At 68.8% G+C, this 115,343-nt stretch carries 92 protein-coding genes, 2 tRNA genes and 2 pseudogenes (2 of these 96 cut by a window edge); 64 read left to right on the top strand and 32 right to left on the bottom strand.

The window, feature by feature from the left end:
* A protein-coding gene (locus O1G22_RS21270) for a serine hydrolase domain-containing protein (protein ID WP_270082789.1) crosses the window boundary here: on the bottom strand, positions 1-1,372 show its 5' portion. Its footprint begins 14 nt before the window's first position; 1,372 of the gene's 1,386 nt are visible here — the first part of the coding sequence; the start codon lies at positions 1,370-1,372; its stop codon lies beyond the left edge, outside the window.
* A 178-nt stretch (positions 1,373-1,550) separates the two neighbouring features.
* Here O1G22_RS21270 and O1G22_RS21265 point away from each other — a divergent pair.
* Positions 1,551-2,016 (top strand): annotated as a pseudogene (locus O1G22_RS21265) (dienelactone hydrolase family protein); the annotation flags it as partial.
* 84 nt (positions 2,017-2,100) lie between these two features.
* Here the strand turns inward: O1G22_RS21265 and dnaB are convergent.
* Positions 2,101-3,579 carry a replicative DNA helicase gene (gene dnaB, locus O1G22_RS21260; RefSeq protein WP_225099958.1) on the bottom strand — a complete coding sequence of 493 codons (1,479 nt, stop codon included), beginning with the start codon at positions 3,577-3,579 and terminating at the stop codon, positions 2,101-2,103.
* A gap of 481 nt (positions 3,580-4,060) precedes the next feature.
* Between dnaB and O1G22_RS21255 the strand changes: the two genes are divergently transcribed.
* On the top strand, positions 4,061-5,398 hold the full coding sequence (locus O1G22_RS21255; protein ID WP_270082788.1) for an MATE family efflux transporter: 1,338 nt from the start codon (positions 4,061-4,063) through the stop codon (positions 5,396-5,398).
* Between the two features lie 139 nt (positions 5,399-5,537).
* Here the strand turns inward: O1G22_RS21255 and rplI are convergent, their stop codons facing one another.
* From rplI to rpsF, 4 genes are all read right to left on the bottom strand, one after another.
* Positions 5,538-5,984, bottom strand: coding sequence for a 50S ribosomal protein L9 (gene rplI, locus O1G22_RS21250; protein ID WP_093722657.1), 447 nt, complete (start codon positions 5,982-5,984; stop codon positions 5,538-5,540).
* A gap of 18 nt (positions 5,985-6,002) precedes the next feature.
* Positions 6,003-6,239 (bottom strand): 30S ribosomal protein S18, encoded by a 237-nt coding sequence (gene rpsR, locus O1G22_RS21245; protein WP_003949403.1) that lies wholly within the window; start codon positions 6,237-6,239, stop codon positions 6,003-6,005.
* 41 nt (positions 6,240-6,280) lie between these two features.
* Positions 6,281-6,862 (bottom strand): single-stranded DNA-binding protein, encoded by a 582-nt coding sequence (locus tag O1G22_RS21240; RefSeq protein WP_225099960.1) that lies wholly within the window; start codon positions 6,860-6,862, stop codon positions 6,281-6,283.
* Between the two features lie 78 nt (positions 6,863-6,940).
* A complete protein-coding gene (gene rpsF, locus O1G22_RS21235; RefSeq protein ID WP_005482942.1) occupies positions 6,941-7,231 on the bottom strand; it encodes a 30S ribosomal protein S6 in 291 nt (96 codons plus the stop codon).
* Positions 7,232-7,503: 272 nt separating this feature from the next.
* Here rpsF and O1G22_RS21230 point away from each other — a divergent pair, with 272 nt between their 5' ends.
* The 3 genes from O1G22_RS21230 to O1G22_RS21220 all read left to right on the top strand — a co-directional run bounded on the left by O1G22_RS21230 (position 7,504) and on the right by O1G22_RS21220 (position 10,236).
* Positions 7,504-7,821, top strand: a complete 318-nt coding sequence (locus O1G22_RS21230) for a hypothetical protein (RefSeq protein ID WP_225099961.1) — start codon at positions 7,504-7,506, stop codon at positions 7,819-7,821.
* 178 nt (positions 7,822-7,999) lie between these two features.
* Entirely contained in the window at positions 8,000-9,121 is a 1,122-nt protein-coding gene (femX, locus tag O1G22_RS21225; RefSeq protein ID WP_225099962.1) for a peptidoglycan bridge formation glycyltransferase FemX, read from the top strand.
* An 83-nt stretch (positions 9,122-9,204) separates the two neighbouring features.
* On the top strand, positions 9,205-10,236 hold the full coding sequence (locus O1G22_RS21220) for an alanine racemase (RefSeq protein ID WP_270082787.1): 1,032 nt from the start codon (positions 9,205-9,207) through the stop codon (positions 10,234-10,236).
* A gap of 113 nt (positions 10,237-10,349) precedes the next feature.
* Here O1G22_RS21220 and O1G22_RS21215 read toward each other — a convergent pair whose 3' ends face one another.
* Together O1G22_RS21215 and O1G22_RS21210 are read right to left on the bottom strand one after the other, a co-directional pair.
* The gene (locus O1G22_RS21215; protein WP_270082786.1) at positions 10,350-11,894 is read right to left on the bottom strand and encodes a glycosyltransferase family 87 protein; all 1,545 of its coding nucleotides are present in this window, start codon (positions 11,892-11,894) and stop codon (positions 10,350-10,352) included.
* Positions 11,895-12,024: 130 nt separating this feature from the next.
* Entirely contained in the window at positions 12,025-14,304 is a 2,280-nt protein-coding gene (locus O1G22_RS21210; protein WP_270086483.1) for a transglycosylase domain-containing protein, read from the bottom strand.
* 785 nt (positions 14,305-15,089) lie between these two features.
* Here O1G22_RS21210 and O1G22_RS21205 point away from each other — a divergent pair.
* The 3 genes from O1G22_RS21205 (at position 15,090) to O1G22_RS21195 (ending at position 18,261) form a co-directional block, all read left to right on the top strand.
* Positions 15,090-15,773, top strand: a complete 684-nt coding sequence (locus O1G22_RS21205; RefSeq protein WP_270082785.1) for a PadR family transcriptional regulator — start codon at positions 15,090-15,092, stop codon at positions 15,771-15,773.
* 43 nt (positions 15,774-15,816) lie between these two features.
* Positions 15,817-16,899, top strand: a complete 1,083-nt coding sequence (locus O1G22_RS21200) for an inositol-3-phosphate synthase (RefSeq protein WP_225100383.1) — start codon at positions 15,817-15,819, stop codon at positions 16,897-16,899.
* Between the two features lie 102 nt (positions 16,900-17,001).
* A complete protein-coding gene (locus O1G22_RS21195) occupies positions 17,002-18,261 on the top strand; it encodes an MFS transporter (RefSeq protein WP_270082784.1) in 1,260 nt (419 codons plus the stop codon).
* A 74-nt stretch (positions 18,262-18,335) separates the two neighbouring features.
* Here O1G22_RS21195 and O1G22_RS21190 read toward each other — a convergent pair whose 3' ends face one another.
* On the bottom strand, positions 18,336-19,778 hold the full coding sequence (locus O1G22_RS21190) for a CCA tRNA nucleotidyltransferase (protein ID WP_270082783.1): 1,443 nt from the start codon (positions 19,776-19,778) through the stop codon (positions 18,336-18,338).
* Between the two features lie 298 nt (positions 19,779-20,076).
* Here O1G22_RS21190 and O1G22_RS21185 point away from each other — a divergent pair, with 298 nt between their 5' ends.
* From O1G22_RS21185 to trxA, 7 genes are all read left to right on the top strand, one after another.
* Positions 20,077-22,458 (top strand): DUF6049 family protein, encoded by a 2,382-nt coding sequence (locus O1G22_RS21185; RefSeq protein ID WP_270082782.1) that lies wholly within the window; start codon positions 20,077-20,079, stop codon positions 22,456-22,458.
* Positions 22,459-22,503: 45 nt separating this feature from the next.
* Positions 22,504-24,906: a murein biosynthesis integral membrane protein MurJ gene (gene murJ / locus O1G22_RS21180; protein ID WP_270082781.1), complete on the top strand. Its 2,403-nt coding sequence runs from the start codon at positions 22,504-22,506 to the stop codon at positions 24,904-24,906.
* 118 nt (positions 24,907-25,024) lie between these two features.
* Entirely contained in the window at positions 25,025-26,746 is a 1,722-nt protein-coding gene (locus O1G22_RS21175; RefSeq protein ID WP_270082780.1) for a protein kinase family protein, read from the top strand.
* Positions 26,747-26,770: 24 nt separating this feature from the next.
* On the top strand, positions 26,771-27,508 hold the full coding sequence (sigM, locus tag O1G22_RS21170) for an RNA polymerase sigma factor SigM (RefSeq protein ID WP_270082779.1): 738 nt from the start codon (positions 26,771-26,773) through the stop codon (positions 27,506-27,508).
* Positions 27,505-28,383 carry an anti-sigma factor family protein gene (locus O1G22_RS21165; RefSeq protein WP_270082778.1) on the top strand — a complete coding sequence of 293 codons (879 nt, stop codon included), beginning with the start codon at positions 27,505-27,507 and terminating at the stop codon, positions 28,381-28,383. Before sigM ends, O1G22_RS21165 begins: the two co-directional genes overlap by 4 nt.
* A gap of 156 nt (positions 28,384-28,539) precedes the next feature.
* Positions 28,540-29,511, top strand: a complete 972-nt coding sequence (gene trxB, locus O1G22_RS21160; RefSeq protein ID WP_270082777.1) for a thioredoxin-disulfide reductase — start codon at positions 28,540-28,542, stop codon at positions 29,509-29,511.
* A gap of 46 nt (positions 29,512-29,557) precedes the next feature.
* Positions 29,558-29,884: a thioredoxin gene (gene trxA, locus O1G22_RS21155; protein ID WP_225100372.1), complete on the top strand. Its 327-nt coding sequence runs from the start codon at positions 29,558-29,560 to the stop codon at positions 29,882-29,884.
* 71 nt (positions 29,885-29,955) lie between these two features.
* Here trxA and O1G22_RS21150 read toward each other — a convergent pair whose 3' ends face one another.
* The 9 genes from O1G22_RS21150 to rpmH all read right to left on the bottom strand — a co-directional run bounded on the left by O1G22_RS21150 (position 29,956) and on the right by rpmH (position 36,913).
* Positions 29,956-30,573: a GNAT family N-acetyltransferase gene (locus O1G22_RS21150; protein ID WP_270082776.1), complete on the bottom strand. Its 618-nt coding sequence runs from the start codon at positions 30,571-30,573 to the stop codon at positions 29,956-29,958.
* 321 nt (positions 30,574-30,894) lie between these two features.
* A complete protein-coding gene (locus tag O1G22_RS21145; protein WP_270082775.1) occupies positions 30,895-31,998 on the bottom strand; it encodes a ParB/RepB/Spo0J family partition protein in 1,104 nt (367 codons plus the stop codon).
* On the bottom strand, positions 31,995-33,068 hold the full coding sequence (locus O1G22_RS21140) for a ParA family protein (RefSeq protein ID WP_270086482.1): 1,074 nt from the start codon (positions 33,066-33,068) through the stop codon (positions 31,995-31,997). Before O1G22_RS21140 ends, O1G22_RS21145 begins: the two co-directional genes overlap by 4 nt.
* A 301-nt stretch (positions 33,069-33,369) precedes the next feature.
* Positions 33,370-34,086 (bottom strand): 16S rRNA (guanine(527)-N(7))-methyltransferase RsmG, encoded by a 717-nt coding sequence (rsmG, locus tag O1G22_RS21135; protein WP_270082774.1) that lies wholly within the window; start codon positions 34,084-34,086, stop codon positions 33,370-33,372.
* Positions 34,087-34,202: 116 nt separating this feature from the next.
* Entirely contained in the window at positions 34,203-34,715 is a 513-nt protein-coding gene (locus tag O1G22_RS21130; protein ID WP_270082773.1) for a Jag family protein, read from the bottom strand.
* A gap of 15 nt (positions 34,716-34,730) precedes the next feature.
* Positions 34,731-36,008 carry a membrane protein insertase YidC gene (gene yidC, locus O1G22_RS21125; protein WP_270082772.1) on the bottom strand — a complete coding sequence of 426 codons (1,278 nt, stop codon included), beginning with the start codon at positions 36,006-36,008 and terminating at the stop codon, positions 34,731-34,733.
* 3 nt (positions 36,009-36,011) lie between these two features.
* Entirely contained in the window at positions 36,012-36,386 is a 375-nt protein-coding gene (yidD, locus tag O1G22_RS21120; protein ID WP_225100364.1) for a membrane protein insertion efficiency factor YidD, read from the bottom strand.
* A complete protein-coding gene (rnpA, locus tag O1G22_RS21115; RefSeq protein ID WP_225100362.1) occupies positions 36,383-36,754 on the bottom strand; it encodes a ribonuclease P protein component in 372 nt (123 codons plus the stop codon). The genes yidD and rnpA overlap by 4 nt, the downstream gene beginning before the upstream one ends.
* A 21-nt stretch (positions 36,755-36,775) precedes the next feature.
* Positions 36,776-36,913 carry a 50S ribosomal protein L34 gene (rpmH, locus tag O1G22_RS21110; RefSeq protein WP_003956500.1) on the bottom strand — a complete coding sequence of 46 codons (138 nt, stop codon included), beginning with the start codon at positions 36,911-36,913 and terminating at the stop codon, positions 36,776-36,778.
* Positions 36,914-37,276: 363 nt separating this feature from the next.
* Here rpmH and dnaA point away from each other — a divergent pair, with 363 nt between their 5' ends.
* The 9 genes from dnaA (at position 37,277) to O1G22_RS21065 (ending at position 50,116) form a co-directional block, all read left to right on the top strand.
* Positions 37,277-39,241: a chromosomal replication initiator protein DnaA gene (gene dnaA / locus O1G22_RS21105; protein ID WP_270082771.1), complete on the top strand. Its 1,965-nt coding sequence runs from the start codon at positions 37,277-37,279 to the stop codon at positions 39,239-39,241.
* Between the two features lie 946 nt (positions 39,242-40,187).
* Positions 40,188-41,318, top strand: a complete 1,131-nt coding sequence (gene dnaN / locus O1G22_RS21100; RefSeq protein WP_225100360.1) for a DNA polymerase III subunit beta — start codon at positions 40,188-40,190, stop codon at positions 41,316-41,318.
* Between the two features lie 195 nt (positions 41,319-41,513).
* Positions 41,514-42,389, top strand: coding sequence for a phosphogluconate dehydrogenase (NAD(+)-dependent, decarboxylating) (gnd, locus tag O1G22_RS21095; protein ID WP_225100358.1), 876 nt, complete (start codon positions 41,514-41,516; stop codon positions 42,387-42,389).
* A gap of 44 nt (positions 42,390-42,433) precedes the next feature.
* A complete protein-coding gene (gene recF / locus O1G22_RS21090) occupies positions 42,434-43,555 on the top strand; it encodes a DNA replication/repair protein RecF (RefSeq protein WP_270082770.1) in 1,122 nt (373 codons plus the stop codon).
* Positions 43,552-44,100 (top strand): DciA family protein, encoded by a 549-nt coding sequence (locus O1G22_RS21085; protein WP_270082769.1) that lies wholly within the window; start codon positions 43,552-43,554, stop codon positions 44,098-44,100. The genes recF and O1G22_RS21085 overlap by 4 nt, the downstream gene beginning before the upstream one ends.
* Positions 44,101-44,490: 390 nt before the next feature.
* Positions 44,491-46,560 carry a DNA topoisomerase (ATP-hydrolyzing) subunit B gene (gene gyrB / locus O1G22_RS21080; protein ID WP_270082768.1) on the top strand — a complete coding sequence of 690 codons (2,070 nt, stop codon included), beginning with the start codon at positions 44,491-44,493 and terminating at the stop codon, positions 46,558-46,560.
* Positions 46,561-46,602: 42 nt separating this feature from the next.
* Positions 46,603-49,197 (top strand): DNA gyrase subunit A, encoded by a 2,595-nt coding sequence (gyrA, locus tag O1G22_RS21075; RefSeq protein ID WP_270082767.1) that lies wholly within the window; start codon positions 46,603-46,605, stop codon positions 49,195-49,197.
* Between the two features lie 18 nt (positions 49,198-49,215).
* On the top strand, positions 49,216-49,950 hold the full coding sequence (locus O1G22_RS21070; protein ID WP_225100353.1) for a DUF3566 domain-containing protein: 735 nt from the start codon (positions 49,216-49,218) through the stop codon (positions 49,948-49,950).
* A gap of 89 nt (positions 49,951-50,039) precedes the next feature.
* Positions 50,040-50,116, top strand: a tRNA-Ile gene (locus tag O1G22_RS21065).
* A gap of 68 nt (positions 50,117-50,184) precedes the next feature.
* On the opposite strand, the pseudogene O1G22_RS21060 reads toward O1G22_RS21065, so the two are convergent.
* A pseudogene (locus O1G22_RS21060) lies at positions 50,185-50,592 on the bottom strand (tyrosine-type recombinase/integrase); the annotation flags it as partial.
* A gap of 669 nt (positions 50,593-51,261) precedes the next feature.
* Here O1G22_RS21060 and O1G22_RS21055 point away from each other — a divergent pair.
* Positions 51,262-52,059: a maleylpyruvate isomerase family mycothiol-dependent enzyme gene (locus O1G22_RS21055; RefSeq protein WP_270082765.1), complete on the top strand. Its 798-nt coding sequence runs from the start codon at positions 51,262-51,264 to the stop codon at positions 52,057-52,059.
* A gap of 80 nt (positions 52,060-52,139) precedes the next feature.
* Positions 52,140-52,493, top strand: coding sequence for a VOC family protein (locus O1G22_RS21050; protein WP_270082764.1), 354 nt, complete (start codon positions 52,140-52,142; stop codon positions 52,491-52,493).
* Between the two features lie 158 nt (positions 52,494-52,651).
* Here the strand turns inward: O1G22_RS21050 and O1G22_RS21045 are convergent, their stop codons facing one another.
* Positions 52,652-56,935, bottom strand: coding sequence for an NACHT and WD repeat domain-containing protein (locus O1G22_RS21045; RefSeq protein WP_270082763.1), 4,284 nt, complete (start codon positions 56,933-56,935; stop codon positions 52,652-52,654).
* Positions 56,936-57,608: 673 nt separating this feature from the next.
* Here O1G22_RS21045 and O1G22_RS21040 point away from each other — a divergent pair.
* Positions 57,609-58,079: a hypothetical protein gene (locus tag O1G22_RS21040; protein WP_270082762.1), complete on the top strand. Its 471-nt coding sequence runs from the start codon at positions 57,609-57,611 to the stop codon at positions 58,077-58,079.
* A gap of 92 nt (positions 58,080-58,171) precedes the next feature.
* The gene (locus O1G22_RS21035) at positions 58,172-58,369 is read left to right on the top strand and encodes a ferredoxin (protein ID WP_270082761.1); all 198 of its coding nucleotides are present in this window, start codon (positions 58,172-58,174) and stop codon (positions 58,367-58,369) included.
* A gap of 35 nt (positions 58,370-58,404) precedes the next feature.
* On the opposite strand, the gene O1G22_RS21030 is transcribed toward O1G22_RS21035, so the two are convergent.
* Together O1G22_RS21030 and O1G22_RS21025 are read right to left on the bottom strand one after the other, a co-directional pair.
* The gene (locus tag O1G22_RS21030) at positions 58,405-59,181 is read right to left on the bottom strand and encodes a glycosyltransferase family 2 protein (protein WP_270082760.1); all 777 of its coding nucleotides are present in this window, start codon (positions 59,179-59,181) and stop codon (positions 58,405-58,407) included.
* 209 nt (positions 59,182-59,390) lie between these two features.
* A complete protein-coding gene (locus O1G22_RS21025) occupies positions 59,391-59,738 on the bottom strand; it encodes a DUF6344 domain-containing protein (protein ID WP_270082759.1) in 348 nt (115 codons plus the stop codon).
* Positions 59,739-60,097: 359 nt separating this feature from the next.
* Here O1G22_RS21025 and O1G22_RS21020 point away from each other — a divergent pair, with 359 nt between their 5' ends.
* Both O1G22_RS21020 and O1G22_RS21015 read left to right on the top strand, forming a co-directional pair.
* Positions 60,098-60,226 carry a DLW-39 family protein gene (locus O1G22_RS21020; RefSeq protein WP_003999697.1) on the top strand — a complete coding sequence of 43 codons (129 nt, stop codon included), beginning with the start codon at positions 60,098-60,100 and terminating at the stop codon, positions 60,224-60,226.
* 323 nt (positions 60,227-60,549) lie between these two features.
* The gene (locus O1G22_RS21015; protein ID WP_270082758.1) at positions 60,550-61,854 is read left to right on the top strand and encodes a hypothetical protein; all 1,305 of its coding nucleotides are present in this window, start codon (positions 60,550-60,552) and stop codon (positions 61,852-61,854) included.
* Here O1G22_RS21015 and O1G22_RS21010 read toward each other — a convergent pair.
* Together O1G22_RS21010 and O1G22_RS21005 are read right to left on the bottom strand one after the other, a co-directional pair.
* Entirely contained in the window at positions 61,818-63,296 is a 1,479-nt protein-coding gene (locus O1G22_RS21010) for a serine/threonine-protein kinase (RefSeq protein WP_270082757.1), read from the bottom strand. The two genes, O1G22_RS21015 and O1G22_RS21010, sit on opposite strands and share 37 nt — an antisense overlap.
* Positions 63,297-63,450: 154 nt before the next feature.
* Entirely contained in the window at positions 63,451-63,999 is a 549-nt protein-coding gene (locus O1G22_RS21005; RefSeq protein WP_225100345.1) for a helix-turn-helix domain-containing protein, read from the bottom strand.
* A gap of 182 nt (positions 64,000-64,181) precedes the next feature.
* On the opposite strand from O1G22_RS21005, the gene O1G22_RS21000 reads away from it, so the two are divergent.
* From O1G22_RS21000 to O1G22_RS20920, 17 genes are all read left to right on the top strand, one after another.
* Positions 64,182-64,254: transfer RNA gene (locus O1G22_RS21000), tRNA-Ala, on the top strand.
* 507 nt (positions 64,255-64,761) lie between these two features.
* Positions 64,762-65,859 carry a SagB/ThcOx family dehydrogenase gene (locus O1G22_RS20995; protein WP_270082756.1) on the top strand — a complete coding sequence of 366 codons (1,098 nt, stop codon included), beginning with the start codon at positions 64,762-64,764 and terminating at the stop codon, positions 65,857-65,859.
* A 26-nt stretch (positions 65,860-65,885) separates the two neighbouring features.
* Positions 65,886-66,887: an alanine racemase gene (locus O1G22_RS20990; RefSeq protein ID WP_270082755.1), complete on the top strand. Its 1,002-nt coding sequence runs from the start codon at positions 65,886-65,888 to the stop codon at positions 66,885-66,887.
* A gap of 8 nt (positions 66,888-66,895) precedes the next feature.
* The gene (locus O1G22_RS20985) at positions 66,896-68,158 is read left to right on the top strand and encodes an MFS transporter (RefSeq protein WP_270082754.1); all 1,263 of its coding nucleotides are present in this window, start codon (positions 66,896-66,898) and stop codon (positions 68,156-68,158) included.
* Positions 68,155-69,438, top strand: a complete 1,284-nt coding sequence (locus O1G22_RS20980; protein ID WP_270082753.1) for a trans-sulfuration enzyme family protein — start codon at positions 68,155-68,157, stop codon at positions 69,436-69,438. The genes O1G22_RS20985 and O1G22_RS20980 overlap by 4 nt, the downstream gene beginning before the upstream one ends.
* Positions 69,439-69,522: 84 nt before the next feature.
* Positions 69,523-70,560: an OsmC family protein gene (locus O1G22_RS20975; RefSeq protein ID WP_270082752.1), complete on the top strand. Its 1,038-nt coding sequence runs from the start codon at positions 69,523-69,525 to the stop codon at positions 70,558-70,560.
* A gap of 361 nt (positions 70,561-70,921) precedes the next feature.
* A complete protein-coding gene (locus O1G22_RS20970) occupies positions 70,922-71,836 on the top strand; it encodes a helix-turn-helix domain-containing protein (RefSeq protein ID WP_270082751.1) in 915 nt (304 codons plus the stop codon).
* Positions 71,837-72,317: 481 nt separating this feature from the next.
* Positions 72,318-72,506, top strand: coding sequence for a hypothetical protein (locus O1G22_RS20965; protein ID WP_270082750.1), 189 nt, complete (start codon positions 72,318-72,320; stop codon positions 72,504-72,506).
* A gap of 68 nt (positions 72,507-72,574) precedes the next feature.
* A complete protein-coding gene (locus tag O1G22_RS20960) occupies positions 72,575-73,240 on the top strand; it encodes a hypothetical protein (RefSeq protein WP_270082749.1) in 666 nt (221 codons plus the stop codon).
* Complete coding sequence (locus O1G22_RS20955; protein WP_270082748.1) at positions 73,237-74,172, top strand: Gfo/Idh/MocA family protein; 936 nt, start codon at positions 73,237-73,239, stop codon at positions 74,170-74,172. The genes O1G22_RS20960 and O1G22_RS20955 overlap by 4 nt, the downstream gene beginning before the upstream one ends.
* A gap of 31 nt (positions 74,173-74,203) precedes the next feature.
* On the top strand, positions 74,204-75,289 hold the full coding sequence (locus O1G22_RS20950) for a helix-turn-helix domain-containing protein (RefSeq protein WP_270082747.1): 1,086 nt from the start codon (positions 74,204-74,206) through the stop codon (positions 75,287-75,289).
* 29 nt (positions 75,290-75,318) lie between these two features.
* A complete protein-coding gene (locus tag O1G22_RS20945; protein WP_270082746.1) occupies positions 75,319-76,545 on the top strand; it encodes an MFS transporter in 1,227 nt (408 codons plus the stop codon).
* Positions 76,546-76,786: 241 nt separating this feature from the next.
* Positions 76,787-77,044: an acyl carrier protein gene (locus O1G22_RS20940; protein ID WP_270082745.1), complete on the top strand. Its 258-nt coding sequence runs from the start codon at positions 76,787-76,789 to the stop codon at positions 77,042-77,044.
* A 52-nt stretch (positions 77,045-77,096) separates the two neighbouring features.
* Entirely contained in the window at positions 77,097-78,467 is a 1,371-nt protein-coding gene (locus O1G22_RS20935; protein ID WP_270082744.1) for a TrpB-like pyridoxal phosphate-dependent enzyme, read from the top strand.
* The gene (locus tag O1G22_RS20930; protein ID WP_270082743.1) at positions 78,457-79,581 is read left to right on the top strand and encodes an acyl-CoA dehydrogenase family protein; all 1,125 of its coding nucleotides are present in this window, start codon (positions 78,457-78,459) and stop codon (positions 79,579-79,581) included. The genes O1G22_RS20935 and O1G22_RS20930 overlap by 11 nt, the downstream gene beginning before the upstream one ends.
* Positions 79,578-81,248, top strand: a complete 1,671-nt coding sequence (locus O1G22_RS20925; protein ID WP_270082742.1) for an amino acid adenylation domain-containing protein — start codon at positions 79,578-79,580, stop codon at positions 81,246-81,248. Before O1G22_RS20930 ends, O1G22_RS20925 begins: the two co-directional genes overlap by 4 nt.
* 4 nt (positions 81,249-81,252) lie before the next feature.
* The gene (locus O1G22_RS20920) at positions 81,253-82,095 is read left to right on the top strand and encodes an alpha/beta hydrolase (RefSeq protein ID WP_270082741.1); all 843 of its coding nucleotides are present in this window, start codon (positions 81,253-81,255) and stop codon (positions 82,093-82,095) included.
* 39 nt (positions 82,096-82,134) lie between these two features.
* Here O1G22_RS20920 and O1G22_RS20915 read toward each other — a convergent pair whose 3' ends face one another.
* Entirely contained in the window at positions 82,135-83,643 is a 1,509-nt protein-coding gene (locus O1G22_RS20915; RefSeq protein ID WP_270082740.1) for an amino acid adenylation domain-containing protein, read from the bottom strand.
* A 331-nt stretch (positions 83,644-83,974) separates the two neighbouring features.
* On the opposite strand from O1G22_RS20915, the gene O1G22_RS20910 reads away from it, so the two are divergent.
* The 9 genes from O1G22_RS20910 (at position 83,975) to argB (ending at position 100,905) form a co-directional block, all read left to right on the top strand.
* A complete protein-coding gene (locus O1G22_RS20910) occupies positions 83,975-87,394 on the top strand; it encodes an amino acid adenylation domain-containing protein (protein WP_270082739.1) in 3,420 nt (1,139 codons plus the stop codon).
* On the top strand, positions 87,384-87,584 hold the full coding sequence (locus O1G22_RS20905) for an MbtH family NRPS accessory protein (RefSeq protein WP_270082738.1): 201 nt from the start codon (positions 87,384-87,386) through the stop codon (positions 87,582-87,584). The genes O1G22_RS20910 and O1G22_RS20905 overlap by 11 nt, the downstream gene beginning before the upstream one ends.
* A gap of 42 nt (positions 87,585-87,626) precedes the next feature.
* Positions 87,627-95,120 carry a non-ribosomal peptide synthetase gene (locus O1G22_RS20900; protein ID WP_270082737.1) on the top strand — a complete coding sequence of 2,498 codons (7,494 nt, stop codon included), beginning with the start codon at positions 87,627-87,629 and terminating at the stop codon, positions 95,118-95,120.
* Positions 95,117-95,842, top strand: a complete 726-nt coding sequence (locus O1G22_RS20895; RefSeq protein ID WP_270082736.1) for a thioesterase II family protein — start codon at positions 95,117-95,119, stop codon at positions 95,840-95,842. The genes O1G22_RS20900 and O1G22_RS20895 overlap by 4 nt, the downstream gene beginning before the upstream one ends.
* Positions 95,843-95,947: 105 nt before the next feature.
* Positions 95,948-96,814 carry a class I SAM-dependent methyltransferase gene (locus O1G22_RS20890; RefSeq protein WP_270082735.1) on the top strand — a complete coding sequence of 289 codons (867 nt, stop codon included), beginning with the start codon at positions 95,948-95,950 and terminating at the stop codon, positions 96,812-96,814.
* A gap of 24 nt (positions 96,815-96,838) precedes the next feature.
* A complete protein-coding gene (locus O1G22_RS20885; protein ID WP_270082734.1) occupies positions 96,839-97,702 on the top strand; it encodes an SDR family NAD(P)-dependent oxidoreductase in 864 nt (287 codons plus the stop codon).
* Positions 97,699-98,199, top strand: coding sequence for a GNAT family N-acetyltransferase (locus O1G22_RS20880; protein WP_270082733.1), 501 nt, complete (start codon positions 97,699-97,701; stop codon positions 98,197-98,199). The genes O1G22_RS20885 and O1G22_RS20880 overlap by 4 nt, the downstream gene beginning before the upstream one ends.
* 28 nt (positions 98,200-98,227) lie before the next feature.
* On the top strand, positions 98,228-99,973 hold the full coding sequence (locus tag O1G22_RS20875) for a carbamoyltransferase N-terminal domain-containing protein (protein WP_270082732.1): 1,746 nt from the start codon (positions 98,228-98,230) through the stop codon (positions 99,971-99,973).
* Positions 99,973-100,905, top strand: a complete 933-nt coding sequence (gene argB, locus O1G22_RS20870; RefSeq protein ID WP_270082731.1) for an acetylglutamate kinase — start codon at positions 99,973-99,975, stop codon at positions 100,903-100,905. Before O1G22_RS20875 ends, argB begins: the two co-directional genes overlap by 1 nt.
* Positions 100,906-100,949: 44 nt before the next feature.
* Here argB and O1G22_RS20865 read toward each other — a convergent pair whose 3' ends face one another.
* Together O1G22_RS20865 and O1G22_RS20860 are read right to left on the bottom strand one after the other, a co-directional pair.
* Positions 100,950-102,101, bottom strand: coding sequence for a hypothetical protein (locus tag O1G22_RS20865; RefSeq protein WP_270082730.1), 1,152 nt, complete (start codon positions 102,099-102,101; stop codon positions 100,950-100,952).
* A gap of 722 nt (positions 102,102-102,823) precedes the next feature.
* On the bottom strand, positions 102,824-103,498 hold the full coding sequence (locus tag O1G22_RS20860; RefSeq protein ID WP_270082729.1) for a DUF5324 family protein: 675 nt from the start codon (positions 103,496-103,498) through the stop codon (positions 102,824-102,826).
* Positions 103,499-103,780: 282 nt separating this feature from the next.
* Between O1G22_RS20860 and O1G22_RS20855 the strand changes: the two genes are divergently transcribed.
* Complete coding sequence (locus O1G22_RS20855) at positions 103,781-104,311, top strand: peptidylprolyl isomerase (RefSeq protein WP_225100343.1); 531 nt, start codon at positions 103,781-103,783, stop codon at positions 104,309-104,311.
* A gap of 108 nt (positions 104,312-104,419) precedes the next feature.
* Complete coding sequence (locus tag O1G22_RS20850; protein WP_270082728.1) at positions 104,420-105,310, top strand: rhomboid family intramembrane serine protease; 891 nt, start codon at positions 104,420-104,422, stop codon at positions 105,308-105,310.
* A gap of 257 nt (positions 105,311-105,567) precedes the next feature.
* Here O1G22_RS20850 and crgA read toward each other — a convergent pair whose 3' ends face one another.
* Complete coding sequence (gene crgA / locus O1G22_RS20845; RefSeq protein ID WP_270082727.1) at positions 105,568-105,822, bottom strand: cell division protein CrgA; 255 nt, start codon at positions 105,820-105,822, stop codon at positions 105,568-105,570.
* 102 nt (positions 105,823-105,924) lie between these two features.
* Between crgA and O1G22_RS20840 the strand changes: the two genes are divergently transcribed.
* The 6 genes from O1G22_RS20840 to O1G22_RS20815 all read left to right on the top strand — a co-directional run bounded on the left by O1G22_RS20840 (position 105,925) and on the right by O1G22_RS20815 (position 110,192).
* Complete coding sequence (locus tag O1G22_RS20840; RefSeq protein ID WP_270082726.1) at positions 105,925-106,713, top strand: DUF881 domain-containing protein; 789 nt, start codon at positions 105,925-105,927, stop codon at positions 106,711-106,713.
* Positions 106,714-106,746: 33 nt separating this feature from the next.
* Positions 106,747-107,445, top strand: a complete 699-nt coding sequence (locus O1G22_RS20835) for a class E sortase (RefSeq protein ID WP_270082725.1) — start codon at positions 106,747-106,749, stop codon at positions 107,443-107,445.
* A gap of 62 nt (positions 107,446-107,507) precedes the next feature.
* Complete coding sequence (locus O1G22_RS20830) at positions 107,508-107,669, top strand: hypothetical protein (protein ID WP_225100338.1); 162 nt, start codon at positions 107,508-107,510, stop codon at positions 107,667-107,669.
* Positions 107,666-108,304, top strand: coding sequence for an aminodeoxychorismate/anthranilate synthase component II (locus O1G22_RS20825; protein ID WP_270082724.1), 639 nt, complete (start codon positions 107,666-107,668; stop codon positions 108,302-108,304). The genes O1G22_RS20830 and O1G22_RS20825 overlap by 4 nt, the downstream gene beginning before the upstream one ends.
* Positions 108,301-109,410 (top strand): class E sortase, encoded by a 1,110-nt coding sequence (locus O1G22_RS20820; RefSeq protein ID WP_270082723.1) that lies wholly within the window; start codon positions 108,301-108,303, stop codon positions 109,408-109,410. The genes O1G22_RS20825 and O1G22_RS20820 overlap by 4 nt, the downstream gene beginning before the upstream one ends.
* Positions 109,411-109,439: 29 nt before the next feature.
* Positions 109,440-110,192, top strand: coding sequence for a class E sortase (locus O1G22_RS20815; protein WP_270082722.1), 753 nt, complete (start codon positions 109,440-109,442; stop codon positions 110,190-110,192).
* Between the two features lie 89 nt (positions 110,193-110,281).
* Here the strand turns inward: O1G22_RS20815 and O1G22_RS20810 are convergent, their stop codons facing one another.
* From O1G22_RS20810 to O1G22_RS20795, 4 genes are all read right to left on the bottom strand, one after another.
* Entirely contained in the window at positions 110,282-110,578 is a 297-nt protein-coding gene (locus tag O1G22_RS20810) for a restriction endonuclease (protein ID WP_270082721.1), read from the bottom strand.
* 412 nt (positions 110,579-110,990) lie between these two features.
* Positions 110,991-112,997, bottom strand: a complete 2,007-nt coding sequence (gene pknB / locus O1G22_RS20805) for a Stk1 family PASTA domain-containing Ser/Thr kinase (protein ID WP_270082720.1) — start codon at positions 112,995-112,997, stop codon at positions 110,991-110,993.
* Positions 112,998-113,191: 194 nt separating this feature from the next.
* Entirely contained in the window at positions 113,192-114,670 is a 1,479-nt protein-coding gene (locus O1G22_RS20800; RefSeq protein WP_270082719.1) for a peptidoglycan D,D-transpeptidase FtsI family protein, read from the bottom strand.
* Positions 114,667-115,343, bottom strand: the 3' end of a protein-coding gene (locus O1G22_RS20795; RefSeq protein ID WP_270082718.1) for an FtsW/RodA/SpoVE family cell cycle protein. 772 nt of this gene lie beyond the right edge of the window; 677 of the gene's 1,449 nt are visible here — the last part of the coding sequence; its start codon lies off the right edge, out of view — the gene reads right to left on this strand; the stop codon is at positions 114,667-114,669. The genes O1G22_RS20800 and O1G22_RS20795 overlap by 4 nt, the downstream gene beginning before the upstream one ends.

The following is a 115,343-nucleotide window of genomic DNA, read 5'->3' as shown; positions in this document are numbered from 1 at the left end:
GCCACCCGTCGGGGTCCACTCCGCCGGGTACCGGCGCCTCCGTGTCGTAGGGCTGCCGCGTGAACACGAACGACCCGAGGTCGAGGTGGCTCACGGTCCCGTCCGGGCGCTGTACGGGCCGCAGCAGTTCGCCGGCGTAGTAACCCTCCAGGCCCGTCCAGGTGCCGTCACCGTTCGAACGGAAGCGGGCTCGCCGGCCGTTGCCGGTCAGCGGGCCCAGGGCGAGCAGGCCGTCGGCAGTCACCCGCAGGCCGTAGGCATGGGTCCCCCAGTACCACTGCCCCGCAAGCTCCAGAACCGCCGGGGCAACCTCGCGCAGCGGCCGCCAGGGCTCGGGGATCCGCGGTTCCGCCTCGGCCACGATACGGACAAGGTCGGCGCCCACCACTCCCACCAGCGGCCCGCTCGTACAGTTCGCGAGCACCACCGCGGCCACGTCGTCCTCCACGCTGATGACAAGGTTCGCAAGGAAGCCCGGGAGTGAGCCGGAGTGGCCGACGAGGAGCCGGCCGTCGCGGCGCTGGAGCTGCATGCCGAGGCCGTACGAGACCCCGTCCAGCACGTCCGCCGCCTCGGCGGGCGCCACCGGGGTCCGCATCTCGCGAACCGACTCCGCGCTCAGGACACGGTCGTCCCCCGCTGCCAGAAACGCGGCGAACCGCGCGAGGTCCCCTGTGGTCGACCACAGCTGCCCGGCGGGCGCCATCAGGCCCAGGTCCTCCAGCGGCTCGGGCAGCAGCGCGTCCGCCCAGGGGTGCACGGCCCAGCCGCCCGCATGCGGGGACTGCGGCTGTGCGCTCGTACGGTGCAGCGCGAGCGGTCCGAGGATCTCGCTGCGCAGCACCTCCTCCCAGGGGGCGCCGCGCAGCTTCTCCACCAGTGCGCCCAGCACGGTGTAACCGGGGTTGGAGTAGTGGTGCCGGCGGCCGACAGGATGCAGCAGGGGGCGCTCGCCGAGCACATCGTTCAGCTCGGGGCGCAGGGAGCCGGGGGTCCTCTCCCACCAGGGTGCGGGCGACTCGGCGGCCAACCCGGCCGTGTGCGCAAGCAGTTCGGCGATCGTCGCCTCGCCGGCCCCGGTGTCCGGCAGATGCTTCTCCAGCGGATCGCCCAGATCGAGCAGGCCCTCGTCCCGCAGCCGCATCACCAACACGGCGGTGAACGTCTTGGTGATGGACCCGATCCGGTACTGCACAGTCTCGTCCGGACCATGCCCGTCCACCGACGTCCGCGCCCCGTGCCACACCGCTCGTCCGCCCCGTACAACGGCCGCGACCAGCGACGGCGCTCTCCCCTCGGTCTGCGCGACAGCGATGCGGTGCAGCAGAGCACGTCGGGTGGCAGGGAGCAGGTCTTCCTGAGATGTCGTCATGGGCCCAGTCCATCCGGTCGGACCTGCGGGCGTCGAATCCATTACCCGTCTTCCCTCTCCCCGACCACCGCATCCGGCCCACGAACACGCCCTCCAATACGAGGCCGTACCGCACGCTGCTCTGCCGACGGTGAAGACCGGCCCCGCCCGGGCTCGCCCATCACGACGGTCCAGTCTCATGGCGACGGTCACCACGCGTACGGTCGAATACCCGGCCGACGGCCTGACGATGATCTGGCACCTCACGCTCCCCGCCGGTGCCGACCGCCGGCCCGCAGTCCTGGTCGGGCCCGAGGGGCTGGGGCTCAGCGCCATCGAGCGCCGCCAAGCCGATGCCCTGGCCGAACGGGGATACGTGGCGCCGGGCTTCGACTCCACGGCGGGCGCTACTGGGGCGACCCTGAGCAGATGCCGGCCCGTTGCAGCGGCGCGGGCCCGCAGCGCCTGAGCCCCGGTGGTGGGTGCAGGAGCGGCGGGCCGACCGGGCGAGGCGGCGCGCATCCCTCGCCCCGTGTGGGCCGGGGTCGGTTCCGAGGACTCGATCATGCCCGCTGCGCCCCGGCGTCGGCTATCACCCGCAGCACGCGCAGCGAGCCTGGCGCGACATCGTCGACCTGCTCGTCGAGTGCGTGCCCGTGACGGATGTGAGCAGAGCATCAGGACTGCCATCGGCATGCCACGACAGCGGAGAAGATGACACGGAGCCTGAGCACCTACGTGCCCCAGGATCAGGTCTGGGCCATGTCCACGAAGCGGGAGTAGTGGCCCTGGAAGGCGACCGTGATCGTGGCCGTCGGGCCGTTTCGGTGCTTGGCCACGATCAGGTCGGCCTCGCCCGCGCGCGGGGACTCCTTCTCGTAGGCGTCCTCGCGGTGCAGCAGGATGACCATGTCGGCGTCCTGCTCGATGGAGCCGGACTCACGCAGGTCGGAGACCATCGGCTTCTTGTCGGTGCGCTGCTCCGGACCACGGTTCAGCTGGGACAGCGCGATGACCGGGATCTCCAGCTCCTTGGCGAGCAACTTGAGGTTACGGGACATGTCCGAGACCTCCTGCTGACGGCTCTCGGCGCGCTTGGAACCGCCGGACTGCATCAGCTGGAGGTAGTCGATGACGACCAGCTTCAGGTCGTTGCGCTGCTTCAGGCGCCGGCACTTGGCGCGGATCTCCATCATCGACAGGTTCGGGGAGTCGTCGATGTAGAGGGGTGCCGCCGAGACGTCCGGCATGCGCCGGGCCAGGCGCGTCCAGTCCTCGTCGGTCATCGTGCCGGACCGCATGTGGTGCAGCGCGACGCGGGCCTCGGCGGACAGCAGACGCATCGCGATCTCGTTGCGGCCCATTTCGAGCGAAAAGATGACGCTGGGCAGGTTGTGCTTGATCGAGGCGGCCCGCGCGAAGTCCAGCGCGAGCGTCGACTTACCCATGGCGGGACGGGCCGCGATGACGATCATCTGGCCCGGATGCAGGCCGTTCGTCAGCGAGTCGAAGTCAGTGAACCCGGTCGGCACACCGGTCATCTCGCCGCTCCGCGAGCCGATCGCCTCGATCTCGTCGAGAGCGCCCTCCATGATGTCGCCGAGCGGCAGATAGTCCTCGCTGGTGCGCTGCTCGGTGACGGCATAGATCTCGGCCTGGGCGCGGTTGACGATCTCATCGACGTCGTCGTCGGCCGCGTATCCCATCTGCGTGATACGAGTGCCGGCCTCGACCAGGCGGCGCAGGACGGCACGCTCGTGAACGATCTCCGCGTAGTACTCGGCGTTCGCCGCCGTCGGCACCGTCTGGACCAGGGTGTGCAGGTACGACGCGCCGCCGACCTTGTTGATCTCGCCACGCTTGGTGAGTTCGGCAGCGATGGTGATCGGGTCGGCCGGCTCACCCTTGGCGTAGACGTCCAGGATCGCCTGGTAGATCGTCTCGTGCGCGGGCTTGTAGAAGTCGTGGCCCTTGAGGATCTCAACGACGTCGGCGATGGCGTCCTTGGACAGCAGCATGCCGCCCAGCACCGACTGCTCGGCGTCCAGGTCCTGCGGCGGCACCCGCTCGAAGGAGGATCCGCCGCCGTCCCAGTCGCCGTTCTCCCGGCCCCGGTCGTGCTGTTCGCCACGACCCCGGCCGCCGTCGCCGCGCCGACGGGAGGCGGGCAGACGATCACTGGGTCCGCTGTCGGCCCACGGATCGTCCAAGGGCTCGGAAATGCTCACCGAGCCACCTCCTCCCGTCCGCACGGCGGACCTCGCCGTGCCCTCTGTTGTACGGCACGACACTGACAAATGAGAGGCCCACCTCCGGTTCGGACGCGTCGGATTTATGACGCTTCCAAGGCCGCGGAAAGGACACTCCCCGGGCCGAGGAAAGGAGCGGGCGCCGGTCCACGGTAGGCCCGTCGGCACCGTCAGCCAATCTGGTTATCCACAGGCCATGTGGACGACGGCCCCGATGCTGTGGAGAACTCACCGAAACCTGTGCACGACCCGGTGGACAGCCTTGTGAACAAGCCCTCCATCCCACCCGGCAGGCGACTCTGACCTGCACATTTACCGTCCACCGGCTGTGCAGAAGAAAAACTTCCCCGGTCGGACCAAGATCGCTTCGAACGCCACACGAAGGGACACGCTCCGCGAGGGCAAGTAAGGGACAGTCGCCATTTGCAGCACTTACCTGTGGACGATTAGATTAGTGCTCATGACACAGGCTCCCGCGATACCCAGGGCCACCCGCCGGCGGCACGACCGAGAGATCGTCGCGCTGGCCGTCCCGGCCTTCGGCGCACTCGTCGCCGAGCCTCTCTTCGTCATGGCCGACAGTGCGATCGTCGGCCATCTCGGTACCGCTCAGCTCGCCGGTCTCGCCGTCGCCTCCGCCCTCCTCACCACCGCTGTGAGCGTCTTCGTCTTCCTCGCCTACGCGACCACGGCCGCCGTGGCCCGGCGGGTCGGCGCGGGAGATCTACGGGCGGCCATCCGCCAAGGCATGGACGGCATCTGGCTGGCGCTCCTGCTCGGCACCGGCGTCATTGCGGTGGTCCTTCCCCTGGCCCCCGGCATCGTGGACCTTCTCGGCGCCTCCACGACTGCGGCTCCGTACGCCACGACGTATCTGCGCATCTCCTCGCTGGGCATCCCGGCCATGCTCATCGTCCTTGCCGCCACGGGAGTGCTCCGCGGACTGCAGGACACCAGGACCCCGCTGTACGTCGCCATCGCGGGCTTCGTCGCCAACGGGGCCCTGAACGCGGGGCTCGTCTACGGCGCCGGCCTCGGCATCGCCGGTTCGGCCTGGGGAACCGTCATCGCCCAGCTCGGCATGGCGGTCGTCTATCTGACCGTCGTCGTCCGCGGGGCTCGCCGGCACGGCACCTCCCTGCGCCCGGACTCCGCCGGGATCCGGGCCTCGGCCCAGGCAGGCGTTCCCCTCCTGGTCCGCACCCTGTCCCTCCGGGCGATCCTCATGATCGCCACGGCGGTCGCGGCACATCTGGGTGACGCCGAGATCGCCGCGCATCAGATCGTCCTGTCCCTGTGGAGTCTGCTGGCCTTCGCCCTCGACGCGATAGCGATCGCTGGGCAGGCGATCATCGGCCGCTATCTCGGCGCGGACGACCCCCAGGGTGCACGTGAGGCGTGCCGCCGCATGGTGCAGTGGGGCATCGCCACCGGTGTCGTACTGGGTCTGCTCGTGGTGTCCGCCCGCCCGCTCTTCCTTCCGCTGTTCACCAGCGACTCCGTGGTCAAGGACACGGCGCTGCCTGCACTGCTGATGGTGGCGCTGTCGCAGCCCGTCTGCGGGATCGTCTTCGTCCTGGACGGGGTCCTGATGGGTGCGGGCGACGGGCCGTATCTGGCCGGAGCCATGGTCGTCACCCTGGCCGTGTTCGCCCCGGTGGCCCTGCTGGTGCCTACGCTCGGTGGCGGACTCACGGCGCTGTGGGCGGCGATGACGCTCATGATGACGATCCGCATGCTGACCCTGTGGCTGCGGGCCCGCTCGGGCCGCTGGATCGTCACAGGCGCGACCCGCTGAACAGAACAGCGGGGCCACATCACTGCGGTTTCACGTGAAACATCCCGCATCTGCGCGCCGTAATTCCGACACCGCATGCGAAGAGGGGCCGCCCCACAAAGGGCGGCCCCTCTCTCAGCTGTTCAAGCCGAGCGCAGCGTTACGCCGCGACGACCTCGATGTTGACCTTGGCGGCAACCTCGGGGTGCAGACGCACGGACGTCTCGTGGGCGCCCAGGGTCTTGATCGGAGCGGTCAGCTCGATGCGGCGCTTGTCGACCTCGGGGCCACCGGAAGCCTTGATCGCGGACGCGATGTCGGCCGGGGTGACGGAACCGAAGAGACGGCCGGAGTCGCCGGAGCGGACGGCCAGGCGGACCTTGACGCCCTCAAGCTGGGCCTTGACCTGGTTGGCCTGCTCGATCGTCTGGATCTCGTGGATCTTGCGGGCGCGGCGGATCTGCTCGACGTCCTTCTCGCCACCCTTGGTCCAACGGATCGCGAAGTTCCGCGGGATCAGGTAGTTGCGAGCGTAACCGTCCTTGACGTCGACGACGTCGCCCGCGGCACCGAGGCCGGAGACCTCGTGGGTGAGGATGATCTTCATGAGTCGGTCACCCTTCCCTTAGCGCGCGGTGGACGTGTAGGGCAGCAGCGCCATCTCACGGCTGTTCTTCACGGCCGTGGCGACGTCACGCTGGTGCTGCGTGCAGTTGCCGGTCACGCGGCGGGCACGGATCTTGCCGCGGTCGGAAATGAACTTCCGCAGCATGTTCGTGTCCTTGTAGTCCACGTACGTGACCTTGTCCTTGCAGAAAGCGCAGACCTTCTTCTTCGGCTTGCGCACAGGCGGCTTCGCCATGATGTTTCTCCTGTGTGATCAAGAAGTGTGGATGCGAGCCCTTAGAAGGGGGGCTCGTCCGAGTAGCCGCCACCGCCGCCGGAGCCGCCGCCCCAGCCGCCGCCACCCTGGTTGCCACCGGCGGGAGCGCCGGTCGCCCACGGGTCGTCGGCCGGAGCGCCGCCGCCCTGCTGGCCGCCACCGGGGCCACCGCCCCAGCCGCCGCCACCCTGGCCGCCACCGCCGCCGTAACCGCCCTGGCCGCCGCGACCGCCACCGGCGGCGGTCTTGGTGACCTTGGCCGTGGCGTTGCGCAGGCTGGGGCCGACTTCCTCGACGTCCAGCTCGTAGACCGTGCGCTTGACGCCGTCACGGTCCTCGTAGGACCGCTGCTTCAGCCGGCCCTGCACGATCACGCGCATGCCTCGCTGGAGCGACTCGGCGACGTTCTCCGCCGCCTGCCGCCAGACCGAGCAGGTCAGGAAGAGGCTCTCGCCGTCCTTCCACTCGTTCGTCTGGCGGTCGAAGGTGCGGGGAGTGGACGCGACGCGGAACTTCGCGACCGCCGCACCGGACGGGGTGAAGCGCAGCTCGGGGTCGTCGACAAGATTGCCGATGACCGTGATGACGGTCTCGCCTGCCATGGGGGAACCTCTCGGCGGGTTTGCTGCTCTGGCTGCTTGCTTGCTACTCGAATCCCGAGATCAGCTGAGCGGAAGGGCTCAGTGGGTCTCGGGGCGGAGGACCTTGGTCCGGAGGACCGACTCGTTCAGGTTCATCTGGCGGTCGAGCTCCTTGACGACCGCAGGCTCGGCCTGCAGGTCGATGACCGAGTAGATGCCCTCGGGCTTCTTCTTGATCTCGTACGAGAGACGACGACGGCCCCAGGTGTCGACCTTCTCCACCTTGCCGTTGCCCTCACGGACGACGGAGAGGAAGTTCTCGATCAGGGGGGCGACAGCGCGCTCCTCCAGATCGGGGTCGAGGATGACCATCACCTCGTAGTGACGCATGTGGAACCCACCTCCTTTGGACTCAGCGGCCACGGTCGTTCCGTGGCAGGAGGGTTGTGATGCGTACGCAACGGTATCGGCCACCACCGACAATCGGGGGCCGTCGCGGGCTCCCGCAGGGTGACCTGGGCAGGGGTGAGCAGACACCGGTGCAGACGGTACAGACTACCCGCACACCCGCTTCCGGTTGAAATCCGGCGGGGAAGGCCGTCACTCTGTACACGTCGGGTGTGTACGGCGCTACTATGCGCCGCCTTCCGCAGGAGGTGCCCATGGCACAGGCAATGCATCCCACCGTCGCCGGTTCCCTCTTCGCCACGGACGGCAAGACCCGTCCGCTGCAGGACGCGCTGATGGCGATCACGCTCGTCCTCGGCCTGCTGTCCTTCATCACGTCCTTCTTCCACGGTCTCCACCTGCTGACCTCGTGGACGGGCCTGGTGGGACTGGGCGTCGGCATCTACGGACAGTGGATCTCGGTGACGACACGCGAGCGCTTCGGTCTGATCCTGGGGCTCGGCGCCGCGGGGGTCGGTTTCCTGATCGGCATGGCACACGGCGGACTTTTCGGCGGACTCATCGGCAGCTGAGCGACGAACGGCGCCCGTCGGACGCCGTTTCGAACCCCCCGGACCGTCCCGGTCGCCCATCCGGCCGGGATTAAGGCCCGTATGCCCAGTCGGGGCGCGCGCACGGCGCAGTAGGCTTCGGCGCGAGAGCCGGAGCCCCTGTACCCATGGGGACACACCAGCCCGAGGAGCGCCCCGAATGAGCCTGACCCTGAGGACCATCAGCCGCGAGCAGCATCTGGCCTACATCCAGAGCCTGCCGGCGGCGAGCCACATGCAGGTCCCGGCCTGGGCCGACGTCAAGGCGGAGTGGCGCTCGGAGAACCTCGGCTGGTTCGACGAGCGCACCGGCGAAATGGTCGGCGCGGGCCTGGTCCTCTACCGCCAGCTGCCCAAGATCAAGCGCTACCTCGCCTACCTCCCCGAGGGTCCGGTCATCAACTGGTTCGCGCCAAATCTGGACGACTGGATCCAGCCGATGCTGGCGCACCTGAAGCAGCAGGGCGCGTTCTCGGTGAAGATGGGCCCGCCGGTGATCATCCGCCGCTGGAGCGCGGAGACCATCAAGAAGGGCATCCAGGACCAGGACGTCAAGCGGCTGCGTGACATGGAGGCCGACTTCATCGAGCCGCGCGCCTTCGAGGTGGCCGACAAGCTGCGCCGTATGGGCTGGCAGCAGGGCGAGGACGGCGGCGCCGGCTTCGGCGACGTGCAGCCTCGCTATGTCTTCCAGGTGCCGCTGGCGAACCGCTCCCTGGAAGAGGTCCACAAGAACTTCAACCAGCTGTGGCGCCGCAACATCAAGAAGGCCGAGAAGGCCGGTGTCGAGGTCGTCCAGGGCGGCTACCAGGACCTGGCCGAGTGGCAGCGGCTGTACGAGATCACGGCTGTGCGTGACCACTTCCGACCGCGCCCGTTGTCGTACTTCCAGCGCATGTGGACGGCCCTCAACACCGAGGACCCCAACCGGATGCGGCTGTACTTCGCCCGGCACAACGGCGTGAACCTGTCCGCCGCGACGATGCTGATCGTCGGCGGGCACGTCTGGTACTCCTACGGCGCCTCGGACAACATCGGCCGTGAGGTCCGGCCCTCCAACGCGATGCAGTGGACGATGCTGCGCGACGCCTACGCGCTCGGTGCCACCGTCTACGACCTGCGTGGCATCTCCGACTCGCTGGACGAGACGGACCACCTGTTCGGCCTGATCCAGTTCAAGGTCGGCACGGGCGGCCAGGCCGCCGAGTACCTCGGCGAGTGGGACTTCCCGCTGAACAAGCTGCTCCACAAGGCGCTCGACATCTACATGTCGCGCCGTTGAGCCGTGGGCGTTTGATTCCATAGCCTTCACAGCTCTGACACCCCCGCTGCACCGCAGTCACGAGAAAGGTCCCGGGTCCGGCCATGGCGCTCACGCTCTACGTCGACACCGCGCGCTGGCGTGCGCACCACAAGCACGTGCAGGAGCAGTTCCCGGGACTCGTCCCGGTCTGCAAGGGCAACGGCTACGGCTTCGGGCACGAGCGCCTGTCGGAGGAGGCCACGCGGCTGGGCGCGGACCTGCTCGCTGTCGGCACGACCTACGAGGCCGCGCGCATCAAGGACTTCTTCAGCGGTGACCTGCTGGTGCTGACGCCGTACCGGCGCGGTGAGGAGCCCGTACCGCTGCCCGACCGGGTGGTGCGCTCGGTGTCGTCGGTGGACGGCGTGTACGGCCTCGTCGGCGCCCGTGTCGTCATCGAGGTGATGTCCTCGATGAAGCGGCACGGCATCAGCGAGCAGGACCTGCCCCAGCTGCACCAGGCCATAGAGAACGTCCGGCTGGAAGGATTCGCCATCCATCTGCCGCTGGACCGCACCGACGGCTCGGACGCCGTCGAGGAGGTCATCGGCTGGATGGACCGGCTGCGCGCGGCCCGGCTGCCGCTGCACACGATGTTCGTCAGCCATCTCAAGGCGGACGATCTCATCCGGCTCCAGCAGCAGTTCCCGCAGACCCGGTTCCGCGCCCGCATCGGCACGCGGCTGTGGCTGGGGGACCACGAGGCCACCGAGTACCGCGGTGCCGTCCTGGACGTCACGCGCGTGGCGAAGGGCGACCGGTTCGGCTACCGGCAGCAGAAGGCGGCCTCGGACGGCTACCTGGTGGTCGTGGCGGGCGGAACGTCGCACGGGGTGGGCCTGGAGGCCCCGAAGGCCCTGCACGGCGTCATGCCGCGTGCCAAGGGCGTCGCACGGGCCGGCCTCGCCACGGTCAACCGGAACCTTTCTCCGTTCGTCTGGGGCGGCAAGCAGCGCTGGTTCGCCGAGCCGCCGCACATGCAGGTGTCGATCCTCTTCGTGCCCTCGGACGCCCCGGAGCCGAAGGTCGGCGACGAGCTGGTGGCCCATCTGCGGCACACCACGACCCAGTTCGACCGCATCGTGGACCGCTGAGCCCGGTCCAGGACGCCCACGCCCCTTTCAGAGGGAGCGTCAAGACAGCGAGAAGGCCGTACCCGGATGCTCCGGGTACGGCCTTCTTCATGGGCTCCTGAAAGGCCGTTCGCTCAGAGCGAACGGTCCTCGGGAGAGGGCGGCAGCGGCCTGCCCCAGTCCACCTGTGGCCCCTCGAAGTGGGCGGCGTGGCGCGGCTGGTAGGCCGCCGCACCGAGCACGAAGACGTCCTCCGCTCCGTCGAGCACCCCGCCCGAGGGGTCGTCGTCGCCGGAGCGGCGCACCACGTCCCGCTCCGGCATGAGGATGTCGCGTACGACGACGGCGCACAGGTACAGCGTGCCCGCCAGGTGCAGCACAATCGCCCAGTGGTAGCCCTGCGTCGGCAGCCCCTTGTGGGCGTCCCCGCTGGTCGTGTACGCGAGGTACATCCAGATACCCAGGAAGTACGCCACCTCGCACGCCTGCCAGATCAGGAAGTCGCGCCACTTGGGCCGGGCGAGGACCGCGAGCGGCACCAGCCACAGGACGTACTGCGGGGAGTAGACCTTGTTGGTGACGATGAAGGCCGCCACCACCAGGAAGGCCAGCTGTGCGAAGCGCGGCCGGCGCGGGGCGGTGAACGTCAGCGCGGCGATGCCGAGGCAGCACAGCAGGACCAGCACTGTGGCGGCGGTGTTCACGAAGCCGGTGGAGGGCGGGTTGGTGGTGTTCTGCGCCCAGATCAGCCAGAAGGAGCCGAAGTCGACGCCCCGTTCCTGGCTGAACGTGTAGAACTTCGCCCAGCCGTGGAAGGCGAACAGCATCACCGGCAGGTTCACCACGACCCAGGCGATCACTGTGCTGAGCGTGGCCTGGACGAACTCCCGCCACTTGCCGGCCCGCCAGCACAGCACGAACAGGGGGCCGAGCAGGAAGACGGGGTAGAGCTTGGCGGCCGTGGCCAGGCCCAGGAGGACACCGAAGGCCACGGGGCGGCACCGGGACCACATCAGCATGGCGGCGGCCGTGAGCGCCACCGCCAGCAGGTCCCAGTTGACGGTCGCGGTCAGCAGCAAAGCCGGCGACAGGGCGACGAGGAGGCCGTCCCAGGGACGCCGGCGCTGGGTGCGGGCCACGCAGACGGCGATGACGACCGCGCACACCAGCAGCATTCCGGCGTTGACGAACCAGTACCACTGCTCCTGGTGCTGGATGGTGCCGCTGTGCGGGGTCAGCCAGGAGGCCACCTCCATGAACACACCGGTCAGTACCGGGTATTCGAGGTACCCCATGCCACCGGACATGTCGTCCGGAAGCCTGTCGAAGTACGGCACGAGGTGATCGGCGAACCCACGCCCCTGGTAAAGGTGCGGGATGTCCGAATAGCAGGCCTTCGTGTACTGGGAGCTCGCGCCGAAGAACCAGGCGCTGTTGTAGCAGGGCGCCTTCTGGACCATGCCGAGGGCGAACATGCCGATCGCCACGAGCACGACGACCCGTACGGGTGTCCACCAGGACATACCGAGCAGGGCACGCCGTCCGATGGGGCCGCCGATCAGCTCACTGCCGGCCGCGGCGATCTTGTCCTCCCTGGTCGGCTGCACCGGTTCTGCCGCGGCGGGCCGCACGGGCTCGGGCTCGTGCACGCTCGCGGGCGTCATCTCTGCACTGGGCATGGGGCACATCCTGCCGTACGTGCCTAAGAAAATGCCGAGGGCCGCCACACCCCGTGGGGTGCGGCGGCCCTTGTTTCACGTGAAACACCCGCAGTGGGCTAAAGGGACGCCAACCGGGCGGGCTCAGCTGCTAACCGCCGGTCTGGCCCGCGAAGATACCTCCGTTGCCGTTGCCTCGGGTGCCGCCGCTGCCGGTCGTGTCCGTCGCAGTGGGCGTCGGAGAGGTTCCTCCGGTGGTGCCACCCGTATTCGTGCCACCGTTGGTGTTGCCGCCGTTGCCGTTGCAGGGGTTGCCCCAGTTCCACTGGCAGGTGTCACTCGCCGACGGTGAGGGGGACGGGGACGCCGCACTGGGCGACGGGCTCGGCGACGCGCTCTGCGTCGGGCTCTGGGTGATGCTCGGGGTCGGGGTCGGGGTCGGAGCGCCCGCCTCGTCCTGGACCTTGCCGATGTCCGTGGCCTGCGGGAAGCCCTGGTCGTTGGCGTTCTTCAGCGCGGCCTTCATGTACTCGGTCCACACCGACGTCGGGATGTCACCACCGTGGATCGACGCCACGCCGGCCGTGCCGTTCATGGACAGCAGCTCATGGTCCTTCGGGTTCTCACGGAACATCGCCACCGAGGTGGACAGCTGCTGGGTGTAGCCGACGAACCAGGCCGACTTGTTGCTGTCGGTGGTACCGGTCTTGCCCGCCGCCGTACGGCCCAGGGCCTTGGCGTTCTCACCCGTACCGTTCTGGATCACGTTCTGCAGGACGTCCGTGACGTTGTTCGCCACGTTCTCGTCCATCGCCGGGGTGACCTTCGGCTTGGTGAAGCCCTGCACTTCCTGACCGTCCTTCTTCACGGAGGTCACCGAATACGGGTCCGCGTGCTGGCCGGAGGCGGCGAACGTCGCGTACGCGTCGGCCATACGGATCGCGCTCGGGGTCGAGGTGCCGATGGCGAAGGACGGGTTGAGCGTCGAGAAGCTGTCACCGAGGATTCCGGACGCCTTGGCGACGTCCCGGACCTTCGTCAGTCCCACATCCACACCGAGCTGCACGAACGGCGTGTTGATGGACTGCTCCATCGCCTTGCGGAGGGTGATGTACCCCCACTTGTATTTGCTCTCGTTGTTCTGATAGAAGGGCGAATTGTCCTTATTGAGGTAGTACGATCCATCGGGCTTGAACACCTTGAGGTGGTCGTCGCCGTTGTACTTGCTCAGCGGGGAAAGGCCCTCCGGCTCTGTCTTGTAGGTCCCGTACTGCATGGCCGCAGCGAGGACGAACGGCTTCCACGTCGAACCGACCGGGACACCGGCGGTGTCGGCGTTGTTCGTGAAGTGGCCGTTCTCGTAGCCGTCACCGCCGTAGAGAGCGACGATCGCGCCGTCCTTGGGAACCACCGACGCCGCGCCGAACTGGACGTACTTGTCCAGGTCACGGTGTTTCGGGTCGAGGCGGTCCTTCTGGACCTTCTTCACGGCCGCGGCCAGCGCGTTGACCTTGTCCTTCTGGAAGGTCGTCCTGATCTGGTAGCCGCCCTGGTCGAACTGCGTCTCGGTGATGTCCGAGTGCGCGAGGACGTACTTCTTCGCCGTGTCCACCAGGTAGCTGATCTGGCCCGTCATGCCCTTGGTCGCCTTCCGGCCCTCGGGCATGGGGTACTGCTTGATGGCCTCCTGGTACTGGGCGTCCGTGAGGTGGTGGTCGTTGTGCATCTGCTGGAGGATCCACCCCCAGCGGTCCTGCGAACGCTTCGTGTTGGCCTGCTGGGTCGCCGACTTGTCGAAGTCCGGATTGCCGGCCGGATCGAAGTACGTCGGGCCCTTGAGCAGCGCCGCGAGCACCGCGCACTCGCTCGGCGTGAGGTCCTTCGCGTCCTTGCCGTAGTACGTCTGCGCCGCCGCCTGAATGCCGTAGGCACCCCGGCCGAAGTAGGAGGTGTTCAGGTAGCCCTGCAGGATCTGCTGCTTCTTGAGCTTCGTCCCCACCTTGATGGAGATGAACATCTCCTTGAACTTACGGGTGACGGTCTGTTCCTGGCTGAGGTACGTGTTCTTCACGAACTGCTGGGTGATCGTCGAACCGCCCTGAGTCTGACCGCCCCGCGCCATGTTGACCACGGCACGCAGAAGCCCCTGGGGGTCGACACCCGAGTCCTGGTAGAAGCTCTTGTTCTCGGCCGAGATCACGGCCCACTGCATCGCCGCGGGGATCTGGTCGATGCCGATGTTCTGCCGGTTGACGCCGGTGCCCGTGGCCACCATCTGTGTGCCGTCGGACCAGTAATAGACGTTGTTCTGCGACTTGGCCGCGTCGTTCTCGTTGGGGATCGAGACCATCGCGTAACCGATGCCCGCCACCGCCACCAGGCTTCCGATGAAGCCGATGAACATGCCTGTCACGAGCTTCCAGGACGGCATCCAGCGACGCCAGCCGTACTTCCCGTACCGGGGATAGTCGATGAATCTCTTCTTGCCGGGTGCGGTCGTCGCGCGGCCCCTGCCGCGCCCGGGGCCGCCGGGACCGCCCGGACCGCCACGCCGGGCCCCTGAGCCCATGTTGTCGCCGCCCCTGCGGCGGCCGCCTCTCTGCGCCGCCCGGCGGGCCTCGGCACGGCTGCCGTAGGGACGCTCCTCACCTCCCGGAGCACTGTCCGACCCATAGGAACTGGACCCATAGGAGTCGGAAGAAGATCCGGTGGCGCCACGCGGCGCCGCACGGCGGCCGGAGGACGAGCCGGACTGGCCACGTCGGGCCGCGGCACGTCCGCCTCCCTGCGGCTGCGGCGGTTTGCGACGGTGCTCGCTCATCGAACGATTACTCCTCGGGCAGGCGCACCCGTGCGCGCCTGGAACGGCGGCTGGTTTCCGGTCCCCCCGGAGTACGGATGTGGTCGGTCCTGCATTCACCCGTACTGCACCGGGGACGATGACGCTCCCCAGACGTCACTCGGTTCCCGGCGATGTGCATGCCGCACAGACTACGCATCGCCAAAACCCGCCGAGCCCCGAAGTTCACCCCAAAACAGGCAACTTGCATCGTATGAATCGGTGATGTGATCCCGTTCACCGTCGTCCCTCTTGTCGCCTGCGGAAGGCCGTTCTATCGTCGTGATGTATCGAGTCGATACATCAGCGCGAGATAAAGACGCTGAGAGGCACGGCGAGACCCGCGGGAGCGACTGCGGGACCGAGAGGAGGCGACGATGAGCCGACGTTCCGGCATCCTTGAGTTCGCCGTGCTCGGCCTGCTGCGCGAGTCCCCGATGCACGGCTATGAGCTGCGCAAGCGCCTCAACACGTCCCTGGGGGTGTTCCGTGCGTTCAGCTACGGGACCCTGTATCCCTGCCTCAAGACGCTGGTCACGAGCGGCTGGTTGATCGAGGAACCGGGCAACACCCACGAGGACGCCCTCGCCGCTCCGCTCGCCGGGCGCCGCGCCAAGATCGTCTACCGACTGACCGCGGAGGGCAAGGAGCACTTCGAGGAACTGCTCTCGCAGACCGGCCCCGACGCGTACGAGGACGAGCACTTCGCCGCGCGGTTCGCCTTCTTCGGGCAGACGTCGCGCGATGTGCGCATGCGCGTGCTGGAGGGCCGGCGCAGCCGCCTGGAGGAGCGCCTGGAGAAGATGCGTGCCTCGCTGGCACGCACGCGTGAGCGCCTCGACGACTACACACTTGAGCTCCAGCGCCACGGGATGGAGTCCGTGGAGCGCGAAGTGCGCTGGCTGAACGAGCTCATCGAGAGCGAGCGGGCCGGGCGGGACCTGAGGGGTTCCGCGTCCGGGGGGTCCGCTCAACAGGACACCACCACTGGATCGACGGGCGGCCTGCCCCGTACCGGGGAAACCCCCCGGACGGATACGCCCGGCGACACCGCCACGTGAGTCCCAGTCAGGGCCTCACTCGTACACACAGGGAGCAACCGGAATGGGTTCGGTTCGCGTAGCCATCGTCGGCGTGGGCAACTGCGCCGCGTCGCTGGTGCAGGGAGTCGAGTACTACAAGGACGCCGACCCGGCGTCCAAGGTCCCCGGCCTGATGCACGTGCAGTTCGGTGACTACCACGTGCGCGACATCGAGTTCGTCGCCGCGTTCGACGTCGACGCCAAGAAGGTCGGCCTCGATCTCGCGGACGCGATCGGCGCCTCCGAGAACAACACCATCAAGATCTGCGACGTGCCCAGCACCGGTGTCACGGTCCAGCGCGGCCACACCCTCGACGGCCTCGGCAAGTACTACCGCCAGACCATCGAGGAGTCGGACGCCGAGCCGGTCGACATCGTCCAGATCCTGAAGGACAAGCAGGTCGACGTCCTGGTCTGCTACCTGCCCGTGGGCTCCGAGGACGCGGCGAAGTTCTACGCCCAGTGCGCCATCGACGCCAAGGTCGCCTTCGTCAACGCCCTCCCGGTCTTCATCGCCGGCACCAAGGAGTGGGCGGACAAGTTCACCGAGGCCGGTGTGCCGATCGTCGGTGACGACATCAAGTCCCAGGTCGGCGCCACCATCACGCACCGCGTCATGGCGAAGCTGTTCGAGGACCGCGGCGTCATCCTGGACCGCACGATGCAGCTGAACGTCGGCGGCAACATGGACTTCAAGAACATGCTGGAGCGCGAGCGCCTGGAGTCCAAGAAGATCTCCAAGACGCAGGCCGTCACCTCCCAGATCCCCGACCGGGACCTCGGCGAGAAGAACGTCCACATCGGCCCGTCCGACTACGTGGCCTGGCTGGACGACCGCAAGTGGGCGTACGTCCGCCTTGAGGGCCGCGCCTTCGGTGACGTCCCGCTGAACCTTGAGTACAAGCTGGAGGTCTGGGACTCCCCGAACTCCGCGGGTGTCATCATCGACGCCCTGCGCGCCGCGAAGATCGCCAAGGACCGCGGCATCGGCGGCCCGATCCTGTCGGCGTCCTCGTACTTCATGAAGTCCCCGCCGGTGCAGTACTTCGACGACGAGGCCCGCGAGAACGTCGAGAAGTTCATCCGCGGCGAGGTCGAGCGCTAAAGCGCCGAAGCGACCGCTCGCACGCAAACGCTCCTGCCAGGGCTGTGAAGGTCCCCGGGTTTCCCGACCCGGGGACCTTCCGCATATGTGAGGCTGGGGCGCATGCCCGTCGTGCGTGACCTGCGCGTCCTGCTCCGTCTTCGGTACTTCCGACGCCTGCTCTGCGTCCGTCTGCTGTCCCAGGGCGCCGATGGCGTCTACCAGGTCGCGCTCGCCGCGTACGTCGTCTTCTCCCCGGAGAAACAGACCACGGCCGCAGCGATCGCCTCGGCGATGGCCGTGCTGCTGCTCCCCTACTCTCTGGTCGGCCCCTTCGCCGGCGTCCTGCTGGACCGTTGGCGGCGCCGGCAGGTCTTCGTCCACGGCAATCTGCTGCGCGCCGCGCTGGCCGCGATCACGGCGGTACTGATGGTCAGCCATGTCCCGGACTGGCTCTTCTACGTCTCCGCCCTGTGCGTCACGGCCGTCAACCGCTTCATCCTCGCCGGCCTGTCCGCGTCCCTGCCCCGCGTGGTCGACGCCGAACGCCTGGTGCTGGCCAACTCTCTGTCCCCAACGGCCGGCACTCTCGCCGCGACCGCCGGCGGCGGCCTGGCCTTCGCCGTACGACTGGTGGCGTCGGGCTCCGCTGCCGCGGTGGTCCTGCTGGGTGCGTTCCTCTATCTCAGCGCGGGCCTGGCCTCCCTGAGCCTGCCACGGGCGCTTCTCGGCCCCGACCGGCAACCGGCACGGCCACGGCTGCGCAGCGCGCTGGCCGAGACGGCACGGGATCTGGTTGCGGCCGTACGGCACCTGGCGGCACCGCGACGCAGGCAAGCGGCCTGGGCGCTGACCGCGATGACGCTGATGCGCTTCTGCTACGGCGCGCTCCTTGTCCTGCTGCTCATGCTGTGCCGGTACGCCCTCTCCAGCAGCCCCGAAGACGGGCTCCGGCTGCTCGGGCTGGCGCTCGCGGTCTCGGGGGCGGGATTCTTCGCCGCGGCCGTGGTCACGCCCGGGGCGGCGGGACGGCTCGGTCCCGGTCGCTGGATCGTGTCATGCTCCGCTGCGGCCGCCGTACTGGAACCCGCTCTCGGCCTCCCCTTCGCCATCGGACCGCTCCTGGTCGCGGCCTTCGTACTGGGCCTGATCACCCAGGGCGCCAAGATCGCCACCGACACGATCGTCCAGGCTTCCGTCGACGACGCCTTCCGCGGCCGGATCTTCTCCGTGTACGACGTGCTCTTCAACGTGGCATTCGTCGGCGCAGCGGGAGTGGCCGCCCTGATGCTTCCACCGGACGGCCGCTCGGCGCTTCTGGTGATCCTGGTCGCCCTGATCTATGGCGGGGTCGCCGCGGCCTTGGCGCGATGTTTCACGTGAAACAGCCGACCCGACCGCGCGGCACCGATGGGCGATGTTTCACGTGAAACATCGCCGTCCCGCTTCGGCAGAGATCAGCTCTGCTCGGCCCACCATTCCTTGAGCGCCGCCACCGCCGCTTCGTGCTCCATCGGCCCGTTGTCCAGACGCAGCTCCAGCATGTGCTTGTACGCCTTCCCGACGGCGGGGCCGGGGCCGACGCCCAGGATCTCCATGATCTGGTTGCCGTCCAGGTCCGGGCGGATCGCGTCCAGCTCCTCCTGCTTCTGGAGCTGGGCGATGCGCTCCTCCAGGCCGTCGTAGGCCCGGGACAGCGCGGCCGCCTTCCGCTTGTTCCGCGTGGTGCAATCCGAGCGCGTCAGCTTGTGCAGACGGTCCAGCAGCGGGCCCCCGTCCCGGACGTAGCGGCGGACCGCCGAGTCCGTCCACTCCCCGGTGCCGTAGCCGTGGAAGCGCAGGTGGAGCTCGACCAGCCGCGAGACGTCCTTCACCAGTTCGTTGGAGTACTTCAGGGCGGTCATGCGCTTCTTGGTCATCTTGGCGCCGACCACCTCGTGGTGGTGGAAGGAGACCCGGCCGTCCTTCTCGAAGCGGCGTGTGCGCGGCTTGCCGATGTCGTGCAGCAGCGCGGCCAGCCGGAGCGTGAGATCGGGGCCGTGCTGCTCCAGCGCGATCGCCTGCTCCAGGACGATCAGCGTGTGCTCGTAGACGTCCTTGTGCCGGTGGTGCTCGTCCCGCTCCAGGCGCAGCGCCGGAAGCTCGGGCAGCACATGATCGGCGAGCCCGGTCTGTACGAACAGGGACAGGCCCTTGCGGGGGTACGCGGAGAGAAGCAGCTTGTTCAGCTCGTCACGGACCCGCTCGGCGGAGACGATCTCGATGCGTCCGGCCATCTCCGTCATCGCGGCGACGACCTCGGGGGCTACCGCGAAGTCCAGCTGGGCTGCGAACCGGGCGGCCCGCATCATCCGCAGCGGATCGTCCGAGAACGACTCGTCGGGGGTGCCCGGCGTACGCAGCACCCGGGCCGCGAGATCCTCCAGGCCGCCGTGCGGGTCGATGAACTCCTTCTCCGGCAGTGCCACGGCCATCGCGTTGACCGTGAAGTCCCGGCGGACCAGGTCGTCCTCGATGGAGTCGCCGTACGACACCTCGGGCTTGCGCGAGGTGCGGTCGTACGCCTCCGACCGGTACGTGGTCACCTCGATCTGGTAGCCGTCCTTCTGTGCGCCGACCGTACCGAAGGCGATCCCGACCTCCCAGACAGCGTCCGCCCAGGGACGGACGATCTTCAGTACGTCCTCGGGGCGGGCGTCGGTGGTGAAGTCCAGGTCGTTGCCGAGCCGGCCGAGCAGCGCGTCACGCACCGATCCGCCGACCAGGGCGAGGGAGAATCCCGCCTCCTGGAATCGACGGGCGAGATCATCGGCGACCGGGGCCACCCGCAGCAGCTCGGCGACCGCGCGCTGCTGCACCTGGCTCAGGGCAGAGGGAGTGTCTTCGTTGGGGTTCGGCACAACAGAAAAGGGTACGTGCCCCGGCGACCAGGGGTGTCCTCGATTTCTTCCAGGGGCGGCCCGGTGAAGATCGCGGGACGGCCCGGTGAAAGAGGCCGAGGACAGCTCTCTGCATACCCGCGCAAGGGCTGCCTTTACGGTGTACGGAAGCTCTCCCCTCGATACTGGATATAGAGGACACGTCGCCGGAATTCTTCGATCTTGTGGTGGAGACCGCGGCACTTCCCCTCAGCGCGCCTCGTTACCATGCGTGGACGCACATTCCGACGACCACTGACGACGAGGGACGGGCGAGCGCGTGGCCGAGGCGGCTGACTTCCAGGCAACCAGTGCCTCCCCTGCCCGCCGCTGGCTGCGGCGCACCGGAACGCTGCTCGCCGGGGCGCCCCTGCTGGCCGGTCTGCTGCAGCTGCCCGCCGCCGCGCCCGCTCAGGCCGCCTCCTCGGACACGGTGTCCGTCGCCCTGGACACGCTGACCCCCAACGCCCCCACGGACGGCGACACGCTGACCGTCTCCGGGACGGTGACCAACAACGGCAAGCAACCCGTCACCGCCGCCCACGTGGGCCTGCTGGTGGGGCCCCAACTGACCACCCGCTCGGCGATCGACAACGTGGCCCAGCACTCCGACGACGTGCAGAGCGCTACCGGGTCCGAGGTCGGCGGGAAGTACGTGGAGAAGTTCTCCTCGCTGGCCCCGGGCGTCGCCGAGCACTTCAGCATCTCCGTCCCCGTGGACAAGCTCGACCTGGGCTCGGACGGGGTCTACGAGTTCGACGCCTCCCTGTCCGGCCAGACCGCCGCCCAGCCCTGGCCCCAGATGCTCGGCATCCAGCGGACGTTCCTGCCGTGGCAGCCGTCCGAGGCCGACACCAAGACGAAGACGACGTTCCTGTGGCCGCTGATCTCCACGGTCCACATGACGGCCAAGACAGGTGCCGGTGAGCTGCAGACGCCGGTGTTCGGCAACGACGACCTGGCCAAGGAGCTGGCCCCGGGCGGCCGGCTGACCCAGATGGTCGATCTCGGCAAGGACCTCGACGTCACCTGGGTGATCGACCCGGACCTGCTGGCCTCGGTGGACGCGATGGCGACCGGCAACTACCGGCTGCCGGGGGACAACGGCACCACCACACCCGGCCCCAAGGAGCACCAGGCCCTCGCCAAGCAGTGGCTGGCGAACCTGCAGGACGCGGTGGCGGGCAAGGAGGTCGTCGCGCTGCCGTTCGCCGACCCGGACCTGGCATCCCTCGCGCACAACGGCACCAGCGTCACCGGCTCGCTCAGCCACCTCAAGGACGCCACCGACGTCGCCGCCACCACCGTCAAGACCGTGCTTCACGTCACACCGACCACGGACTTCGCCTGGCCGGTGGAAGGCGCCGTGGACCCCTCGATCATGAAGGTCGCGACCTCCGCCGGAGCCGACCGCGTAATCGCTCGCAGCGACAGCCTCCAGGAGACCGCCGGGCTGACGTACACGCCCTCCGCCGCCCGCCCGGTAGGTGGCGGCATCACTGCGGTGGTCGCCGACGACCGGCTCTCCACGGCCTTCGAGGGCGACCTGACCAAGGCGGACACCTCTACGCTCGCGGTGCAGGAGTTCCTGGCGCAGAGCCTTGAGGTGAACGCGCAGACGGACAAGCAGCGCAGCATCGTCGTCGCCCCGCAGCGGATTCCTACGGCGAGCCAGGCCCAGGTGATGGCTGCAGCGCTGAAGGCGCTGGAGGGTGCGAACTGGTCGCAGTCCCAGGACCTGACCGCGGCGGCCAAGGACAAGCCGGACCCGAACGCCACCACGCAGATCCCGTCGATCCAGTCCTACCCTTCCGCTCTGCGCAAGCAGGAGCTGCCGGTGACGGCGTTCCAGCAGATCGCGCGCACCCAGGACAAGCTCGACAACTTCCAGGTGGTCCTCACCGACCGCTCCCGCGTCGTCACGCCGTTCGGGCGGGCCATAAACCGTGAGATGTCCACGTCGTGGCGCGGCAGGAGCGGGAACGCGGGCAGCTACCGCGACGGCGTGGAGGGCTGGCTCGACGAACTGGCCGCCCAGGTCAAGCTGATCGACAAGTCGGAGACCAAGCTCTCCGGACGCAGCGCCACCATCCCGGTGACCGTCCAGAACAACCTCGTCCAGCCCGTCGGCCATCTGATCCTGCGCCTCACCTCGTCCAATCCGACGCGTCTGAAGATCGGCGGCAAGGCCTACTCCGAGCAGCCGGTGGAGATCTCCGGTGGGCACAGCCAGTCCGTGAAGTTCGCTACCTCGGCCAACGCCAACGGCCGGGTCACGGTCGTCGCGCAGCTGTACACCGAGGACGGCCAGGAGTACGGCGACGCCGTCAGCTTCGACGTGAAGGTCACCGAGGTCACGCCCACTGTGATGCTGGTCATCGGCGGCGGCGTGCTCCTCCTTGTCCTCGCCGGCTTCCGGATGTACACCCAGCGCAAACGGGCGGCCGCCCGCCAGGCCGAGGAGGACGGCCCGGACGCCGCGGGGGAGGACACCGACGAGCCCGGGAACCCCGACGAGCCCTCGGATCGTCTCCCGCAGGAACCCGAGGATTCCGGCGCCCCCGCCGGGGCAGACGACCCTGAGCAGCCGAGTGACCCCCCGCTGGACACCGCACAGGAAAACGCCGACCCGTCCGGGACGGGTGAGAGAGTGGACCGTTGAGCGATGTCGTGGCCGGTGGGCCCGGGACGATGAGGTGGGGTAAGCATGAACGCGCCGTACGACGGTGATCGCGGCCAGGGCGCGGCCGGCTCGGGCTACCCCGAGCCGCCGCCGGAGCCCGGTCAGCAGGTACCGCCGCAGCACGCGGCGGACATGTACCTCCAGGACGCCTACGACCAGGATCCCTACCGGGCACAGGACCTGACCGCTCAGGACCCGGTCGCCGAGGCGCTGTACGACCGTGCCGCGCACCCGCCGCCCCCGCCGGGCAGCTACGACCAGCAGCAGATGTACGCCCCGCCCGCCCAGTCGCCGTACGCCCCCGACCCGCGGGTGTGGGCGCAGACCCCCGCGCCGGAGCCGGAGGGCGCGAACCCGTATCTGCCGTACGGCGACGACCCGCGCACGACCCGGTTCGTGGGCGTGGACGACCTGGTCACGCACTCCGGTGAGGAGTACCACGAGCCGGACGCCTTCGCGCATCTCTTCAAGGACCAGCAGCAGGGCGGCGGGCACATGCCCGCCGATCCCCGGTCATTCTCCGGCCCGGCCGCCGCGCCGGGCAGCGGATACGGCCCGGCCGGCCAGTACCCGCAGGCGTACGGCCAGGGCCAGCAGCAGGGCGCACCGTATGCCGGGGCCGGCTATCCGGCTGCGCCCGGAAACCCGGCGCAGCCCCCGATGCCCTCCCCTTCCGTGGTTCCGGATCCCGCCGGGCCGCACGGTGCCCCCGAGACCGAAGCAGTGACCGCCGCCGCGCCGGCCGTCGCCACCGCCTCCGCGGCCCAGTCCGCTCCCGCCGCGCCGGCGAAGAAGGGCGGCAAGGCCGCCGGGCTGCTGAAGTCCAGCGCGGTGATGGCGGCGGGCACGATGGTCTCCCGCCTCACCGGCTTCGTCCGCTCCGCGCTGATCGTCTCCGCACTCGGCCTCTACTTCCTCGGCGACTCCTTCCAGGTCGCCTACCAGCTGCCGACGATGATCTACATCCTCACCGTCGGCGGCGGCCTGAACTCCGTCTTCGTGCCGCAGCTGGTGCGGGCGATGAAGGAGGACGAGGACGGCGGCGAGGCGTTCGCCAACCGGCTGCTGACGCTGGTGATGGTGGCGCTGGCCGCGCTGACCGGTCTCGCGATGCTGGGGGCGCCGCTGCTGGTGCGCCTGCTGTCCAACCCGGTCGCCTCCAACCCTGCGGCCAACGACGTCGCGGTCACCTTCACCCGCTACTTCCTGCCCTCGATCTTCTTCATGGGCATCCATGTGGTGATGGGTCAGATCCTCAACGCGCGCGGAAAGTTCGGCGCGATGATGTGGACCCCGGTGCTGAACAACATCGTCATCATCGTGACGCTCGGCATGTTCATCTGGGTCTACGGCACCGCCTCCCACTCCCACATGACGGTCACGAACATCCCGGCGGAGGCCCAGCGGCTGCTCGGGATCGGTGTGCTGCTCGGTCTGGTCGTCCAGGCGCTGGCGATGATCCCGTACCTGCGCGAGACGGGCTTCCGGATCCGGCTGCGGTTCGACTGGCGGGGCCACGGCCTGGGCAAGGCCGCGATGCTCGCCAAGTGGACGGTCCTGTTCGTGCTGGCCAACCAGGCCGGCGCCATGATCGTCACCCAGCTGTCCACGGCGTCCGGCAAGGACTCCGGCGTCTCGGGCACCGGCTTCGCCGCGTACGCCAACGCCCAGCTGATCTGGGGCCTGCCGCAGGCCATCATCACGGTGTCCCTGATGGCCGCCCTGCTGCCGCGCATCTCCCGCTCGGCGGCCGAGGGCGACGCGGGCGCGGTCCGCGACGACATTTCGCAGGGCCTGCGGACCACCGCGGTCGCCATCGTCCCGATCGCCTTCGGCTTCCTGTCGCTCGGCATCCCGATGTGCACGCTGATCTTCGGCTCCTCGGGCACCGACGCGGCCACCAACATGGGCTACATGCTGATGGCCTTCGGCCTCGGCCTGATCCCCTACTCGGTGCAGTACGTCGTCCTGCGCGCCTTCTACGCCTACGAGGACACCCGCACCCCCTTCTACAACACGGTCATCGTCGCCGTCGTCAACGCGGGCGCCTCGGCGCTGTGCTACTTCGTGCTGCCCGCCCGCTGGGCGGTCGCCGGCATGGCCGCCGTGTACGGCCTGGCCTACGCGATCGGTGTGGGCGTCGCCTGGCGCAGGCTGCGCAAGCGGCTGGGCGGCGACCTTGACGGGGCCCGGGTGCTGCGGACGTACGCACGGCTGTGCATCGCCTCGGTACCGGCGGCCCTGCTCAGCGGCGCGGCCTGCTACGGCATCGGGCACACCCTCGGTCAGGGCGTCGTCGGCTCCTTCGCCGCGCTGCTCGTCGGCGGTGCCGCCCTGCTCGGCGTCTTCTTCGTCGCCGCCCGCCGTATGCGGATCGACGAACTCAATTCGCTCGTGGGCATGGTGCGCGGGCGGCTGGGGCGCTGAGGCGGGGGCAGCCGCACAACCTTCGTCCGCCGCCGTGTGTCGTGCATAGCGGCGGACTGTGGGCACAATTGGTTTCGGCGTCGGACAGCGTGCAACGGATGGGGAGGCAGGGACGACGGTGGCGGAACGGAGCACGGCTGCCGTCGACGTGGCAGGCAACAGCGGTGAGCAGCCGCTGACCGCCAAGGCGGACCAGTCCACGGCCGACGGGGTGGCCATGAACCCGGAGCGGGACAAGGGCAGCGACAAGGCGCAGGGGAGCAGCTCGATCGACGGTCCTGGAGAGAAGACGTCGTCCCCCGACCTGCACAGCGGTCACAAGCTCGCCAGACGCTACCGACTGGAGGAGTGCGTCACCCGTCTGGACGGATTCAGCAGTTGGCGTGCGGTCGACGAGAAACTCCGCCGTGCCGTCGGTGTCCACATCCTGCCCGCGGACCACACACGGGCCCGTTCCGTCCTGGCTGCCGCCCGCTCCTCCGCCCTGCTCGGCGACCCGCGCTTCGTCCAGGTCCTGGACGCCGTCGAGGAGAACGACCTCGTCTACGTCGTGCACGAGTGGCTGCCCGACGCCACCGAGCTGACCGCGCTGCTCGCGGCCACCCCGCTGGAGCCGCACGACGCCTACCAGATGGTCAGTCAGATCGCCTCCGCCATGGCCGCCGCGCACCGCGAGGGCCTCGCCCATCTGCGGCTGAACCCCAACGCTGTACTGCGCACCTCGACCGGCCAGTGGCGCATCCGCGGCCTCGCCGTGAACGCCGCGCTGCGCGGCATCAGCTCCGACACCCCGCAGCGCACGGACACCGAGGCGATCGGTGCCCTGCTGTACGCGGCGCTGACCCAGCGCTGGCCGTACGAGAGCGACGCGTACGGCCTGTCCGGCCTGCCCAAGGGCGTCGGCCTCATCGCGCCGGACCAGGTGCGCGCCGGTGTCCACAGGGGCCTGTCCGAACTGTCCATGCGTGCGCTCGCCAACGACGGGGCCACCGCGTCCCGGCACGAGGCTCCGTGCACCACGCCGGAGGAGCTGGTGAAGGCGATCGGCGAGATGCCCCGCATCCGCCCGCCGGAGCCGGCGTTCACGGCCCCGCCGGACTACCAGCGCACGTCCTACCAGCAGGGCACGTACGGCCGCCCGGCGGCGCACCCCGGTGTCACCCAGCCGATCGCACCCCCGCCGCCCCCGCTGCAGAGCCGCACCGGCAAGGCCCTGAAGTGGGCGGTGTCGGCCCTCCTCATCGCCGCCCTCGGCCTGGGCAGCTGGCAGTTGGCAGACGCCCTGATGGACCAGGGCGGCAAGTCCGACGACACCAACAAGAGCCAGCAGACCGACGACGGGGACAAGGGCGCCGCCAAGCCGAAGCCGACGCCCATCAGCATCAAGGGCAGCCAGGAGTTCGTCGCCAAGGGAGACCCCCAGCACCCCGGCGATGTGGCCAAGACGTACGACGGGAACGCCTCGACGTACTGGCGTACCAAGACCTTCAACGAAGGTCCCGCGATCGCGCCCTACAAGCCGGGTGTCGGCATCGTCTACGACCTGGGCTCGGCCAAGACCCTCAGCACGGCCACCATCAGCCTTCGCTACCCCGGCGACCACACAACGGTCGAGCTGTACGCGGCCGACTCGCTGGCACCGGCGTCCCTGGACTCGATGCACCAGATCGGCAAAACCACGACCACCGGCACCACCGCCACGGTGAAGGTCAGCAAGTCGGCGAAGACTCAGTATGTCCTCGTGTGGCTGACCGCTGTGCCGTACTCGGGTGCGGACGCGTCCTCGTACGCCGGGGCCGGCTACAAGCAGGCCATCGGCGAAGTGCAGTTCGCGGGCTGACGTCTCACCCGAGCGGAGGGGCAGATGGCGGAGGGCGCCGGATACGACGGGGTGAGCGACAAGGAGCTGCTCACCCGCCACGTGGAGGGCGACCCCGACGCCTTCGGCGAGATAGTGCGACGGCATCGGGATCGGCTCTGGGCGGTCGCTCTGCGGACGCTGGGCGACCGTGAGGAGGCCGCGGACGCGGTTCAGGACGCCCTGGTGTCGGCGTACCGGGCCGCCCACACCTTCCGTGGGCAGTCGGCGGTCACGACGTGGCTGCACCGGATCACGGTGAACGCCTGCCTGGACCGGGCCCGCAAGGTGGCCTCTCGGAAGACCTCGCCGGTCGACGACACGGAGCGGCTGGAGCAGCTGCTGGAGCCGCACGAGTCGGCCTCGGCGCCGGCCGAGCGCAACGATGTGCACCGCCAGCTGCTCAAGGCACTCGGCACGCTGCCGCAGGAGCAGCGGGCCGCTCTGGTCCTGGTGGACATGCAGGGGTATCCCGTGGCCGAGGCCGCCCGGATCCTCGATGTGCCCACGGGGACGGTGAAGAGCCGGTGCGCCCGGGGCAGAGCGAGACTCCTGCCGCTGCTCACCCATCTACGGCCCGAAGGCAGCGGGGGCGTCGGCGCAGGCGAAAAGGAACCCGGGCCGGGACGGAACCGGGTGGAGGGGACAGCCGTCCCACCGGCAACGGGGACTCCGCAGCAGAGCCCCACGGACACGGGACCGAGCGATTCAGCCGTAGTGAAGGGCGGAGGTGGGCGAGCGTGACTTCCACGACCGACACGGCCGGGCACCCGGACGTCGAGGAGATCTCCGACCTCACCGAAGGCCTTCTCCCCCCGGACCGCAGCACGGACATACGCCGCCACCTGGAGACGTGCGAGCCATGTGCGGACGTCCGTGCCGCCCTGGAGGAGACCCGCGGGCTGCTGGGCTCCGTGCCGGAAGCGGAACCCATGCCGGCCGACGTGGCCGCCCGTATCGATGCCGCCCTCGCCGCCGAGGGGCACGTTTCACGTGAAACATCGACCTCCGCCGATCGCCCCGCCGACCATCCCACCGATCGCCCCGCCGGCCGCCCGCAGGCGACGACCGGCCCCGGCCGGAAGAAGAACGGACGCGGTCGGCGCCGCAGGAACGTCGTCCTGGGAACGGTGCTCACCGCCGCCGTCCTGGGAGCCGGCTCTCTGGTGATCCAGACGCTCACCGGCGGCAGCTCCACCACAACGGCTCACAGCACGCCGAGCCCGTCCATCAGCGCGTTCTCCGGCGCCAGCGTCCAGCACCAGGTGCACGATCTGCTCGCTGCGAAGAAGGCATCGCAGCCGGGCTACAACAGTCAGCACCCGCGGTCCGGGATCACCAGCGACCGGAGCACTCCTATGGGCACCGAGAGCGCGAACACCCTGCTTCAGACGGAGGTCTCCGTTCCGGACTGTGTCCGGCTGGCGATCCCCCGGAGCGATCAGGCTCTGGCGGCGAAGGCAGGCAACTACGGCGGAAAGAGCGCTTACCTGGTCGTCCTGCCGGACCCGGACGACAGCACACGCGTCACGGCCTACGTCGTCGACGCGGCCTGCATCCGGCAACAGTCCGGCACGGCCGGGACTGTGCTTCTGAAGCACTCTTTCGCCCGGCGCTGAGTCCGCCGGAGCGGTCTGTCCATCACCCCTACCCGGTATGCGTGTGCCCGGACACACCGGGAATGCGCGCCCCGTAGGATCCGTTGGGTGGGGTGAGAGTTCCGAAAGGCACTCCCACCGGTCGACTGACGCAGACCAGAGACGAGGAATCAAGCCGTGAGCGACGTCCGTAACGTGATCATCATCGGCTCCGGGCCCGCAGGCTACACGGCGGCGCTCTACACCGCGCGCGCGTCGCTGAAGCCCCTGGTGTTCGAGGGTGCCGTCACCGCCGGTGGCGCGCTGATGAACACCACCGAGGTGGAGAACTTCCCGGGCTTCCGTGACGGCATCATGGGCCCCGAGCTGATGGACAACATGCGGGCGCAGGCCGAGCGCTTCGGCGCCGAGCTCATCCCCGACGACGTCGTCTCCGTCGATCTGACCGGTGAGATCAAGACCGTCACCGACACCGCGGGCACGGTGCACAAGGCGAAGGCCGTCATCGTCACCACCGGCTCCCAGCACCGCAAGCTCGGCCTGCCGAACGAGGACACCCTCTCCGGTCGCGGTGTCTCCTGGTGCGCCACCTGTGACGGGTTCTTCTTCAAGGACCACGACATCGCCGTGATCGGCGGCGGTGACACCGCGATGGAGGAGGCCACCTTCCTCTCGCGCTTCGCCAAGTCCGTGACGATCGTCCACCGCCGGGACACGCTGCGCGCCTCCAAGGCGATGCAGGAGCGTGCCTTCAACGACCCGAAGATCAAGTTTGTCTGGGACAGCGAGGTCGCCGAGATCCAGGGCGAGCAGAAGCTCTCCGGTCTGAAGCTGCGCAACGTCAAGACCGGCGAGCTGTCCGAGCTGCCCGTGACGGGTCTGTTCATCGCGATCGGCCACGACCCGCGCACCGAGCTGTTCAAGGGCCAGCTGGACCTGGACGAGGAGGGTTACCTGAAGGTGGCCTCGCCGTCCACCCGCACCAACCTCACCGGTGTCTTCGCCGCCGGTGACGTGGTCGACCACACCTACCGCCAGGCGATCACCGCGTCCGGCACCGGCTGCTCCGCCGCCCTGGACGCCGAGCGCTTCCTGTCCGCCCTCGCGGACGAGGAACAGGCGGAGCCCGAGAAGACCGCCGCCGTCTGACCTTCTCTTCCACGCCCCACCCTACGATCAAGGTAAGGAGCCCGCTGTGGCCCTCAAGGCAGTAACCGACGCCTCCTTCGACGAGGACGTCCTCAAGAGCGACAAGCCCGTCCTGGTGGACTTCTGGGCCGCCTGGTGCGGTCCGTGCCGTCAGATCGCCCCGTCCCTGGAGGCCATCGCCCAGGAGTACGGCGACAAGATCGAGATCGTCAAGCTCAACATCGACGAGAACCCGGACACGGCCGCGAAGTACGGCGTCATGTCCATCCCCACCCTGAACGTCTACCAGGGTGGTGAGGTCGCCAAGACCATCGTCGGCGCCAAGCCCAAGGCCGCGATCGTCCGTGACCTTGAGGACTTCATCGCCGAGTGACGTTTCACGTGAAACACGAATGGGCCAACCTCCAGGGGTTGGCCCATTCGCTTATGTCCTACCGCTGACGGCTACAGCGGCCTCAGTGCCGGTTCCTTCTGGACCGCTCCCAGCAGCCGGTCGAGTGCCATCTCCACGTCTTCCTTCCAGGAGAGCGTCGAGCGCAGCTCCAGCCGCAGCCGGGGGTGCGTCGGATGCTGCCGTACCGTCTTGAAGCCCACAGCCAGCAGATGGTCCGCCGGCAGCAGGCAGGCGGGCTCCTTCCAGCGGGCGTCGCCGAAGGCCTCGATCGCCTTGAACCCGCGGCGCAGCAGATCCTTGGCGACCGTCTGCACCAGCACCCGGCCCAGTCCCTGCCCCTGATGGCTGGGCATGACGAAGGCCGTCATCAGCTGAACGGCGTCCGGCGAGACCGGGCTGGTGGGAAAGGCCGTCGAGCGCGGGACATAGGCGGGAGGGGCGTAGAGCACGTACCCCACCGGCACGTCATCGACGTAGACCACCCGGCCGCACGACCCCCAGTCCAGCAGGACCGCGGAGATCCAGGCCTCCTTCTCCAGCGCGGAGGTGCCCGCCTTTACCGCTGCTTCTCCTCTGACGGGGTCGAGCTCCCAGAAGACACACGAGCGGCAGCGTGGGGGAAGGTCCTGAAGGTTGTCCAGCGTGAGCGGCACGAGCCGACGCCCCATGAAGGCTGTTCCTCGCTTCCTTCGCCTGCCGCATCGCGCGCGGCTGTCAGAGCGCTTCGTTCCCTGAGCAGGCTGCCGACGAATCCGCCGACCACTCCGAGGCTCAGACCCGCGCTCACCAGTCCGGTGCGGCTCATCGATCGCATGGCTCCCGTCTCCCCACTCGCAGATGCAGCTGCTGTCCGGTGGATGCGCCATACCTTTTCGCATCGTATCCACGAAGCGATTCACTCGATACAGACTCAAAGCAAAGAGCGGGCCGTGTTCCGGTACACACCGGACACGGCCCGCGTCCTGTACGCCCGAGAGGATCGGACGGGATCAGTCGTCCTGGTCCTCCGCCGCGCTGTCCTGGAACTCGTGCTGGAGCACCGGACCCTCGCCCGGCGCGAGGGTGCTCAGGATGCGCTGCAGGTCGTCGACGGAGGCGAACTCGACGGTGATCTTGCCCTTCTTCTGGCCGAGGTCGACCTTCACCCGGGTCTCGAACCGGTCCGACAGACGGGTCGCCAGTTCGTTCAGCGCCGGGGAGAGCCGGGAGCCGGCACGCGGGCCTTTGGAGCGCTGGGGCGTCTGGGGCCGCGACCCCATGAGGGTCACGATCTCCTCGACGGCACGCACCGACAGCCCCTCGGCCACGATGCGGTGCGCCAGCCGGTCCTGCTCCTCAGGATCCGTCACCGACAGCAGCGCCCGGGCGTGACCGGCAGAGAGGACCCCGGCGGCGACCCGCTTCTGGACCGTAGGCGAGAGCTTCAGCAGCCGCAGCGTGTTGGAGACCTGAGGACGGGAACGCCCGATCCGGTCGGCCAGCTGGTCGTGCGTGCAGTTGAAGTCCTTCAGCAGCTGGTCGTAGGCGGCCGCCTCTTCCAGTGGGTTCAGCTGCGCGCGGTGCAGGTTCTCCAGCAGCGCGTCCAGGAGGAGTTTCTCGTCCTCCGTGGCCCGGACGATTGCCGGGATGGCCTCCAGGCCGGCCTCACGGCAGGCCCGCCAACGACGCTCGCCCATGATCAGCTCATAGCGGGTGGGCCCCAGCTGCCGTACGACGACGGGCTGAAGGAGACCGACCTCCTTGATGGAGATGACCAGTTCCTGCAGCGCGTCCTCGTCGAAGACATCACGCGGCTGACGGGGGTTGGGCGAGATGGCGTCGAGGGGGATCTCAGCGAAGTGCGCGCCCATCGGAGGAGCCGGCGTCTCCACGGCCGGGGCGGCCGGGGGCTCCTCAACGGTTTCCTGCGTGACAGGCGGCAGCGTGGCCACCTTCGCCGCGGCCACTCCACGGTCGGTCGTCAGTACCGGGACGGCCGCCGGGGAGGCGGAGGCTCCGCCCCCCAGCGCGGCAGGCGCCGGGTTCTTCTCGGTCGGGGCAGCGGGGATCAGTGCGCCGAGACCACGTCCCAGCCCCCTCCGTCGCTCGCTCACTGGATCCCCTCCACCATGCTCGGGTCGTTCTGGGCGCCGATATGGGCCTGGCTCGCGTCGTAGCTGATGCCGATACCCTTCAGCGCGATTTCTCGGGCCGCCTCAAGATAGGAGAGGGCACCGCTCGATCCAGGATCGTAGGTCAGCACCGTCTGCCCGTAACTCGGCGCCTCGGAGATGCGGACCGAGCGGGGAATGCTCGTCCGCAGCACCTCGTCGCCGAAGTGGGTGCGCACCTCTTCCGCGACCTGGGAGGCGAGACGCGTCCGGCCGTCGTACATGGTGAGCAGGATGGTCGACACATGCAGCGTGGGGTTGAGGTGCCCCCGCACCAGGTCGACATTGCGCAGGAGCTGGCCCAGGCCCTCCAGCGCGTAGTACTCGCACTGGATCGGGATGAGGACCTCCTGGCCCGCCACCAGTGCATTGACGGTCAACAGGCCGAGGGAGGGAGGGCAGTCGATGAGGATGTAGTCCAGCGGCTGCTCATACGCTTGGATCGCCCGCTGGAGCCGGCTCTCCCGGGCCACGAGCGACACCAACTCGATCTCCGCACCGGCGAGATCGATGGTGGCGGGAGCGCAGAAGAGACCTTCGACGTCCTGGACGGGCTGGACGACCTCGGCGAGCGGCTTGCTCTCCACCAACACGTCGTAGATGGAAGGGACTTCGGCGTGGTGGTCGATCCCGAGGGCGGTGGACGCGTTGCCCTGGGGGTCGAGGTCGATCACCAGGACGCGCCCGCCGTGCAGTGCCAGCGAAGCGGCAAGGTTGACGGTCGTCGTCGTCTTGCCCACGCCGCCCTTCTGGTTGGCGACCACGATGACTCGCGTCTGCTCCGGTCGCGGCAGACCTTCGCCGGCGCGGCCCAGAGCCTCTACCGCCAGTTGGGCCGCACGACCGATCGGAGTGTCGTCCATCGGAGGCGGTGTTTCACGTGAAACATCCGCCCCCATCGACTCGGTACGGGGACCGGGGACCGGATCGGTCATCGGTCCCGCGATGTTGGCGTCGGACCGCAAGGATTCACTCTCCTCGACTTCAGGCTCGCAATGAACAGAGCCTCCCATGTCTTCGGGGTCGTGAACCAGTGAGGTCTGGTCTTCTGTGGAGAAATCCACCTCTGTGGACAACTCCGTGCCCCGGGAGAGGGACGGAGTGCCCCGGGAGGCGGGATCCCCTCCCAGGGAACCCAGGGGCTTGCGGTCGCGAGGTTCGGCCGCAGCGCGGCCACGACTGATAATGCCGTGCAGCAGTGAGCGACGTTTCACGTGAAACACGATGCACAGCCACTGCGACCGGACCTCTGCGACACTCCGTCCTGCGTACGTTTGGCAGCTTGTGTGGAGTACGTCTTCTCGTCAGGACGGATCAGCGACGTCGGCGCGCCCGGCCCGTCCGCGCCGCCTTCGCCCGCTTCGCCGCGAACCGCACACCACCCGGGCTCTCGCCCACCTCGACCCGGACCACGGTCGACAGCGGCTCCACGATGCCCTCGCCCACCTGCAGGATGGACGTCTCCACCGCGCCGAGCTTACTGAGAGCCGTGGCCGCGGCCTTCAGTTCCTCCTCCGCGGTGTCTCCCTTGAGGGCGAGCATCTCGCCGTAGGGCCGCAGCAGCGGAATGCCCCAGGCGGCCAGACGGTCCAGCGGGGCCACGGCCCTGGCGGTCACCACATGGACCGGCGGCAGCGTGCCCAGGACCTCCTCGGCGCGGCCTCGCACGACCGTGACATGGTCCAGGCCGAGGAGCTCGACGACTTCGGTGAGGAAGTTGGTACGCCGCAGCAGGGGCTCCAGCAGGGTGATGTTCAAGTCCTCGCGGACCAGGGCCAGCGGAATGCCCGGCAGTCCGGCACCCGAGCCGACGTCACAGACCGTCACGCCCTCGGGAACAGCCTCCGAGAGCACCGCGCAGTTGAGGATGTGCCGCTCCCACAGGCGGGGCACTTCACGCGGGCCGATCAGACCGCGCTGCACGCCCGCCTCGGCGAGCAGCTCCGCGTAGCGGACCGCATCGGCGAAGCGATCACCAAATACTTCCCGCGCCTCTTCGGGCGCGGGGGGAAGCTCCGCTGCCTCCGTCACGGGGACCGTCCTTCCGTACAGCGCCGGCACTTCACGCACCGGCCACCACAACTACCAGGCTGACAAAGTTCGGCCCCGCCTGCGGGCAGACGGGGCCGGTGAAACGTGGGGACCGATCAGGCGGGCAGCACGACGACGAACCGCTGCGGCTCCTCGCCCTCGGACTCGCTGCGCAGTCCCGCGGCCTTGACCGCGTCATGCACGACCTTGCGCTCGAACGGGGTCATCGGCTTGAGCTTGACGGCCTCGCCGGTGCTCTTCACCTCGGCGGCGGCCTTGGCGCCCAGCTCGGACAGCTCGGACCGCTTCTTGGCCCGGTATCCCGCGATGTCCAGCATGAGCCGGCTGCGGTCGCCGGTCTCCCGGTGCACGGCCAGGCGCGTCAGCTCCTGCAGTGCCTCCAGCACCTCGCCGTCCCGGCCGACCAGCTTCTGCAGGTCGCGGCTGCCGGTGTCGCTGATGATCGACACGGAGGCGCGGTCGGCCTCGACGTCCATGTCGATGTCGCCGTCGAGGTCGGCGATGTCGAGCAGACCCTCCAGGTAGTCCGCCGCGATCTCACCCTCCTGCTCCAGGCGGGTGAGGGTGTCTGCACCCTCGGCAGCGGCGGAGGTGGTGCCTTCCGTCACGGGATGGGCTCCTTCTTACTTCTTGGACGGGGACTTGGGCCGCTGCGGGCCACCCTTGCGCTGGCCGGACTGGGCCCTGCTACGGGTGCCGGAGCCGGGCTTCGAGGGCTGCTGGGCAGCGGAGGGCTTGGCGTCCTGCGGCTCGTCGGACGACTCCGGCGCGGGGGACTCACCGGCCGGCTTGGCCCCGCCGGACTGACGCTGGGCCTTGGACTGGCGCTTGGGCTGCTGGCGCTTGGCAGCAGTCGCGGTGCCGGTCGCGGTGACGGCGGCGCCGTCCTCGGTCTGCGCCGCGGCCTGGGTTGTGCTCTTGACCACGTTTCCGTCGGCCTGGGCGGCCAGACCGGCCTTGTTCAGCGAGTTGATGAACTTGCGCTCGAACTCGTTGCGGTCGCGGCCCTTGGCGACGATCGCCTTGACGATGGTCTTCTCGCTGCGGCGGCTGACCTTGCCGGCGTGCGTGACGTGCTTGGTCAGGCGCTCCAGGTAGGCGGCCTGAGCCTTGGAACCCGGGGTCGGGTTGTTGCGGATGACGTACATCTGCTGGCCCATGGTCCACACGTTCGTCGTCAGCCAGTAGACGAGGACACCGACCGGGAAGTTGATACCGAAGACGGCGAACATCACCGGGAAGACGTACATCAGCATCTTCTGCTGCTGCATGAACGGCGTCTTCACCGTGGTGTCGACGTTCTTCGTCATCAGCTGGCGCTGCGTGTAGAACTGCGAGAACGACATCAGGACGATCATGATCGCCGTCACGACCCGGACGTCCGTCAGCGTGGCGCCCAGCGCCGAGACCTTGTCCGAGCTGTCCATGAACTTCGCGGCGAGCGGGGCACCGAAGATGTGCGCCTTACGGGCGCTGGCGAGCAGCGGCTCGTTGATGACGCCGATCGTCTTGCCCGTCGCGATGCCGTTGAGCACGTGGTACAGGGCGAAGAAGAACGGGGACTGCGCCAGGATGGGAAGGCACGAGGAGAGCGGGTTGGTGCCCGTCTCCTTGTACAGCTTCATCATCTCTTCGGACTGACGCTGCTTGTCGTTCTTGTAGCGCTCCTGGATCTTCTTCATCTCCGGCTGGAGCGTCTGCATCGCGCGCGTCGACTTGATCTGCTTCACGAAGAGCGGGATCAGGCAGATGCGGATCAGGATCACCAGGGACACGATGGACAGGCCCCAGGCCCACCCGGTGTCGGCGCCGAAGATCGCGCCGTACATCTTGTGGAACTGGACGATGACCCATGAAACGGGTGTTGTGATGAAGCTGAAGAGGCTGGCAATCGTGTCCACTAATCATGCTCCTTGGGCATGGGACGAGGTCTCTGCGGCCGGGCTCGGAGGAAGCTCGGAAGAAGAACTTCCGGGCCTCGCTTCGGTGGCCGGTTCGGCGGCGGAGGGCCCGCCCTTGCGTGCGCTCCAAGCGCTGCGCAGCATTTCGTGCCACCGTGGACGCTTGCGCGGCGGAACATGGTCCACACCGCCCAGCGACCACGGATTGCACCGGAGGATGCGCCAGGCGGTGAGTGCCGTTCCCTTGATCGCACCGTGCCGGTCGATGGCCGTGTAGCCGTAGTGGGAGCACGACGGGTAGTACTTGCACACCGGCCCCAGCAATGGACTGATCGTCCACTGGTACAGCTTGATCAGAGCCAGCAGCGGGTACTTCATCGCGCGCCCCCTCCCAGCAGCCGCTCCAGGGCGGCATCCAGGTCTCGGGCCAGCTGTGCATGGTCTGCGTCGCCCGATCCGGGCAGCGCTCGTACGACTACCAGGCTACCGGGGGGAAAAAGGGCGACTCGGTCACGCATCAGATGACGCAGTCTGCGCTTCACTGTGTTGCGCACGACCGCACCACCCACAGCCTTGCTCACGACGAAACCCGCACGCGTCGGGGGAGCGCTCTCCCCAGGCGCGTGCGGGTCCGTGGCACCGCTACGAAGGTGGACGACGAGAGTCGGGCGGCCTGCCCGGCGTCCTCGCCGTACCGCGGTCGCGAAGTCCTCGCGCCGCCTCAGCCGGTTCTCGGTGGGCAGCACGACGTCATGACCTGACCGGGATCAGGCGGACAGGCGGGCGCGACCCTTGCTACGGCGGGACGCGAGAATCGCGCGGCCGGCACGGGTGCGCATACGCAGCCGGAAGCCGTGGGTCTTCGCGCGACGACGGTTGTTCGGCTGGAAGGTGCGCTTGCTCACTCGGGGGCTCCAGAAATCAAATCGGTGGTGGCGGGTGCCGTCCTGGCTGTCACCGTGCGCCCACGAGTAGCTCGCGTCACGCCCGAGTGCACCGCTTCCCGATCACCTGGAGTGATCTGTGCCCATCGGAGGCAGGCGGCAGCAGCCATCGACAACTCGACCTGGTTACGGTACGCGGGGCTGCGCCATCCGGTCAAACCGAGGGTCACGGAGAGACACTATCCACAGGCTGGGGACAACAACTTGAACCGTACCCGCCGCGCTGACTACCGTGGCTGAACTCCCATTCGTTCCGAACACCCGAAGTACCCCCCGACCCGTCCCGCGTCACACGTTCGTGGGACCTGTGAGAGAGCGTGCCCTGTGGCTGACGTACCTGCCGATCTTGCCGCAGTGTGGCCGCGAGTACTGGAGCAGCTCCTCGGCGAGGGCCGCGGACAGGGTGTCGAGGCGAAGGACGAGCACTGGATCCGGCGCTGCCAGCCGCTCGCGCTGGTCGCGGACACTGCTCTGCTCGCCGTGCCGAACGAATTTGCGAAGAACGTACTGGAGGGCCGTCTCGCGCCGATCGTCAGCGAGACGCTGAGCCGCGAGTGCGGCAGGCCCATCCGCATCGCGATCACCGTGGACGACTCCGCGGGCGAGCCGCCGGCCCCCGCGCCGGTGCAGCAGCCGCCCAGGCCGCGCTACGAGGAGCCCGAGCTGCCGTCCGGCCCGTCGTACGAGGAACGCTCGTACGAGGAGCGGGCGTACGAGGAGCAGCCGTACGAGGGGTATGGCCGCCACCGCGGCGCCGAACAGCCGCCGGCCGACGGGCCGCAGTCCCGCGCCGATCAGCTCCCCGTCGTCCGCCCGGCCTACCCTTCCGAGTACCAGCGCCGCGAACCGGGTACCTGGCCGCGGCCCGCGCAGGACGAGTACAGCTGGCAGCAGCCGCGGCTCGGCTTCCCCGAGCGCGACCCGTACGCCTCGCCGTCGTCCCAGGACGCCTACGGCCCCGGACCCGACTCCTACGGCTCGCCGTCCCAGGACTACCGCGCGCAGGGTATGGACCGGCCGTCGTACGAGCAGCAGCGCGGCGACTACGAGGGCCCCCGCGGGGACTACGCCTCCGGCCGTTCCGGGTACGACCCGTCCCGGACCGAGTACGACCAGCGCGACCCTGTCCGACGGGAGCTGCCCGAGCAGCCCGCGGGCGGCGGCCCGGCGCACCGCGGTGGTCCCGGCCGGCCGGACGTGTCCGCGCCCGGTGCATCGGCCGCGCAGCCGGCGCCGGCGGGCGGGACGGGTGAGCCGACGGCACGGCTGAACCCGAAGTACCTCTTCGACACGTTCGTCATCGGCGCCTCCAACCGGTTCGCGCACGCGGCCGCGGTGGCCGTCGCCGAGGCGCCGGCGAAGGCGTACAACCCCCTGTTCATCTACGGGGAGTCGGGGCTCGGCAAGACGCATCTGCTGCACGCGATCGGGCACTACGCGCGCAGCCTCTACCCCGGCACGCGCGTGCGGTACGTGAGCTCGGAGGAGTTCACCAACGAGTTCATCAACTCCATCCGCGACGGCAAGGGCGACAGCTTCCGCAAGCGCTACCGCGAGATGGACATCCTGCTCGTCGACGACATCCAGTTCCTCGCGGACAAGGAGTCGACGCAGGAGGAGTTCTTCCACACCTTCAACACGCTCCACAACGCCAACAAGCAGATCGTGCTGTCCTCCGACCGGCCGCCCAAGCAGTTGGTCACGCTGGAGGACCGGCTGCGGAACCGTTTCGAGTGGGGTCTGATCACCGACGTCCAGCCGCCGGAGCTGGAGACGCGCATCGCGATCCTGCGCAAGAAGGCGGTGCAGGAGCAGCTCAACGCCCCGCCGGAGGTGCTGGAGTTCATCGCCTCGCGGATCTCGCGGAACATCCGCGAGCTGGAGGGCGCGCTGATCCGGGTGACGGCGTTCGCCTCGCTCAACCGGCAGCCGGTGGACCTGGGCCTGACCGAGATCGTCCTGAAGGACCTGATCCCGGGCGGCGAGGACTCCGCCCCGGAGATCACGGCCACGGCGATCATGGCGGCGACCGCGGACTACTTCGGGCTGACCGTGGACGACCTGTGCGGCACCTCGCGCGGGCGCGCGCTGGTCACCGCGCGGCAGATCGCCATGTATCTGTGCCGGGAGCTGACGGATCTGTCGCTGCCGAAGATCGGGGCTCAGTTCGGGGGGCGGGACCATACGACCGTCATGCACGCCGACCGCAAGATCCGTGCGCTGATGGCCGAGCGGCGGTCGATCTACAACCAGGTCACCGAGCTGACGAACCGCATCAAGAACGCGTGACGGCGGCTGCGCCGGGCCTAGGCCGACGCTGAGGGCGCCTTCGGGATCCGCATCCCGGGGGCGCCCTCTGGCATGCCGGCCCCCCTGGCATGCCGGCCCCCCTGGCATGCCGGCCCCCCTGGCATGCCGGCCCCAGCGGCACGACTGCCCGCAGCTACACCGGTCACTCACCTGCCACCAGCTGTTCGAATTCCTGCCTGGTTACGGCCACTCTCCACAGATTCGGTGACTTTCTTCCGTCCACATGCTGGGGACTGTGAAGTTGTCCCGAACGGTGTCCACAGGGAACCTGTTCATGGAGGATTCGCCCAGCTCAGGTGCCTGTGGAATCGTGGACGAAGGATCTCCACAGGCTGTGGACGGAGGGAAGATCCACAGGCTGTGCAGGGAGTTTTCCACCGACGACCCACAGGTCGGCGGCGGTTGTCCCCAGTGATCCCCGGCTTCTCCACATGGCTGTCCACTGTTCGGCAACCCGACGCACCCGATCACCGCGTCGAGTGAAAGGCGTCACACGAAGGTGCCGGCTTGGGGTGTGGGAAACGTGGGTAAACCTGGGGACACAGCTGGGGAGAACTGCCCTCCTGCTGTGGGCGAGGTGTGCAGAACTTTCTGTTCTCCACAGACCAGCCCGGTTGTCCACCGGCTCCACCCACAGGCCCAGTGGACAAAATTCCTGCGCTGAGCTGGGCAAACGTGGTTATCCACGGTATCCACAGGCCCTACTACTACTCCCAACTAGAGAGAGCTCGGCAATCGCTTTGAAGCGGGGGCTGTGCACAACTCGCTGTCTCGCCCTCGGCTGCCGCCCGGACCGACTTGACCCCGACGGGCACCTACTGTCAGTGCGGTGCGTCAGACTGGTCCCCGGTGTCCTTCCCTGAGCAGTGGGCGGTGACACCGAGTCGGAGGACTCAGAAGCAACAGCAGCAGGAGGCGGCTTACGGTGAAGATCCGGGTGGAACGCGACGTACTCGCGGAGGCAGTGGCGTGGGCGGCACGCAGCCTCCCGGCCCGTCCGCCGGCGCCTGTCCTCGCCGGCCTCCTCCTCAAGGCCGAGGACGGCCAGCTGAGCCTGTCGAGCTTCGACTACGAGGTCTCGGCCCGGGTGTCCGTGGAGGCCGAGGTCGAGGAGGAGGGCACCGTCCTCGTCTCCGGCCGGCTGCTCGCCGACATCTCCCGCGCCCTGCCCAACCGGCCGGTGGAGATTTCCACAGACGGTGTACGGGCGACCGTGGTCTGTGGATCCTCGCGGTTCACCCTGCACACCCTGCCGGTGGAGGAGTACCCGGCGCTGCCGCAGATGCCGAACGCCACCGGCACCGTCCCCGGCGAGGTCTTCGCGGCCGCCGTGTCCCAGGTGGCCATCGCCGCCGGCCGTGACGACACGCTGCCCGTGCTCACCGGTGTGCGCATCGAGATCGAGGGCGAGACGGTCACCCTGGCCTCCACCGACCGCTACCGCTTCGCGGTCCGCGAGTTCCTGTGGAAGCCGGAGAACCCGGACGCCTCCGCGGTCGCCCTGGTCCCGGCCAAGACGCTCCTGGACACCGCCAAGTCGCTCGGTGCCGGTGACAGCGTCACGCTGGCGCTGTCCGGTTCGGGCGCGGGCGAGGGCCTGATCGGTTTCGAGGGCGCCGGGCGTCGTACGACCACGCGTCTGCTCGAAGGCGACCTGCCGAAGTACCGCACGCTGTTCCCGACCGAGTTCAACTCCGTCGCCGTGATCGAGACGGCCCCCTTCGTGGAGGCCGTGAAGCGTGTGGCGCTGGTCGCCGAGCGCAACACCCCGGTGCGGCTGAGCTTCGAGAAGGGCGTGCTGATCCTGGAGGCCGGCTCCAGCGACGACGCACAGGCTGTGGAAAGGGTCGACGCGCAGCTGGACGGCGACGACATCTCGATCGCCTTCAACCCGACGTTCCTGCTGGACGGCCTGAGCGCGATCGACTCCCCGGTGGCCCAGCTGTCGTTCACGACGTCCACGAAGCCTGCGCTGCTCAGCGGGAAGCCGGCGGTGGATGCCGAGGCCGACGACGCGTACAAGTACCTGATCATGCCGGTCCGGCTGAGCGGCTGACCGTCGTCCACAGTGCCGGGTGCCCCTGTGGGTGCCCGGCACCGGCGTCAGCATCAGCCGGTCGGTGGCGATTCCGCAGGTCAGGCCATACGTATGAGCGCGTATGCCCACAGCTGTGCAGGACGGGTCGGGGCTAGGCTCGGACCGGGTACGCAGGTGCCCCTCATGCCACACAGCAACCTAAGGAACCAACTGATGGAGCTCGGTCTCGTCGGCCTCGGCAAGATGGGCGGCAACATGCGCGAGCGGATCCGCCGCGCGGGCCACACCGTCATCGGATACGACCGCAACGCGGACCTCGCGGATGTCCACAGCCTGGAAGAGCTTGTGGGCAAGCTCAGCGGGCCGCGCGTGGTCTGGGTGATGGTCCCGGCCGGCGAGCCCACCCAGTCGACCATCGACCAGCTCGCCGAGCTGCTGGAGCCGGGCGACGTGGTCGTGGACGGCGGCAACTCCCGCTGGACCGACGACGAGAAGCACGCCGAGGAGCTGGCGGCCAAGGGCATAGGCTTCGTCGACTGCGGTGTCTCCGGCGGCGTCTGGGGCCTGGAGAACGGCTACGCGCTGATGTACGGCGGTGACGCCGAGCACGTCGCCAGGGTGCAGCCGGTCTTCGACGCGCTCAAGCCCGAGGGCGACTTCGGGTCGGTGCACGCCGGCAAGGTCGGCGCGGGCCATTTCGCGAAGATGGTCCACAACGGCATCGAGTACGCGATGATGCAGGCCTACGCCGAGGGCTGGGAGCTGCTGGAGAAGGTCGACTCCGTCACGGACGTCCGTGAGGTCTTCCGCTCCTGGCAGGAGGGCACCGTGATCCGGTCCTGGCTGCTCGACCTCGCCGTCAACGCGCTCGACGAGGACGAGCACCTGGAGGGCCTGCGCGGTTATGCACAGGACTCCGGTGAGGGACGCTGGACTGTGGAGGCCGCGATCGACAACGCGGTGCCGCTGCCCGCGATCACCGCGTCGCTGTTCGCGCGGTTCGCCTCCCGCCAGGAGGACTCGCCGCAGATGAAGATGATCGCCGCGCTGCGCAACCAGTTCGGCGGGCACGCCGTAGAGAAGAAGTAGGCCTTCGGCAGGCCGGAGAGACACAGGGAGCCGGCGAAACGACCATGCACGTCACGCATCTTTCGCTGGCCGACTTCCGCTCGTACGCCCGGGCCGAGGTTCCGCTCGACCCGGGCGTCACCGCCTTCGTCGGTCCCAACGGGCAGGGCAAGACCAATCTGGTGGAGGCGGTCGGGTATCTCGCGACCCTGGGCAGTCACCGGGTCGCCTCCGATGCGCCCCTCGTCCGCATGGGTGCCGAGCGGGCCGTCATCCGGGCGCAGGTCCGGCAGGGCGAGCGGCAGCAGCTGATCGAGCTGGAGCTGAACCCCGGCAAGGCCAACCGTGCCCGGATCAACCGGTCCTCGCAGGTCAGACCCCGTGACATCCTCGGCATCGTCCGTACGGTCCTGTTCGCGCCCGAGGATCTCGCCCTGGTGAAGGGGGATCCGGGTGAGCGGCGGCGGTTTCTCGACGAGCTGATCACCGCGCGGTCGCCGAGGATGGCGGGTGTGCGGTCCGACTACGAGCGGGTGCTCAAGCAGCGCAACACGCTGCTGAAGACCGCTGCGCTGGCCCGGCGGCACGGCGGGCGGTCCATGGACCTGTCCACCCTCGATGTGTGGGATCAGCATCTCGCGCGCGCGGGTGCCGAGTTGCTGGCCCAGCGGCTCGATCTCGTCGCGGCGCTGGAGCCGCTCGCGGACAAGGCGTACGAGCAGCTGGCCCCCGGGGGTGGTCCGATCACCCTCGACTACAAGCCGTCCGCGCCCGGTGACGCGCACGCGCGCGAGGAGCTCTACGCCCAGCTGATGGCGGCGCTGGCGGACGCCCGCAAGCAGGAGATCGAGCGCGGGGTGACCCTGGTGGGGCCGCATCGGGACGATCTCGTCCTCAGGCTCGGTCAGCTGCCTGCCAAGGGGTACGCCTCGCACGGTGAGTCCTGGTCGTACGCCCTGGCGCTGCGGCTGGCCTCCTACGACCTGCTGCGGGCCGAGGGCAACGAGCCGGTGCTGGTGCTGGACGACGTCTTCGCCGAGCTGGACGCGCGCCGCCGGGAGCGGCTGGCCGAGCTGGTCGCGCCCGGCGAGCAGGTGCTGGTCACGGCGGCGGTGGACGACGACGTACCGGAGGTGCTGACCGGCGTCCGGTACGCGGTGTCCGGTGGGACGGTGGAGCGCGTATGAGCACCGGCGGCAGCGACGGACCCACCCCCGAGGGCGCGAAGAAGGACGAGCCCTCCGGTGTCGACCTCGCGCGCGTGGCGTTGCGTGCGGCGAAGGAGCAGGCACGCGCGCGTGGGGACGCGGTGCGGCAGAAGAAGCAGGCCCGGCGCGGCGGGCTGCGCTCGGGTGCGCGCGCCGACGGCCGGGACCCGATGGCGCTGGGGGCCGCGATCAACCGGCTGCTGACCGAGCGGGGCTGGGAGACGCCGGCGGCGGTGGGCGGGGTGATGGGCCGCTGGCCGCAGATCGTCGGTGAGGACCTGGCCAAGCACTGTGTGCCGCAGCGCTACGACGAGGACGAGCGCGTGCTGATCGTGGCGTGCGACTCCACGGCCTGGGCGACCCAGCTGCGTCATCTCGCGCCCGCGCTGGTCGCCCGGCTGAACGAGGATCTGGGGCACGGCACCGTGCGGATGATCAAAGTGCTCAATCCGGGTGGTCCGGCCCGCCGCTACGGGCCGCTGCGGGCTCCGGGGAGCACCGGGCCCGGCGATACGTACGGGTGACGTACCTCACGTCGGCGGGCCCTGTGGCGGTGCCGTCGTGCCGTCACGCGCGCGTGTGCCGGGCGGTTCGACGCGCATCCGACCCGCATCAACCCGTGAGTAGCCAAGGGTTGACGGCCCGAAGCGCTGAGTGCCGCTGTGAGCCGCTTGGAGCCCCCTTCCGTATATCGGGACCCGGCCGAGACCGGTTGAGGGCGGCACATGGGGACTCAGGTACCGGCAAACCCCCATCGATGTCAGCGCTACCGGTAGACTGGAAGCCAATCCCGCCCCAACGTGGGGACCGCCCGGGAAAAGCTGAGCAACGCTGATCAAGGCTTACCAACGCAACATGCCGCAGCCGCTCCGGCAACCCTCCCCCACAGGGGGGTACCCCCAGGAGCCCGGCTCGTGCTGTGCCAGAAAGGGCGCTTCGTGGCCGATTCCGGCAACCCCAACGAGAACATCCCGTCCACCGACGCCGGCGTGAACGCCGAGGCCACCGCCTCGGGGTCGTACGACGCCAGCGCCATCACCGTGCTCGAAGGGCTGGACGCGGTCCGCAAGCGACCCGGTATGTACATCGGCTCCACCGGTGAGCGCGGTCTGCACCACCTGGTGTACGAGGTCGTCGACAACTCGGTCGACGAGGCGCTGGCCGGTTACGCGGACACCATCGACGTGACGATCCTCGCCGACGGCGGGGTCCGCGTGGTCGACAACGGCCGTGGCATCCCGGTGGGCATCGTGCCGTCCGAGGGCAAGCCGGCCGTGGAGGTCGTGCTGACCGTGCTGCACGCGGGCGGCAAGTTCGGCGGCGGCGGTTACGCGGTCTCCGGCGGTCTGCACGGTGTCGGTGTCTCCGTCGTGAACGCCCTGTCCACGAAGGTCGCCGTCGAGATCAGGACCGACGGTCACCGCTGGACGCAGGACTACAAGCTCGGCGTCCCGACGGCCCCGCTCGACCGGCACGAGGAGACGGCCGAGACCGGCACCTCGGTCACCTTCTGGGCCGATCCCGACATCTTCGAGACCACCGAGTACTCCTTCGAGACGCTGTCCCGGCGTTTCCAGGAGATGGCGTTCCTCAACAAGGGCCTGACGATCAAGCTCACCGACGAGCGTGAGTCGGCGAAGGCCACCAGCGGGGCGGACGAGGCGGGCGCCGACGAGAAGGCCGAGGTCAAGTCGGTCACGTACCACTACGAGGGCGGCATCGTCGACTTCGTGAAGTACCTCAACTCCCGCAAGGGAGAGGCGGTGCACAACACCGTCATCGACCTGGAGGCGGAGGACAAGGACAAGAGCCTGTCCCTTGAGGTCGCGATGCAGTGGAACAGCGGCTACAGCGAGGGTGTGTACTCGTTCGCGAACATCATCCACACCCACGAGGGCGGTACGCACGAAGAGGGCTTCCGGGCCGCGCTGACGTCGCTGATCAACAAGTACGCGCGGGACAAGAAGCTGCTGCGCGAGAAGGACGACAACCTCACGGGTGACGACATCCGCGAGGGTCTGACGGCGATCATCTCGGTGAAGCTGAGCGAGCCGCAGTTCGAGGGCCAGACGAAGACCAAGCTGGGCAACACGGAGGCCAAGACCTTCGTGCAGAAGGCGGTCTACGAGCACCTGAACGACTGGCTGGACCGCAACCCGGTCGAGGCGGCGGACATCGTCCGCAAGGGCATCCAGGCGGCCACCGCGCGCGTGGCGGCCCGCAAGGCGCGGGACCTGACCCGGCGCAAGGGCCTGCTGGAGTCGGCGTCGCTGCCGGGCAAGCTGTCCGACTGCCAGTCGAACGACCCCACCAAGTGCGAGATCTTCATCGTCGAGGGTGACTCCGCCGGCGGCTCGGCCAAGTCCGGCCGGAACCCGCAGTACCAGGCGATCCTCCCGATCCGCGGCAAGATCCTCAACGTGGAGAAGGCCAGGATCGACAAGATCCTGCAGAACCAGGAGATCCAGGCGCTGATCTCGGCCTTCGGCACGGGTGTGCACGAGGACTTCGACATCGAGAAGCTCCGCTACCACAAGATCATCCTGATGGCGGACGCCGACGTCGACGGCCAGCACATCAACACCCTGCTGCTGACCTTCCTGTTCCGCTTCATGCGGCCGCTGGTCGAGGCCGGGCACGTGTTCCTGTCCCGCCCCCCGCTGTACAAGATCAAGTGGGGCCGGGACGACGTCGAGTACGCGTACTCCGACCGTGAGCGGGACGCGCTGCTGGAGATGGGCCGTCAGCGCGGCAAGCGGGTCCGCGAGGACTCGATCCAGCGCTTCAAGGGTCTCGGCGAGATGAACGCCGAGGAGCTGCGGGTGACCACGATGGACCAGGAGCACCGGGTTCTCGGCCAGGTCACCCTCGACGACGCCGCCCAGGCCGACGATCTGTTCTCGGTCCTGATGGGTGAGGACGTCGAGGCCCGCCGCCAGTTCATCCAGCGCAACGCCAAGGACGTCCGCTTCCTCGACATCTGAGTCGGTCTCAGCTGACCGCACCAGGAAGGATCTTCACCAGCAATGGCCGACGAGAACACTCCCGCGACGCCCGAAGAGGGCGGCGAACTCGCGATGCGCATCGAGCCCGTCGGGCTTGAGACGGAGATGCAGCGCTCGTACCTGGACTACGCGATGTCCGTCATCGTGTCCCGCGCGCTGCCCGACGTCCGCGACGGTCTCAAGCCCGTCCACCGGCGCGTGCTGTACGCGATGTACGACGGCGGCTACCGCCCCGAGCGCGGTTTCTACAAGTGCGCCCGTGTCGTCGGTGACGTCATGGGCAACTACCACCCGCACGGCGACAGTTCGATCTACGACGCGCTGGTGCGCCTCGCGCAGCCGTGGTCGATGCGGATGCCGCTGGTGGACTCCAACGGCAACTTCGGCTCTCCGGGCAACGACCCGGCGGCCGCCATGCGCTACACCGAGTGCAAGATGGCGCCGCTGTCGATGGAGATGGTCCGCGACATCGACGAGGAGACCGTCGACTTCACGGACAACTACGACGGCCGCTCCCAGGAGCCGACCGTCCTGCCCTCCCGCTTCCCGAACCTGCTGATCAACGGTTCCGCCGGTATCGCGGTCGGCATGGCGACCAACATCCCGCCGCACAACCTGCGCGAGGTCGCGGCCGGCGCCCAGTGGTACCTGGAGAACCCCGAGGCCTCGCACGAGGAGCTGCTGGACGCGCTGATCGAGCGCATCAAGGGCCCGGACTTCCCGACCGGCGCCCTGGTGGTGGGCCGCAAGGGCATCGAGGAGGCGTACCGCACCGGGCGCGGCTCGATCACGATGCGCGCGGTGGTCGAGGTCGAGGAGATCCAGAACCGCCAGTGCCTGGTGGTCACCGAACTGCCGTACCAGGTCAACCCGGACAACCTTGCGCAGAAGATTGCCGACCTGGTCAAGGACGGCAAGATCGGCGGCATCGCGGACGTCCGTGACGAGACGTCGTCCCGTACCGGCCAGCGCCTCGTCATCGTCCTGAAGCGGGACGCGGTCGCCAAGGTCGTGCTGAACAACCTGTACAAGCACACCGACCTGCAGACGAACTTCGGCGCGAACATGCTGGCGCTGGTCGACGGCGTGCCGCGCACCCTCTCCCTGGACGCGTTCATCCGGCATTGGGTGACGCACCAGATCGAGGTCATCGTCCGCCGGACGCGCTTCCGGCTGCGCAAGGCCGAGGAGCGGGCGCACATCCTGCGCGGTCTGCTGAAGGCCCTGGACGCCATCGACGAGGTCATCGCGCTGATCCGGCGCAGTGAGACCGTCGAGATCGCGCGCACGGGCCTGATGGGCCTGCTGGAGATCGACGAGATCCAGGCGAACGCGATCCTGGAGATGCAGCTGCGGCGCCTGGCGGCCCTGGAGCGGCAGAAGATCGTCCAGGAGCACGACGAACTCCAGGCGAAGATCAACGAGTACAACCAGATCCTGGCCTCGCCGGTCCGTCAGCGCGGGATCGTCAGCGAGGAACTGGCCGCGATCGTCGAGAAGTACGGCGACGACCGCAAGACCATGCTGGTGCCCTACGACGGTGACATGTCCATCGAGGACCTGATCGCCGAGGAGGACATCGTCGTCACCGTCTCGCGCGGCGGCTACGTCAAGCGGACGAAGACGGACGACTACCGGGCGCAGAAGCGCGGCGGCAAGGGCGTGCGCGGCACGAAGCTGAAGGAAGACGACATCGTCGACCACTTCTTCGTCTCCACCACGCACCACTGGCTGCTGTTCTTCACCAACAAGGGCCGGGTGTACCGGGCGAAGGCGTACGAACTGCCCGAGGCCGGCCGGGACGCGCGCGGCCAGCACGTGGCGAACCTGCTCGCCTTCCAGCCGGACGAGGCGATCGCCGAGATCCTCGCCATCCGGGACTACGAGGCGGCGCCGTACCTGGTGCTCGCCACCAAGTCCGGCTTGGTCAAGAAGACGCCTCTGAAGGATTACGATTCGCCTCGCTCCGGCGGCGTGATCGCGATCAACCTGCGGGAGCGCGAGGACGGTTCGGACGACGAGCTGATCGGTGCGGAGCTGGTCTCGGCCGACGACGATCTCCTTCTGATCAGCAAGAAGGCACAGTCGATCCGGTTCACCGCCACCGACGACTCGCTGCGTCCGATGGGCCGTGCCACCTCCGGTGTCAAGGGCATGAGTTTCCGTGAGGGCGATGAGCTTCTCTCGATGAATGTCGTTCGACCCGGTACGTTCGTGTTCACCGCCACGGACGGTGGGTACGCGAAGCGGACCGCCGTCGACGAGTACCGCGTCCAGGGCCGCGGTGGCCTTGGTATCAAGGCCGCCAAGATCGTGGAGGACCGCGGTTCGCTCGTCGGTGCGCTGGTCGTCGAGGAGACCGATGAGATCCTCGCGATCACGCTCTCGGGCGGTGTGATTCGTACGCGAGTCAACGAGGTCAGGGAGACGGGCCGTGACACCATGGGCGTCCAACTGATCAACCTGGGCAAGCGCGATGCCGTGGTCGGCATCGCACGTAACGCCGAGGCCGGGCGCGAGGCGGAGGAGGTCGACGGCGAGGATGCCATCGACGAGACCGCCGAGGGGGCGCAGGCCGCCGGCACGGACGAGGGTGAGGCGCCCTCGGCCGAGTAGCACGAGGAGAGAGTCATCGTGAGCGGAGCCACGGGCGCCGGATCGGCCGGTACCTCCACGGGTACGGAAGCGGACGGCGGCGGCCGTGGCTCCGCCGCGCACGGGGGGCGTGCGGGCGGCGCCAGTGACCCGCACACGACCAACCTCAAGCCGGTGAAGGTGTCCGAGCAGGACTCCGCCGGTTCGTCTGCATCCCAGGGGGGAACAGTGACGGACACCCGAGGCCCGGCCCCGGCCGGTGAGGCGCAGGCGTCCTCGCCGCTGCCCGGTGAACGGCGCCCCGAGCAGCCCGCCGGGCCGTACCACCCGCCGCAGGCCTATCCGGCGCAGGCGCCCGAGGGTGCCGTACGCCGGCCGCGCACGGGGGTGCGGACGACGCCGCGGACCCGTAAGGCGCGGCTGCGGGTGGCCAAGGCCGATCCGTGGTCGGTGATGAAGGTCAGCTTCCTGCTCTCGATCGCGCTCGGCATCTGCACGGTCGTCGCCTCGGCGGTGCTGTGGATGGTCCTGGACGCGATGGGCGTGTTCTCGACGGTGGGCGGCACGATCTCGGAGGCGACCGGGTCGAACGAGGCGAACGGCTTCGACCTGCAGTCGTTCCTGTCCCTCCCTCACGTCCTGACGTTCACGACGATCATCGCGGTCATCGATGTGGTCCTGGCCACGGCGCTCGCGACGCTCGGCGCGTTCATCTACAACCTCTCAGCGGGCTTCGTGGGCGGCATCGAGCTGACCCTCGCCGAGGACGAGTGACGGGCCCCCGACAACCGATTTTGGGTCTGACGTGGTCGTGCGCTAATCTTCAGGAGTCAGCGCGCGGGACACACACCGCAAAGCGCGGCGGGGCTATAGCTCAGTTGGTTAGAGCGCATCCCTGATAAGGATGAGGCCACAGGTTCAAATCCTGTTAGCCCCACCAGCGAAAAGACCCCCGGATCATTGGTCCGGGGGTCTTTTGATACCAGTGGTTGACACCAACAATGGCGATTAGCCGATGAGCGGGTCTTCGAGGAGTTCGGCGAGCATCGAGACTGCTTCCCGCTCACTGTCGCCGACCACGTGCGTGTAGACGTCCATGGTCATGCTGATCCGGCTGTGCCGGAGGATCGCCTGAGCGACCTTGGGATGCACCTTCAGGCAGGCGAGCAGGGGGCCGCAGGTGTGCCGGGCGAGCCGGACCGTGATGCGGCGGACGCCGGCGCGCTTCACGAGCCGATCGAAGGTCCGGGAGAAGCCGACCGGATCGATCAGGACGCCGTGCTCCGAGGAGAAGATCAGGTCATGGTCCGGCTCCTGCGACCAGTGCTCACCGGCGATCTTCCGTTCCAGCTCCTGCAGTTCCCGGCGCTCTTCCAGGGCGCGGGCGCAGAACTCCGGCAGGGGGAGCACCGCCTGTGGGCGCTACAGCGACTGCTGATCTATCCGGAGCAGGGCTTCATGATCAGCCAGCAGGTCAGGTCACTCACGTACGGCCCTTGGGAGCGTGCCCGACGGGTCGGCACAGTCCCTGCGACCCTCCCGGCTACGCTCGCGCGGGAGCGCCCCGCGGCGCGTGGCTGCGGGGCGCCTTGTGAGATTTAGTCGATCTTCTGCCCGTCGTACGTACCGCCCTTGCGGGTGTTGTCCGCCAGATCGGCCGTTTCGCCGCCCTGCTTGCACTGAGAAGGGGTGACGTAGGTTGGGGCGCCCTGTGCGGTGGCGGCGGTGGCTGTGGCGGTGTCGCCGTACCAAACGGCCTTCCCCGGGTGGCGTTTCGAGTTGGGCGAGCGGCGCAGACATCGGCCAGATCGTGCGGCGCACCGCGTCGCCCGCTGAGTAAGCCCTGTCAGCAAGGACAGTTGTGGTTCCTGTCGGAGCCAGACCCGCGAGTCGATCGGAAGCCTCAATTCGGGCACGGTAAGAGCGGCTGATGAGGCCTTGCCGGTGCGGCGTTGCGTGACTCACTGATCGTTTCAGAACGTGGACACGGCGTCATCTGAGGGTGCCCGGCCCGTGCCGCGCGCTCGTCGCCTCGGCTGTGAAAATCACTGTCCGATTGTCGGAACACGGTGATAGAGAGTCCATGTGACAACGACACTTGCGTTCCCCGTTCTGTTGCGACTGATCGACGAACGGTCGAGCGCCTTCCGCGCCGCGGTCGCCTCCGCGCCCAGCCTCGACGTGCAGGTGCCGACCTGCCCGGAGTGGACGCTGTTCGATCTGGCGCAGCACATCGGCGAGGGGCGCCGTGCCTGGGCCGCCACCGTCGCCGCAGGGCCTGCTCCGGCCAAGTCCGTACCAGAGGGCGCCCCGGCTGCGCCTCGGGAGCGCGAGGCCCTGGCGGCCTGGTTGGCGGAGTCCACCGAGCAACTGCTGGACGCATTGCGGGAGGCCGGCCCGGATCGCGGTTGCTGGACGTGGTGGGGTGCGTCCCAGTCGCCGCAGACCTGTGGCGCCGTCGCCCGGCACCAGCTCCAGCAGATCGCGGTGCACACCTACGACGCCCAGGTCACTGTGGGTGCCCCGGAGCCGCTGCCGGACGAGGTGGCACTCGACGGTGTCGAGGAGTTCCTGTCCACCTGCGTCGCCACGACGAGTGCCTGGCCGCACAAGCCCACTGCCTTCGACTTCCACGCCACCGAGGGCCACTCCTGGCGCCTCACGGTCGACGGCGACGGCGCACGCTGCACCCGTATCCCCGCGCCCGGCACGCCGCCTGTCGCCGCTGCCGACGAGGGCCCGGACGCGGCCGGCGTCTCCGTTCGCGGCACGGCCAGTGAGCTGGTCCTCTTCGTGTACGACCGTATCCCGGCGGACTCCCTGCAGATCGAGGGAGACGCCGGTTTGTTCGACCTGCTCCGCGCGTGGGACCCGGAGGAGTAGGACGGGTGCTGTAGAGCGGCTCTACGGCTGACATCAACCGCCGCCTGTTCTCGAAGCCCCGGTGACCCTAGGTTCGGCTGATGACCTTGAAATGGCAGCATGTAATTGTTCACTCGGCGGATCCGGCGGCCCTGGGGCAGTGGTGGGCCGAGGCTCTCGGCTGGGTTGTGGTCCACACCTCCGATGTGGAGTTCGCGATACGCCCGGAGCCGGATCGCCTGCCAGGGCTGGAGTTCGTCCTCCTCGACGAGCCCAAGAAGGCCAAGAGCCGTCTGCATCTCGACTTCGTGCCGGATGATCAGGACGCCGAGGTGGCTCGCCTTGAGGCGCTCGGCGCACAGCGTGTCGATGTCGGTCAGGGGGACCAGTCGTGGGTGGTCATGGCAGACCCTGAAGGCAACGAGTTCTGTGTCCTCGGCCGACGATCTCAGTGAGAAGCCCTGAGAAGTGAGAACCCCTGAGACCCTGTGAGCGCCAAAAAGGCCCGACCGCTGGCGACGGGGGATGCACCAGCGATCGGGTTATGGCCAAGGGTAACAAGGTTGAGCGGATTGCGGGGGCAAGTCGGGCGGGAATCAGGCAGGTTGGCCGATCAGCGACCGCACGGGGGGTCGTAGGAGAGGCGGGGGAGGTACTCGTGCCACTTCTGCGGGGTCAGGACCTTACGGGTGACCCCGCAGAGGTAGTCGATCGCCGCGTCGTCGTCCAGGTTCCACAGGCGGGCCGTGTCCGTGCCGCTGGAGACGCCCAGGACGTTGCCCCTGGGGCTGAAGGACAGGAACGTGCCCGACTTGGCGTTGGAATTCATCGACTGGCCGATGGGGACCGCCGAGGACGGGTGGGTGACATTCCACAGCCGGACGGTGTTGTCGTTGCCGCCGCTGGCCAGAACGTGCCCGTTCGGGGTGAACGTCAGCAGCTTGACCGCCTCGGTGTGGCCGGTGAGCGGCGCGCCCAGCGCGGTCGCCGAGGCGGGGTCGGTGACGTCCCACAGCCGGACCGTGTCGTCGTCGCTGCCGCTGGCCAGAACGTGCCCGTCCGGGCTGAAGGCGAGCGCGTTGACGGGGCCGGAGTGCTTGAGCCGGGCCAGCGCGGTCGCGTGGGCCGGGTCGGCGACGTTCCAGAGCCGGACCGTGCTGTCCGCGCTGCCGGAGGCGAGGGTGCGGCCGTCAGGGCTGAAGGAGATCGCGTTGACATAGCCTCGGTGGCCCGCCAGCGGTCTGCCGAGCGCGGCGGGGTGCGCGGGGTCGGTGACGTCCCACAGCTGGATGGTGGTGTCGTCGTAGGCGGTGGCCAGAACGTGCCCGTTCGGGCTGAAGGCGAGCGTGGCCGGCCCCGCGAAGCGCGTCCGCAGGGCGATGGGCGATCCGGTGACGACCGGGTGGGACGGATCGCTGACGTTCCACAGATACACCGTGTGGTCGTAGGTGAGGACGGCGAGAACGCGGCCGTCGGGGGAGAACCGCAGCGAACGATGGCCGGCGTCGCCCTGCATGAACGGCTTGCCCAGCAGCACCGGCCGGCCGGGCCGCGTCACGTTCCACAGCCGGAGCCTGCCGTCCCGCGCCGCCGTGGCCAGCACCCGTCCGTCCGGCCGGAACGCGCCGGTGCGGCCGATGATGTCCGACGTCGGCAGTGACCACAGGCGCACCTTGCTGTCACCGCTGCCGGTGGCGAGGGTCTTGCCGTCGGGGCTGAACCCCAGGGCGTACATCTCCCCGCTGCTGCCCGCGAGCGGCTCCCCGATCTGGGAGGGGGACGTCCGGTCGGTCACGTTCCACAGGCTGGCGGTGCTGTCCGCGCTCGCGGCGGCGAGCCGGCTGCCGTCCGGGCTGAAGGCCACCGACCAGATCGGGCCGGTGTGTCCGGCGAGCGGGGAGCCGAGCGCGGCGGCGCGGGCGGGGTCGGTGACGTCCCACAGGCGGATCGTGTCGTCCGCGCTGCCGGAGGCGAGAGTGTGCCCGTCGGGGCTGAACGCGACCGAGTGCACGAGGTCGGTGTGGCCCTTCAGCGCCGTGTCGTAGCGCTTGGCGTGCCGTGGGTCGGACACGTTCCACAGCAGGATCGTGTCGTCGTCACCGCTCGCCGCGAGGGTGCGCCCGTCGGGGCTGAACGCCACGCAGCGTACGGCGGCGGAGTGGCCGGTGAGGGCGCCGATCTGCCGCGGCCGGCGCGGGTCGGCCACGTCCCACAGCCGTACGGTGTGGTCCTCGCCGGCGGAGGCCAGCGTACGGCCGTCCGGGCTGAAGGCGATCAGATAGATCGTGCCCTTGTGCCCGGTCAGGGGTGCGCCCAGGGACATCGGACGGGCGGGGTCGGCCACGTTCCACAGCCGGACCGTGCCGTCGTCGCCGGCGCTGGCCAGGGTGTGCCCGTCCGGGCTGAAGACCGCGCTGCTCACCCAGCTGGTGTGCCCGGTCAGCGGCTTGCCCAGCGGCTTCGGGCGGCTGGGGTCGGCCACGTTCCACAGCCGGACCGTGCGGTCGTAGCTGGCCGTGGCCAGGGTCTTGCCGTCGGGGCTGAACGAGGTGAGGTAGACGGCGCCGGTGTGGCCGGTCAGCGGGGTGGCCAGCGGCGCGTTCACGATCGAGATCAGCCTGCTGTACGTCCCCTCGTCCTTGGGGCGCAGCCGGTGCGCGACCAGGTCGAGCTGGGCGGACAGGGACGGATCGGTGTTCTGGACCCGGTCGGCCTCGGCGAGGACCTGCTCGAAGACGGCGTCGTCCCGCTGCTGCCGGGCGATCACCGCCGACCCGCCGGCCACGAGGGAGAGCACCACCAGCGCGGCCACCGCGGCCCGGCTCAGCCACACCGAGCGCCGGCGCAGCCGGACCGAGGCGGCCAGGAACTCCACCGCGCTGCGGGTCAGGAAGGTGTCGCCGGCCGACCTGGCCCAGCCGCGGGCCTGCTCCAGCCGGGAGCCCCGGTAGAGCAGCGAGCTGTCCCGGCCCGAGTCCTCCCAGGCCCGGCCGTCCTCCTCCAGCCGCTGGCGCAGCAGATGGTCGTTGCGGTTGTCGTCGATCCAGTGCCGCAGCCGGGGCCAGGCGTGCAGCAGCGCCTCGTGGGTGATCTCCACGGTGTCGGCGTCCAGCGTCACCAGCCGGGCCCGGACGAGGGCTTCGAGGGACTCCTCCGTCTTGCCGGGGTCCGCCGACTCCGCCGCGAGCTGGCGCCGGGTGCCGCGCCGGCGGGTGGCGTGGGTGTCCTCGCCGAGGCGGACCAGGCGCAGCAGGAGCAGCCGGGCCGCCGTACGGGCCGCGGGGTCGAGCCCGGACCAGGCGCGCTCGGCGGTCGCCGCGACGGCGCCCTGGATCCCGCCGGCCGCGCGGTAGCCGGCCAGCGTCAGCTTCCCGGCCTTGCGGCGCTGCCAGGTGGCGAGCAGGGCGTGGGACAGCAGCGGGAGCACGCCCGCGTCGTGCGCTCCGCGCGGGCCGTCGGCGCTCACCTCGCGGACGATCAGCTCGGCGAGCCCCGGCTCCAGCTCCAGGCCGACCGCCTTGGCCGGGCCGGTCACCGCCTCGCGCAGTTCGGCGCTGGTCAGCGGGCCGAGCACCATGTGCCGGTGCTGGAGGGCGTCGGCGAGCTCCGGGTAGCCGAGGCACTGCTCGTAGAAGTCGGCGCGGATGCCGAGCACGACGACGACCGGGGCGGGGCCGTCCGCGCCGGCCGGCGGGGTGCAGACGGCGTGCAGCAGCTGGATGAAGGTACGGCGGTCCGCCTCGTCGGGGCAGAGGGTGAAGGCTTCTTCGAACTGGTCGACGATGACGACCGGGCGGGAGCCGAGGGGCCTGCTGTCGATGCTGCCGATGGGTCGGTTGTAGGAGGGGCGGTTGTCTGGGGGTCGGTTGTCGCAGGGGCGGCTGCCGATCGTTCGGCTGTCGGAGGGTCGGTTGTCGACGGGTCGGCTGTCGATGGTTCGGCTGTCGATGGTTCGGTTGTCGACGGGGTGGCTGTCGGAGGGCCGGATGTCCGGGGACGGGCCGTCGGTGGGTTCCCCGGTCGTCTCGCGGTGCGCCCACGCCGAGACCGCCTCGCGCGCCGCCCGGGCGATCCGGGGGGCGTCGGACCCGGGCACGGCCGGGTTCCGGGTCGCCGCCCGCTCGGCCTCGCGCGCGTCGGCGGCGACCGGGGCCAGCTCGGGGACCCGGCGGACCAGCTCGCCCAGCGGATCGGCGCCCGGCACCAGCTGGAGCACCAGTCCCTCCCCCAGACTTCGTCCGGAGGGACCCCCATCTCGCTGCGCTCGCCCGGGCCGGTCCGCCGCCAGGGCGCCGTCGCGGACGGCGGGCACCAGACCGGCGTTGAGGAGGGAGGACTTGCCCGCGCCCGAGGCGCCCACCAGCATCACCAGACCGCCGGTGCGCTCCGTGGCCCGCAGCTGGTCGACGAGCGCGCTCGTGCTGCGCTCACGGCCGAAGAACCAGCGGGCGTCCTCCTGCCGGTAAGGGGCCAGACCCCGGTAGGGGCATACGCCGCCGGCGACGGTTGGGGCCTGGGCGGGTGGCTGCCGGCTCTCCTCGTCGGGGGGTGCGGGGCGGTCGCCGACCGGGTCGGCCAGCGCGCGCTCCCACAGCCGCTGCCAGTGCGCGAGCTCGTACAGGCCGGTGGAGACCGGGGCGGGGCGCAGCCGGCGCGCCTCCGGTATCAGGATGTGCAGCACCGCGGCGAGGGCGGCGAACTGTGCCGGAACGTTTCTGGCCCGGCGCCAGTCGCTGATGCGCTGCGCGGACACCCGTACGGGCCGGCCGCGCTCGTCGACCCGCTGCAGCCGTACGACCGCCTCGGCGACGCTCTTGAGGGGAGGATTTCCGGCCTCCTTGTACAGCAGCGCGAGACGCTCGGCGAAAGCTGTGCGTGCCCCTGAGTCGGAACTCAAGGCCCCTCCCGTTTTCTTTCCCCCCGCATCTGGACGTCCGGACCGGAAAACTCACCTTATACGCCTGACCTGCGAATAAGCACCGGACCGGAGACCGGAACCTCCTCGCCGACGGCAACAGATGGCAGGATCCGGACCCGGTAGCGGATCCGTCACACACCGTCCGGACAGGCCACGGGCCTGGTAGGCGAACCGACCGACCGCGTTGCCGAAAGATCTCGGTCAACTTCCACCGGGGACCCGCGAGCGGGCCCCGCAGCAGGCAGGGAGCGGCAGCGAGGCCGTCGCGTGATCCCGCGACCACTCCAGGAACCGGCTCCCCTTCCGCGACCCGTGACGAGCCGACGCGTCACGGGTTGGCAGCCCCGCACCGTTCGGCACCGGTCCCCACGAGGGGAGGGACCGGTGCCGGACGGGCGGCGGACTCATACCGGTCTCCTACAAGACTCATCCTTCACTTTTCGCTCGGACGCCTTCATTCCGCCCGGACTCATCCGGCCGTTCCGCCCGGACTCATCCGGCCGTTCCGTCCGGATCCAGTCGGCCGTTCCGTCCGGATTCATCCGGCCGTTCCGCCCGGACCGAGCCCGCCGCGCGGGCAGGGCCCTGGATATCTGACGCACCATCAGATACGGTACCGCCCCGGCCGGCTGTCCCCGAAGGGGTGAGTGTCATGGAGAAGGCGGAGAAGCGGCCCCCGTGCCCGCACGGCGCCCCGCGCTGGGTCGCGCTGTTCCACCAGCCCGCACAGGATTCCTGGACGGTGGCCGCCGAGTCCCCGGACCGGGCTCCCGTGCTCTACGCCGTCGCGGACATGACCAGGACCGTGCGAGCGCGCGGCGAGGAGGCCACGGTCGCGCTGTGGGGGCCCGGCGACGGCGCCTGGCGCCTCTACGACGCCCCGTCCGCCAAGGCGCCCGCCGCCCCGGCCGACGGGCCCGGACCCGCCGCCGCACCGGCCAAGCTCGCGGAACGCATGACGGACCGCCGTCACCAGGTGCTGATGGCCGCGCTGGGCACGGCGGGGCTGTACGACCTGAGCCCCGAGGACGACGAGGCGGTCCGGGCGATGGCCGACCTGCTGGACGAGCCCACGGTCCGCCGGGTGGCCCGCTGGCTCTCGGCCGCGGGCGGGCAGCGCTAGGACGAGGGCGACGGGCGGGTCCGGTTCGGCGCGCGCTTCGTGGGGCAGTGACGTCCTGGAAGTCGACGTCATCACCGACGACTGGAGGACGCATGAAGGTCTCCGTCGACCGCGCCCTGTGCTACGGCTCCGCCGAGTGCGCGCACCGGGCGCCGGCCGTGTTCGCGTTCGAGGACGGGTACGGCGTCGTACGGCCCGGCCGTGCGGAGTCCGGCGACGACCCTGAGGTGCGGGAGGCGGCCGAGAAGTGCCCGTCGCAGGCGATCGTGCTCGGCGGAGCGACGGAGTAGGTCTACGGAGGCGGAGTAGGTCTACGGAGCAGGCCTCAGGAGGCGTCCGGGCCCGGCAGCGCGGGCGGATAGGCCCAGCCCAGGTCGGCCAGTTCCCGCGCCCTGGCCTCCGCCACCGCCATCCGGGCCGCGCGTTCGGCGGGTTCGACGTGGGAGGCCTGGCCGGTCGCCTGCCCCTCCCACTTGCGGTACAGCAGGCCGACCTCGGCCGAGAACCAGCCGCGGCTCACGGCGTTCAGCGCCAGCAGCAGGCCCGTGTCCTCGGAGGCCGGCAGGGCCATCCAGCCGCCCAGGGCGATCAGCAGGTCCCGGCGGACGCACAGGGTCGCCGGGTGGACCGGCGCGCGGAAGTCGCTGCGGCTCCAGTGGTCGAGCACGACACCGCGTTCGAGCGGCCCGTCGTCCGGATCGCCGGGAAAGCCGGCCGTGGAGCCGTCGGGCAGCAGGTCGAGGACCCGGGAGGTGGTCCAGCCGATGGTGCGGTCGGCCTCCAGTACGGCCACGTCACGGGCGAGCGCGCCCGGGGTGAGCCGGTCGTCGGCGTCCAGCACCCTGACGTACACGCCCTCGGCATGCGCCAGCGCGATCGTCCGGGCGACCCCGGGACCGCCCGGCCGGCCCTGCCGGAAACTCACGCGCGGGTCGTCGGGGACGTAGGGGCGCACCTCGTCCGTCGTGCCGTCCTGCTGGATCACCCACTCCCACTCCCAGCCGTCGGGGAGCCACTGCTCGCTCAGCGACGCGTAGGCGTCCGGCAGGAACGGCGCGGACGGGCCGTGGACAGCGGTGACGACGGTGACGCGCCGGATCACGACAGGCTCACCACCTTTGTCTCGTGTGTCTCGTGGGGGAGTCGTTCTGGGGTGCTGGCGTTCGTCGTCCATCCTCCCAGGCGAGGAGTGGCGACAACGCGAGACCCCCGGCCGGGTCCGGCCGGGGGTCGTTCCGTGTCGACTGAACGGATGGGTACGCAAGTCGCCTGGTTCGTCGAGACGGCTGCGGTGCTGCTGAAGGGGCCTGCTCAGCAGTCGAGGGCGCCCGCCGAGGGGTGGTCGAAGGCGGCCGTGCTCTCCGCTTCCGTCGTGTCGAGGGGCCGGTGCCGGCAGCTGGGGGTCTTGCCGTGGGCCTCGGCTCGGATCCGCTGCTTCATCGTGGGGGGCAGGGCGCTGGCGTGGGACCAGAGCCAGTGGTGTGCCGCCGGGTTCGTCGGGACGGTCCGCTGCGCGCTGCCGGTGCCGGTGGTCTCGGTCAGGGGCGCGGCCGCCGCGGTCGTGGCGGTGGTGGCGGTGACGAGTCCGAGCGCCGTGCACAGCGCGAGGAAGGCGGTGACGATGGCGGTCCACAGCTTCATGACCTTGTTCTGGGTCATGGCCCCTCACTTTCGGGTTGGGCGATTTGCGTACTTTCCTCATGATGTGTATGCGGATCGCGAAGTGGGGGACCGACGCCCGTGGCGCGTCGATGTTCCGATGAACACCACCCGGATGGCGGCAAGCGGTTCCGAAAACCCCCAAAGCCTGGTGAGGGACGGCGGAGAGGAGTGAAGTAACCGCCCGTGGAGGTGTGATCACCCTCCGATCGGATCGGCCGCGGACCTGCCCCGGACGTGCCCTATCGAGCTCCAGGAGGCGGGAGTTGGGCCGGGACGCAGGTCACCGATTGATATCGGCCGGTGTGTATAGTCGGGCGCCAGAGGTCCCCTACGTCAAGGAAAGACGAGGTCGCGCGGTGAAGAAGCTGCTCCTGGTCGCACTGGCCGCCATCGGCGGGCTCCTCGTGTACCGCCAGATCCAGGCGGATCGCGCCGAGCAGGACCTGTGGACGGAGGCGACTGACTCCGTGCCCACGGGTTCGTGAGTGCCGATACCAGAATCTGAACAGACCCCGGTCGCCGAAGCGGCCGGGGTTCTGCGTTTGCGGGGGCGCGCGGGACGGGGTAAGCGCTCCTGCGGGCCGACGCGCCGTCGTACGCCTCCCGCTGGGCGGTGCCGGGCTTTTCGGACGGCCGCACGCGTTCCCCGGATGGCGCAGGGACGCACGGGGCAGGATGGGCAACGGTCCGGTACGGCGGTGACAACACGGCGGGCGACGACTGGGGAGGCCGGCACGTGCGGGGGCGATGGCTGACGTCGAGGCTCAGGCTGAGGCTCAGGCTACGGCTCAGGCTCAGGCGACGAACGGTGTGGTGGCCGACTCTGCTGCTGCCGGGGCTGTGCGCCCTGGTCACGCTGCCCGGCGCCACGGCGGCCGCCGCCGGCGACACGCCGTACGCCTTCGCGCCCGGCGCGTCCGTGGTCGTCGGCGGGCAGGCCCCCGCCGACGCCGGACGGCTGGCGGCCGGCCGCGTCTACCGCAGCTCCCTGCCGGGCGACGGCACCCTCTACTACCGCCTGCGGCTCGCGGCCGCCGACACGGCGTACGTCCCCGTCACCGCCGTACCCCCCGCGAACGCGACCGTCACCAGCACCGACGGCATCAGCGTCACGGTCCAGGACGCGCGCGGCACCCGCTGCTCCTACGCCGACGCCCGCTTCGGCGCCGGACTCAGCCCCCGCCCGGTCACCGCGCTCGGGCAGCGCGAGCCCGGCCACTCGGTGTGCCAGGGCGGCGGGACGTACTACGTGACCGTCCAGCGACTCACCACCGGGGGCGTCTCCTCCGCCGGGCCCTGGGACCTGGAGCTCGCGCCCGCCACCGAACCCCGCCCGGCACACGCCGGGGCCACCACGGCGCCGGAGACCTGGGACTCCGCCACACCCGAGCCGCTCGGCGGGGCGCCGGTGGAACGCTCCGGCGGCACCGGTTTCGCCTCCGCCCGCCCGCTGGGCCAGGGCGTGTGGCGCACCGAACTGACGCCCGGCGAGACCCGGTTCTACAAGGTGCCGCTCGACTGGGGCCGGCAACTGCACGCCTCCGCCGAGCTCGGCGGTTCCACGGGCCACGGCTATGTCGGCGGCGCCCTGGAGCTCTCCCTGCACAACCCCGTCCGCGGCTACGTCGAGGACACCGCGCTCGGCTACACCGGCACCGGGAAGTCCGCCGTGCTCGCCCCCGTCCCACCGGTGGAGTACGCCAACCGCTACGCCGTCCCCGCCGCGGTGACCTCCGTGCGGTTCGCCGGCGACTACTACCTGGTCCTGCACCTCAGCGAGCGGCTGACCGGCACGTTCGGGCAGGGGCCGTTCCCCGTGACGCTGCGGGTCCGGGTGACCGGGCAGGCTCACGCGGGGCCGGAGTACGCCGGCCGGCCCGTGCCCGCGGACGTCTTCACGGTCACGGACCAGGACCGGGCGGCCGCGCTCGCCGGGGGCGGCACAGGTGCGGCGGGAGCGGAGGGCACCGGGGGCGCGGGTGATCCGGTGATGAAGCTGGTCGCGGGCGGTGGCATCGGCCTGGGCACGCTGCTCCTGCTGGGGCTCGGCGCGTGGACGCTGGCGGCCCGCCGGCCTCAGACCCGGGCCAGGGCCCAGAAGCCCACCGCGTAGCAGGCCAGCGCCAGCAGCAGGATCGGTATCACGGCCTTGGCCGGCGGCCCCGGCCGCCGCTCCCGCCGCGCCCGACGCCCGCGCCGACCGTGCCCGGGGGCGGACGGGACCGGCCGGGGCGGGGACGGGACCGGCTGCGGCGGGGGTGCCGGCTGCGGGTTCCGGGCGGTGTACGACGCGGTGACGGACGGCTCGGCAGCCCAGGGGGCCGGCTGGGGCTGGAGCCGGGGCTGGGGAGGCAGGGGCGGAGGGGGAGGGAGCGGATCCGCCGGTCCGTGGAGGGGGGTGTGGGGGGACACGTACGGGGGGTCGGGGGCCGGAGCCGGAGCCGGGGCGGGGAGTGGCGTCGGAGTCGGGGTCGGGGTTGGGGTCGGGGACTCCAGGGGTGGCGGCAGACGGAAGCTCCCGGTGTCCGAGAGGGATCCGGTGCCGGTGGGCGCATCACCACGGACATGGCCGTGATCCCCCGCTGCACCGGCCGTATCTGCAGGACTGGCAGGACCGGCCGCAGAGGCGGTGTCCGTGTCCGGGAGCAGTTCCCTGGCCACCCCGGAGGCCAGGGTGAGGGGGCCGTCAGGACCGAACCCCGAGGGAAGCGGGCCGAGTTGGTCGAAGATCTCGATCAGCTCGTCGTCGAGATCGGGCTCCGGCAGGAGTTCCACGGCGGAGGCGAGCGCCTTGCGGGCACCCGTGGCGGTACGGAACCGGGCGGCCGGGTCGGGCTGGAGCAGGCCGGCGACGACCTGCCAGAGCGGTTCGGGGACACCCTTGGGCGGGCCGGGCGTGCCGTGTTCGGCGAAGTACTCCACCAGCGCCTTGGCGTCCGGCTTGGCGCCTTCGAGGAGGTAGAGGGCGACCAGGCCCACGGCGAACAGGTCGGCCGGGAAGTCGGGTTCGGCGCCGAGCAGCTGCTCGGGGGCGAGGTAACCAGGCGTCCCCACCACGAGGTTGGTCTCCGTCAGCCGGGGTTCGCCGAGCCGCATGGCGATGCCGAAGTCGGACAACCGCAGCCGGGGCCGGCCGGTGCCGGTGGCTTCGAGGAGGAGGTTGGCGGGCTTGATGTCCCGGTGGATGACGCCTTCCGCATGGACGGCGGCGAGACCGGACAGCAACTGGTCGAGCAGCGTGCACACGTACGCCGGCGGCAGGGGGCCGTAGTCGCCGACGAGGTGGACCAGCGAACCGCCGGCGACCAGGTCCATGGTGAACAGCACCTTGTCGTCGTCGGCGGCCCAGCTGGCCGGGGCGAGGACATGGGGGTGGTCGATCCGCAGGGCCTGCTCGCGCACGAACCGCAGCAGGGAGTGAGCGTCGCGCTGCTGGAGGACCTTCGCGGCCACATAACGGCGCCGGCGGTGGTCCCAGGCACGCCATACGGCGCCCACGCCACCGCGTCCGATCGGGTCGGCCAGCTCGTACCGGCCGGCGAAGACCTCACCCATGGCTGTGCGCCGCTCCTCCCCCGAGCTCCGCGTGCCCCCCGACCGCCAAGCCCCTGACTACCCCTACTCCCCCTCGCTACCCCCCAGCCCCCGCTGTCACTCTGCCCCCGGCTCTCCCCCGTACCGCTACCGGCCCCCGTGCTGCCCCGTGGGGTCAGCTCTGGTGGGACTGGTAGTGGGCGACGGCGTCGGAGGTGCGGCCGGCGCCGTAGACACGGAGGAACTCCGCCAGTTCGGGATGGGCCGGGGCGAGGCTGTCCGCGGCGTCGATGATGTCGCCCGCGGCGGCCACCGAGCGCAGCAGCGACTGGATCTCGCGGACCACCCGCTTGACGGTCGGCGCACCCGAACCGCTGGTGGTGTGGGTGGTGTTGCTGAGCACGGAGCCCCCCTGCGACTTCTTGATCTCTTCCATGCGCTCGCTCGCCTCGGCGGCGCTGACGCTGCCGTCCGCGACCTGGGCCGCCAGCTCCTGCAGCAGCTGCACCCGCTGGACCACGGCGGGATTGCCGATCTTGGCCCGCTGGCCGCTCATCAGCTGCGAGAGCATCGGAGCGGACAGCCCGAGGACCGCCGCGAGACGGGCCTGATTGAGTCCCAGATCCTCGATGAGCTTACGGAAGAGCGCCCCCAACGGCTCCCCGTACCAGTTCCGCTGCAGCTCCCGCGCTCTGGCGGTGGCTTCCTGCTGTGCGGCGTCCATTGCGTCTCCCCATCGCTTCCCCTGAATACCGCGGTTCGCTGTAGCGAACCACGCCGAGCATCTTACGGAGAGTGGTCATCCGCGGGGACCCCCAATCTTTTTGCGGGATATGGGGGGTGACCCGGTACTCTGGTCAGCGACGCCTGCCGGACAAGGTTCCTTCCGGCCGGTCGTTCCCTTCTGGGGCCTTAGCTCAGTTGGTAGAGCGCCGTCTTTGCATGGCGGATGTCAGGGGTTCGACTCCCCTAGGCTCCACCCGGTAAATGCCCTCTGACCTGCGGAAACGCGGTTTCAGAGGGCATTTTCGTGCGTACCGGCGACCGACGATCCGCCGCCGCTCCCCCGGCGGTCCCCTGGGCCCGGTCTCTGCCAGGTGCCGATGACGCCTCGGCCTCCGCATGTCCAGGTGATCGCCCGCGCGGCTGGCGGGCCCGGAGTGCTGTGCGGCCGGATCGCGAGACCGGCCTGCTGGCCTGCGGTACGCGGACCTGTCTCATCATGTGGGAAGGGCGGAGCCGGTGTCGTTCACGCGCCATGACCAGTGGCTGCCGCAGACATCCCTGGATTCGGTGCCCTGCCGGGGAAAAGATGAGGGAGCTACACGGAGGAGTGGCTGGTTGCTCGCCGAGTCTTTCAGATTGGAATCAGCATGACGAGTTATGACGGGGTTGAGCAGACCCGCCTCGTTCCCACGACCATCTGGCGCGATTGATGCGACTTCGCATATCACCTCTGTGTGTCTTCACATGGAGAAACGGTCAAATGGTGTGCGACGATCCCGTCCTGCACCGTCAGCTCGCTTTGAGCCCGGGTGCGCAGCGGCTTCTGGCGCGTTTCGCCGACTGGACCGAAGTGGCAGAATCCGATGATTCCGGGGCAGATCCGGAATTGCGACTCGTCCATCAGCTCCACGCCGCTCGGATCCTCATCGCGGAAGAGTCCCCTGAGGATCGCCTCGTGAGGTCCCTGGGCGCATGGTCGGAATGGGGTACCGCGGCCACCTACTTTCACCTTTCGTCCCGTACGACGTGTGACGAGAAGTTCCTCTCCGCCGCCGAGGACTCCGCGCGGCTCATCAGCGAGCTGGAGGAGCGCCCGCAGCCCCCTGAGACCAAGGAGTATCCGGAAGCACCGAGAATTCGGCTCTCCGCTCCGCAGAACGATCGCCTTGCGGAACGAGGGCTCGACTCGGTGCTGCGCGCACGGCGCACCACTCGTCGGTTCGACAGGGAAAGCCCCGTCACCGAGGCGCAGCTCGCCACCCTTCTGCACTGGGTGGCGGCACCGCAGCACCAGGTGAAGCGGCCCGGAATGGTGCCCGCGATGCTCAAGGCCAGCCCTTCGGGCGGCGCCAGGCACTCGCTGGAGGTCTATCCAGTCGTGCTCAATGTGGAGGGAGTTCCTTCGGGGGTCTACCACTATCACTCCACCGAGCACGTACTCGAATCCTTGGTTCCTGGGCCGGTCGATCCCGACCGGGTCGTCGAATGGTGCGGCGACCAGACCTATCTGCACGGCGCCGGAGTCGTTTTCTTCTACACATCGGTGTTGGACCGGGTCGCTTGGAAGTACCGGACGGGTCGCACCTACCGGACGCTCTTCATGGAGCTCGGGCATTTCAGTCAGACCGCCTATCTGGTCGGCACTGCGCTCGACCTCGGCGTCTTCTTCACCGCCGCCACGCGTGACGCCGCTGTGGAGGAGCTGCTGGGTCTGGACTGGCGTCGGGAAATCCTGTGCGGGGTGACCGGGGTCGGCGTACCCACGCCGGAGGAGTCATCGAGGCAGCGAGCCATGCTCGCGGGCGCGGAACCGGATTTCTCGTTCTTCGGGGACAGCTGGGATGGGAGAGGGCAGTGAGCGGGAATCGGACGGACGGGGTTCGGGTGCTCATCGATCTCGGGGTCGTCGATCGCAACATCCGGCACTTCCATGAACGTGTCGCCGCGCATTCCGGGGTGAGCGTCCGGTCCCATGTGAAGGGGCACCGGACGGTGGAGATCGCCCGGCGTCAGCTGGCCGCCGGTGCCGTTGGCATCGCATTGACCCAGGTGTCCCAGGCCAGGCGGTACGTGGCAGCGGGTGTGACCGATGTGGTGATCGTCCACCCCTGGTCCGAACCGTGGCGGTGGGAACTCATCGCCGAACTGGCCAGGGAATGCCACCTGTCCGTCCACGTCGACAGCGTCACCGCGGTCGAGGGTCTTGCTGCGGCAGCCACGAAGGCCGGCAGCGTCCTCGGGATCCGCATCCAGCTCGGAACCGGCGTCGACGTCACCACGACCTCCGAGGCGCAGGTCCTGGAGATGGCCGGTGCCGTCGAGGCCGAACCCTCGCTGAGGCTCGACGGTGTGACCTGCTATCAGGCCCTGCTCTCCGCTGGCTCGGGCGAGAGACGGAACGAGATCGGGCGTGACGCCGCGGCATTCGCCGTACGGAACGCCGAACTGCTCCGCCGGTCCGGGCTGTCGTGCCCTGTCGTGGCCGTGGGCGGCACCCCCACGGCGGACGGGGCGATGGCGACCGCCGGTGTCACCGAGATCTGCGCGGGTGCCTATGCCCTCCAGGATGCCGGAATGGCCTCCATCGGCGTCTGCTCCAGGGACGATGTCGCCGTGTCCGTCGTGACGGACGGTGCGGGAGACGCGGACGCGCTGCTCGACTCCCATCCGTACCCCTGGCAGCAGCCCGGAGAGCGCCAACTGCTCTGCGGGTCAGACACCTTGGGCGGCCGTCTGCTCCCTCCGCACATCTGCGCGCTCACCGCGCAGATCGACAGTGTCACCGTGTACGGACAGGGGGAGGAGCAGGTGATCGGACGATGGAACGTACTCAACCAGGTGGACACGGCCCCGGTGCACGCCGGGACAAGCGCGCAGGGCAGCTGAATCGCGCTGTGTCCCGGTTCGACGTACTGCGCCTGCCGGCCTTCCGGCTCTTCTTCGTCGCCCAACTCGGGTCGGCTCTGGGCGATTTCATGGTCGCGCCCGCCCTCGCGTTCGCCATCTTGGACCGCACGGGATCGCCGGGTGACATCGGACTCGTGCTTGCCGCTCGCACCATTCCCGTCGTGCTGTTCATGCTGCTCGGCGGGGTCGTCGCCGACCGGTGGCCACGTCACCGGGTCATGTTCGGCGCCGATGCGGTACGGGTGGTGAGCCAAGGCATCACCGCGGCGCTCGTACTGTCCGGCGACGCCCGGATCTGGCAGCTGATGGCCCTGCAGGCCGTGCACGGCACCGCGAGTGCCCTGTTCACCCCGGCCGTCACCGGGCTGGTGGGGCAGGTGGTGGACGCCGAGCGCCGGCACTCCGCCAACGCCCTGCGGAGCATGACCCATTCGGCGGCGATGATCACGGGTCCGCTGCTGTCCACACTCCTCATCGTCACGGTCGGCAGCGGCTGGGCCATCGCGGCCGACGCGGCGACCTTCGCCGTCAGCGCGTTCTGCCTGGCCCGGATACACCTGCCTCCGACACCGGCCAGGCCGACGGACGCCCGCAACATGCTGGTCGAACTCAAGCTCGGCTGGCGGGAGTTCCGGTCCCGCACCTGGGTGTGGTCTGTCATCCTCATGGCCTCGCTCACCAATATGATGTACGCGGTCTTCACCGTGCTCGGACCGGTGCTGAGCAAGCGCGAGCTGGGCAGTCCCGGCGCATGGGGCGCGATACTTGCCGCGTTCGGCCTCGGTGCCGTGACCGGAAGCGCATCCGCGCTCTGGCTGCGCGTCCGTCACCCACTGCGCACCGGAGTGCTGTCGCTCACCCTGTTCGCCGCGCCGCCCCTGGTGATGTCCGCCACCGATTCCGCGGTGATCGCCGGGGCCGCGGCATTCCTCGGGGGCATGGCCCTGATGTTCTTCAACCCGCTCTGGGAAACGACTCTCCAAAAGGAAATCCCCGGCGACAAGCTGTCACGGGTCAGCGCATACGAATGGTTCGGTTCCTATGCCGCGCAGCCGGTGGGGCTGGCACTCGCGGGTCCCGTGGCGGCCGCCACCAGCGTCCGGTTCACGCTGTTCGCCGCGGGCGCAACCCAACTCGTCGTGTGCCTGGCCACGCTGGCCGGGCGAGACGTACGCGCATACCGGGCCGCAGATCACCAGGCCGAAGGCGCAGATCACCAGACCGAAGGCCGAGAGAGGACGACGCAGTGACCAGGTCACACGGAAGCACACCGGGCGCGGGGCAGAACCGCCCCTGGCTGAACAGCCTCCAGCGCGGCCGGGTCCCCGGCCCGCGGCTGCCCCAGCAGCGCGTGGTCGACGGCGCCGGTCAGAGCACGCGCAGCGTGCACGCGGGGACGTACGAGGACCCGATCACCGGGGCCGTCGGCACGCCTGTCTTCCAGAGCAGCACGTTCACGTTCACCGAGGACACGTATCAGGCCTTCGACCAGGGCGACATCCGGGACGTACCGATCTACGGGCGCTACGGCAGTCCCAACCAGTGGGCCGTCCAGGAGAAGATCGCCTCCCTGGAGAACGCCGAGAGCGCCCTGGTCTTCTCCTCGGGCATGGCGGCGATCACGACCACGCTGCTGGCCCTCACCAACCGCGGTGGTCACATCGTCAGTTCCCGCGATGTCTACGGCGGAACCTACAACCTGCTGCGCGAGGACATGCACCAGCTCGGGCGGGAGGTGACCTTCGCTGATCCCACCGACATGGAGTCCATCCGGTCGGCCGTACGCGACGAGACCCAGGTCCTGTTCTTCGAGACCCTGACCAACCCGCTGTTGAAGGCTGCCCCCCTGGCCGAGCTCGGTGAGCTGGCCCGGGAGCGGAACATCCTTCTCGTGGTCGACAACACTTTTCTTTCGCCCATTTTCCTGCGGCCCCTGGAGTACGGCGCGAACGTCGTGATCCACAGCGCGACGAAATATCTCAACGGCCACAGCGATGTCACCGCCGGCGTCGCGTCCGGTCCGCGTAAGTACGTCGACCGGATCTGGAGCCAGATGCTGAAGTTCGGCGGCTCGCTGGACGCGACGATGTGCTTCCTGCTGGAGCGCGGATTGAAGACCCTGGCGCTTCGGATGCGGCGGCACCACGAGAACGCCGTGACTGTCAGCGAATTCCTCGCAGGTCATCAGCGCGTACGCAAGGTCCACCATCCCTCACGGGCCGATTACCCGTACCCCTGGCTCGCCGAGATGTGTCCGGACGGATGGGGTGGCGTGATCGCCTTCGAACTGGCGGGCGGTGACGAAGCGGCGCTGAAACTCCTCGACCATCTGCACCTGCCCGTGGTGGCGACCAGCCTCGGTGGCGTCGAGTCCCTGATCAGCTTGCCGTTCAACACGTCCCACAGCTTCCTGACCGAGCGGCAGCGCGGGGAAGTGGGTATCGAACCCGGCCTGGTGCGGTTGTCCATCGGCATCGAGGACGCGCAGGACCTCATCACGGACTTCGATCAGGCCCTCTCAGCACTCTAAGGAGCTTCGCTCATGCGCAACGGTCTGAACATCACCGGGGTGTCGGAGATGGTCCACGAGATTCGGGAGAGGCCGGAGGAGGCGGTGGCCGACTTCGCGGTCGAAGCTCCGGCCGGTCCGGCGCGGCCCGGCACGGTGGCGAGCCGCACCCTGACGGCCCGCTGCGGCACCACGCGGCTGGCCCGCGACTTCCGGCTCGTTCACAGGTCGGCGGCCGAGGCAGGGGCGTCGCCCGATCCCTCACCGTATGAGACGGCGCTCGCCGCCATGGCGTCATGCGTACTGGTCACGCAGGTCAACGGCTTCACCGCCCGCGGTGTGAACCTGGGCGGGTTGAGCGTCGTCGTGAGTGCAGACCTCCCGCTGGACGACGAAGGCCGCCCGGCCGCCGGGCAGCCGCTGGAGAATATCCGCTGGCGGTCCGACGTGGAGTGCGTCGCCCCTGCCGAGACCGTCTGTTCGATCAACCACCTCACGACGGCGTTCAGCCCGAACCATCGTGTCTTTCTGGACGCCTCCCCGTTCGACGCCATCACGGCCGGGGGCCGGCCCATGACCTGGGAGCCCGCGCCCCCGGTGTCCCGCGTCGTCACGCACTCCGCCGTGCTTCCCCTGGAGGTGACGGCGGTGTGGGAGTACGGTTCCGAGGCCTCGTTCCGCACCGTCACCGTCGTCGACGGGGTGCGCCAGGAGTCGGGGCCCTTCGGAGTGGACCAGGCCAAGCAGATGCTCGGCATCGACCGGGCCCCCAACTCTCAGGAAATTCTGCTGAGTTCACTCGTGGCCGAATTGACGGGGCTGCTGGGCGAAGAGGCTTCGGTGCCGGGATTCCAGATCCGAGCGGCAGGCCGCCTCGACACCCGCGGCATGCTGAATGTCCTCCGCGAGATCCCGAGCCGATTTCACCGGCTCACCCTTGAGGTGACGGGCCCGCAGCGTTCCAAATTGCCCGCTCTTGTCGGCTCGGCGCTCTCACGCAGCGTCATCGCCGCGACTCTCGCCCATGAGCGGACCGTAGGTGTGGAAGCGTGGCACAACAATGTGCTGGAGCGGTCCTATGTCAGCGCCACGAAGGCGGCCGAGGCGGTTCGGGACGAACTGACCAGCCGCTCCAAGTCCTGAAAAAACACCCGTCTGGCCCGCCACTCAGCGTGCTGAAAAGGCAAGGCGTCACCCCCCTGCCCCATTGCCCGGCAAGGCCGAGATCACTGGCTCGATAAGGGAGACGGAGGTATGGTGCGTCTCGGGGATGCGGCGCTGTCTCGGCGTGCAGAGACGCGAACTTGCTTCCTGCGCACAGCAAGCGGGTTCGACTGCCGGGCTGAAGGCTGGGGGGAATGTGTCGCATCGCGGCAAGAGGGGTACGGGAGGGCCGGGACCCTCGGATCGCTCACTGGCACAGGTCCTCTATCGGCTGATACACGAGAATCCGTCGTGGCTGGCAGAAGACCTGGCGGCCGCCGCGGGGATTTCCACGGCGGAAGTGGAGTCGACGCTCGAAAGTCTGGAAAGAATCGGCCTTCTCGTTCCATCGACGGAGACGCCCGGCGGGTATGTCGCCATTGATCCAGATGCGGCGCTTTACCGGCTGTTCGCAGCCGAGGAACGGCAGGTGGCCCGGCACAAGGAAAAGCTGGCGCGCACGCGTGATTCCATCAGGGCCATCATGGGTGACTTCATGAATCTACGCGCGTACGGGCGGGACGTCATCGAAGTCGAAACACTGCGCAGCGTCAGTCAGGCCAATGCGTTCCTGGATGATGCGGTGAGCCTCGTCAAATCCCGTGAATGCACTATGCATCCCGGCGGAATTCCGCCCGTGGATCTCATGGACGACATGCTGCTGCGCGACTCGGAAGTGATGAGCAGGGGCATCAAGGTCCGCACGCTCTATGCCCAGCACATCGCCGAAGTGCCCCATATGGGAGAGTATCTGGAATCGGCCTCTCAGCTCGGAATGGAAGTCCGGCTGGCCGCCCATCTCCCGCTGCGCATGCTGCTCTTCGACGACAGCCTGGCGCTCCTTCCCATCGACCCGCAGGACAGTTCGCAGGGCGCATTCGCTATTCGGGGTACCGAACTGGTCCGCTCGCTTCAGTCGCTGTTCGACTTCTGCTGGCACAACGCCACGCCGTTTGAGCCGCGCTCGCAGAAGTCGCACTCGGAGATCGAGATCACCGCCCAGGAGCAGCTCATCGTGCGCATGCTCGCGGCGGGCATGAAGGACGAGAGCATCGCACGGCAACTGGGGGTATCGGCTCGCACGCTGAGCCGTACGATCGCCGCGTTCCTCGACCGGCTGGGCGTGGAGACCCGCTTCCAGGCCGCGCTGAAGGTCGCCGAGCTCGGCGTCCTCAACACCCCGGCCACCCCGCTCTCGCCACAGCCAGGCAGTTGACCAGGAGAAACGCGGAAGTCCGGCGGGCCGATAAAGGTGCCGCCGCTCGAAGCCGGCCTGGTCGCTCCCCAACGCCCCGAACGCGGCCGGACCGAACTCGCCTGGATCCCGGACAGGCGTCGCAGTCCGCGACGGTCTTGGGGCGCTTGGCCCGCACGGCCCCGAATCTCTGTTTCGAGGCCCGCGTCGAACGGGAGAACAGGAAGCCACCGCCCGTGCCGACCGGGCCGTCGGCCAGTCCCGCCATAGCCGTTCCTTGCGGCCAGGGGTGTGTCGGACCAGCCCTGGACAACCCTGGTTCAGCGCCTTCCTGACTGTCTCAGCATGTGAGATGCGGGCCGCTCTGTCCACTACCCGTCATGGCAGATGGCCGCATCCAGAAAGCCTGGTCCTGGAGCGATGGTGGCGAAACGATAGCGAAGCAACGAGGCGGAGCGACGCCCGCCAGTTCGAATCCGACCAATTCACCGGGGGAACAGCCATGTCCAAATTCGGAAATCGCGCGCTCTCCGTCTGTATCACCGCGGCCGCGCTCGTCGGCCTCACCGCCACGACTCCCTGCGTCACCAACGCCGCTGGCACCCGCACGGTCCAGATGGCCGACGGCCAGGCTCCCGGGACCGGCGCATCCGCGAAGAGCACCGAGCCGGACAGCAACGGCTGGTGGTAGCCGACTCGTCTCTCGTCCCCCGACGCTCACCGAGCGGCGGAACGCCTCCTCCCAAGGAAGCAACTGGCATGACGAACACCGCGATCGCCGAACTGACCATGACGCAGTTGCCCGCTGCCGCGTATCCACTGCCAGTCGCGCCGCACACGGCGGCGCGAGCGCGCGGCGCCACGCCCGCGATGAACCCGGGGGAGCCGGCCCTCTGCGGAGACGGGACCGTGGTGCTTGCCTCGGGGGCTCGCTGCCGGATCAGGGTGATCGAGGCAGCAGGCCGGGAGCCGGCGGTCGCGGGGCATGGCCGCTCGGTGGTCGTCCGTCCCGACGACGGACTCGGCCTCTCGCGCGGGGCCTTGCCCGCGGGCATCGCCACGGTTCCCGGTCCTGGCCCGGAAACCGGGGACAGGGTCTGCGGTTTCTCTGGACAGCCGCTGACCACAGGGGCGCGGGTGCTGGTCCGGCACGGCAGAGGGAACATCCGGGGGATCGTCCGCGAGCCGGCGGAACGCTTCGACCCGGCGACGGCGCGGTGGGGCTCTCGCGCAGCTCGGCCCGTCAGCGACGACATCCCGCGCGTGTCGGGGCGCACGCTGGACGCCCTGCCCGCCGACCCGTACGACGAGGTGCGGGCGCCCGGTGCGGTTCCGCTGATGGACGAGCATTCGGGAGAGATCGTCGGCGCGGGCCTGTCCGCGGGTATCGCGGCGGAGCAGACAAGTGGAGTAGGGGCGCCATGACACTCGGTGTGGCCATCGTCGGTTTCGGGGTGGCGGGCCGACAGCATGCCGCGGCCCTGGACGGTGTCCCGTTCGCACGGGTCGCGACTGTCCTGGAGCGGGACGGGTCCGTGGACACCGACGGCCTGCCCCGCTCGGCGGACTGGGCCGGCCTGCTCGACGACCCGTCGGTGGATCTCGTCGCCTTGTGCGTGCCTCCAGGGAACCGGGCCGCCCTCGCGGAGGAGGCCGTGCGTGCGGGGAAGGCGGTGCTCCTGGAGAAGCCCCCGGCTTCCTCGCCCGCCGAGATCGACCGGATCGTGGCGCTCGGCCGCCGACTGGGCCGTCCGATCGGCGTGATGCTCCAGGAACGGCTCAGGCTCCCCGAGCACGTGCTCGGCTGGGACTGGGGGAAGGGCGCCACAGGTGTGCTCCAGGTGTCCCGGTACCGGCCCAGCGCGCACTACCGGTGGGCGGGCTGGCGCCATGACCCGGCCGAGTCGCTCGGCGGTGTCGCCGCGCATCTGGCCGTGGACTACCTCGATCTGGCCTGCCAGTTGCTCGGTGAGCCCGTGAACCTGCGGCTGGGCGGCAGCCGAGAGCTCGTACCTGGTATCGACTCGCGGATCGCCGGCCTGGTCGAGTTCAGGGAGGGTGCCGTCCTCAGCTTCGTGGTCACCGCCGAGAGCACCGTCAGGTCCCAGCGGCTGGAGATCCTGGGTACGGACCGGCGCATCGTGGTGGCCGACAGCGCCGTCACCACCGAGGCTGCCGGCCGGATCGAGGACCACCCGGCCCCGCCCACCCCCCAGTTGCGCCGCGCGGTCTACCAGGAGATGGCGCGGGCGCTGGACACCGGCGGTCTGCTGCCGCGTTCGGGCCTGCGGAGCGCCCGCCACGTCTCGGTGATCCTCCGGTCGGTTTTCGACGAGTTGAACGCCGTACGGCCCTGACAATGCGCCTGCACCTGAAGGGTGATCAAGCATGAATACGCCTGATTCGAACGCAGTTCGCACCTACCGGCAACTCATCACCGAGGGCGATCTGTCACATCCGAACGTTCTCGCGCTGCTCGGCTCGGATCGGGAGACTGCCGTCGCCACGCTCGACCAGCTGCGCGATGTCGGTCTTGTCACCTACGCCGAGACCGATCCGGACTTCGTCACCGCAGTGAGCGCAGACGTCGCAGAGGAAAAGGCCTTCGGCCGGCTTCTGGAATCCCTGGACCGCGTGGTGCGCGACGTGACCAGGACCCAGTCCGAACTGCGGAGCCTGCGAGTGTTCAACGAAGCCCTGTCCGCCGACTGCAAGAGCGGGCAGATAGTCGCCATCGCCGATCCCGATGCGGTGAACACACGGATCGCGGAGGCGGCCGGCGCATGCAAATTCGAGGTCCTGGTGGTTCAGCCCGGCGGGCCGCGACCTCGGGCGATCCTTGAACAGGCCTATCCGCGCGACAGCGCCATGCTCAAACGCGGCGTCAGCATGCGCGCGATCTACCAGCACAGCGCACGCTTCTGCGGGAACACTCAGAAACATGCGGAATCACTGACCGCGATCGGCGCCGAGGTCAGGACCTTGGACTGTCTCTCCCGACGCCTGATGGTCTTCGACCGGCACACCGCCTTCATTGCCGGCGGCTCCGAAGAGGCCGGGGCGATCATGATCAAATATCCTGCCGTCGTCGCGTTCCTGGTCGACGTGTTCGAGGCGATCTGGAGTCTCGCCCAGCCGATGACCTCGTCCTATCGGACGCGTATCGAGGGATCGGTCGTGTCCGACATTCAGAATTCGATCATGAAATTGATGATGACCGAGGAAAAGGACGGAGCAATCGCACGGCGCCTTGCGATCAGTGAGCGCACGTGCCGCAGCCACATTTCCAAGATCATGCAGCGACTCGGCGCACGGAACCGCACGCACCTGGGGTACCTCATCGCGCAGGAGGAGGCGGCCGGCCGCGGCAGGGAGATGTATCCGGAGCCCGCTGTCGACCGTGGCTGGGGGGCCCAGCACGGGCATCGCCGGCCGGCCGGGGGGCTCCCGTCCGACACCGCCCAAGTGGCCTGACCGCATACTCTGGACAAGGAACATTCGCGATGCAACTGCGTACGCCTTCGTACGTCGACGTCCTGCGTACCCCCCATGCGACCCGCACGTTCGGGGCGGCGCTGGTGGGCAGACTCTGTTACGGCATCACCCCGCTCTCCCTCATGCTCGCGCTGACCGGCAGCGGCCGGTCGTACGCGGTCGCCGGCGGCGCCGAGGCCCTCTTCGCCGCCGGGGCCACCCTGCTCGCCCCGTTGCGGGCCAGGCTGATCGACCGTCACGGCCTGCGACGTGCGCTGCTGCCGATGGCGCTCGTCTTCGCGCTCCTGCTCGCCATGCTCGGCGCCACCACCTGGTGGCACGGTGTGTCCGTCGCACTGATCATCGGGGTCGCCGGTGCCGCGGGATCCTGCGCACCACCTCTCGGTCCGACGATGCGGGCGCTGTGGAACGAACTCATCCCCGAATCCCCGGACCTGCTGCGCCGCGCCTTCAGTCTCGACACCGTGGCCGAAGAGGTCTTGTTCCTGGCCGGCCCGCTCCTCGCCGGGCTGGTGGCCACGGTCGCCGTACCGTCGGCCGGGCTGCTCCTTTCGGCGACGCTGGTGGCCTGCGGCACGACCGCACTGGTCACCTCGCCCGTGGTGCGGTCCGCGACGCACAACGCCAAGGAGCGCGGTGAGGCGGGGCGAGTCGGACGCGCGATCGTCCAGCCGGTCCTGGCCGCCCTCGGTATCGGTCTCTGCCTGGGCACCGTCAGCCTGCTGATGGTGGCGTTCGCCAGGTTCCACCACCAGGGGGCCGCGGTGGCCTGGTGCAGCGCGGCCCTGTCGGCAGGCAGCGCGCTCGGCGGTCTGGCCTACGGCGCGGTGAACTGGAAGCTCTCGTCTCGCAAGCAGCTGCCGATACTGGTGGCCGGGCCGGCCATCGGCATCGGGCTGGCCGGACTGTCACCGAACCTCGTGGTGCTGGCGCTGATGGCGCTCTGCACGGGGGTCTGTATATCCCCTGGACTGTCGGCCGCGTACCTCGTCGCCAACCAGTCCGCGGCACCGCAGGCCCGGGTGCGGGCCGGGACCTGGGTGAACACGGCGGTGAACGCCGGCAACACCACCGGAGCCGCGACCATCGGCTTCGCCATCTCCAACCTGCCGCTCCACACCAGCTTCGCCCTGGCCGCGGCACCCGCACTCGTTCTCGCCGGGGCGGCTTTCCTTTTTGTCCGGGGCAAGGAGAAAACAATCGTGCAGGAAGACTCGTCAGTGGCGCGCGCCTGAGACGAACGGTACCCGCAGGAATTGGGCAGATCAGGATCACGCAGTTGCATGATCCGGAACCCTTTGCGCGCTGGTGCGAGTGAACGGTCCGGGTGCAGCATCGGAAGCTGGCGGTTTCTTGCGGGTAGTTCGCGAGGGCTGCCGAATACAGGCAGGGGGCAAGCACTTTCTCACTGCCCGCCGAATTTGACCGTTTCGCGTCGGAGCAGATTCCGACGCCCATTGTCCCTGAGGGGGCCCCGTGGCGGATTCCGTAGTTTCGATGCAGGTCAGGCGCCAGCTCATCGATATTCTCGACCTTGAGCTGTCTCCGGAGGACATAGCGGACGAAGTCCCTCTGTACTCGTCCACGATCGGCCTGGATTCGCTGAGTCTCCTTGAACTCATCACGCGGCTCGAAACTGATCTCTCCTGTGAGATCAACGACGAGGCACTCATGCAGGTCGACCTCGTCGACGTGGGAAGCCTGGTCCGGCTGGTGGCCGCACAGGTGGCCTGACCCGACCGACAGTGATTCCGATGGCGAGCCGGCCCGGCAAGGAGGAGTGGCAGTGAGTGAAGACGCAGTTCGGAGCGGAGTTCCGACGCACTGGTACAACGTGATCGCTGATCTGGCGGGATATATCCCCCAGGAGCGGAGGCCGGCCCAGCGGGCGGGGCGGCACGGAGTTCAGCCGCAGCTTCCTCTCTCGATCTACCGGCAGAGCGTGAGCAAAGAGTCGTTCATTGCGATTCCGGACGAAGTGCGGGCGGAGTACGAGCGCTGGCGGCCGACGCCTCTGGTGCGCGCCCGGAAGCTGGAGAAGGCGCTCGGTACCCCTGCCAAGATCTACTACAAATACGAGGGGGTCAGCCCTTCCGGTAGCCACAAGCTGAACTCGGCTATTGCCCAGGCCTATTACTACAAGAAGGCCGGGATACGCGAGCTGGTGACCGGGACCGGCGCCGGGCAGTGGGGCACGGCGCTGGCGATGGCGTGCAAGTCGTACGGCATGGACTGCACCGTCTACATGGTGAAGTGCAGTTACGAACAGAAGCCCTACCGCCGATTGATGATGGAACTCAATGGCGCGAAGGTCATCCCCAGCCCCAGCGTCCACACCGAGGCCGGGCGAACGATTCTTCTGGAGGACCCCGACTGCCCGGGGAGCCTGTCGGTGGCCAGTTCCGAGGCGCATGAGTACGCCAACGAAGGGGACGGCGTCCGCTACTCCGCGGGAAGCGGCGACAACCACGTGCTGCTGCACCAGACAGTCATCGGTGAGGAAGCGCTCGTCCAGATGGCGGAGAGAGGCGAATTCCCGGACACCGTGATCGGGGCGATCGGTGCCGGGAGCAACTTCGCCGGCCTCGCGTTCCCGTTCTACCGCGCGTCGGTCGAGACGGGCCGGAAGACTCGGCTGGTCGCGGTCGAGCCGAAGTCCTGTCCGAAACTGACGCGGGGTGTCTACACCTGGGACCACCACGACGCCCTGGGCAACACCCCGATGTCCAAGATGTACACGCTGGGGAACGACTTCATGCCGTCGCCCATCCACGCCGGAGGGCTGCGATACCACGGCGCGGCTCCCGTGATCAGCTGGATGTACCACGAGAACCTGGTTGAGGCCGTCGCGTACGCGCAGAACGAGATCTTCGAGGCGGGTGTGACGTTCGCCCGCGCCGAACAGATCATCCCGGCACCGGAGTCCGCCCACGCCATCAAGCACGCCATCGACCGGGCCGTACGGGCCCGCGAGAGCGGTTCGACAGAGACGATTCTGTTCAATCTGAGCGGCCATGGACTCATGGATCTCGGCGCCTACGAGAAGTACATGAACGGCCTTCTCGGCGACGACTCGGCGACGGAGCTCGAAGTCGACCAGGCCATCGAGAAGCTCACCAGGGCGCGGGACGAGCGGGGGCACGGCAGTGAATCTTGAGTGGTCCGCGGAGCAGCTCGCGCTGTACAACCGCCTCCGCGAGCACGGCGGTTCGCTCGCTCCCGGGCAGCCGGGCGAGGGCGGAGCGGACTGGGAGGCGCTCGCTGCCGGCCAGGTCATGGCGCTGCCGGTGCCTGTCGACTATGGCGGTCTGGGCCACTCCCCGCTCACCTGTGCCTTCGCCCTCGAAGGGCTCGGATACGGCTGCCGGGACATCGGGCTGCTTGTCTCGGCCGGCGCTCACATGTGGGCCGTACAGCACCCGATCGTGAAGTTCGGTACGCCGCAGCAGAAGGCGACGTACCTGCCGGGCCTGGCGAGCGGGAAGCTGACCGGCGCGCACGCCATCACCGAGACCGAGGCCGGTTCCGACGCGCTCGCCATGGAGGCAGCCGCCGTCAAGGACGGAACGACGTATCGGCTTTCGGGACGCAAGAGGTTCGTGACGAACGCGCCGCAGGCCGATGTGTTCCTCGTCTACGCAACGCTCGGGAAGCAGTTCGGGTTCACGGGAGTGACGGCGTTCCTGGTCGAGCGGGACCATCCCGGGCTGAGGGTCGAGGCCGAGTACCAGAAGATGGGGCTCCGCTCGTGCCGGTGGGGCCAGGTCGTCCTCGACGACTGCGTCGTGGACGAGAGCCGGCGGCTGGGTGCGGAAAGGCAGGGGTCGAAGATCTTCGCCTCGGTGATGGCGTGGGAACGAACCCTCCTGCTCGCCCCTTTGCTGGGCGCGATCGAGGCGCAGCTCGAAGAGTGTGTGCAGCGGACCCGCTCACGGCGGCAGTTCCGGCGCCGGATCTCCTCCTTCCAGTCGGTGACGAACCGGATCGTCGACCTGCGGCTGAGGCTGGAAGCAGCCCGGAACCTCACCTACCGGGCCGCCTGGGAACTGGCGGACAACGAAGAGTCCTGTTACCCGGAGATGGTGAAGCTCGCCATCAGCGAGGCCGCGGTCGCCACGTTCGAGGGCGCCATGCAGATCTTCGGCGGCTACGGATACACGGAAGAAGCCGGGATCGAGGAACGGCTCCGGGACGCACTCGGCACCAGAATTTCCTCAGGGACCTCGGACATGCAGAGATCTGTCATAGCGGCGAAGCTCGGAATGAGGTGAAGCGGTTCATGGAGCGGTCACCTTCAACAGCCGCCGGAACCCTGGTGGACCTCCTGAGAAAATCCGTGCGGGACACCCCCGACAAGATCGCCGTCAAGGAAAAGAGCCGGCAGATCAGCTATGCCGAACTGGACGAGATCAGCGATCTGGTGGCGGGCACCCTGGCCGGCCGCGGCCAGGGCGGAACCATGCGCGTGGGGATCTGGCTGAACAAGTCGATCGAAGCGGTGGCCGCCATCCACGCGGTGCTCCGGAGCGGCGGGGCCTATGTGCCGGTCGATCCGACCGCGCCCGTCCGGCGGGCGGCCACCATCATCGCCGATTGCGGTATGACGTGGCTGATCACGACCATGGACAGAGTCGAGACGCTCCGTGCGGCCAGGCCCGACGTGCTGTCCTCGCTCTCCGTTCTCGTCGTCGGCGAGGATCCCGGGCAGACACCGGACGATCTCTCCGTGGCATCCTGGGCCGATGCGCTCGCCCGCGGTACGCGGACACCGCGCACCCTCGCGGGGCCGGACCCCGACGATGTGGCCTACATCCTGTACACGTCGGGCTCGACCGGCACGCCCAAGGGCGTGACCCTGTCACACGGGAACGCCCGCGCGTTCGTCGACTGGGCGAGGAGCGAGTTCGATGTGACGTCCGTGGACGTGCTGGCCAGTCATGCCCCGCTCCACTTCGACCTGTCCATCCTCGATGTCTTCGTGGCCGTGGCTGCGGGTGCGTGCGTGTCGCTGGTTCCGGAGAGCTGGCAAGGCCTCGGCGCGGCCCTGAACCGGTTCGTCGCCGACGAGAAGATCTCGATCTGGTACTCGGTACCGAGCGCGTTGCGCAGAATGGTCGAGGCGGACAACGCCGAGTTCCTCGCGGCGTCCCGGTTGAGAGTCGTGTCCTTCGCCGGTGAGGCCTATCCCACGCGCCAACTGAGAGCGCTGCGGGACAAGGTGCCCACGGTGACCGCCCTTTACAACCTGTACGGCCCGACCGAGACGAACGTCTGCACCTTTCACCGTGTCGAGGACGAGGACTTCGGCGCGGCCGCCGGCGCGGCGCCGCCCATCGGACAGCCGTGCCCTTATGCCAGAGCGATCCTGCTTGAGGGAGACCGGACCAGGCTGCCCGACGACGGGGAAATGACCGGAGAGCTCTGCATCTCCGGCGAATCGGTCATGCAGGGCTATTGGAACGACCCGGCGAAGACAGCGAGCCGGATCGTCGATCAGCCCGACGGGAGCTTCTACCGCACCGGTGACATCGTGCGCCGCACCAGCGACGGGCGGTATGTCTTCATCGGCCGCAACGACAGCCTGGTCAAGATCAAGGGCTACCGTGTCGAGCTGGGGGAGATCGAGGCGGCCCTGGAGTCCTTGCCCGCGGTCGACCAGGCCGTATGCGTGGCCGTCGGTGATGCGGCGTCCGGCGATACGCGCCTCGCCGCCTTCGTCACCTCGCCGTCCGGCGCCGTGACGGACGAGCGGGGCATGCGCCGCCACTGCCGTCAGTCACTGCCCGCCTATATGGTCCCGGACCTGATCGAGATTCTGCCGGTCCTGGAGTACACCTCCACCGGAAAGATCGACCGCATGGCCCTGACCGCTCTTGCGGAGAGCCGGATCACCATGAGCCGGGTACGCCCCGGTTCGGCCCGGAAACAGAGACGGTGACGGCGTGTACCGGCTCATAGAGAAATATAAGCTCTTGTCGCACGAGGTGGAAACGTGGGAATGGCCGAGCCGTGCACTCGGCTGCGACAAACGGGTCAGCGTGCTCAGGCCTGCACAGGCGAATGCGACGAATTCTGCGCTTCCCGTGCTGTTCCTGCTGCACGGCTTCGGCGGAAACCGACTGACCTGGCTGCAGCGCACTCGCCTGGTCGAGCACCTCGCGGGCCTGGATCTCATGGTCGTGATTCCGGAGAGCGGCCGTCGGTGGTTCATCAACGACCACAAAGGACTGAGATACGAGGACTATCTCATCGGCGAGGTGGTGTCCTTTGTCGATGAGAATTTCGGTGCATACACGAGAAGCGGGCGCAGGGCCATCGGCGGGTTCTCCATGGGAGGGGCCACTGCCCTGATGCAGGCCTTGAGGCACCCGGGTCTGTTCTCCACGGTCATCAGTCATGCCGGAGCCTTCGAAGCGCCACTCAGAGTGGGCGACCCCTATTCAGAGGTACGGCAGAACCGGGATTCCGCCATTCCCTCGACAGCGGCCCACGAGCGGGTCTGGGGACCGCCGGGAAGCCTGGTACGGCTGCGCTACGACCCCTTCAGGATGATTGATCTGCAGGCGGTCGTCCCCGATCTGTCCCTGTATTTCGACGTCGGGTTGCAGGATTATGCCCGGATCATCGGTATGAACCGGCACATGGCGCTGAAGATCGAGGAATCGGGTATCGACTTCGAGTACCACGAGCGCGAAGGAGGGCACGACCTGCACTTCCTGGACCGGTCCCTGCCCTTCTCGCTCGCGTTCGCGGCCGACCGGCTGCACCGCGAGGTTCAGGCCTGATGTGCGGCCCCGGACCAGGAGCCGGGGCCGCGTACCGCGTCAGGCGGTGACGGCGGTGCGCAGAGCCGTGCGGTCGAGCTTCCCGTGCGGGGTGATCGGCAGTTCCGTGAGGTACTTGATGCGCTGCGGCCGCAGATGGGCCGGCAGGGCGGCTGCCAGCGCGTCGCGTATGTCCTTGCTGCTCGCAGGCGTGCCCACGGCTGGTACCACATAGGCCACGAGGACCCTGTCCCCGTGGCGGTTCTCCTCCACCCCGCAGGCGGCCGAGCCGATGCCGGGCATGGCCCGCAGGGCCGCTTCGATCTCGCCGAGCTCGATGCGGAAGCCGCGCAGTTTCACCTGCTGGTCCTTCCTTCCGACGTAATAGAGCATCCCGTCGGGCCTTCGGACAGCCTGGTCGCCACTGCGGTAGAACCTTCTGCCGCCGTCGGTGACGAACTTCTCGGCGGTCAACGCGTCACGGTTGAGATATCCATGGCTCACACCGGCGCCGCTGACCCATATCTCGCCCGGTTCGCCGTCGGGTACGGGAACGCCGTCGTCGTCCACGAGTGTCACCTCAAGATGGGGCAGGGCGCGTCCGATGGGCGTGGTCCCCGCCGGTGCTTCGTCCAGCAGTTCGCCCGTCAGCTCGCAGTACGTCACATGCACGGTGGTCTCCGTGATCCCGTACATGTTCGTGAGCCTCGCCCGCGGGGCGGCGGCGACCGCGTTCCAGTGCCCGATGTCGTCCGCGTGGAGCGCCTCACCGCCGAAAATCACATGACGCAGCCGCGGCAGCTCCACGGGCGCGAGTTCGAGCTCCTGGGTCAGCAGTCCGAAGACCGACGGGACCTGATTGAGGACACTGACGGATTCCTCGGCCAGCAGCGTCTTGAACGCCGCGGGGTCGGCCGCAACCGCGGGACCGACCATCACGGCGCGGCCGCCGTGCAGCAGCGCGCCCCACAGCTCCCAGACGCTGAAGTCGAAGCTGTAGCTGTGAAAGACGGTCCACACGTCGTCCGGGCCGAAATCGAAGACCTGCCCGGCCGCGTCGAAGAGCCCGAGTACGTGCTCGTGCCCGACCAGACAGCCCTTGGGTGTCCCGGTGGATCCCGACGTGTAGATGACGTACGCGGTGCCGGCCGGCACCCGGGCCCGGTCCGGGGCGGCTGGCCTGCGGGCGATCACGAAGGGTCCGACCGAGGCGACCGGGACCTCGTCGTCGGCGACACCGCTGTCGGTGACGACGAGGGCGCTCCCCGAGTCGCGGAGGATGTGCTGCTGACGGGCGGCCGGGTAGTCCGGGTCGACCGGAACGTAGCCCCGGCCGGACTGCAGGACGCCCAGGATCGCCGCGGGAGCCCGCACGCTCCGGCCGATCCTGAGGGCGACGAGCCCCTCGGCGGGACTCAGTTCCGCGGTGAGGACGTCGGATAGTTCGTCGGCGAGCCCGCCGAGCCGGCCGTAGGTCACCGCATCACTGCCCGCGGACACCGCGCACCGGTCCGGCCATCTGGTCGCGACCTCGCGAAATCGCTCATGAAGTGTGGACGGCTCTGTCATATGTGATTCTCCCGTCGGTATCGGCTTCCCGATGCGGCCCGAATCTACCGGGCGAGATTGCCGAGGGGAGCGTCCCCGGTGTTACCGGAAGCGGAGCCTGCAGAATGATGAACCCTCCATGCGCTCGACACGGATCACTTCTCGGAGCAATGATCGACCGAGTGCTCAACCGAGCCTGAGTCAAAGAATCCAATGGCTTTCATTGGCAATTAAGCCATGCCTGATCGGAATGACGACGCTGTCTGGCACCTCAGTGAAGAAACGGATGTGAACCATTATGTACTTGGGTGCCGAAGCGCCGTCAGCCGATATCGAAAACACGCTGACCGCCTTGTTCGAGTACCGGACGGATCTCCATCCGGATCGTTGCGCGGTCGCCGCCGAGGACGCCGAGCTGACGTACGGGGAGCTGGACGGCGAAGCGAACGCGCTGGCCGCGGACCTCATCGCGCGGGGCGTGGAGCCTGGCGAGTCCGTGCTGTGCTCCTTCGGTCGCAGTGCCGCAGCCCTGGTGGCCCACCTGGCCGTGCTGAAGGCCGGTGCCGTGTACGTCCCCGTCGATCCGCAGACCCCGCCGAACCGGCTGCGTCTTCTCGCCGAGCGGACGTCGGCCGTCGCCGTACTGAGCACGCCCGAAGGGCTGCGGTCGCCGGACCCGGTCACCGCGCTACGCCTGCCGGTCGCCGTCTCCCGGCGAAGCGGGGTCCGCCCGCCCCGCCGGCCCCGCCCCGCCGACGTCGCGTACATCATCTTCACCTCGGGCTCCACCGGCGAGCCGAAGGGTGTCGTCGTCTCCCACCGGGCCATCACCAGCACCACACTGGCCAGGCTGCGGCACTACGAGGACCCGGTCCGACGCTTCCTCATGCTCTGGCCCATGTCCTTCGACGCCTCGCTCGGCACCATCTGGTGGACCCTCGCGTCGGGCGGCACCCTGGAGTTGGCGCCCGAGTCGCTGGACGGCGTGATGCGAGCCGTCGACGCCGTGCTCAGCGGCCGGACCCGGATCTCACACACCTCGATGACTCCGTCGCACTACCTCACCGCGCTGCGCAGGCTGCCGGAACCTTCGACGGGCCCGGACGTGATGCTGGTCGCCGGTGAACAGTGCCCGGCACCGCTGGTCTCCGAGCACTACCGGCTCCAGCCGGGTACCCGCCTGTACAACTCCTACGGCCCTACGGAGGCGGCCGTGTGGTGCGCCGGCACCGAACTCCTCGCGGGTGCCGATGTCACGGTCGGTCGGGCGATCCCGGGCGCGGAGATCCTCGTACTGGACGACGAGGGCAACGACGTACCGGCGGGAGAGCCGGGGGAGGTCAGCATCCGGGGTACGGGGCTGGCCGAAGGCTACCTGGGCGATCCCGAGCTGACCGCGCGGCGTTTCTTCCGGCATCCGGCGGGGGTCCGGTACCGGACCGGGGATCTCGGCCGGCTGCTGCCCGACGGACGGCTGGTGATCCTCGGCCGCAAGGACGACCAGGTGAAGATCCGCGGGCGCAGGATCGAACCAGGGGAGATCGAAGGGGTTCTGCACACCCACCCAGGGGTGGCCCAGGCGGTCGTGCTCGCGCACCAGGACCGCCTGGTCGCCTACGTGGTCTGCTCGGCGGACCGGGACGACTGGTCGCGCGAGCTCAGGGAGTTCGCCGGCCGATGGCTTCCGGACTACATGACGCCGAACGCCGTCGTGGTGCTGGACGCCCTGCCGATGAAACCGAACGGCAAGGTGGACAAGGAGGCGTTGCCCGTTCCCGCCTTCCAGGCCGCCGCCAAGGGGCGTGCTCCTCGCAGCCCCGAGGAGAAGGCGCTGTGCGGCCTGGTCGCGGAGGTCCTGGAAGTGCCGGACGCGGCCCTGGGGAACGACTTCTTCGACCTGGGCGGGAACTCCCTGCTCGCCATGCGCCTGGTGGCGCGTGTACGGACGCTGCTGAACCGCGAACTGACCGTGCGCAGCGTCTTCGACCACCCGGTCCTCGAAGACCTCGTGGCCCAACTCGGTGAGCGACGGGTCGTACGCCGTGACCTGGTCCCGGCCGCCCGCCCGGACCGCGTACCGCTCTCTTTCGCCCAGCGCAGGATGTGGTTCCTCAACCAGCTGGAGGGCCCCAGCGCGACGTACAACATCCCGTTCCCGCTGCGCCTGCGGGGGCCGCTGGACCGCACGGCCCTGTGGGCGGCCATCGGCGACGTGGTGAGCCGCCACGAAAGCCTGCGTACGGTCTTTCCGGAGAGCGGCGGGGAACCGTATCAGCGGGTGCTCGCGGCGGCCGAGGCCGGTGTCGAGGCGGATGTCGTCGAGTGCACGCACAGCGATGTGCCAAAGCTCCAGGCCGAGTTCGAGAACCGGGGCTTCGACGTCTCGTCCGAGCCTCCGCTGCGTGCACGTCTCCTGCGACTCGGCCCCGATGAGCACGTCCTGCTGCTGGTCCTGCACCACATCGCGTGTGACGGCTGGTCCATGGCCCCCCTCGCCCGGGATCTGGCCCGGGCGTACACCGCACGGACCCAGGGCCCGGCCACTTCGCCGGCACCCCTTCCCGTGCAGTACGCGGACTTCTCGCTGTGGCAGCGGGAGACACTGGGCGGGACCGACGAGCCGGAGAGCGTGTACACGCGGCAACTTGATTTCTGGACGACGGCGTTGGCGGGCATCCCCGACCAACTGGATCTCCCGTGCGACTACGCCCGTCCGGCACATGCGAGTTTCCGCGGCGAAGTCATCGACTTCCGGCTGGAGGCGGAAATCCACCGTCGGATGACGGAATTCGCCGCCACCGCCGGGGTGAGCGTGTTCATGGTTTTCCAGGCCGCGCTCGCCGCTCTTCTCACCAGATTGGGCAGTGGGACCGACATTCCGATCGGAAGCCCGGTCGCAGGCCGTTTCGACGAGTCGCTCGACGACCTCGTGGGGTTCTTCGTCAACACGCTGGTTCTGCGGACCGATACGTCGGGAGACCCCACGTTCAAGGAACTGGTCGCCCGGGTACGGGAGTTCGACCTCAGCGCATTCGCGAACGAGGATCTCCCCTTCGAGAACCTGGTCGAGGCGCTCAATCCGCCCCGCTCACTTGCCCGCCACCCGCTCTGCCAGGTCGTACTGGCTTTCCAGAACAACGCTGTAGCGGACATGCGTATGCCCGGTCTGGACGTCACGGCCCTGGACTGGCGACTCGACGTCGCCCGGTTCGATCTGCTGGTCACCGTCACCGAGCCGCCGGTGTCGGACGGTGCGCAGTACGGCCTGGACTGCGGTATCGAGTACGCCACGGACCTCTTCGACCGGCGAACCGTGGAAAGCCTGGCCGAATGCCTGGTCAGGATGATCGAGAGGGCGATGGCCGAGCCCGGACTGCCGATCGGGGACATCGACATCGGTCACTTCGAGCGGGCCGGCTCCGGGTCGGGTCTCCGGGACGCCGTCGGTGAGGCGGCCGGAAGCGCTCTGGCGGCACCGGACGGGCAGGCCGATCGGTCGGCCAAGGAGGAAGCGCTCCGCGAGCTTTTCGCCGACGTCCTCGGGATTGACGAAGTGGGCGTCACAGACGACTTCTTCGACCTTGGTGGGCATTCACTCCTGGCCACCAGACTGGTCCTTCGGGTGCGATCGGAAATGGGATATGAGCTCACTGTGCGGGAGCTCTTCGACTTCCCCTCGGTGGAATCCCTCACCGGTCGGCTGACCAGAAAGACCAAGAACCGTCCCGCACTGGGAAAGTCGAAAGGCTCGGGAGCTCGCGATGTTCGATGACGAGAACGGTCAATTCGTGGTGGTCGTCAACCAGCTGAACCAAATGTCAATCTGGCCCGATTCGAAGCAGCTCCCGCACGGCTGGCACAGGACCGAGTTCTCCGGAAACAAGGCCGGCTGTCTGGACCACATCCGGGAAACGTGGCAGGACGTTTCCCCCGATCTCTCGCATCGCTCCACCGACCAGTGAACGGACCAGGTTGTGCCTGAGATGCCAGAAAACAGTTTCCCCATGTCGTCCGCCCAACAGCGGATCTGGTTCCTCCAGGGGATGGAGCCCGAGGGGACCGCGTACAACCTGACAGAGGCCTTCCGGGTGTCGGGGCCGCTGGACTTCGAGGCGCTCTCCCGTGCCGTGGACGCGCTGGTAGCCCGGCACGATTCCTTCCGCACCCGTTTCGTCGAGGCGGCGGGCGTGCTGCTCCAGGTGGTCGAGGACGCGCCCGCCGACTGCGAGTCCTCCGGCGTGCTCGTACTGAGCGACAAGGAGAAGGATTTCGCCCAGGACGGCGAAGGCGCGGTCAGGGAGTTCGTGGACCAGGTGGTCGACGAGCCCTTCGACCTCGCAACCGGCCCCATGCTCCGCCTCCGGCTCGGCCGTCTCGCCCCGCAGGACCACGTCCTGGTCGTGTCGGCCCACCACATCGCCTGCGACGGCTGGTCCATGGGCCTGCTGCTGTCCGAGCTGTCCGAGCTGTACCGCGCCGAACGGGGCGGAACGCCCGCCGGGCTGGCCGAACCGGACCTGCAGTATGCCGATTTCGCCGTCTGGGAGCGTGAACTCCTCGACGCCGAGCGCACGGCCGAGTACCTCGACTACTGGACCGGCCATCTCTCGGGTGTGCCGGCCCTGCTCCAACTACCGGCGGACAAGGCGCGCACAACGGCTCTCTTCCCCGCGTCGGGCACCTGCGAGTTCACCGTGCCGGAAGCCGTCGTCAAGGGCCTGCAGGCGCTCGGCAGCAGCTGCAAATCCTCCCTGTTCATGGTGCTTCTCGCCTCCTTCCAGACCTTTCTGTCCCGGCTGACCGGTGCACAGGACCTGGTGGTGGGCATCCCGCTGAGCGGGCGCACCCAGGAGGGCACGCAATCCCTCATCGGCATGTTCGTCAACACGCTGGCGATCCGCGGGGACCTGCGCAACAACCCAACCGTCCGTGAGTTCGTCACGCGGACCAGGGAGAACGTTCTCGCCGGCCAGGAACACGGCGAGCTTCCGTTCGAACAGATCGTCGAAGCCCTGAACCCGGATCGCGTCTCCGGTGTCAACCCGCTGGTGCAGGTGATGTTCCAGCTCCTGGACTCCGAGTTCTCCGGGGAACTGCTGCTGGACGGAGCCAGGGCCGAGAAGGTCCTGACGCCGCAGCAGACGACGTTCTTCGACCTCTCGCTCGACATGGTCCACGACGAACAGGGCCTGCGCGGCTCCTTCAACTACAGCGCCGACCTGTTCGAGGCGGAAACCGTCTCCAGGTTCGCGGACTACTTCCTCACCCTGCTGACGGCGTTCGCCGCATCCGACTCGGCACGCGTCTCGGAGCTGCCCCTGCTGCGCCCCGGGACCGAGCGTGTGGTGCTCGACCAGTACGGGTGCGGACCCTCGGTCGCCGTTCCCGACGGTGCCACCGTTCTCGGCTTCTTCCACGAGCAGGTAGCCGCACAGCCGCAGGAGATCGCGCTTGAGGACGCGGATCGCCAGTGGACGTTCAGCGAACTGAGCGGTGCTGTCGACGCGGTCGCCGCTGAACTCGGCCGCCGGGGCGTCGGCCGAGGTGACTGCGTGGGCCTCATGGCCGGGCGGTCGGGGCGTCTCTTCATCGGCATGCTGGGAATCATCAGGGCCGGCGCCGTGCTGGTACCGCTGGACGCCAGACCCTCACCCGAGCGGTTCCGCCACATGACCGAAGCGGCCGGGGTCAGGCTGCTCGTGGTCGACTCCGGGGTCGGTCCCGAGGCGATCGCATCCGAGGTGCCACGCCTTGACCTGAACGGTCTGGCACCTCTCGCCCAGCCGTTGGACCTCGCGCTTCCGCAGCCCTCGGACCTCGCCTACATCGTCTTCACCTCGGGTTCGACCGGGCTCCCCAAGGGGGTGCTGATCAGGCACGACTCCTTGGCGAACCTGTTCTGTTCACACCGGAACTCCCACTTCGCGGCCATGGCCCACTTTGCCGGGGACGTCCGGCTGCGGGTGGCGCACACCCTCTCCGTCTCCTTCGACGCGAGCTGGGACCAGTTGCTGTGGATGGTCAACGGGCACCGGCTGCTGGTCGTGGACGACGAGACCTGCCGGGACACGCAGATGCTGCTCGCGTTCCTTCGCCAGGAGCGCATCGACGTACTGGAGTCGACGCCGTCCCAGCTTGAGCAGCTCGTCGAGTTCGGTCTCCTGGACGGCGGACACCGTCCCTCACTGATGGTCCTGGGCGGGGAGGCGGTGCGGCCGTCGCTGTGGTCGCGGCTCGGTTCCGATCCCGGAGTGCTTGCGGTCAACCTGTACGGTCCCACCGAGTTCACTGTGGACGCCCTGGGCAAGACGATCGCCGAGGGGACGGTGCCGGTGATCGGGCGGCCGTTGGCCAACACGCAGGTGCTCATCCTGGACGCGCGGGGTGAGCTGGTGCCGCCGGGCGTGGTGGGTGAGCTGTACCTGTCGGGGCCGCAGCTGGCGGTGGGATATGTGGGTGATCCGGCGCAGACGGCTGAGCGGTTCGTGCCGAATCCCTATGGTGACGAGCCCGGTGCGCGGATGTACCGGACGGGTGATCTGGGCCGGTTCACCGTGGACGGGGACGTGGAGTTCCTGGGACGTGCGGACCAGCAGGTGAAGATCCGGGGGTACCGGATCGAGCCCGGTGAGATCGAGTCGGCGCTGCTGGGGCACCCCTGTGTGCGGGACGTCGCGGTGGCGGCCCGGCCCGATCAGCACGGCCGGCCCCGCCTCATCGCGTACGTCGTGACCACAGCTGTCACCTCCTCGGAACTGCGCGACTACTCGGCCGGGCTCCTTCCCGACTACATGGTTCCCAGCGCTTTCGTCCAGGTGCCGGAAATTCCGCACAACGTGAGCGGAAAGGTTTCCGCCGCCGATCTACCCGAACCCGGCGAAGAATCCTTCCACGTCGATTACGTCGCCCCACGGCCCGGCGCGGAGCAGGTCATCGCCGAACTCTTCGCCGAGGTCCTGGGCGTGGAGAACGTCGGAAGCCGGGACGATTTCTTCCACCTCGGCGGCCATTCGCTCGCCGCGGTACGCCTCGCGACCCGGATCCTCACGGTCATGGGCACGAAGGTCTCGCTCCAGGAGCTGTTCGAGAACCCCACGGTGGCCGGACTCGCCGCTCTCGTCCAGAGCGGGCCGGCGTCGGAGGAATCGATTCCGGTACTGCCGGAGCGTGCGTCGGACATCATGTCCTTCGCGCAGCAGCGCCTCTGGTTCGTCCAGCAGGCCGCGCCGGAGAGCGCGACGTACAACATGGTCGAAGCCTTCCGGCTCGACGGCCCGCTCGACATCGCCGCCATGTCCAAGGCGATCACGGCCATGGTGGTCCGGCACGAGGTGCTCCAGACCACCTACAGGGCAGGCGACCGTTTCCCGCTCCAGACCGTCGACCGCGACTGGCGGCCCGACATCGCCGTCCTGGACCTCAGCGCTCTGGCCGCCGAGCAGGCGGCGGAACGGGCCCGTGCATTCGTTCTCGACGTCCGAGCGCGGGAGTACGACCTGTCCCGCGGCCCGGTCTTCGAGGCAGCCGTCGTGAAACTCGCGCCACAGGAGCACCTGCTGGTCTTCGGCATCCATCACATCGCCTGCGACGGATGGTCGGTCAAGGTCATCCTCTCGGAGATCTCCGAGCTGTACCGGGCCCACGCCGAGGGGCGCGTTTCGGATCTGCCCAGGCCGCGCATCCAGTACCTGGACTTCGCCGCCTGGGAGCGGGACCCGCAGCGCCAGACGGAACTCGCCGGGCAGCTGCGGCACTACGTGGACGAACTGACCGGGGCGCCGGTCACCCTCGAACTGCCCCTGGACCACTCGCGCCCGCCCGTGCGCACGGGCAAGGGCGGCACCGTCCGCTTCACCGTCCCGCCTGACATGACCGAGGCGCTGGCCGAACTCGGACTCCGCCACCGCAACACCCTGTTCAACGTCCTCCTGGCCGCCTTCCAGGTCCTCGTGTCCCGGTGGAGCGGACAGCGCGATCTGCTGGTGGGCGTCCCCGTCGCGGGCCGGACCCGCGCGGAACTCGAAGGGCTGATCGGCTTCTTCGTCAACACCCTCCCGGTCCGTGGGGACCTCCGTGACGATCCCACCTTCGAGCAACTCCTTTCCCGGGTCCGCCAGGCCATCCTGTCGGCCTACGCCCACCAGGACGTGCCGTTCGACCGGCTGGTCGAAGCGCTGAACCCCGCTCGCACCCTCGGGATCAATCCGCTGGTGCAGGTCACCTGTCAGCTGCTCGAAGGAGAAGCGGCCGCCGATCTGAGACTCGACGGAATTTCCGTCAGCCAGTACCACGTGGATGTCGCCAGCAGTCGGTTCGACCTCTCGCTCGACCTCACGCGCCACGGCGGCGGCCTGCAGGGCGAGCTCGGCTATGACGCCGACCTCTTCGAGCCCGCGAGCATCAGGCATCTGGCCGAGTGTTTCCAGACGCTCCTGCACGAGGTCGTCCGGGACGCGGGCCGGCAGGTGTCCGAGCTTCCCCTGCTGTCGGACGCCGCGGCGCACAGGCTGCTGCGGGAGTACGGCCGCGGTGTCCGCGTACCGGTCACGGCCGGTACCGTCATCGACGCCCTGCGGGCCCGGGTGCGGGCATGTCCGGACCAGATCGCGCTGGTGGACGAGGACCGGGCCTGGAGCCTGGCCGAGCTGGAGCAGGCCATGGACCGGCTCGCCGCTCGCCTCCGCCAGGACGGAACGGTCCCCGGCGACGTCGTCGCGTTGTCCACACGACGAACGGCGGAGCTGGTCGTCGGGCTGCTCGGCATCATGTCGTCCGGCGCGGTCGCGCTGCCGCTCGACCCGGCACACCCGCGGGAGCGGGTGGAGGCGATGCTGGCCCTGGCCGGCGCACGCCGGTCGGTCGCCGACGCCCCGGACCCCCGGCTGGAGAGCACGACCACGATCGCCTTCCCCGGTCCAGCCGACGACCTCGATGTCACCCCACCGCCCGGCCCTTCGCCGTCGGATCCCGCCTACCTGGCGTTCACCTCCGGATCGACCGGCGTACCCAAGGGCGTCCTCGTCTCGCACGATGCGCTGGCGAACCTGCTCGCCACCCACAGCGCGCGGCCCGTCCCGGACGGCCGGCGACTGCGTGTCGCGCACACCGCGTCCTTCGCCTTCGACGCGGCCTGGGACCAACTGCTGTGGCTGATCGCGGGACATGAACTGACCATCGTGGGCGAGGAGACCCGCACCGACGCCGAGGCGCTCGTCGAGTTCACCCGGCAGCACACGATCGACGTGCTCAACGTTCCGCCGTCCTTCGCGGAACAGCTCGTCGAGTTCGGTCTCCTGGACGGCGAACACCGTCCCTCACTGATACTGCTGGGCGGGGAGGCGGTGCGGCCGTCGCTGTGGTCGCGGCTCGGTTCCGATCCCGGAGTGCTGGCGGTCAACCTGTACGGCCCCACCGAGTTCACCGTCGCGTCCGTGCAAGCGGTGATCGCCGAGGGGACGGTGCCGGTGATCGGGCGGCCGTTGGCCAACACGCAGGTGCTCATCCTGGACGCGCGGGGTGAGCTGGTGCCGCCGGGCGTGGTGGGTGAGCTGTACCTGTCGGGGCCGCAGCTGGCGGTGGGATATGTGGGTGATCCGGCGCAGACGGCTGAGCGGTTCGTGCCGAATCCCTATGGTGACGAGCCCGGTGCGCGGATGTACCGGACGGGTGATCTGGGCCGGTTCACCGTGGACGGGGACGTGGAGTTCCTGGGACGTGCGGACCAGCAGGTGAAGATCCGGGGGTACCGGATCGAGCCCGGTGAGATCGAGTCGGCGCTGCTGGGGCACCCCTGTGTGCGGGACGTCGCGGTGGCGGCCCGGCCCGATCAGCACGGCCGGCCCCGCCTCATCGCGTACGTCGTTCCCGACCAGCGGATCGACATGCCCGCGGAACGCGCGGCGTTCGTCGACTCGTGGCTGTCGGTGTTCGAGAACACGCACGAGACCGTCAAGTCCGCGGCGCAGGACGCGGATGCGGCGATCAAGGGCTGGACCGACAGTTTCACCGACCAGGACATCCCGGCACCGCAGATGCGGGAATGGGTCTCCACCACGATCGACCGCATCGTGGGGCTGGAACCCGGCCGTCTTCTGGAGATCGGAGCGGGAACCGGACTGCTCGTACGTCCCCTCTGCGAACGGGCCGACCTGTCGGTGTACGTGGCGACGGACTTCTCCGAACCCTCCGTCGAACTGCTGAACCGCATAGCCGATGAGGTGCGGGCGAGCGACCCCAGGCCGCCGCAGCTGGTGGTCGGACGGGCCGAAGCGCTCGGCGCCGCGGGGCTGGTGGAGGGCGAGTACGACACCGTGGTGATCAACTCGGTGGCCCAGTACTTCCCTTCCCTGATGTACCTGGAGCAGGTCATCGAGGAGGCCCTGTCCCGACTGACGGCGGGCGGACACATCTTCCTGGGCGACCTGCGGAACGGGGCGCTGCTCGAAGCGTTCTTCAGCCTCCGGCAGTTCCTGAGGAGCGGCGCCGACCCGGATGTGCAACTCGCGGACCAGGTCGCCCAGGCGATCCAGGCCGACGGGGAGCTGAGCATCGACCCCCGGTATTTCGTTTCGCTGCTCGACCGCCTCCCGAGAATCACCGGGGTCGAGATCGCACCGCGCCGTGGCACCTCGCCCAACGAGATGACCCTGTTCCGGTACGACGCGATCCTCCACGTCGGCTGCGCGAACGAACCCGGCGCAACCGCGTGGGAGACCAAAGTTCCGGGTCTTCGGCAGATCGAGGCACGACTCGCCGCCGAGGAAGAGCCCTTCGGATACCGCCGCGTGCCCAATGCCCGGCTTGAGGAGGCGCTGCGACTGCGGGACGCGTACGGGTTCACCGTCGCCGGCGAAGAACGGCCGGCCGACTTGCGGGGGATCGACCCCGAGGCGCTGTGGGCCCTCGGTGAACGCTACGGCTGGACGACCAGAATCGGATGGGGCCAGGGCGATGCCTACGGAACCATGGACGTCTCCTTCTCCCCGCCGGGCCGGCTCGGCCACTTCACGGCAAGCGATCCGCTCACCCGCTCCGGGCGGGCCTCGGTCCCGGCGATCCGGCTGCTGGCACCGTGGATGGAACGCAAGCTCACCTCGGTGCTGCGGGACAGCCTCGCCGGCCGGCTCCCCGACTTCATGGTCCCGCGTGAGTTCGTCTACCTCACCGACCTCACGCGGTCGGTGAGCGGGAAGGTGAGCCTCTCCGCGCTGCCCGATTCACTGCGGGCGTACGTTCCGCTCTCCGCCGAGGCCCCCGGCGCACCGGCCGGTGATCACGCCGACGTGATCGCCCGGGTGATGGGCTCCAGGCTGGGCGTCGCCGCCCTCGGCAGGGACGACGACTTCTTCGCCGCGGGCGGTGACTCCCTCACCGCCGCCATGTCCGTACGGGATCTGCGTGAGCTGGGACTGAACCTCTCGATCCGGGACGTGTTCCGCCACAAGACCCCTCAGCAGCTCGCAGCGTGTCTGCCGCAGCCCGCGGAGGACGCCCGATGAACCCGGCAACTCGGCATCCGGCGCTGGTCTGCTTGCAGGATGCGCCCGAACCTGCCCTCGACCTGGTGGTCGTTCCCGGCGCGGGCTGCGGCCCGACGTACTTCCACTCCTGGAAGGGCCTGCTTCCGGCCATGTGGCGGGTGCACGCCGTCTGCCTCCCCGGAAGGGGGAGCAGATACCGGGACGAGCCCTGCCGGACCCTCTCCGCGGCCGCCGACGAGGTCGGCGACGCGCTGGCCGCGGCGCGGATCCAGCGGCCGGTGTTCTTCGGGCACAGCCTCGGTGCGCTGCTCGCGTTGGAGGTGGCGGCACGCAGGAAGGACGTGGACCTGTTGCTGACCGCGGCCTGCGCGCCGCCGGCACCGGCACAGCCGATGCCGCGCCGCGACATCGAGGAGGCGGAACTGCGGGCGGAGATACGCGGGCTGGTCAGGGCGACGGGGGTGGATCCGGGAGAGCTCTTCGATGAACTCGTCGAACTCGGTCTTGAGGCGATGCTCGTGGACCTGGCGATGCTCGACGGGTACGTTCCGCCCGCGTCGCCGGTCGCCAGTGCGGCCGTCGCCTACTACGGCGACGCCGACGACGTGCCCGCGGGCTCCTGGGCGGACTACGCCACGAGCTCCGCGCAAACCGTGGAACTCCTCGGGAACCACGAATTCCCCCAGAGCAGACCCCAACCGCTGCTTCAGCACATCGCGCGTCAGGTGCAGCGGATCTGAAACCCCTGACTTCGGTCTGACGCCGGAACCCGTAGTGGTCGGCGAAGAATGACCGGAATTTCACATGCACTCGGATAGCAAGAACGAACGAAAGAGGAGATTCATATGTCCAGCCAGGTTTCGGAGAAGAGCGAGATCGCCGGTGCCGACCTGAACGGCTCCGTCGCCGCGGCCCAGAAGGCGACGGTCCGTTCCGTCTACCAGCAGGTGGCGGCCGAGTACGACGAGCGGATCCCCGGCGCGGGCCCCGCGGACGACATGTTCACCCAGGCGGAGCGGGACTTCATCTTCAGCAAGGTGCGGCCGGGCCAGCGGGTCCTCGACATGGGATGCGGTACCGGCCGGTTCACGGTTCCGATGGCCGCGCTCGGTGCGGAGGTGAGCGGCCTGGACATCTCCCGGGCGATGCTCGATGTCCTGCAGGAGAAGCTCGACAAGGAGAACCTCCAGGCTTCGCTGAACGAGGGCGACATGGCGAACCTTCCGTTCGAGGACGGTTCCTTCGACGTCGTGACGAGCATGCTCGCGCTCATGCACATTCCGGTCGACGACCGGGAGAAGGTCTTCGCCGAGGCGGCCCGTGTGCTCCGTCCCGGTGGGCGCATGCTCATCGGGGTGAAGAACTCGCTGATCGAGCAGTTCTTCCAGGGCGACCGCTTCGCGGCGGTGGACATCACCGACGTGGAGAGCAAGGAGCTGCGCTTCACCCAGACGCGGAGCGGCGAGGAGTACGTCGCGCCCTGGTACAGCTTCAGCCCGCAGGACCTGAACGCCCTCTTTGCCACCGCTGGCATGGTGGTGACGCATCTGCGGGGCAATTCCACCATCTCCGCCTGGCTGGCGGACGAGGTGCTGCGCGACAGCGGGGTGGCCGGCACGGTCCGCTCGCTGGAGCTGAAGCTCAGCGACGTTCCGCCGTTCAACCACCTCGGCTACCACCTGCTCGTGGAGGCCGTGAAGCCGGCCCGCTGAGGCATACCGAGCCCGAAACTGCCGGTGGCGGAGGCGTTTTGGTGTCTCCGCCACCCGCACCGAAGTCTCATCGGATCTGATGGCGCATTTGATGGTGCAGGGGAGAACAGCACGATGACGCATGAGAGCCGTGGTGCCGTCGTTGTGACAGGCGCTTCGTCGGGGTTCGGCGCGAGGACCGCGCAGGTGCTGGCCGAAGAGGGCCACCCCGTTGTCGCTGTCGCACGCAGAGCGGACCGCCTGGAGTCTCTGGCCAGTCATGACCCGCAGTTGAAGATCTGGCCGCTGGTGGCGGACGTGCGGAATGCCGACGCTCTCGCGAAGGCCTTCGAGGAACTGCCGGAGGAATACCGGAACGTGTCGGCACTGGTCAACAACGCTGGCCTGTCGAAGGGCCTGGAGCCCATTCAATCCGGCGACCGGAGCCTCTGGCGGGAGATGGTCGACACGAACATTCTCGGCCTTCTCAACGTCACCGATCTCATCCTGCCTCGTCTCGTGGCCCGCGGTGCCGGACACATCGTGAACGTGGGCTCGATCGCCGCCACCTACCCGTACCTCGGCGGCAACGTCTACGGCGCCACCAAGGCGTTCGTCCATCAGCTGACCCTGAACATGTGCGCCGACCTGCATGGGACCGGGGTGCGGGTGAGCTGCGTCGCGCCGGGGATGGCGAAGACGGAGTTCGCGCTGGTGCGCTTCGACGGCGACGCCGACCGGGCGGACCGGCTTTACGACGGCGTCGTCCCCCTGTCGGCAGATGACGTCGCCCAGGCGGTCAGCTGGTGCCTCTCCAGGCCGCCGCACGTCAACGTCAACATGATCGAGATCATGCCCACGGACCAGAACCTCGCTCTCGGGTTCCCCGCGAGTGGGCCCAGCCGATGAAAGCGGAGGAGATGGATCGCCCTCCTGGCGAAGGAGGACTGCTCAGCGGCTTTTCGATCCACCGCGCCCGGCTCGCGGACTGCCCGCTCATCGAGGAGATGTCCGCCTCCTTCGCCAGTCAGGACCTGCTGCTCCCCAGAACGCTCGGAGAGATCGCGAAGAAGGTCCATGAGTTCCTTGTCGTGCGCAGCGATACGACAGTCGCCGGTTGCGTGGGACTGACACCGCTCCACGACGAACTGCTCATATACAACCTCTGTATCTCCAGCGGAAACCAGGGGAGAGGCATAGGCAGCGCTCTTGTCGAACGCGCCGCCGACATCGGTTCGCAGCTCGGCTTCTCAGCACTTCTGGCCTCGTCCAAATACGCGGGTGACTGGTTCGTGCGCCACGGCTTCCGCGAGGTTGAACCGCTCGGGGAGACCGAAGACTGGCGGGGCCGGTTCACGCAACGCCAAGGCTCATCGATATATCGGAGAGTTCTCGTTCTCGGCTGAGAGCAGAGTCACAGGATAGGGAGTTTCGATGATTATTTGCGGGCTCAAGCTCACTCATGACGGTGCGGTGGCTCTGCTCGACGACGACACATTGGTCTTCAGTGTCGAGATCGAGAAGATCGCCAACGGCCGGCGCTACAGCGAGATATCGGATCTGGACATAGTCCCGCGGATTCTCGGTGATTTCGGATACAAGGTCGAGGACGTCGACGAGTGGGTCGTGGACGGATGGGACGGTGACGACCTCGGCCGACTGGAGCTGTCCGATCACGGTACGCCCGTCTCGCTGGTCGTCGGCCCCTACCGCGAGTCGAAGGTGTTCCCCGACCTGCTCAGCCCCAGTTTCACCGGGAACCTCAAGATCAACGGCGAGGTCTGCGTATACACCAGCTACCCGCACGCCGCCGGACACCTGGCGAGCGCGTACGCTTCGAGCCCCTTCGCTTCGCGCCAGGAGCCGGCGTTCGTACTGGTCTGGGACGGCGGACTGTTCCCGCGGCTGTACTGGGTGGAAGCGGGCCGGGTGGAGAACGGCGGAGAGCTGTTCCCCATGATCGGACACGCCTACGCGACGGCGGGCCACCACTTCGGGCCGTTCCGGCGGACCGAGCAGTCGGCGAACGTGGACGACCTGACGATCGCCGGAAAGCTCATGGCGTACATCGCACTCGGGCGGGCGCGGGAGGAAGTCCTGGTCATCCTGCGTGAAACCTTCCACAAGGTTTTCGAGAGCGACAGCCCCGAGGCCGTCGAGTACCGCCGTACGGTCGGCGGGTTCGGAAGCCTCTTCGAGCGGTCCATGCCGCCGCTGCACCGCTTCTACGACGAGGTGCGGGAGCGGGTGGCGCCCTCCGGGATCAGTGACGAGGACGTGCTCGCCAGCGTGCACACCTTCCTCGGCGAGCTGCTGCTGGAACGCATCGCCGCCAAGATCCGGGCGTGGAAGGGCGACGGGCCCTGGAACCTGTGCTTCGTCGGGGGCTGTGCTCTCAACATCAAGTGGAACAGTGCACTGCGCAGTGCCCCGCTGTTCAGCGAGGTCTGGGTGCCTCCGTTCCCCAACGACTCCGGCTCCGCCATCGGCGGCGCCGTGCTCGCCGCCGCGCGGCACACCGGGCTCGGCGCCATCGAGTGGCACGCGCGGCTCGGACCCGCCCTGACCCCCACCGAGGAGATCCCGGACGGCTGGACCTCGGCCTCCTGCGACCCCGCGCAGCTGGCGCGGTTGCTGCACGAGAGCGGGGAGCCCGTCGTCCTGCTCAACGGCAGGGCGGAACTGGGGCCGCGTGCGCTCGGTGCCCGGAGCATCATCGCCGCACCGACGTCGGCGGCGATGAAGGCGGAGCTGAACAGGATCAAGGGCCGCGAGTCCTACCGGCCGGTCGCCCCCTTGTGCCTGGTCGAGCAGGCCCCGGAGATCTTCGAACCCGGTACTCCCGACCCGTACATGCTCTTCGATCACCAGGTACGGGAGAGCTGGACCGAGAAGATCCCCGCGGTGATCCACCTGGACGGGACAGCCCGGCTCCAGACGGTCGCTCAGGAAGACGACCCGGTCCTCGCCGAGGTACTCAACGAGTACCACCGGCTCAGCGGAGTTCCGGTGCTGTGCAACACCAGCGCCAACCTCAACGGCAGTGGGTTCTTCCCGGATGTTGCGTCCGCGATGGCCTGGGGCAGGGTCGACCGGATCTGGAGCGAGGGAGTGCTGTACTCGCGCACCGCTCCTGCGGTCACGCTTCCCGTGGACCATCCCGATGGGGCCCGTCACTGATGTCTGAGCCCCAACTGGCGGTCCACGGCCGTCCGGCCAGGCCCGCGGCACGCAGCGCCGGCGGCCGCGGCCCGATCACCGTCATCAAGCTCGGCGGCAGCGCCCTGGTCGACAACGAGCTCAAGGCCGCCATCGCCCGCGATGTCGTCCGGGCCAGGGACGAGGGCCTGCGGCCGCTCGTCGTGCACGGTGGCGGCCCGCAGATCAGCGCCGAGCTTGCCCGGCGAGGTCTCGCCAACGAGTTCAGGGCGGGGCTGCGCGTCACCACGCCTGGTGCGATGGACGTCGTCCGCATGGTCCTTGTGGGCCAAGTGCAGCGGGAGCTGGTCGGGTTGATCAACCGGGACGGACCGCTGGCGGTCGGAATCTCCGGCGAGGACGCCGACACCATCACCGCGGTACGGCATCGTCCGGAGGCGGGCGGAGAACCCGTTGACATCGGCCGCGTCGGCGAGATCGTCAAGGTGGACACCGCTTTGCTGGAGGCCCTGCTCGGCCAGGGCTTCATCCCCGTCGTCTCCCCGGTGGCGCGCAGCGCCGAGGACGGGCTTGTCCACAACGTCAACGCCGACACGGCCGCAGCCGCGATCGCCGCGGGCCTCGGCGCCCGAGACCTCCTCATGGTCACCGATGTGAAGGGTCTCTACGCGGACTGGCCCCATGACGACGAGATCGTCAGCAGGCTGACCGCGGCCGAGCTCGAAGCGCTGCTTCCCCGCCTCACCTCGGGCATGCTGCCCAAAGCGGAGGGCTGCCTCAGGGCCCTGCGCGGCGGAGTCCGCAGCGCACGCATCGTCGACGGCCGGGTCCCCCACGCGGTTCTCACCGGCGCCCTCACGGACGAGCCGCTCGGCACGACCGTCGTGTCCGACGGTTGCTCCTCGCGGCCCCGGGAAGACAGGCCGCCGGCTGGAAGCGCTGGTGAGGTGTAGGCGGAAGAACAGGTGGCTGCCCGGCGCAGGATCTCGGGTCCGGGTCAGGTCGTCCCTACGGCAGCGGAGAGGCTGGTCGTGTGCAGCACCTGGGAGACGATGTGCTCGGAGTCCGGGCCGTGGAAGGTGTTGACACCGACACGGCGACGCCCCCACGCATCGGACTGCGCGTACCCCAGACCGAGGCCGAACACCCCGGGTACGGGCTTGTGCCGGGTGTCGACGAGCCGGCACCGGTCATCCACCGCTCCCGCGCGGACGCCGAGCCAGATGGGCCTCCCGTCGTGGCCGAAGAGAGGAACGTGCCGGGGCCGGTAGCCCGTCGCGTGGACGAGCAGGTCCGCCCGTGCGAGCAACCCGTACGCGGAGGGAGAACCGCTCTCGTAGAGCCGCAGCCGCGGTTCATGGCCCCGCAACGCGCGCAGGCACAGGGCCCGCGGCCCGGCCCGCAGCCCGTGGAAGCGATTCACCTTCCCGGACTCGGGACACACTTCGTGCCGCTGAGCGTGATCGGCCCGCGCCGACCGTGCTTCGCCCAGGTTCTCGTACGACAGGGCGAGACCACGGTGGATCAGGGCCAGCCCGTTGCGGGAAATGCTGTCGCCGAACCGCTTGAGAAGCAGCTCTGCGGTGGCGAACCCGCTGTGCGAGCCGCCCAGGATGACGGCAGTGCCGTCCTTGCGCAGTACCTCGGCCACCGCGTCGAAGTCCCCGCGCAGCAGCTGAGCGGAGCCGACCATCCGCTCGGCAGGAACACCGTGCCGAGCGGCGGTCGCACGGATGTCCTCGTGCCCACCGGTGGCCAGCACCACGCAGTCCGATGTGACCAGTGGCGATCCGTCCCGCGCGACGCTGGTCCAGGTACCGTCGGACTCGCGGCGTAGACCCGCGACATCGGCGCCGTAGCGCACACTCCCCGGAGCGGTCCGCTCCATCGTCTCGGCCAGGTCGTTCATGAACGCGCCGATGAGCGACAGCGACACCCGCCGATCGCGCAGGTCCCTCAGTGTCCGCCCGGCACCGCTGTCGAGGGTTTCCCCGAAGACTCCCCCGACGCGTATGCCGGCGATGAAATCCTCACCTTTTGAATTCGCGTCGATGACGTAGGGAAATCTGGAATTGCCGAGCGCGGTGGAACTCTCGGCGCGGTCCAGGAAGGCGATGCCCCCGTCCAGCAGAGACGTCAGTACGCCCATGCGGTCGGCGGCGACAGGAATTCCGAGTGCCGCAGGCCCGTATCCGACTACTTGGCAGAGAACCTTGCGGTGCACTGGCGAATCCTCCAACTGTCTGGGTGCCGGACAACCGCGTCGGCGCAGAGGCCGGGGTCGGCGTTGAGCACCCGCCAGGCGCTCAACGCCGACCCCGGGCGCGATCAGGCGCTCGGGGGTATGAGGCAGGTCTGCGACTTGGCGTATTCGTCATCGACGATCACTTCGAAGGCGGACTCGACGTTCTCGAACTCGTTCGCCATGATGAATTCCCTCCAGAAAGGTTTCGAATTCTTCGCCCGGTACTTTGGGCGCCACCCGGTGGGTGAGTTTCGAAGTGATCTCATCATTGCGCTCGCCTTCACCTGTGTTCCAGGGTTTTTCGCGGCGGGCGCCAGTCATGGCACGTGATAGACAGAGGATGTGTGCATCTCGAATTCCGAGACAGTTTGACGTTCCCACAAAAGATCACGTAGTGGCGCAGATTTCATCCGCCGTACGTGAACCTGAACGGCGCGAGGAACTGATGTGCTGAGCTTCGTGGTTGCCGGCCACCGTTCTCACGCTGGACCGTTCCCGCCATGCGTGAGCTCCTGCTGGACCTGGAGATCCCCCGCACCGCCGGCCGCCGTGGTTTCACGTGAAACGGGCGTGTGGGGCGGCGAGTTGTCACTCGTCGCCCCACACGCCCGTTCGTCAGATGAGCGTTACTCGCGGTCCTCGCCGCCAGTGTCCTCCTCCGCCTGCTTCGCCTGGACCTCCGGGTCCAGAACCGTGCCGCCACCCGACGTGGGCACCTCCGTCGCGGCGGGCGGTTCGACCAGCCAGTCGGGGTTGGCCTGCTTGTCCCACCACTTCCAGGCCGCGAAGGCACCGCCGGCCAGCAGGGCCAGCACGGCCAGCCCCTTGACGGCGCGGGCGCCCCGGCAACGACGCCCGTTCTTGCGGGCCAGTTTCTGGATGTCCTCGGCCGAGACCTGCCCGCGCAATGCCACCAGGGCGGCGGCTCCGCGGGCGGCTGCCTCATCACGGACCGGCACGGCCGCGGCCATGGCCTGCTCGATCTTCGGACGCGAGTACTCGGCGGCCTGCCGGGCCGCCTTGCGGGTGCGGGCGGCGGCCTCGTGGGCAGCGAGGTCCACCTTCGGCGGCACATGCGTACGGGCCTGCTCCAGACGTGGGGCGAGCCGGGCGTCGTACTGCACGCGGGCCTGATCGGCGGCCTGCGACATCACGGGCGCCAGCCGTACGCGTGCTTCGTGCGCGTAGAGCGCGGCACGCTCCTTGGCCGTGTCGGCGTAGGGCGCCACCACTTCCGCGGCGTGCAGCACGCTGTCCTTCGCCGAGCCGGTCGCGGCGCGCACGCTGTCGATGCGGGTCACGGGTTCCTCCTCCTCGGTGGCGTACGGTCATTCGACTTTCCACCCTTTTACGGATCATGCCCGCAGGAGACCTGCGCGGCACGCGAGGGCGGGCATATGGGTGCTGATTCCCCTTCGATGGGGGATAACGGGCAAGCCGGGCCTGCCGTCGACCCTGCCACGGATCGGTGCCGAGCGCGGCCTTCCCGGCCGAAGTCGCGGAAGTCCCTGGCCGGGCGGCGACGTACCGGCACCGCCGTGCGAGGATCGGGGGCGTCACAGAAAGACAACGGAAGGCAGATCGTGGCCGAGCAGCTGTACGCCACCCTGAAGACCAACCACGGTGACATCGTGGTCGAGCTCTTCCCGAACCACGCGCCCGAGACGGTCAAGAACTTCGTCGAGCTCGCCCGCGGCGAGCGCGAGTGGAAGCACCCGGGCACCGGCGCCGTCAGCAAGGACAAGCTCTACGACGGCACGATCTTCCACCGTGTCATCAGCGGCTTCATGATCCAGGGCGGCGACCCGCTGGGCACCGGCATAGGCGGCCCCGGCTACCAGTTCCGGGACGAATTCCACCCGGAGAAGTCCTTCGACCGCCCGTTCCTGCTGGCCATGGCCAACGCCGGCCCGGGCACCAACGGCTCGCAGTTCTTCATCACCGTCTCCCCGACGACGTGGCTGAACCGCAAGCACACCATCTTCGGCGAGGTCACCGACAAGGCCAGCCAGGCGGTCGTGCAGGAGATCGCGGCCGTGAAGACCGGCCGCAACGACCGTCCGGCCACCGACGTCGTCATCGAGTCGGTCGTCATCGAGACGCGCGAGGGCTGATCACCCACCCCGGCCCCTGAGGGAACCAATCGCCCCGCTCGTCCGTACCAACGATGAGCGGGGCGGGGCACGCCCGGGGGGCGGGCCCACGACGAGCAAGGGGAACCGATGGACCAGGCCGAAGGCAGCGCGCAGGGCGCCGCCCACAGCGTGCCCGTGTGCTACCGCCACCCGGACCGCGAGACCGGCGTGCGCTGCACCCGCTGCGAACGCCCCATCTGCCCCGAGTGCATGATCAGCGCCTCGGTCGGCTTCCAGTGCCCCGAGTGCGTGCGCGCAGGCTCCGGCACCGGGCACGCCCCGGCCGCGGCCACGCCGCGCACGATCGCCGGCGGCACCATGACGGCCGACCCGCGGTTGCTCACCAAGGTGCTGATCGGTATCAACATCGCCGTGTTCCTGGCGCAGCAGGCCGTCGGCAACACCTTCACCGAGCACTTCGAGCTGATCGGGCGGGCCTCGTACGTCCAGTACGGCCCCCTCCAAGGCATCGCCGAGGGGCAGTACTACCGCCTGCTGACCGCGATGTTCCTGCACGGCAACATCACCCACATCCTGTTCAACATGCTCAGCCTGTGGTGGATCGGCGGCCCCCTCGAAGCGGCCCTCGGGCGGGCCCGCTATCTCTCCCTCTACTTCGTCTCGGGCCTGGCCGGCAGTGCGCTCACCTACCTGCTCGCCGATCCTCTCCAGCCCTCCCTCGGCGTCTCCGGAGCGATCTTCGGCCTCTTCGGCGCGACCGGCGTGCTGATGCGCCGCCTCAACTACGACCTGCGGCCGATCCTCGGCCTGCTGGTGATCAACCTCATCATCACCTTCACCTGGGCGAACATCGCCTGGCAGGCCCACATCGGCGGCTTGGTCGCCGGTGTCGCCGTCGGCTACGCGATGATCCACGCCCCGCGCGAGAAGCGGACGCTGATCCAGTACGGCGCCTGTGCCGCCGTCCTCGCCGTCGTGGTGGTGCTCACGCTGGTCAGGACCGCTCAGCTCACCTGATCGGGGCCTGTCGGCGACCCCGCTGCCGAACCGTTGTCCACAGCGTGTGCCGGATCTTGTGCACCGCGTGCGGGCACAGCTGTGCCCCCTGTCGCTCGGATGTGTTTTCCCAGGTCAGACAGGGGGCGAACAGGTGTATGGGAACCGGTTGGGCAGTCACACCGGCGTCAACACTCGATGGGTTATCCACAGATCGTCTTTCTTTTCCCCATGTGGATAACCCCTGTGGATAACTCAGTGGATAGCCCTGGGGAGAGCTACTTCCACTGCGTGGAGACACCGAAGCCGGCGGCGATGAAGCCGAAGCCGACCACGATGTTCCAGTTGTCCAGCGCGTCGATGGGCAGCGAGCCGTCGGTCACGTAGAAAACGACGATCCAGGCCAGGCCGATGATGAACATGGCCAGCATGACGGGTGCGACCCAGGCGCGACTGTTCAGCTTGATCGCCTGCGCCTGCTTCGCCGGCGGCGGCGTGAAGTCGGCCTTCTTGCGGATACGTGACTTCGGCACGAGGGTCTCTCCTGTCGATGCGCTGCGTGGCCGCGCAGGTAACTGGGTCTGGCGCGTCCGTTAGCGTAGTGCTTCCGTGGCGCCGAAGGAGATAAGGGTACGTTGAGCAATTCTGCCGACTCCCCCGGGACGGGATCAACGGGTTCCGGCACTGGCCGCCGACTTCGTCTGCGCCCGGTGCGGATTCTGACGGCCGCCGTCTTCGCCCTCGCCGGGCTGATCTTCTTCACCAGCTTCAACACGGCCAAGGGCACCGACATCCGCCAGGACGGCTCCCTGCTGAAGCTGTCCGACCTGATCCAGCAGCGCAGCCGCAAGAACAAGGATCTGGACGAGTCCAACGCGGCCCTGCGCGGGAACGTCGAGTCCCTCGCCAAGAGCGACGGCGGCACCAGCAAGGCCCAGGACCGCACGCTCACCGGGCTGGAGTCGAGCGCCGGCACCCAGCCGCTCACCGGCCACGGCGTCACCGTCACCCTCAATGACGCCCCGCCCAACGCCACTGCCAAGCTCCCCGGCTACCCCCCGCCCCAGCCCGACTACCTGGTCATCCACCAGCAGGACCTCCAGGCCGTGGTGAACGCCCTGTGGCAGGGCGGCGCGAAGGGCATCAAGGTCATGGACCAGCGGCTGATCTCCACCAGCGCCGTGCGCTGCGTCGGCAACACCCTGATCCTCCAGGGCCGCGTCTACTCACCGCCGTACAAGATCACGGCGATCGGCGACTCCGGGAAGCTCCAGCAGGCGCTCGCGGACAGCAAGGCGATCCAGACCTACATGGTGTACGTCAACGTCTATGGCCTCGGCTGGAAAGTCACCGACGACGGGACGGTGACTCTTCCCGGTTACTCGGGCACAGTGGATCTGCACTACGCGAAGCCCGTGCAGTAGCCATCCGTCAGCCGTCCGTGACCGGAGGCGCCGGTGCGTGTGATCCTCAGGACCTTCAGCGAACTGTGCATCACCGTCGGCGCCCTGATCGTGCTCTTCGTCGCCTACATCCTGTTCTGGACCGGTGTGCGGGCCGACGGCGCCATGAACGACCAGATCGACCAACTGCACCGGCAGTGGTCGAAGGGGAGCGTGCAGCAGGCCGCCGACACGCCGGGCGTGACGACGAAGACGGTGACCGTGGGGGACCCGGCGCCGTACCACTACGGCAAGGCCTTCGCGATCATGTACATCCCGCGGTTCGGTTTCACGTGGAACAAGCCCGTCCTGGAGGGCACCGGCCGGGATGTGCTGGCCAAGGGGCTCGCCCACTACCAGGGCACGGCGCGGCTCGGTCAGGAGGGCAATTTCGCGGTGGCCGGCCACCGGCGCACCTACGGCGATCCGTTCCTGGACTTCCCGAAGCTGCGGCCGGGTGACGCGGTGGTCCTCACGGACGGGACGACCTGGTTCACGTATCGGATCGACAAAGGCCCCTACAAAACCGTGCCGACGGACGTCCACGTCATCGACCCTGTGCCGGGCACGTCCGGGTACGCGCGTCCGGGCCGGTATCTGACCCTGACCACGTGCGATCCCGAATGGGGGCACAGCCACCGGCTGATCGTCTGGGCGCACCTGGATTCCACCCAGCCTGTGGACACAGGCGAACCGGAGGCGCTGCGCCGTTAGTCTGGTGGCGTACGGCGTGTGTCTGGTGCCGTGGGGATACGGAAGGGACGGCAAGGAACAGCATGTACGGCTGGATCTGGCGGCATCTGCCGGGGAACGCGTGGGCGAAGGCGCTCATCTCGCTCGTACTGATTCTGGCCGTGATCTACGTCCTCTTCCAGTACGTCTTTCCGTGGGCCGAACCGCTGCTGCCCTTCAACGATGTGACGGTGGACAACCAGTGAGTGCGCGGATTCTCGTCGTCGACAACTACGACAGCTTCGTCTTCAACCTCGTGCAGTACCTGTATCAGCTGGGTGCCGAGTGCGAGGTACTGCGCAACGACGAGGTCTCGACCTCGCACGCCCAGGACGGTTTCGACGGCGTGCTGCTCTCGCCCGGCCCGGGAACGCCGGAGCAGGCGGGCGTGTGCGTGGAGATGGTGCGCCACTGCGCGGCCACCGGCGTCCCCGTCTTCGGCGTCTGCCTCGGTATGCAGTCGATGCAGGTGGCGTACGGCGGGGTGGTGGACCGGGCGCCCGAGCTGCTGCACGGCAAGACCTCGCTGGTCGAGCACGAGGGCAAGGGCGTCTTCGCGGGCCTGCCCTCGCCCTTCACGGCGACCCGCTACCACTCGCTGGCGGCCGAGCCGGCCACGGTTCCGGCCGAGCTGGAGGTGACCGCCCGGACGCACGACGGCATCATCATGGGCCTGCGCCACCGTGAACTCCCGGTCGAGGGCGTGCAGTTCCATCCCGAGTCGGTGCTGACCGAGCACGGGCACCGGATGCTGGCCAACTGGCTGGTGGAGTGCGGCGACGAGGGTGCCGTGGCGAGGTCGGCGGGGCTCGCCCCGGTGGTGGGCAGGGCCACGGCGTGACCGCGCTGCGCCCGGAGCGCGAGACCGATGCCTCGTACGGGGATCAGTCGTACGAGGCTTCCGGTGCGCTCGGGCAGGGGGACGTGGAGTCCGCCGCGTGGTCGTACGACGTGGAGTACGCGGAGTACGAGGAGTACGAGGAGCCGTATCGGCCACCCCTCGACGACAAGACGATGGCGCTGCGGGTCCCGGCCCCGTCCCCTGAGCCGCTGTCGGGCCCGGAGAGCGGGCCCGTACGCGGTTCTGAGGGCTCTTCAGCCCCCTCCGCCACCGGAGACGCGGCCGGCGGCCGTGCGGCCCGCAGAAAGGCCGCCAAGCGCCGTGGTGGCGGGCGGCACGGCGGGAGCCGGGAGACGATCGCGCCCGCCACGGCGCCGGAGTCCGGCCGGCCGCTGTCCCGGGTGGAGGCCCGGCGGCAGGCGCGGCTGCGCAGGCCCAGCCCGGCCACGGTCGCGAGCCGGGCGATCGGCGAGGTGTTCATCACCACCGGCGTGCTGATGCTGCTGTTCGTCACCTACCAGCTGTGGTGGACCAACGTCCGTGCGCACGCGCAGGCGGGCAGCGAGACGCACCAGCTCCAGGACGACTGGGCCAGCGGCAAGCGCAGTCCGGGTGTCTTCGCGCCGGGGCAGGGCTTCGCGATCCTGCACATACCCAAGCTGGACGTGGTGGCGCCGATCGCGGAGGGCGTCAGCAACGCCAAGGTGCTCGACAAAGGCATGGTCGGGCACTACGGCGAGGCCCCGCTGAAGACGGCGATGCCCGATGCCAAGACCGGCAACTTCGGGCTCGCGGCGCACCGCAACACCCATGGCGAACCGTTCCGGTACATCAACAAGCTGGTGCCCGGCGACGCGGTCGTGGTCGAGACGCAGGACACGTACTACGTGTACAAGGTGACGTCGACGCTCCCGGTGACCTCGCCGTCCAACACCAGCGTGCTGGACCCGATCCCGAAGGGCTCCGGTTTCACCCAGCCCGGCCGCTACATCACCCTGACCACCTGCACGCCGGAGTTCACCAGCAAGTACCGGTTGATCGTCTGGGGCAAGATGGTCCAGGAACGCCCGCGCAGCGAGGGCAAGCCGGACGCGCTCATCGAGTAGGGCTCATCACACAGGGGCAGAGGAAGACAGTGGCAGCGACCGCCGACGACACCGAAGAACACACGGACGCGTCCGAGCCGGCGCCGGTGGCGCGCCGCCGGCGCCCTGGCCGGATCGCGATGGCGATCAGTGTCTTCGGCGAAATCCTCATCACCGTGGGCCTGTTGCTCGCGCTCTTCGTCGTCTACTCCCTGTGGTGGACGAACGTGATAGCGGACCGCAAGGCGAACAAAGAGGCAGAAAAGGTCCGCCGGCACTGGGCGCAGGAGAAGGACCCCGGGCCGGGCGCGCTGGACACCAAGGACGGCATCGGCTTCCTGCACGTGCCCGCGATGAAGAACGGCGTGGTGCTGGTCGAGAAGGGCACGGGCACGGACGTCCTCAACGACGGCGTGGCCGGCTACTACACCGACCCGGTCAAGGCCGCGCTCCCCATGACCGGCAAGGACGGCAACTTCACCCTCGCCGCCCACCGCGACGGCCACGGCGCCAAGTTCCACAACATCGACAAGCTGAAGAACGGCGACCCGATCGTCTTCGAGACCCGGGACGACTGGTACGTCTACAAGGTCTACTCGATCCTCCCCGAGACCTCGAAGTACAACGTCAAGGTCATCTCCCAGATCCCGAAGGAGTCCGGCAAGACCAAGCCGGGCCACTACATCACCCTGACGACGTGCACCCCGGTGTACACCTCGGAGTACCGGTACGTGGTGTGGGGCGAGCTGGTCCGGGTGCAGAAGGTGGACAGCAAGCGGACGTTGCCGGCGGAGCTGCGCTGACAGATCTCCTTGCAGGGGGTCTGTCACTTAGCATGGCGAAGGCCCGAAGCCGCAACTTGCTCTTGCGGCTTCGGGCCTCTTCGGTGCGACTATCGCAGCGCCTTGAGGTGAGCCCCTGCGCTCCATGCCTCCAGTTCGTCGCGGTTCACGGTGATGACTCCGCTCAGGTCGGCGATTGCCTGAGCTTCGTTACTGAAGTTGCATGTGGCGACGAAGAGAGCGACGTCCACGCGATCGACGGCCCGTGCGGCGCCGGCGAACCTCTGCATGTCGGCGCTGGGGACGGATCGACGGCCAGCGTGATTCTTGCACTGGACGGCTACCGTACGCCCGTCAGAGGTGCGTGCCGTGATGTCGATGCCCCGGTCCCTGTGTGTCTGCCTCACAATGACGTCTGTGATCCGACGTGGCGGATCGGGGCATACGAACTCGGCTGACGGGGCAAGGGTGGCAGCAGCTTAGGCAGACATCCGCGGCTTTGCGTTGCTTGCCTGAGCCACCACTATCCCCAACTCCCATCCTGTGCCGCCATGGTCCGCGTCTGCTTGGCTCTGCCTGGGCCGATGGTGTACGGGATGAGAGCACCCCGCGCGCGTCACAAACGGACCCGCGGCCGGGAACGTGCTCCTTCCACCCCGGTGCCGAATGCCCAGAAGGGCTGAATCCAAGGGGTCAGCCCACGCTTTGCGGGCCACTGATAGGGACGGAAATCAGTTCGCCGGTCTGGTGACACGACGGCGACAGCGAGAGGGCCCTCGGATCCAGGTGATCCGAGGGCCCTTCCCGTGGTGCGGGGCATCAGCCGAAAGTGCCGCCGAAGACGTTCGTCCCGCCGTTGTTGCCGTTGCCGCCGCCGCCGAAGTCCTGGGTGGTCAGGACGATCTGGGTCGTGGCCGGGTCGCCCTGGGTGCCCGCGGGCGGGGTCTGGTTGAGGACCCGTGCCTTGTCGTCGGTCGGGCCGTTGACCTGGATCTGCGTGAAGCCGGCCTGCTGCAGGATCTGCTGGGCTTCCTTCAGGGTCTTGCCGAAGACGTTCGGCACCTGGCCCTGTGTCTGGCCGCCCTGGAACTTGCCGACGCTGATCACCACGTTGGTGTTCTTGACGACCTGCTCGTTCGCCCCCGGGTTGGTCCGCTGGACCTTGCCGTCCTGGGTCTGGTCGGTCACGGGCACGTCGTTGCAGGTCGGCGCCAGGCCCAGCTGGGTCAGCTCGGCCTTCGCGGCGTCGCAGGTCTGGCCCACGAGGTTGCCCGGGATGGTCACCTTCTCCTCCGCCTTGGCGACGGTGAGGGTGATCGTGGAGCCCTTCTGGACCTCCTGGCCCAGCTTCGGGTCCTGGTCCAGGACCGTGCCGGGCTGCTCCGAGGAGACCTCGTCCTTGCGGACCACGTTGAACTTGTACTGGTCGCCCTCCAGCAGCGACTTGGCGTCGTCGAAGCTCTTGCCGAGGACGCTGGGCACCGCCACCTTCGGCGCGCCGGTCGACACCACCAGCGTGATCGTGTCGTTCTTCTTCACCTGCGAGCCCGCCGCCGGGTCCTGGGAGCAGACCGAGCCCTTCGGCTGGTTGTCGCAGGGCTTGCGGGTGGGCGCGGCCAGTTTCAGGTCGGAGTTGACCGCCATCTTCTGGGCGTCGGCGTAGGTGTGGCCGACGAAGTTCGGGGCGTCGAAGGACTGGTTGGCGCTGTTTCCGCTGAACGCCCACTTGCCGATCAGGATCGCGCCGATCAGGACCAGCACACCGGCGACCACCAGGAGGATCGTGGAGGTGTGGGACTTCTTCGGCTGCTGGCGCCGACGGCCCGGGGAGTCGTCGTAGCCGTAGCTGCCGTCGTCCGGGTTCATCGGCGGGAGCATCGTGGTCGCCCCGGCGGGGCCGGCGTCCTGGCGCAGGGCCGTCGTCGGCTGGTCGTCGGGGTAGCCGCCGTAACCCACCGCGCCCAGCGCGGCCGTCGCCCCGACCGGCTGGCCGTCCAGGCAGGCCTCGATGTCGGCGCGCATCTCGTCGGCCGACTGGTAGCGGTAGTTCGGGTCCTTGACCAGCGCCTTCAGGACGATCGCGTCCATCTCGGGGGTGATCTCGGGGTCGAAGAGCGAGGGCGGCTGCGGCTCTTCCCGTACGTGCTGGTACGCCACGGCCACCGGGGAGTCGCCCACGAAGGGCGGCCGGACCGTGAGCAGCTCGTACAGCAGACAGCCGGTCGAGTACAGGTCGGAGCGTGCGTCGACCTGCTCGCCCTTCGCCTGCTCCGGCGAGAGGTACTGGGCCGTGCCGATGACCGCCGCCGTCTGCGTCATCGTCATGCCGGCGTCGCCCATGGCGCGGGCGATGCCGAAGTCCATCACCTTGACCTGGCCGTTGCGCGTCAGCATGACGTTCGCCGGCTTGATGTCGCGGTGCACGATGCCGCTGCGGTGGGCGTACTCCAGGCCCTGGAGGATGCCGATGGTCATCTCCATCGCGCGCTCGGGCAGGAGCTTGCGGCCGCTGTGAAGAAGTTCACGCAGGGTCGAACCGTCGACGTACTCCATCACGATGTACGGGATGGAGACCCCGTCGATGTAGTCCTCGCCCGTGTCGTAGACCGCGACGATCGCGGGATGGTTGAGCGAGGCGGCCGACTGGGCCTCCCGGCGGAACCGGGCCTGGAAGGACGGATCACGCGCGAGGTCCGCGCGCAGCGTCTTCACCGCCACGGTGCGGCCGAGCCGGGTGTCGTGCGCGAGGTAGACCTCCGCCATGCCACCACGACCGAGCACCTGGCCCAGTTCGTACCGGCCGCCGAGGCGACGCGGCTCTTCCATAGCTACCTACCAGCCCTCTCCGTCGGTCCCGGCCCCGCACCGTCGTGTGCGGCCGGAGGCTGCCGTCCGGGCCTACCGTACCCGGCTCGCTTTGTATGACCTGGCCAAGCCCGCAACCCGATACAGGACCGGTATCGCAACGTGCAACGATGTGAAGGTGACGTGACGGGCGTCACCTCCCGGGGTGGGCGAGGTCACTTCTTGGAGTTGATGACCGCCTGCATGACGCTCTTGGCGATCGGTGCGGCGAGACCGCCACCGGAGATGTCGTCGCGGTTGGCGCTCTCGTCCTCGACCACCACGGCCACGGCCACCGGCGAGCTGCCGTCGGGCAGCTTGGCGAAGGAGATGAACCACGCGTACGGGTTGGCGCTGTTCGCCACACCGTGCTGCGCGGTACCGGTCTTGCCGCCGACGGTGACGCCGTCGATCTTGGCGTTCGTGCCGGTGCCCTGCTCGACCACCGTCTTCATCATGTCCTGCAGGATCTGCGCGTTCTGCGAGGTCAGCGGGCGGCTCAGCTCCTCCGGCTGGGTCTGCGTGAGCGTGTCCAGGTTGGAGGACTGGAGCTTGTCCACCATGTACGGCTTCATCAGCTTGCCGTCGTTGGCGACCGCCGAGGCGACCATGGCCATCTGCAGCGGGGTCGCGGCGGTGTTGAACTGGCCGATGGAGGACAGTGCGGTCTGCGACTGGTTCATCTTGTCGGAGAACACCGAGGGGTAGGCGCGGACCGGCGTGTCCTGCGGGGAGTCGAAGCCGAACTTCTTCGCCTCCGCCAGCATCTTGGCGTTGCCGAGGTCGGAGCCGATCTTGCCGAAGACGCTGTTGCAGGAGTACTGGAGGGCGGCCCGCAGGGTGGCGTTCTTGCAGGGGATGTTGCCCTCGTTCTTCAGTGGGGTCGTGGTGCCCGGCATGATCCACGGCAGCGGCGAGTTCGTGGGCGTGTCGGCCGAGGTGTACAGCCCGTTCTCCAGCGCGGCCGCCGCCGTGACCACCTTGAAGGTGGAGCCCGGCGGGTAGGTCTCGCGCAGCGCCCGGTTCAGCATCGGGTCGGCCGGGTCGTTGGTCTTCTGGAGCTTGGTCCAGTTCTTGGAGTCCACGTCCGTGGAGTTGCCCGCGAAGGTCGACGGGTCGTACGACGGGTAGGAGGCCAGTGCCAGGATCTTGCCGGTGGACGGCTCCAGCGCGACGACCGCGCCCTTGCCGCCCTGCGCCTTCAGCCCGTCGAACGCCGCCTTCTGCGCGGCCTGGTTCAGCGTGGTGACGACGTTGCCGCCCTGCTTCTGCTTGCCCGTGATCATGTCCAGGGTGTTGCGGAAGAACAGCCGGTCGTCGGTGCCGCTGAGGATGCCGTCGTCGATGCTCTCCAGCTGGGTGCTGCCGAACGCCTGCGACGAGTAGCCGGTCACCGGGGCCCACATGGCCCCGTCCTTGTAGGTCCGCTTGTACTTGAAGTCGCCGTGCTTGGCCTCGACGGAGCCGGTTATCGGGTTGCCGTCGACGATGATGTCGCCGCGCGGGGTCGCGTACCGCTCGATGGCGACCCGGCGGTTGTCGGGGGCGGTGCGCAGCGAGTCGGCCTGGACGTACTGGAGCCAGTTGTCGCGGAGCAGCAGGGCCAGCACGAGGAGGCCGCAGAAGATCGCGATCCGGCGCAGGGGCTTGTTCATGACGGGCGGACCACCTGGGTCATCTCGGCGTCGGGGTTGGCGGCGGGGGCGGGCGCCGGGCGGCGGGCGGTGTCGCTGATCCGGATCAGGATGCCGATCAGCGCCCAGTTCGCGATCACGGACGAACCGCCGTACGCGAGGAACGGCATGGTCATACCGGTCAGCGGGATGAGACCCATCACACCGCCGGCCACGACGAAGACCTGGAGCGCGAAGCCACCGGACAGGCCGATGGCCAGGAGCTTGCCGAACGGGTCGCGGGCGGCGAGGGCGGTTCGGATGCCGCGCTCGGCGATCAGGCCGTAGATCAGCAGGATCGCCATGATGCCCGCGAGGCCCAGCTCCTCGCCGAAGGTGGCGAAGATGAAGTCGGAGTTGGCGGCGAACCGGATCAGCTCGGAGTGGCCCTGGCCCCAGCCGGTGCCCAGGGTGCCGCCGGAGCCGAACGCCCACAGGGCCTGCTGGAGCTGGTCGGAGTGGATGATGCCGTCGTGGGTGACCTGACGGCTCAGCTGGTACTCGTGGAACGGGTTGAGCCAGGCCTGCACGCGGGTCTGGATGTGCGACTCGAAGCTCGCCACGCCGACGGCGCCGACCGCGGACATCAGCAGACCGAAGACGATCCAGCTGGTCCGCTCGGTGGCGACGTACAGCATGATCACGAACATGCCGA

The sequence above is a fragment of the Streptomyces camelliae genome (assembly GCF_027625935.1).
Taxonomy (GTDB): domain Bacteria; phylum Actinomycetota; class Actinomycetes; order Streptomycetales; family Streptomycetaceae; genus Streptomyces; species Streptomyces camelliae.
This window is presented reverse-complemented; position numbering and strand designations above follow the sequence as displayed.

Excerpts from the sequence above, each read along its gene's own strand:
- O1G22_RS21255 (WP_270082788.1), top strand. The coding sequence starts at position 4,061 with ATGACACAGGCTCCCGCGATACCCAGGGCCACCCGCCGGCGGCACGAC.
- rplI (WP_093722657.1), bottom strand. The coding sequence starts at position 5,984 with ATGAAGATCATCCTCACCCACGAGGTCTCCGGCCTCGGTGCCGCGGGC.
- rpsR (WP_003949403.1), bottom strand. The coding sequence starts at position 6,239 with ATGGCGAAGCCGCCTGTGCGCAAGCCGAAGAAGAAGGTCTGCGCTTTC.
- O1G22_RS21240 (WP_225099960.1), bottom strand. The coding sequence starts at position 6,862 with ATGGCAGGCGAGACCGTCATCACGGTCATCGGCAATCTTGTCGACGAC.
- rpsF (WP_005482942.1), bottom strand. The coding sequence starts at position 7,231 with ATGCGTCACTACGAGGTGATGGTCATCCTCGACCCCGATCTGGAGGAG.
- O1G22_RS21230 (WP_225099961.1), top strand. The coding sequence starts at position 7,504 with ATGGCACAGGCAATGCATCCCACCGTCGCCGGTTCCCTCTTCGCCACG.
- femX (WP_225099962.1), top strand. The coding sequence starts at position 8,000 with ATGAGCCTGACCCTGAGGACCATCAGCCGCGAGCAGCATCTGGCCTAC.
- O1G22_RS21220 (WP_270082787.1), top strand. The coding sequence starts at position 9,205 with ATGGCGCTCACGCTCTACGTCGACACCGCGCGCTGGCGTGCGCACCAC.
- O1G22_RS21215 (WP_270082786.1), bottom strand. The coding sequence starts at position 11,894 with ATGCCCAGTGCAGAGATGACGCCCGCGAGCGTGCACGAGCCCGAGCCC.
- O1G22_RS21210 (WP_270086483.1), bottom strand. The coding sequence starts at position 14,304 with ATGCCGTCCTGGAAGCTCGTGACAGGCATGTTCATCGGCTTCATCGGA.
- O1G22_RS21205 (WP_270082785.1), top strand. The coding sequence starts at position 15,090 with ATGAGCCGACGTTCCGGCATCCTTGAGTTCGCCGTGCTCGGCCTGCTG.
- O1G22_RS21200 (WP_225100383.1), top strand. The coding sequence starts at position 15,817 with ATGGGTTCGGTTCGCGTAGCCATCGTCGGCGTGGGCAACTGCGCCGCG.
- O1G22_RS21195 (WP_270082784.1), top strand. The coding sequence starts at position 17,002 with ATGCCCGTCGTGCGTGACCTGCGCGTCCTGCTCCGTCTTCGGTACTTC.
- murJ (WP_270082781.1), top strand. The coding sequence starts at position 22,504 with ATGAACGCGCCGTACGACGGTGATCGCGGCCAGGGCGCGGCCGGCTCG.
- sigM (WP_270082779.1), top strand. The coding sequence starts at position 26,771 with ATGGCGGAGGGCGCCGGATACGACGGGGTGAGCGACAAGGAGCTGCTC.
- O1G22_RS21150 (WP_270082776.1), bottom strand. The coding sequence starts at position 30,573 with ATGGGGCGTCGGCTCGTGCCGCTCACGCTGGACAACCTTCAGGACCTT.
- O1G22_RS21140 (WP_270086482.1), bottom strand. The coding sequence starts at position 33,068 with ATGGGAGGCTCTGTTCATTGCGAGCCTGAAGTCGAGGAGAGTGAATCC.
- yidD (WP_225100364.1), bottom strand. The coding sequence starts at position 36,386 with ATGAAGTACCCGCTGCTGGCTCTGATCAAGCTGTACCAGTGGACGATC.
- gnd (WP_225100358.1), top strand. The coding sequence starts at position 41,514 with ATGGAGCTCGGTCTCGTCGGCCTCGGCAAGATGGGCGGCAACATGCGC.
- recF (WP_270082770.1), top strand. The coding sequence starts at position 42,434 with ATGCACGTCACGCATCTTTCGCTGGCCGACTTCCGCTCGTACGCCCGG.
- O1G22_RS21085 (WP_270082769.1), top strand. The coding sequence starts at position 43,552 with ATGAGCACCGGCGGCAGCGACGGACCCACCCCCGAGGGCGCGAAGAAG.
- gyrA (WP_270082767.1), top strand. The coding sequence starts at position 46,603 with ATGGCCGACGAGAACACTCCCGCGACGCCCGAAGAGGGCGGCGAACTC.
- O1G22_RS21050 (WP_270082764.1), top strand. The coding sequence starts at position 52,140 with ATGACCTTGAAATGGCAGCATGTAATTGTTCACTCGGCGGATCCGGCG.
- O1G22_RS21040 (WP_270082762.1), top strand. The coding sequence starts at position 57,609 with ATGGAGAAGGCGGAGAAGCGGCCCCCGTGCCCGCACGGCGCCCCGCGC.
- O1G22_RS21035 (WP_270082761.1), top strand. The coding sequence starts at position 58,172 with ATGAAGGTCTCCGTCGACCGCGCCCTGTGCTACGGCTCCGCCGAGTGC.
- O1G22_RS21025 (WP_270082759.1), bottom strand. The coding sequence starts at position 59,738 with ATGACCCAGAACAAGGTCATGAAGCTGTGGACCGCCATCGTCACCGCC.
- O1G22_RS21010 (WP_270082757.1), bottom strand. The coding sequence starts at position 63,296 with ATGGGTGAGGTCTTCGCCGGCCGGTACGAGCTGGCCGACCCGATCGGA.
- O1G22_RS21005 (WP_225100345.1), bottom strand. The coding sequence starts at position 63,999 with ATGGACGCCGCACAGCAGGAAGCCACCGCCAGAGCGCGGGAGCTGCAG.
- O1G22_RS20995 (WP_270082756.1), top strand. The coding sequence starts at position 64,762 with ATGGTGTGCGACGATCCCGTCCTGCACCGTCAGCTCGCTTTGAGCCCG.
- O1G22_RS20965 (WP_270082750.1), top strand. The coding sequence starts at position 72,318 with ATGTCCAAATTCGGAAATCGCGCGCTCTCCGTCTGTATCACCGCGGCC.
- O1G22_RS20960 (WP_270082749.1), top strand. The coding sequence starts at position 72,575 with ATGACGAACACCGCGATCGCCGAACTGACCATGACGCAGTTGCCCGCT.
- O1G22_RS20955 (WP_270082748.1), top strand. The coding sequence starts at position 73,237 with ATGACACTCGGTGTGGCCATCGTCGGTTTCGGGGTGGCGGGCCGACAG.
- O1G22_RS20950 (WP_270082747.1), top strand. The coding sequence starts at position 74,204 with ATGAATACGCCTGATTCGAACGCAGTTCGCACCTACCGGCAACTCATC.
- O1G22_RS20945 (WP_270082746.1), top strand. The coding sequence starts at position 75,319 with ATGCAACTGCGTACGCCTTCGTACGTCGACGTCCTGCGTACCCCCCAT.
- O1G22_RS20915 (WP_270082740.1), bottom strand. The coding sequence starts at position 83,643 with ATGACAGAGCCGTCCACACTTCATGAGCGATTTCGCGAGGTCGCGACC.
- O1G22_RS20905 (WP_270082738.1), top strand. The coding sequence starts at position 87,384 with ATGTTCGATGACGAGAACGGTCAATTCGTGGTGGTCGTCAACCAGCTG.
- O1G22_RS20900 (WP_270082737.1), top strand. The coding sequence starts at position 87,627 with ATGTCGTCCGCCCAACAGCGGATCTGGTTCCTCCAGGGGATGGAGCCC.
- O1G22_RS20895 (WP_270082736.1), top strand. The coding sequence starts at position 95,117 with ATGAACCCGGCAACTCGGCATCCGGCGCTGGTCTGCTTGCAGGATGCG.
- O1G22_RS20890 (WP_270082735.1), top strand. The coding sequence starts at position 95,948 with ATGTCCAGCCAGGTTTCGGAGAAGAGCGAGATCGCCGGTGCCGACCTG.
- O1G22_RS20880 (WP_270082733.1), top strand. The coding sequence starts at position 97,699 with ATGAAAGCGGAGGAGATGGATCGCCCTCCTGGCGAAGGAGGACTGCTC.
- O1G22_RS20875 (WP_270082732.1), top strand. The coding sequence starts at position 98,228 with ATGATTATTTGCGGGCTCAAGCTCACTCATGACGGTGCGGTGGCTCTG.
- argB (WP_270082731.1), top strand. The coding sequence starts at position 99,973 with ATGTCTGAGCCCCAACTGGCGGTCCACGGCCGTCCGGCCAGGCCCGCG.
- O1G22_RS20865 (WP_270082730.1), bottom strand. The coding sequence starts at position 102,101 with ATGGGCGTACTGACGTCTCTGCTGGACGGGGGCATCGCCTTCCTGGAC.
- O1G22_RS20850 (WP_270082728.1), top strand. The coding sequence starts at position 104,420 with ATGGACCAGGCCGAAGGCAGCGCGCAGGGCGCCGCCCACAGCGTGCCC.
- O1G22_RS20830 (WP_225100338.1), top strand. The coding sequence starts at position 107,508 with ATGTACGGCTGGATCTGGCGGCATCTGCCGGGGAACGCGTGGGCGAAG.
- pknB (WP_270082720.1), bottom strand. The coding sequence starts at position 112,997 with ATGGAAGAGCCGCGTCGCCTCGGCGGCCGGTACGAACTGGGCCAGGTG.
- O1G22_RS20800 (WP_270082719.1), bottom strand. The coding sequence starts at position 114,670 with ATGAACAAGCCCCTGCGCCGGATCGCGATCTTCTGCGGCCTCCTCGTG.